This window comes from Amycolatopsis lexingtonensis (genome assembly GCF_014873755.1).
GTDB lineage: Bacteria > Actinomycetota > Actinomycetes > Mycobacteriales > Pseudonocardiaceae > Amycolatopsis > Amycolatopsis lexingtonensis.
Window position 1 is genome coordinate 4,728,053 of record NZ_JADBEG010000001.1, and the last position, 112,169, is coordinate 4,840,221.

105 protein-coding genes and 2 pseudogenes (1 of these 107 cut by a window edge) are annotated in these 112,169 nt (G+C 71.5%); 36 read left to right on the plus strand and 71 right to left on the minus strand.

Annotation, left to right across the window (positions count from 1 at the left end; translation table 11 throughout):
• On the plus strand, positions 1-17 hold the end of the coding sequence (locus H4696_RS20995) for a hypothetical protein (RefSeq protein WP_086857616.1). 1,033 nt of this gene lie to the left of the window's left edge; 17 of the gene's 1,050 nt are visible here — the last part of the coding sequence; its start codon lies off the left edge, out of view; its stop codon occupies positions 15-17.
• A 109-nt stretch (positions 18-126) separates the two neighbouring features.
• Positions 127-1,737 carry a succinic semialdehyde dehydrogenase gene (locus tag H4696_RS21000; RefSeq protein WP_086857615.1) on the plus strand — a complete coding sequence of 537 codons (1,611 nt, stop codon included), beginning with the start codon at positions 127-129 and terminating at the stop codon, positions 1,735-1,737.
• Positions 1,738-1,743: 6 nt separating this feature from the next.
• On the opposite strand, the gene H4696_RS21005 is transcribed toward H4696_RS21000, so the two are convergent.
• From H4696_RS21005 to H4696_RS21040, 8 genes are all read right to left on the minus strand, one after another.
• Positions 1,744-4,767 carry a helix-turn-helix transcriptional regulator gene (locus tag H4696_RS21005; protein WP_192782452.1) on the minus strand — a complete coding sequence of 1,008 codons (3,024 nt, stop codon included), beginning with the start codon at positions 4,765-4,767 and terminating at the stop codon, positions 1,744-1,746.
• 62 nt (positions 4,768-4,829) lie between these two features.
• A complete protein-coding gene (locus H4696_RS21010; RefSeq protein WP_086856871.1) occupies positions 4,830-5,039 on the minus strand; it encodes a hypothetical protein in 210 nt (69 codons plus the stop codon).
• 161 nt (positions 5,040-5,200) lie between these two features.
• Positions 5,201-5,404 (minus strand): DUF397 domain-containing protein, encoded by a 204-nt coding sequence (locus H4696_RS21015; protein WP_086856870.1) that lies wholly within the window; start codon positions 5,402-5,404, stop codon positions 5,201-5,203.
• A 12-nt stretch (positions 5,405-5,416) separates the two neighbouring features.
• Positions 5,417-6,319, minus strand: coding sequence for a helix-turn-helix domain-containing protein (locus tag H4696_RS21020; protein WP_086856869.1), 903 nt, complete (start codon positions 6,317-6,319; stop codon positions 5,417-5,419).
• 378 nt (positions 6,320-6,697) lie between these two features.
• Positions 6,698-7,594, minus strand: a complete 897-nt coding sequence (tesB, locus tag H4696_RS21025; RefSeq protein ID WP_086856868.1) for an acyl-CoA thioesterase II — start codon at positions 7,592-7,594, stop codon at positions 6,698-6,700.
• A 36-nt stretch (positions 7,595-7,630) separates the two neighbouring features.
• Positions 7,631-9,055, minus strand: coding sequence for a pyruvate kinase (gene pyk / locus H4696_RS21030; RefSeq protein ID WP_086856867.1), 1,425 nt, complete (start codon positions 9,053-9,055; stop codon positions 7,631-7,633).
• A gap of 92 nt (positions 9,056-9,147) precedes the next feature.
• On the minus strand, positions 9,148-9,813 hold the full coding sequence (locus H4696_RS21035) for a DUF2461 domain-containing protein (RefSeq protein ID WP_086856866.1): 666 nt from the start codon (positions 9,811-9,813) through the stop codon (positions 9,148-9,150).
• Between the two features lie 54 nt (positions 9,814-9,867).
• Entirely contained in the window at positions 9,868-11,085 is a 1,218-nt protein-coding gene (locus H4696_RS21040; RefSeq protein ID WP_086856865.1) for a glycoside hydrolase family 18 protein, read from the minus strand.
• A 157-nt stretch (positions 11,086-11,242) separates the two neighbouring features.
• Here H4696_RS21040 and H4696_RS21045 point away from each other — a divergent pair, with 157 nt between their 5' ends.
• A complete protein-coding gene (locus H4696_RS21045; RefSeq protein ID WP_086856864.1) occupies positions 11,243-11,554 on the plus strand; it encodes a metalloregulator ArsR/SmtB family transcription factor in 312 nt (103 codons plus the stop codon).
• Positions 11,555-11,562: 8 nt separating this feature from the next.
• Here the strand turns inward: H4696_RS21045 and H4696_RS21050 are convergent, their stop codons facing one another.
• Both H4696_RS21050 and H4696_RS21055 read right to left on the minus strand, forming a co-directional pair.
• A complete protein-coding gene (locus tag H4696_RS21050; RefSeq protein ID WP_143264944.1) occupies positions 11,563-12,525 on the minus strand; it encodes a hypothetical protein in 963 nt (320 codons plus the stop codon).
• Between the two features lie 146 nt (positions 12,526-12,671).
• A complete protein-coding gene (locus tag H4696_RS21055; protein WP_086856862.1) occupies positions 12,672-13,004 on the minus strand; it encodes a winged helix-turn-helix transcriptional regulator in 333 nt (110 codons plus the stop codon).
• A 68-nt stretch (positions 13,005-13,072) separates the two neighbouring features.
• Between H4696_RS21055 and H4696_RS21060 the strand changes: the two genes are divergently transcribed.
• The 4 genes from H4696_RS21060 (at position 13,073) to H4696_RS21075 (ending at position 16,533) form a co-directional block, all read left to right on the plus strand.
• Complete coding sequence (locus H4696_RS21060) at positions 13,073-13,555, plus strand: group II truncated hemoglobin (protein ID WP_086856861.1); 483 nt, start codon at positions 13,073-13,075, stop codon at positions 13,553-13,555.
• 35 nt (positions 13,556-13,590) lie between these two features.
• Positions 13,591-15,027, plus strand: coding sequence for an aromatic amino acid ammonia-lyase (locus H4696_RS21065; RefSeq protein WP_086856860.1), 1,437 nt, complete (start codon positions 13,591-13,593; stop codon positions 15,025-15,027).
• Positions 15,028-15,092: 65 nt separating this feature from the next.
• Entirely contained in the window at positions 15,093-15,671 is a 579-nt protein-coding gene (locus tag H4696_RS21070; protein WP_086856859.1) for an RNA polymerase sigma factor, read from the plus strand.
• Positions 15,664-16,533, plus strand: coding sequence for a CU044_5270 family protein (locus H4696_RS21075; RefSeq protein WP_086856858.1), 870 nt, complete (start codon positions 15,664-15,666; stop codon positions 16,531-16,533). The genes H4696_RS21070 and H4696_RS21075 overlap by 8 nt, the downstream gene beginning before the upstream one ends.
• Before the next feature lie 64 nt (positions 16,534-16,597).
• On the opposite strand, the gene H4696_RS21080 is transcribed toward H4696_RS21075, so the two are convergent.
• Positions 16,598-17,623 (minus strand): 6-phosphofructokinase, encoded by a 1,026-nt coding sequence (locus H4696_RS21080; RefSeq protein ID WP_086856857.1) that lies wholly within the window; start codon positions 17,621-17,623, stop codon positions 16,598-16,600.
• A gap of 282 nt (positions 17,624-17,905) precedes the next feature.
• Here H4696_RS21080 and H4696_RS21085 point away from each other — a divergent pair, with 282 nt between their 5' ends.
• Positions 17,906-18,988 (plus strand): 3-deoxy-7-phosphoheptulonate synthase, encoded by a 1,083-nt coding sequence (locus H4696_RS21085; RefSeq protein WP_086856856.1) that lies wholly within the window; start codon positions 17,906-17,908, stop codon positions 18,986-18,988.
• A gap of 12 nt (positions 18,989-19,000) precedes the next feature.
• Here H4696_RS21085 and H4696_RS21090 read toward each other — a convergent pair whose 3' ends face one another.
• Both H4696_RS21090 and H4696_RS21095 read right to left on the minus strand, forming a co-directional pair.
• Positions 19,001-19,489, minus strand: coding sequence for a polyadenylate-specific 3'-exoribonuclease AS (locus tag H4696_RS21090; RefSeq protein WP_086856855.1), 489 nt, complete (start codon positions 19,487-19,489; stop codon positions 19,001-19,003).
• Between the two features lie 13 nt (positions 19,490-19,502).
• Positions 19,503-20,264: a lysophospholipid acyltransferase family protein gene (locus H4696_RS21095; protein ID WP_086856854.1), complete on the minus strand. Its 762-nt coding sequence runs from the start codon at positions 20,262-20,264 to the stop codon at positions 19,503-19,505.
• A gap of 209 nt (positions 20,265-20,473) precedes the next feature.
• Here H4696_RS21095 and H4696_RS21100 point away from each other — a divergent pair, with 209 nt between their 5' ends.
• The 3 genes from H4696_RS21100 to H4696_RS21110 are packed head-to-tail and all read left to right on the plus strand — an operon-like array spanning position 20,474 to position 22,905.
• Positions 20,474-21,241 (plus strand): alpha/beta hydrolase, encoded by a 768-nt coding sequence (locus H4696_RS21100; protein WP_086856853.1) that lies wholly within the window; start codon positions 20,474-20,476, stop codon positions 21,239-21,241.
• Positions 21,238-21,753: a hypothetical protein gene (locus H4696_RS21105; protein ID WP_086856852.1), complete on the plus strand. Its 516-nt coding sequence runs from the start codon at positions 21,238-21,240 to the stop codon at positions 21,751-21,753. The genes H4696_RS21100 and H4696_RS21105 overlap by 4 nt, the downstream gene beginning before the upstream one ends.
• Positions 21,754-21,765: 12 nt before the next feature.
• A complete protein-coding gene (locus H4696_RS21110) occupies positions 21,766-22,905 on the plus strand; it encodes a glutamate--cysteine ligase (RefSeq protein WP_086856851.1) in 1,140 nt (379 codons plus the stop codon).
• Here the strand turns inward: H4696_RS21110 and H4696_RS21115 are convergent.
• Positions 22,902-23,747, minus strand: a complete 846-nt coding sequence (locus H4696_RS21115; RefSeq protein WP_086856850.1) for an NUDIX domain-containing protein — start codon at positions 23,745-23,747, stop codon at positions 22,902-22,904. The genes H4696_RS21110 and H4696_RS21115 overlap by 4 nt on opposite strands.
• A gap of 26 nt (positions 23,748-23,773) precedes the next feature.
• On the opposite strand from H4696_RS21115, the gene H4696_RS21120 reads away from it, so the two are divergent.
• Complete coding sequence (locus tag H4696_RS21120) at positions 23,774-24,250, plus strand: SMI1/KNR4 family protein (protein WP_192782453.1); 477 nt, start codon at positions 23,774-23,776, stop codon at positions 24,248-24,250.
• Positions 24,251-24,426: 176 nt separating this feature from the next.
• Here H4696_RS21120 and H4696_RS21125 read toward each other — a convergent pair whose 3' ends face one another.
• Genes H4696_RS21125 through H4696_RS21150 form a run of 6 tightly spaced genes read right to left on the minus strand, consistent with a single transcriptional unit; the run spans position 24,427 to position 28,592 of the window.
• Positions 24,427-25,365: an ROK family protein gene (locus tag H4696_RS21125; protein WP_086856848.1), complete on the minus strand. Its 939-nt coding sequence runs from the start codon at positions 25,363-25,365 to the stop codon at positions 24,427-24,429.
• Positions 25,366-25,380: 15 nt separating this feature from the next.
• Positions 25,381-25,785, minus strand: a complete 405-nt coding sequence (locus H4696_RS21130) for a hypothetical protein (protein ID WP_086856847.1) — start codon at positions 25,783-25,785, stop codon at positions 25,381-25,383.
• The gene (locus tag H4696_RS21135) at positions 25,782-26,909 is read right to left on the minus strand and encodes an ArsA family ATPase (RefSeq protein ID WP_086856846.1); all 1,128 of its coding nucleotides are present in this window, start codon (positions 26,907-26,909) and stop codon (positions 25,782-25,784) included. Before H4696_RS21135 ends, H4696_RS21130 begins: the two co-directional genes overlap by 4 nt.
• Positions 26,910-26,913: 4 nt before the next feature.
• Entirely contained in the window at positions 26,914-27,348 is a 435-nt protein-coding gene (locus tag H4696_RS21140; protein WP_086856845.1) for an SRPBCC family protein, read from the minus strand.
• A 27-nt stretch (positions 27,349-27,375) separates the two neighbouring features.
• Complete coding sequence (locus tag H4696_RS21145) at positions 27,376-28,170, minus strand: metallophosphoesterase family protein (protein WP_086856844.1); 795 nt, start codon at positions 28,168-28,170, stop codon at positions 27,376-27,378.
• 11 nt (positions 28,171-28,181) lie between these two features.
• Positions 28,182-28,592 (minus strand): polyketide cyclase / dehydrase and lipid transport, encoded by a 411-nt coding sequence (locus H4696_RS21150; protein ID WP_086856843.1) that lies wholly within the window; start codon positions 28,590-28,592, stop codon positions 28,182-28,184.
• 127 nt (positions 28,593-28,719) lie between these two features.
• Here H4696_RS21150 and H4696_RS21155 point away from each other — a divergent pair, with 127 nt between their 5' ends.
• Positions 28,720-30,516: an AMP-dependent synthetase/ligase gene (locus H4696_RS21155; RefSeq protein WP_086856842.1), complete on the plus strand. Its 1,797-nt coding sequence runs from the start codon at positions 28,720-28,722 to the stop codon at positions 30,514-30,516.
• Positions 30,517-30,573: 57 nt separating this feature from the next.
• Here H4696_RS21155 and H4696_RS21160 read toward each other — a convergent pair whose 3' ends face one another.
• The 4 genes from H4696_RS21160 to H4696_RS21175 are packed head-to-tail and all read right to left on the minus strand — an operon-like array spanning position 30,574 to position 35,037.
• A complete protein-coding gene (locus H4696_RS21160; RefSeq protein ID WP_086856841.1) occupies positions 30,574-31,938 on the minus strand; it encodes a GH1 family beta-glucosidase in 1,365 nt (454 codons plus the stop codon).
• A 16-nt stretch (positions 31,939-31,954) separates the two neighbouring features.
• Positions 31,955-32,842: a carbohydrate ABC transporter permease gene (locus H4696_RS21165; RefSeq protein ID WP_086856840.1), complete on the minus strand. Its 888-nt coding sequence runs from the start codon at positions 32,840-32,842 to the stop codon at positions 31,955-31,957.
• A 9-nt stretch (positions 32,843-32,851) separates the two neighbouring features.
• Positions 32,852-33,772 (minus strand): carbohydrate ABC transporter permease, encoded by a 921-nt coding sequence (locus H4696_RS21170; RefSeq protein ID WP_086856839.1) that lies wholly within the window; start codon positions 33,770-33,772, stop codon positions 32,852-32,854.
• Positions 33,772-35,037, minus strand: coding sequence for an ABC transporter substrate-binding protein (locus tag H4696_RS21175; protein ID WP_086856838.1), 1,266 nt, complete (start codon positions 35,035-35,037; stop codon positions 33,772-33,774). The genes H4696_RS21170 and H4696_RS21175 overlap by 1 nt, the downstream gene beginning before the upstream one ends.
• Before the next feature lie 160 nt (positions 35,038-35,197).
• Between H4696_RS21175 and H4696_RS21180 the strand changes: the two genes are divergently transcribed.
• Positions 35,198-36,235 (plus strand): LacI family DNA-binding transcriptional regulator, encoded by a 1,038-nt coding sequence (locus H4696_RS21180; RefSeq protein ID WP_086856837.1) that lies wholly within the window; start codon positions 35,198-35,200, stop codon positions 36,233-36,235.
• A 3-nt stretch (positions 36,236-36,238) separates the two neighbouring features.
• Here the strand turns inward: H4696_RS21180 and H4696_RS21185 are convergent, their stop codons facing one another.
• The 4 genes from H4696_RS21185 to H4696_RS21200 form a co-directional block, all read right to left on the minus strand.
• Positions 36,239-37,105: an aminoglycoside phosphotransferase family protein gene (locus tag H4696_RS21185; protein WP_086856836.1), complete on the minus strand. Its 867-nt coding sequence runs from the start codon at positions 37,103-37,105 to the stop codon at positions 36,239-36,241.
• Entirely contained in the window at positions 37,102-38,211 is a 1,110-nt protein-coding gene (locus tag H4696_RS21190; RefSeq protein ID WP_192782454.1) for an FAD-dependent monooxygenase, read from the minus strand. The genes H4696_RS21185 and H4696_RS21190 overlap by 4 nt, the downstream gene beginning before the upstream one ends.
• A gap of 67 nt (positions 38,212-38,278) precedes the next feature.
• Positions 38,279-39,253: a ferritin-like domain-containing protein gene (locus H4696_RS21195; protein ID WP_086865058.1), complete on the minus strand. Its 975-nt coding sequence runs from the start codon at positions 39,251-39,253 to the stop codon at positions 38,279-38,281.
• 116 nt (positions 39,254-39,369) lie between these two features.
• Positions 39,370-40,611 carry an aspartate aminotransferase type Ic gene (locus H4696_RS21200; protein WP_086865057.1) on the minus strand — a complete coding sequence of 414 codons (1,242 nt, stop codon included), beginning with the start codon at positions 40,609-40,611 and terminating at the stop codon, positions 39,370-39,372.
• 63 nt (positions 40,612-40,674) lie between these two features.
• Between H4696_RS21200 and H4696_RS21205 the strand changes: the two genes are divergently transcribed.
• Positions 40,675-41,154, plus strand: a complete 480-nt coding sequence (locus tag H4696_RS21205; RefSeq protein ID WP_086865056.1) for a hypothetical protein — start codon at positions 40,675-40,677, stop codon at positions 41,152-41,154.
• Positions 41,155-42,018: 864 nt separating this feature from the next.
• Here the strand turns inward: H4696_RS21205 and H4696_RS21210 are convergent.
• The gene (locus tag H4696_RS21210; protein ID WP_420831568.1) at positions 42,019-43,227 is read right to left on the minus strand and encodes an HNH endonuclease signature motif containing protein; all 1,209 of its coding nucleotides are present in this window, start codon (positions 43,225-43,227) and stop codon (positions 42,019-42,021) included.
• Between the two features lie 115 nt (positions 43,228-43,342).
• Here H4696_RS21210 and tnpC point away from each other — a divergent pair.
• Positions 43,343-44,767 (plus strand): annotated as a pseudogene (gene tnpC / locus H4696_RS50250) (IS66 family transposase).
• Between the two features lie 20 nt (positions 44,768-44,787).
• On the opposite strand, the gene H4696_RS21225 reads toward tnpC, so the two are convergent.
• The 13 genes from H4696_RS21225 to H4696_RS21285 form a co-directional block, all read right to left on the minus strand.
• A complete protein-coding gene (locus tag H4696_RS21225; protein ID WP_086859819.1) occupies positions 44,788-45,267 on the minus strand; it encodes a hypothetical protein in 480 nt (159 codons plus the stop codon).
• Positions 45,264-45,752: a hypothetical protein gene (locus H4696_RS21230; RefSeq protein WP_086859817.1), complete on the minus strand. Its 489-nt coding sequence runs from the start codon at positions 45,750-45,752 to the stop codon at positions 45,264-45,266. Before H4696_RS21230 ends, H4696_RS21225 begins: the two co-directional genes overlap by 4 nt.
• Positions 45,749-46,981 carry an MCE family protein gene (locus H4696_RS21235; RefSeq protein ID WP_086859816.1) on the minus strand — a complete coding sequence of 411 codons (1,233 nt, stop codon included), beginning with the start codon at positions 46,979-46,981 and terminating at the stop codon, positions 45,749-45,751. Before H4696_RS21235 ends, H4696_RS21230 begins: the two co-directional genes overlap by 4 nt.
• Complete coding sequence (locus H4696_RS21240; protein WP_086859815.1) at positions 46,978-48,129, minus strand: MCE family protein; 1,152 nt, start codon at positions 48,127-48,129, stop codon at positions 46,978-46,980. The genes H4696_RS21235 and H4696_RS21240 overlap by 4 nt, the downstream gene beginning before the upstream one ends.
• Positions 48,126-49,322 (minus strand): MCE family protein, encoded by a 1,197-nt coding sequence (locus H4696_RS21245; RefSeq protein ID WP_086859814.1) that lies wholly within the window; start codon positions 49,320-49,322, stop codon positions 48,126-48,128. The genes H4696_RS21240 and H4696_RS21245 overlap by 4 nt, the downstream gene beginning before the upstream one ends.
• Positions 49,319-50,350, minus strand: coding sequence for an MlaD family protein (locus tag H4696_RS21250; protein WP_169734975.1), 1,032 nt, complete (start codon positions 50,348-50,350; stop codon positions 49,319-49,321). The genes H4696_RS21245 and H4696_RS21250 overlap by 4 nt, the downstream gene beginning before the upstream one ends.
• Entirely contained in the window at positions 50,347-51,384 is a 1,038-nt protein-coding gene (locus tag H4696_RS21255; protein WP_086859812.1) for an MCE family protein, read from the minus strand. Before H4696_RS21255 ends, H4696_RS21250 begins: the two co-directional genes overlap by 4 nt.
• Positions 51,381-52,703 (minus strand): MCE family protein, encoded by a 1,323-nt coding sequence (locus H4696_RS21260; protein ID WP_086859811.1) that lies wholly within the window; start codon positions 52,701-52,703, stop codon positions 51,381-51,383. Before H4696_RS21260 ends, H4696_RS21255 begins: the two co-directional genes overlap by 4 nt.
• Positions 52,700-53,551 (minus strand): MlaE family ABC transporter permease, encoded by an 852-nt coding sequence (locus tag H4696_RS21265; RefSeq protein ID WP_167384618.1) that lies wholly within the window; start codon positions 53,549-53,551, stop codon positions 52,700-52,702. The genes H4696_RS21260 and H4696_RS21265 overlap by 4 nt, the downstream gene beginning before the upstream one ends.
• Positions 53,551-54,339, minus strand: coding sequence for an MlaE family ABC transporter permease (locus H4696_RS21270; RefSeq protein WP_086859821.1), 789 nt, complete (start codon positions 54,337-54,339; stop codon positions 53,551-53,553). The genes H4696_RS21265 and H4696_RS21270 overlap by 1 nt, the downstream gene beginning before the upstream one ends.
• Positions 54,340-54,418: 79 nt before the next feature.
• On the minus strand, positions 54,419-55,177 hold the full coding sequence (locus H4696_RS21275) for a glucose 1-dehydrogenase (RefSeq protein ID WP_086859807.1): 759 nt from the start codon (positions 55,175-55,177) through the stop codon (positions 54,419-54,421).
• On the minus strand, positions 55,174-56,031 hold the full coding sequence (locus H4696_RS21280) for a 3-oxoacyl-ACP reductase (protein ID WP_086859806.1): 858 nt from the start codon (positions 56,029-56,031) through the stop codon (positions 55,174-55,176). The genes H4696_RS21275 and H4696_RS21280 overlap by 4 nt, the downstream gene beginning before the upstream one ends.
• Positions 56,032-56,115: 84 nt before the next feature.
• A complete protein-coding gene (locus H4696_RS21285) occupies positions 56,116-56,307 on the minus strand; it encodes a ferredoxin (protein ID WP_086859804.1) in 192 nt (63 codons plus the stop codon).
• Positions 56,308-56,377: 70 nt separating this feature from the next.
• On the opposite strand from H4696_RS21285, the gene H4696_RS21290 reads away from it, so the two are divergent.
• Positions 56,378-57,541 carry an acyl-CoA dehydrogenase family protein gene (locus H4696_RS21290; RefSeq protein ID WP_086859802.1) on the plus strand — a complete coding sequence of 388 codons (1,164 nt, stop codon included), beginning with the start codon at positions 56,378-56,380 and terminating at the stop codon, positions 57,539-57,541.
• Positions 57,542-57,550: 9 nt separating this feature from the next.
• Positions 57,551-58,561: an acyl-CoA dehydrogenase family protein gene (locus H4696_RS21295; RefSeq protein ID WP_086859800.1), complete on the plus strand. Its 1,011-nt coding sequence runs from the start codon at positions 57,551-57,553 to the stop codon at positions 58,559-58,561.
• Here the strand turns inward: H4696_RS21295 and H4696_RS21300 are convergent.
• From H4696_RS21300 to H4696_RS21315, 4 genes are all read right to left on the minus strand, one after another.
• Complete coding sequence (locus H4696_RS21300; RefSeq protein ID WP_086859798.1) at positions 58,558-59,688, minus strand: serine hydrolase domain-containing protein; 1,131 nt, start codon at positions 59,686-59,688, stop codon at positions 58,558-58,560. The genes H4696_RS21295 and H4696_RS21300 overlap by 4 nt on opposite strands.
• 377 nt (positions 59,689-60,065) lie before the next feature.
• Entirely contained in the window at positions 60,066-62,747 is a 2,682-nt protein-coding gene (locus H4696_RS21305) for a bifunctional acetate--CoA ligase family protein/GNAT family N-acetyltransferase (RefSeq protein ID WP_086859796.1), read from the minus strand.
• A 2-nt stretch (positions 62,748-62,749) separates the two neighbouring features.
• A complete protein-coding gene (locus H4696_RS21310) occupies positions 62,750-63,919 on the minus strand; it encodes an acetoin utilization protein AcuC (RefSeq protein ID WP_086859794.1) in 1,170 nt (389 codons plus the stop codon).
• A 506-nt stretch (positions 63,920-64,425) separates the two neighbouring features.
• Positions 64,426-65,271, minus strand: coding sequence for a sulfurtransferase (locus H4696_RS21315; RefSeq protein ID WP_192782456.1), 846 nt, complete (start codon positions 65,269-65,271; stop codon positions 64,426-64,428).
• Positions 65,272-65,383: 112 nt separating this feature from the next.
• On the opposite strand from H4696_RS21315, the gene H4696_RS21320 reads away from it, so the two are divergent.
• The 3 genes from H4696_RS21320 to galE all read left to right on the plus strand — a co-directional run bounded on the left by H4696_RS21320 (position 65,384) and on the right by galE (position 68,370).
• Positions 65,384-66,100: an iron-dependent transcriptional repressor DtxR gene (locus H4696_RS21320; RefSeq protein ID WP_086865273.1), complete on the plus strand. Its 717-nt coding sequence runs from the start codon at positions 65,384-65,386 to the stop codon at positions 66,098-66,100.
• Positions 66,097-67,281, plus strand: a complete 1,185-nt coding sequence (galK, locus tag H4696_RS21325; RefSeq protein ID WP_086865274.1) for a galactokinase — start codon at positions 66,097-66,099, stop codon at positions 67,279-67,281. The genes H4696_RS21320 and galK overlap by 4 nt, the downstream gene beginning before the upstream one ends.
• 99 nt (positions 67,282-67,380) lie before the next feature.
• A complete protein-coding gene (galE, locus tag H4696_RS21330; RefSeq protein ID WP_086865275.1) occupies positions 67,381-68,370 on the plus strand; it encodes a UDP-glucose 4-epimerase GalE in 990 nt (329 codons plus the stop codon).
• Positions 68,371-68,444: 74 nt separating this feature from the next.
• Here the strand turns inward: galE and H4696_RS21335 are convergent, their stop codons facing one another.
• Together H4696_RS21335 and H4696_RS21340 are read right to left on the minus strand one after the other, a co-directional pair.
• Positions 68,445-69,479 (minus strand): DUF4192 domain-containing protein, encoded by a 1,035-nt coding sequence (locus tag H4696_RS21335; protein WP_086865276.1) that lies wholly within the window; start codon positions 69,477-69,479, stop codon positions 68,445-68,447.
• Positions 69,480-69,637: 158 nt separating this feature from the next.
• Positions 69,638-70,492, minus strand: a complete 855-nt coding sequence (locus H4696_RS21340; protein ID WP_086865277.1) for a M23 family metallopeptidase — start codon at positions 70,490-70,492, stop codon at positions 69,638-69,640.
• A gap of 96 nt (positions 70,493-70,588) precedes the next feature.
• On the opposite strand from H4696_RS21340, the gene H4696_RS21345 reads away from it, so the two are divergent.
• On the plus strand, positions 70,589-71,704 hold the full coding sequence (locus tag H4696_RS21345; RefSeq protein ID WP_086865278.1) for a sensor histidine kinase: 1,116 nt from the start codon (positions 70,589-70,591) through the stop codon (positions 71,702-71,704).
• The gene (locus tag H4696_RS21350) at positions 71,701-72,342 is read left to right on the plus strand and encodes a response regulator (RefSeq protein WP_086865279.1); all 642 of its coding nucleotides are present in this window, start codon (positions 71,701-71,703) and stop codon (positions 72,340-72,342) included. Before H4696_RS21345 ends, H4696_RS21350 begins: the two co-directional genes overlap by 4 nt.
• A 1-nt stretch (position 72,343) precedes the next feature.
• On the opposite strand, the gene H4696_RS21355 is transcribed toward H4696_RS21350, so the two are convergent.
• Genes H4696_RS21355 through H4696_RS21365 form a run of 3 tightly spaced genes read right to left on the minus strand, consistent with a single transcriptional unit; the run spans position 72,344 to position 76,252 of the window.
• Positions 72,344-73,741 carry an FAD-binding oxidoreductase gene (locus H4696_RS21355; protein ID WP_086865280.1) on the minus strand — a complete coding sequence of 466 codons (1,398 nt, stop codon included), beginning with the start codon at positions 73,739-73,741 and terminating at the stop codon, positions 72,344-72,346.
• A 49-nt stretch (positions 73,742-73,790) separates the two neighbouring features.
• Entirely contained in the window at positions 73,791-74,453 is a 663-nt protein-coding gene (locus H4696_RS21360; protein WP_192782457.1) for a YdcF family protein, read from the minus strand.
• Positions 74,453-76,252, minus strand: coding sequence for a Xaa-Pro dipeptidyl-peptidase (locus H4696_RS21365; protein ID WP_086857938.1), 1,800 nt, complete (start codon positions 76,250-76,252; stop codon positions 74,453-74,455). The genes H4696_RS21360 and H4696_RS21365 overlap by 1 nt, the downstream gene beginning before the upstream one ends.
• 84 nt (positions 76,253-76,336) lie before the next feature.
• On the opposite strand from H4696_RS21365, the gene H4696_RS21370 reads away from it, so the two are divergent.
• On the plus strand, positions 76,337-77,896 hold the full coding sequence (locus H4696_RS21370; RefSeq protein ID WP_086857937.1) for a DUF4139 domain-containing protein: 1,560 nt from the start codon (positions 76,337-76,339) through the stop codon (positions 77,894-77,896).
• A gap of 7 nt (positions 77,897-77,903) precedes the next feature.
• Here the strand turns inward: H4696_RS21370 and H4696_RS21375 are convergent, their stop codons facing one another.
• The 4 genes from H4696_RS21375 to pdxR all read right to left on the minus strand — a co-directional run bounded on the left by H4696_RS21375 (position 77,904) and on the right by pdxR (position 81,277).
• The gene (locus H4696_RS21375; protein ID WP_211299642.1) at positions 77,904-78,791 is read right to left on the minus strand and encodes an SLATT domain-containing protein; all 888 of its coding nucleotides are present in this window, start codon (positions 78,789-78,791) and stop codon (positions 77,904-77,906) included.
• A 99-nt stretch (positions 78,792-78,890) separates the two neighbouring features.
• The gene (locus H4696_RS21380; RefSeq protein ID WP_086857935.1) at positions 78,891-79,322 is read right to left on the minus strand and encodes a CBS domain-containing protein; all 432 of its coding nucleotides are present in this window, start codon (positions 79,320-79,322) and stop codon (positions 78,891-78,893) included.
• 102 nt (positions 79,323-79,424) lie between these two features.
• Positions 79,425-79,871 (minus strand): hypothetical protein, encoded by a 447-nt coding sequence (locus tag H4696_RS21385; RefSeq protein WP_086857934.1) that lies wholly within the window; start codon positions 79,869-79,871, stop codon positions 79,425-79,427.
• Complete coding sequence (gene pdxR / locus H4696_RS21390) at positions 79,868-81,277, minus strand: MocR-like pyridoxine biosynthesis transcription factor PdxR (RefSeq protein WP_086857933.1); 1,410 nt, start codon at positions 81,275-81,277, stop codon at positions 79,868-79,870. The genes H4696_RS21385 and pdxR overlap by 4 nt, the downstream gene beginning before the upstream one ends.
• 83 nt (positions 81,278-81,360) lie before the next feature.
• Between pdxR and H4696_RS21395 the strand changes: the two genes are divergently transcribed.
• Positions 81,361-81,933, plus strand: a complete 573-nt coding sequence (locus H4696_RS21395; RefSeq protein ID WP_169734903.1) for a TIGR03086 family metal-binding protein — start codon at positions 81,361-81,363, stop codon at positions 81,931-81,933.
• On the opposite strand, the gene H4696_RS21400 is transcribed toward H4696_RS21395, so the two are convergent.
• Positions 81,926-82,906, minus strand: coding sequence for a neutral zinc metallopeptidase (locus tag H4696_RS21400; RefSeq protein ID WP_086857931.1), 981 nt, complete (start codon positions 82,904-82,906; stop codon positions 81,926-81,928). The genes H4696_RS21395 and H4696_RS21400 overlap by 8 nt on opposite strands.
• 112 nt (positions 82,907-83,018) lie before the next feature.
• On the opposite strand from H4696_RS21400, the gene H4696_RS21405 reads away from it, so the two are divergent.
• Entirely contained in the window at positions 83,019-85,031 is a 2,013-nt protein-coding gene (locus H4696_RS21405) for a prolyl oligopeptidase family serine peptidase (RefSeq protein WP_086857930.1), read from the plus strand.
• On the opposite strand, the gene H4696_RS21410 is transcribed toward H4696_RS21405, so the two are convergent.
• Together H4696_RS21410 and H4696_RS21415 are read right to left on the minus strand one after the other, a co-directional pair.
• Positions 85,021-85,335: a DMT family transporter gene (locus tag H4696_RS21410; RefSeq protein WP_086857929.1), complete on the minus strand. Its 315-nt coding sequence runs from the start codon at positions 85,333-85,335 to the stop codon at positions 85,021-85,023. The genes H4696_RS21405 and H4696_RS21410 overlap by 11 nt on opposite strands.
• Complete coding sequence (locus H4696_RS21415; protein WP_169734902.1) at positions 85,335-85,946, minus strand: FMN-dependent NADH-azoreductase; 612 nt, start codon at positions 85,944-85,946, stop codon at positions 85,335-85,337. Before H4696_RS21415 ends, H4696_RS21410 begins: the two co-directional genes overlap by 1 nt.
• A 78-nt stretch (positions 85,947-86,024) precedes the next feature.
• Between H4696_RS21415 and H4696_RS21420 the strand changes: the two genes are divergently transcribed.
• Positions 86,025-86,600, plus strand: a complete 576-nt coding sequence (locus H4696_RS21420) for a TetR/AcrR family transcriptional regulator (RefSeq protein ID WP_086857928.1) — start codon at positions 86,025-86,027, stop codon at positions 86,598-86,600.
• Here H4696_RS21420 and H4696_RS21425 read toward each other — a convergent pair.
• Positions 86,562-87,233 carry a ferritin-like domain-containing protein gene (locus H4696_RS21425; protein ID WP_086857927.1) on the minus strand — a complete coding sequence of 224 codons (672 nt, stop codon included), beginning with the start codon at positions 87,231-87,233 and terminating at the stop codon, positions 86,562-86,564. The two genes, H4696_RS21420 and H4696_RS21425, sit on opposite strands and share 39 nt — an antisense overlap.
• 155 nt (positions 87,234-87,388) lie before the next feature.
• Between H4696_RS21425 and H4696_RS21430 the strand changes: the two genes are divergently transcribed.
• Together H4696_RS21430 and H4696_RS21435 are read left to right on the plus strand one after the other, a co-directional pair.
• Entirely contained in the window at positions 87,389-90,406 is a 3,018-nt protein-coding gene (locus H4696_RS21430) for an ATP-binding protein (protein WP_086857926.1), read from the plus strand.
• A 316-nt stretch (positions 90,407-90,722) separates the two neighbouring features.
• Positions 90,723-91,514: an isocitrate lyase/PEP mutase family protein gene (locus tag H4696_RS21435; RefSeq protein WP_086857925.1), complete on the plus strand. Its 792-nt coding sequence runs from the start codon at positions 90,723-90,725 to the stop codon at positions 91,512-91,514.
• Here the strand turns inward: H4696_RS21435 and H4696_RS50255 are convergent.
• Positions 91,511-91,687 carry an amidohydrolase family protein gene (locus H4696_RS50255; RefSeq protein ID WP_211299641.1) on the minus strand — a complete coding sequence of 59 codons (177 nt, stop codon included), beginning with the start codon at positions 91,685-91,687 and terminating at the stop codon, positions 91,511-91,513. The genes H4696_RS21435 and H4696_RS50255 overlap by 4 nt on opposite strands.
• On the opposite strand from H4696_RS50255, the gene H4696_RS50260 reads away from it, so the two are divergent.
• On the plus strand, positions 91,686-92,273 hold the full coding sequence (locus tag H4696_RS50260; RefSeq protein ID WP_211299640.1) for a hypothetical protein: 588 nt from the start codon (positions 91,686-91,688) through the stop codon (positions 92,271-92,273). The genes H4696_RS50255 and H4696_RS50260 overlap by 2 nt on opposite strands.
• A 28-nt stretch (positions 92,274-92,301) precedes the next feature.
• Positions 92,302-92,487 (plus strand): annotated as a pseudogene (locus H4696_RS21445) (MerR family transcriptional regulator); the annotation flags it as partial.
• Positions 92,488-92,638: 151 nt separating this feature from the next.
• Here the strand turns inward: H4696_RS21445 and H4696_RS21450 are convergent.
• The 3 genes from H4696_RS21450 to H4696_RS21460 all read right to left on the minus strand — a co-directional run bounded on the left by H4696_RS21450 (position 92,639) and on the right by H4696_RS21460 (position 96,941).
• Positions 92,639-95,452 (minus strand): vitamin B12-dependent ribonucleotide reductase, encoded by a 2,814-nt coding sequence (locus H4696_RS21450; protein WP_086857924.1) that lies wholly within the window; start codon positions 95,450-95,452, stop codon positions 92,639-92,641.
• Positions 95,453-95,483: 31 nt separating this feature from the next.
• Positions 95,484-95,978 (minus strand): transcriptional regulator NrdR, encoded by a 495-nt coding sequence (nrdR, locus tag H4696_RS21455; protein WP_086676168.1) that lies wholly within the window; start codon positions 95,976-95,978, stop codon positions 95,484-95,486.
• 504 nt (positions 95,979-96,482) lie between these two features.
• Entirely contained in the window at positions 96,483-96,941 is a 459-nt protein-coding gene (locus H4696_RS21460) for a LysM peptidoglycan-binding domain-containing protein (protein WP_086865565.1), read from the minus strand.
• A gap of 361 nt (positions 96,942-97,302) precedes the next feature.
• Between H4696_RS21460 and lexA the strand changes: the two genes are divergently transcribed.
• A complete protein-coding gene (lexA, locus tag H4696_RS21465; protein WP_169735242.1) occupies positions 97,303-97,962 on the plus strand; it encodes a transcriptional repressor LexA in 660 nt (219 codons plus the stop codon).
• A 214-nt stretch (positions 97,963-98,176) separates the two neighbouring features.
• Here lexA and H4696_RS21470 read toward each other — a convergent pair whose 3' ends face one another.
• From H4696_RS21470 to H4696_RS21480, 3 genes are read right to left on the minus strand one after another with little or no spacing between them, the layout of a single operon-like run.
• Positions 98,177-99,190 (minus strand): SdiA-regulated/phytase-like domain-containing protein, encoded by a 1,014-nt coding sequence (locus tag H4696_RS21470; protein ID WP_086865292.1) that lies wholly within the window; start codon positions 99,188-99,190, stop codon positions 98,177-98,179.
• Between the two features lie 53 nt (positions 99,191-99,243).
• Entirely contained in the window at positions 99,244-100,692 is a 1,449-nt protein-coding gene (gene hflX, locus H4696_RS21475; RefSeq protein WP_086865293.1) for a GTPase HflX, read from the minus strand.
• A 42-nt stretch (positions 100,693-100,734) separates the two neighbouring features.
• Positions 100,735-101,238, minus strand: coding sequence for an ArsR/SmtB family transcription factor (locus H4696_RS21480; protein WP_086865294.1), 504 nt, complete (start codon positions 101,236-101,238; stop codon positions 100,735-100,737).
• A 63-nt stretch (positions 101,239-101,301) separates the two neighbouring features.
• Between H4696_RS21480 and H4696_RS21485 the strand changes: the two genes are divergently transcribed.
• Both H4696_RS21485 and valS read left to right on the plus strand, forming a co-directional pair.
• A complete protein-coding gene (locus H4696_RS21485) occupies positions 101,302-102,555 on the plus strand; it encodes an MFS transporter (protein ID WP_086865295.1) in 1,254 nt (417 codons plus the stop codon).
• A 9-nt stretch (positions 102,556-102,564) separates the two neighbouring features.
• Positions 102,565-105,078 (plus strand): valine--tRNA ligase, encoded by a 2,514-nt coding sequence (valS, locus tag H4696_RS21490; protein WP_086865296.1) that lies wholly within the window; start codon positions 102,565-102,567, stop codon positions 105,076-105,078.
• Positions 105,079-105,093: 15 nt separating this feature from the next.
• Here valS and dapF read toward each other — a convergent pair whose 3' ends face one another.
• A complete protein-coding gene (dapF, locus tag H4696_RS21495) occupies positions 105,094-105,921 on the minus strand; it encodes a diaminopimelate epimerase (protein ID WP_192782458.1) in 828 nt (275 codons plus the stop codon).
• Between the two features lie 10 nt (positions 105,922-105,931).
• Positions 105,932-106,843: a tRNA (adenosine(37)-N6)-dimethylallyltransferase MiaA gene (gene miaA / locus H4696_RS21500; RefSeq protein WP_192782459.1), complete on the minus strand. Its 912-nt coding sequence runs from the start codon at positions 106,841-106,843 to the stop codon at positions 105,932-105,934.
• Positions 106,844-107,062: 219 nt separating this feature from the next.
• Between miaA and H4696_RS21505 the strand changes: the two genes are divergently transcribed.
• Together H4696_RS21505 and H4696_RS21510 are read left to right on the plus strand one after the other, a co-directional pair.
• Complete coding sequence (locus H4696_RS21505; RefSeq protein ID WP_086864430.1) at positions 107,063-108,376, plus strand: DUF349 domain-containing protein; 1,314 nt, start codon at positions 107,063-107,065, stop codon at positions 108,374-108,376.
• A gap of 147 nt (positions 108,377-108,523) precedes the next feature.
• A complete protein-coding gene (locus H4696_RS21510; protein ID WP_086864431.1) occupies positions 108,524-108,952 on the plus strand; it encodes a hypothetical protein in 429 nt (142 codons plus the stop codon).
• Here the strand turns inward: H4696_RS21510 and H4696_RS21515 are convergent.
• The 3 genes from H4696_RS21515 to H4696_RS21525 all read right to left on the minus strand — a co-directional run bounded on the left by H4696_RS21515 (position 108,949) and on the right by H4696_RS21525 (position 112,143).
• Entirely contained in the window at positions 108,949-109,422 is a 474-nt protein-coding gene (locus tag H4696_RS21515) for an Rv2732c family membrane protein (RefSeq protein WP_086864432.1), read from the minus strand. The two genes, H4696_RS21510 and H4696_RS21515, sit on opposite strands and share 4 nt — an antisense overlap.
• Positions 109,419-110,912, minus strand: a complete 1,494-nt coding sequence (gene miaB / locus H4696_RS21520) for a tRNA (N6-isopentenyl adenosine(37)-C2)-methylthiotransferase MiaB (RefSeq protein ID WP_086864433.1) — start codon at positions 110,910-110,912, stop codon at positions 109,419-109,421. Before miaB ends, H4696_RS21515 begins: the two co-directional genes overlap by 4 nt.
• Positions 110,913-111,018: 106 nt before the next feature.
• Positions 111,019-112,143: an FAD-dependent oxidoreductase gene (locus H4696_RS21525; protein ID WP_086864434.1), complete on the minus strand. Its 1,125-nt coding sequence runs from the start codon at positions 112,141-112,143 to the stop codon at positions 111,019-111,021.
• Between the last annotated feature and the right edge of the window lie 26 nt (positions 112,144-112,169).

Consider the following 112,169-nt stretch of genomic DNA (forward strand, 5'->3'; position numbering starts at 1 on the left):
ACCCGCCCAATACGTGAAAGATATTCATATCAGACTGGACATCTGACGTACCGACGGTATGGTGTACTCGTCGGTAACCCCTGCGCGGCGTCGCGCGGACTACGGACGCCGCGGAACGGAGACGTCATGACCAGCACGACCCCCGCGAACACGGTCGAAGACACCCCTTTGCCGGCGACCGTCGGCGGCGTCGCCGGGGCGCCCGGTTCGGCGCGGGCGGCCCAGCTCGTCGCCCGCGTGGCCGGCGGGGCGGACTCGGCGCCGATCCGCATGACCGCGCCCTTCACCGGGCAGCCGATCGCGACCCTGCCCCAGGCCACCGACGCCGACGTCCGCTCGGTGTTCGCCCAGGCGCGCACGGCCCAGCGGGCGTGGGCGGACCGCACCCCCGCCGAGCGCGCCCGCGTGCTCACCCGCCTGCACGACCTCGTGCTCGCCCGCCAGGACGAGGTGCTCGACCTGGTCCAGGTCGAGGCGGGCAAGGCCCGGCTCGACGCCTTCGACGAGGTCAGCGCGACCGCGCTGGTGGCGGCCTACTACGGCAGGCACGCGGCCAAGATCCTCGCCCCGCGGCGCGTCGCCGGTGTCATCCCCGGCCTGACCCGCGCCGGCGAGATCCGGCACCCCAAGGGCGTCGTCGGGATCATCTCGCCGTGGAACTACCCGCTGGCGCTGACCGCGATGGACGTCCTGCCGGCGCTGGCCGCGGGCAACGCCGTCGTGCAGAAGCCGGACAACCAGACCGCGCTCTCGGCGCTGTGGCTGCACGAACTCGCCGAGGCGGCCGGGCTGCCCGCCGGGACCTGGCAGATCGTGCTCGGCCGCGGCTCGAAGATCGGCACCGCGCTGGTCGAGGAGTCCGACTACCTGTGCTTCACCGGCTCCACCCCGACCGGCAAGGAACTGGCCGGGCAGGTGGCGAAGCGGCTCACGTCGTACTCGCTGGAGCTCGGCGGCAAGAACCCGATGATCGTGCTGCCCGACGCCGACGTCGCGAAGGCCGCGACCGGCGCGGTGACGGCCTGCTTCTCCTCGGCGGGCCAGCTCTGCGTGTCGGTCGAGCGGATCTACGTCCACGAGGACATCCGCGACGAGTTCACCCGCGCGTTCGTGGCGAAGACCGCGGCGCTCAAGCTCGGCGGCGCGCTCGACTACCACGCCCAGATGGGGTCGCTGACGTCGGAAGACCAGCTCGCGACGGTGTCGGCGCACGTCGAAGACGCCCGCGAAAAGGGCGCTTCGGTGCTCACCGGCGGCCGCGCCCGGCCCGACCTCGGCCCGCTGTTCTACGAGCCGACGGTGCTGACCGGCGTCACCCCGGGCATGCTGCCGTTCGCGGAGGAGACCTTCGGGCCGGTCGTCTCGATCTACGGCTACACCGACGTCACCGAGGCCATCGACCGGGCCAACGACACGCCGTTCGGGCTCAACGCCAGCGTCTGGTCGCGCAACGGCCGCGCGGGCTGGGAGGTCGGCGCGCGGCTGAAGGCCGGCACGGTCAACGTCAACGAGGGTTACGCGGCGACGTTCGGCAGTGTCGGCGTGCCGATGGGCGGTATGAAGGACTCCGGCGTCGGCCGCCGCAACGGGGCCGAAGGCCTGCTGAAGTACACCGAGTCCCAGTCGATCGCGCTGCAGCGCGGGCTCGCGCTGCGGCCGCCGCGCGCGGTGCCGGGTTCGCTGTGGTCGCGCGGGATGACCTTCGGCATCAAGGCGCTGCGCCGCCTCCCCCGCTGAGGCGCCTCACGCGTGTTCGGAGGCCGGGGCGGTCAGCAGGCCCCGGTCGTAGGCGATCGCCACGGCCTCCGCGCGCCGGCTCGCGCCCAGCTTCGCCATCACCCGGGACAGGTGCACGCTCACCGTCTTCTCGCTGATGTAGAGCTCCTCCCCCACCTGCCGGTTGGTGCGGCCCAGGGCCACGCGCTCCAGGACGTCGCGCTCGCGATCGGTCAGCGGGTCGGTGACCGTGCGGGCCGGCGCGGCCGGCTCGACGCCAGCCAGCTCGACCCGGGCGCGGTGCGCCAGGTCCCGGACCGCGTCGCGCAGCGGGATCGCGCCCAGCCGGGCCGCGACCGCGTGGGCCGCTTCGAGCGCTTCACCCGCGGCGGCGTCGGCGGCCAGCAGCGCTTCGGCCTCGTGCCAGCGGCAGATCGCCTGCTCGTAGACGGCGCCGTAGCCGAACGCCTCCGCCGCGGCCGCCCACTTCGCCGCGTCGCCCCGGCCGGGCAGGCAGGACGCCGCCGCTTCGAGGCGGGCCAGCCAGGCCCGGCCCTCCGGCCCGAGCTCGCCCGAGCGCGGCTGCCCGACGACCGAGCACATGCGGCCGTGCGCCAGCATCCGCTCGCCCGCCGCCACCGCCGCGTCTGCCGCCGCCGAGTCGCCGCGGACCCGGGCACCGGCGGCGAGCGCGGCCGCGGCGGAGACGCCGAGCGCGGCCACCCGGATGCCGGCCAGCAGGCCGGGTTCGATCCGCTCCAGCCAGCCGATCAGATCTTCGGTCCGGCGCACCGCCTCGGCGTGCTCGCCCCGCCAGTACGCCAGCTCGATCCCGGCGCCGCCCACCGACAGCGGGATCTGCATGTCCGCCGTCCAGTGCTGCCGCTGCCCGGCGACGAGCTTCGCGGCTTCGTCGAACCGGCCGCGGGCGACGAGGAACATCGACCAGATGGCCAGGATCCGCGCGGCGACCGCGCTGGACACCCCGCGCCCGGCGCGCCCGGCGCTTTCGTCCGGCCAGTCGCCCATCAGGTAGCGCAGCTTCAGCTGCGCCGCCCGCAGCTCCAGTCCGTAGACACTCCAGCTCAGCCCGGCTTCTTCGGCGCGGGCGACGCCGCGGGCCGCGTGGGCCAGCGCTTCGGCGAACTCGCCCTGGTCGTCGTGGCTCAGCGCCAGGAAGTAGGTCGCGCGGATCTCGGTGTTCAGCGCCCCGGCGTCCCGCGCCTTGCGTTCGGCCTGCCGCAGCCGCTCGCGGGCCTCGGCGGCGTCGCCCGCGGAGTCGGCCAGCGTGCCCAGGGTGACCAGCGCCGACGCCTCCGCGCCCGCCGCGCCGACCGCCCGCGCGTCGGCGACCGCGGTCAGCGCGCTGTCCAGCGCCTCCTCGGGCTTGTCGAGGATCCGCAGGAACCCGGCCCGGCTGGCCAGCACCCACGCCCGCGTCCCGCTCGGCTCGCCGTCCTTGACCAGGTCCCAGGCCCGGTCGATGGCCGCGGTGGCCTCGTCGAGGGTGCCCTCCAGGGCCAGCAGCGCCTCGGCCAGCCGCCGCCACGTCTTCGCCGCGCGGTCCACCGGTGAGTCCGGGGTCAGGGCGCGGGTGGCCGAGCGCGCGAAGGCCGCGGCCCGCTCGGGCTCGCCGGACGTGCCGGCGAAGTAGGACGCCTCGTGCAGCAGCCGCAGCTCGTCGTAGCCTTCGGGCCGGTCCGCGGCCGGGACGGCGTCCCAGATGGACAGTGCCTGTTCGACGTGCCGCAGCGCCGAACCGGGTGCGCCCAGCTTCTCGGCCTCGTCCATCGCGCGCAGCAACGCCGGCAGCGCGGTGACCAGGTCGCTGCTCTGCAGCGAGTGGTAGGCCAGCTTCGCGTCGTGCCCGCGGCCCTGCGGCCGGGCCTGGATGCGTGCGGCGTACGCGGCGTGCGTGCGCGACCGCTCCCCGGGCAGCAGGTCGCCGTACACCGCTTCCTGCAGCAACGCGTGCCGGAAGGTGTAGGAGCCGTCGGACAGCACCACGAGCACGTGGTGCTGGACGGCTTCGCGCAGCGCCTCGTCGAGCTCCAGCTCGCCCAGCCCGGAGATCTCGGCGAGCGCGGCGTGCATCACGGGCTCGTTGGCCACCGAGATCACGCGGACCACCCGGCGTGTGTCCGGCGAGAGCCGCTCGAGCCGGGACAGCAGCACCTCGGCCAGCCCGGCGGGCAGGTCGTTGCACTCGGTCTTGGTGGCGAGCAGCTCCTCGGCGAAGAACGGATTGCCTTCGGAACGGCTGACGATGTCGGCCACGACGTCCGACGGCAGGGGCTCGTCGGCCAGCGCCTCGACGAACCGGCGGGCGTCGGCGGCGCCGAAGGGGTGCAGGTCGACGCGCTCGACGGTGGCGAGGCGGACCAGCTCGGAAAGGACCCCGCGCAGCGGGTGGCGCCGGTGGACGTCCTCCTCGCGGTAGCTGCCCACGACCAGCAGCCGCTGCGCGCGCAGCCGGCTCAGCAGGAAGGACAGCAGGTTGCGGGTCGACGCGTCGGCCCAGTGGAGATCCTCCAGGAGGATCACCACCGGGCGCGACTCCGCGATCTCGGTCAGCACCCCCAGTACCGCGTCGAACAACTGCAGCTGACCGAGATCCTGCTCGGGCCGGGGACGCACCATGGTCTCCCGGTCGTTCGAGGTCATCGGCGGGTGCTCGGCGGCCCGCGGCTCCTCGAAACCCTGCCCCTGCGGCAGCAGCCTGCCGAGCGCGGGCCGGGCCCGCACGGCGGCCGCGATCACCGCGTCCGTCGCCGCGCCGAGGGGGGCGAGCGCCTCGGCGAACGGAAGATAAGGAAGACCGCCTTCGCGGACGTCGATGCAGCGGCCGGTGAGCACCAGCGCACCGCAGCCGTCGACGTGCTCGCCGAGCGCGGTCAGCAGCCGGGTCTTGCCGACCCCGGCGTCCCCCGAGAGCAGCACCGCGCCGGCTTCGCCACGTTCTGCCCTGGCGAAGGCGGCGCGGAGCCGCCGCATCTCGTGGGTACGGGCGACGAGCGGGATTCCGGAGCCGAGTCGGGGCACGAGGAGCATTCTTGCCTACCCCACCGACAGTTTCCGACCGCTTATCGCCATCGACACCATCACCCCGCCCCTTACCGGGCGGTCTCGCTGACGCCCGCGGTCTCCCGCGAGACCTCGCGGCGCTCCTGCGCCGGTACGTCGACGTCGCTGCGCGCGGCCCGGAAGTGCCGGGCGGCGCGGCGGGCGCGGACGGCCCAGGCGCTGCGCCCGGCCTTCCGCAGTTCCTCGGCCCGGTACGCCGCTTCGGCGCGGACCGCGTCGAGCATGAGATCGCTGTGCATCGTGTTCCCCTTTGTCCCCGAGTTCACCGGTTGGTAGCACTCAGGTTCGTCCTGAGGGGGCACCTCAGGCATCGGGTGATCACGCAGCCCTGGTCGTGAAAAGACCCCTTACTCCCGGTCGAGCCCAGCTCGGCGGGGGTAAGGGGTCTTCGTGGACGGCCTCAGCCGTGCGTGTGGCCGCTGGTCCGCACCGCGGCCAGCAGCCCCCGCCACCCCGATGCGGGCAGGCGGAACGCACCACCTTCGGGGTCCTTCGAGTCGCGCACCGCGGCGCCGCCGTCGACGAACGCGACCTCGACGCAGTCGTTGCCGCCCCCGCTGTGGCTGCTCTTGCGCCACCGTGCCCCGGACAGATCTGCTTCCATGGTCCCCACTCCTTACTGTGTCCTCGGTTCCAGATGGTGCACCGGAGCCGGAACGGCAGCCTGCTCGGCGAACCGTCCGGCGGCCTCGGCGATCAGATCCACCGAGTCGTCCGGCTTCAGTGCGGCCGCGCGCAGATGGTCGAACATCAGCCCGTAGCGCCGGACGTCTGTGGGTTCCTCCAGGTAGAGGCCGCTGGAGGTGCTGTCGTCGACGTAGACGACGTCCGGGTCGGCCTGCTCGGGGAAGCCCATGATCAGGAAGGGGCCCTCCATGCCGGGGTGGGCGCCGGCGCCGAACGGCACGACCTGGACGGTCACGTTCGGTTTCTCGGCGACCGCGACCATGCGGTAGAGCTGCTCGGCCATCACTTCGGGGCCGTCGACCACCCGGCGCAGCACGGCCTCGTCCATCACCGCCCAGTACTCCGGCGGCGGGGTCTCCGAGAGCAGTTCCTGGCGCGCCATCCGGGCGGCGACGCGGCGGCGGATCTCGGCGTCCTCGGCGTCCGGTCGCAGGGCGCGGATCACCGCGCGGGCGTACCGCTCGGTCTGCAGCAGCCCGGGCACCAGCAGCGCCTGGAACGCGCGCAACGAACTCGCATCGGCTTCGAGCCCGACGAAGGTGCCGGTGAAGACCTCGTTGTAGGCGTGCCACCAGCCGCGCTTGCGGGCCTCCCTGGCCAGCTGGACGAGCGCTTCCTGCTCGTCGCCGGTGATGCCGTAGAGGGCCAGCATGTCCCGGGCGTCACGCGGGGTGACCCCGACGTGGCCGGTCTCGATGCGGCTGATCTTCGAGGCGGAGCACTCGAGCTTCTCGCCGACCTCGTCGATGGTCAGGTCCGCGGCTTCCCGCAGGCGGCGCAGCTCGCCCGCGAGCCTCCGGCGGCGAACCGTGGGGCTCTGTCCCCTTGCCATCGCGCACCTCCGGATGTCGACGGCGTCGTAGCCGTTCGGTCGCTGCCAGTATCCAACCACGACTGTGGTGCAATAACACCGGCTCTATTCCCACCCGGCCGGCCGTGGCGGAATCTGCAATTTGCAGAATGCTCTTGTATGCTCGCGGCCTGCACTGCCGAGGACGCGCGCGGGGCCCGGCGGTTCCGCCCCCAGCCCCCGCCCGGCCCTGTTGAGCAGCGTAGACGATGGATCCGCGGCGCGCCGCGTGATCGTCGGGAGAAGAGGTCCGGGGCCGTCCCCCGATCGGTCCCGGCCCTCTCCCCCGGCGGACTGCCCTTTTGCGGAGAGGGATATTCCGCCAATTTGTCGCCCGTAGGGGTGATTTCCGGGCCGCGTTCAGAGGACGCGCAGGAGTCCTTCTTGGACGACCGTCGCGATGAGCGTGCCGTCCTCGGCGAAGAACCGGCCCGTGGCGAGACCGCGGGCGCCGGACGCCGTCGGCGAAGCGCTGTCGTAGAGGAACCACTCGTCGGCGCGGAACGGCCGGTGGAACCACAGGGCGTGGTCGAGGCTCGCGCCGAGCACCTTGTCGGTGTCCCAGTAGACGCCGTGGCGCGCGAGCACCGAGTCCAGCAGCGTCATGTCCGAGGCGTAGGTGAGCACGCAGACGTGCAGCAGCTCGTCCTCGGGCAGCTTCCCGTCGGCGCGCATCCACACCTGGTTGCGCGCGGGCCGCTCCCCGGTTTCGCGGGTGATCCACGGCGGCTCGTTGACGTAGCGGACGTCGATCGGCCGCGGCCGGCTGTGCGCGCCGATCGCGTAGCCCTCGGCACGTTCCATCAGCGTCGGCAGCGTTTCCGGTGCGGGGATGCCTTCGGGCATCGTCTCGGCGTGCTCGATGCCCGGCTCGTCCTTCTGGAACGACGCCGAGAGCGAGAAGATCGCCTTGCCGTGCTGGACCGCGACGACCCGGCGCGTGGTGAACGACCGGCCGTCCCGGATCCGGTCGACCTCGTAGACGATCGGCACGCTCGGGTCGCCGCCGCGGATGAAGTACGCGTGCAGCGAGTGCACCCGGCGTTCCTCGGGGACCGTGCGCCCGGCCGCGACCAGCGCCTGGCCGGCGACCTGCCCGCCGAACACCCGCACCGGCGAGTGGGCGGGCGAGACGCCGCGGAAGATGTTCTCTTCGATCTTTTCGAGGTCGAGCAGGGCGACCAGGCGATCGAGCACGGGCTGGCCGCCACCGGGCTTGTCCAGTTCAGTGGCGGCCGTCCTGGCCATTTCAGTCATGGCTGGAGCCTAAGGGCATACCGGGCGGTCGGTCCCTCAAGCGTGGTCGTCTTCACCGAGCCGGTGCACGCGGATCAGGTTGGTCGAGCCGACGGTGCCGGGCGGGGAACCGGCCACGATGACGACCAGGTCGCCCTTCTGGTACTTGCCCATCTCGAGCATCGCGTGGTCGACCTGCTGGATCATCTGGTCGGTCGAGTCGACCTTCGGCACGATCCGGGTCGTGGTGCCCCAGGTCATCGCGAGCTGGCTGCGGACCTCTTCCTCGGGCGTGAACGCCAGCAGCGGCAGCCGGGTGTGCAGCCGCGCCAGGCGGCGCACGGTGTCACCGGACTGCGTGAAGGCGACCAGGGCCTTCGCGTTGAGCCGCTCGCCGATGTCGCGGGCGGCGTAGGAGATCACGCCGCGCTTGGTGCGCGGGACGTGCGAGAGCGGCGGGACGACCGGCGAGTCGGTCTCGACCGCCTCGATGATCCGGCCCATCGTCTCGACGACCTCGATCGCGTACCGGCCGACCGAGGTCTCGCCGGACAGCATCAGCGCGTCGGCGCCGTCGAGCACCGCGTTCGCGACGTCGGAGGCCTCGGCGCGGGTCGGCCGGGAGTTGTTGATCATCGACTCGAGCATCTGCGTCGCGACGATGACCGGCTTCGCGTTCTCGCGGCAGATCTGGATGGCGCGCTTCTGAACCAGCGGGACCTGCTCCAGCGGCAGCTCGACGCCCAGGTCACCGCGGGCGACCATGACCGCGTCGAAGGCCAGCACGATGGCCTCGAGGTTGTAGACGGCCTCGGGCTTCTCGATCTTGGCGACGACCGGCAGCCTGCCCTTGCCCATCCGGTCCATCACCTGGTGGACCAGGTCGATGTCGGCGGGCGAGCGCACGAACGACAGCGCGATGAAGTCGACGCCCAGCTCGAGCGCGAACTCGAGGTCCTCGATGTCCTTGTCGGACAGCGCCGGTACGGAGACGTCCATGCCCGGCAGCGAGACGCCCTTGTTGTTGCTGACCGGGCCGCCTTCGGTGACCTCGCAGACGACGTCCGGGCCCTCGACGCCCTTGACCACCAGGCCGACCTTGCCGTCGTCGACCAGCAGCCGGTCACCCGGCTTGGCGTCCCGGGCGAGGCCCTTGTAGGTGGTCGAGACCCGGTCGTGGGTCCCGGCGACGTCCTCGACGGTGATCCGCACGACGTCGCCGTTGTGCCACTCGACCGGCCCGCCGGCGAACGTGCCGAGGCGGATCTTCGGCCCCTGCAGGTCGGCGAGGATGCCGACCGCCCGGCCACTCTCCGCGGCCGCGGCCCGGATCAGGTCGTAGACCTGCTTGTGGTCGCTGTGGCTGCCGTGGCTGAAGTTCATCCTGGCCACGTCCATGCCCGCATCCACGAGCGCCCGCATCTTCTCCGGCGTAGCGGTAGCGGGGCCCAAGGTACAAACGATCTTCGCGCGTCGGCTCACGTCTGCACAGCGTAGTCCCTCTTCGCGCGTTCGTCTGTACCGATCCCGAAAAGTTCAGAAAAACTGTTCAGAAACCCGTCCCGTCCAGCTGGTCAACGGCGGGGTTGCTCGCTGGGGCCGATCCGGTCACGGGCCCACTCGTTGAACTCGCGCAGCTGCCGCCAGGCCTTTTTCACCCGATCGAGCGCCCCCCGCTCGTGCAGGACGTCGTCCGGTTCCCAGGCCCGCACCGCGTACACCGAGCGGTAGCGCAGCAGCTCGAGCCGCGGGTGGTCGGCGTCGAAGCCGCGCGGTTTCGACTTCAGCCGGTCGCCGCGGATCTCCCAGCCCGACTTCTCGAGCTTGGCGAGGATCTTCTCGAGCGCTTCGCCGTGCAACTCGGTGTCGACGGCCTTCCGGAACCGGGCGAGCTGGTCGGCGGCCAGGTGGAAGCAGCCGCCGCCGACGCGCAGGCCCTCGGGGCCGACCTCGACGTAGTAGGCACCGCCGCCGCGGCCCTGCTCGATCACCGCGCCGCAGTGGGTCTTGTAGGGCGTCTTGTCCTTGGCGAACCGGACGTCCCGGTAGGGGCGGAACACCTTGGGCTCGCCGAAGCCGTCCGAGAACTCCGGGGCGAGCTCGGCGAGCAGCGCTTCCATGGGGGCGCGGACGTCGGACTTGTAGGTCTCGACGTGGTCGTCCCAGTAGGGCTTCGAGTTGTCTTCCACCAGGCCGTCGTAGAAGTCGACGGCGTACTCGCCGAATCCGCTGAACTTCACGTCGGCGACAGTAAACGGGGGCACCGACAAGTTCCGCCGGTGCCCCCGTGCGCGCTACTTCGCGACGGCCGTGATCAGCTCGCCGTCGGTGGTGTCACCGGACAGTTCCCAGAACATCGCGCCGCCGAGCCCCTGCGCCTTGGCGTAGGAGACCTTGCCGGCGATGGTCGACGGGGTGTCGTAGCTCCACCAGTCGCTCCCGCACTTCGCGTAGGCGGTGCCGGCGACCGTGCCGGTCGAGGGGCACGAAGACTTCAGCACCTTGTAGTCCTCGATGCCCTGCTCGTACTTGCCGGGTGCCGGGCCGGTCGCGGTGCCGCCCGGGGCGTCCTGCGTGACGCCGGTCCAGCCGCGGCCGTAGAAGCCGATGCCCAGCAGCAGCTTGTCCGACGGGACGCCCTTGCCCTTGAGCTTCTGGATCGCGGCGTCGGAGTAGAAGCCGGCGGTCGGGATGCCGTCGTAGCTGTTGAGAGGCGAATGCGGAGCGGTCGGGCCCTGCGCGGCCCACGCGCCGAAGTAGTCGTAGGTCATCACGTTGTACCAGTCGACGTACTGCGCGGCGCCGCCGTAGTCGGCCGCGTCGATCTTGCCGCCGTCGGTGCCGTCCGCGGTGATCGCGGAGGTGACCAGCTGCGAACCGAACTTGGCACGCAGGGCACCCATCAGGTTCTTGTACGCCGCCGCGCCGCTGGTGTCGCAGCTCAGGCCGCAGGCGTTGGGGTACTCCCAGTCGATGTCGATGCCGTCGAAGACCCCCGCCCAGCGCGGATCGTTGACCAGGTTGTAGCAGGAGTCCGCGAATGCGGCGGGGTTCTGCGCCGCCTGCCCGAAGCCGCCGGACCAGGTCCAGCCGCCGAACGACCAGATCACCTTGAGGCCCGGGTGCATGGCCTTGAGCTTCTTCAGCTGGTTGAAGCTGCCGGCGAGCGGCTGGTCCCAGGTGTCGGCGATGCCGTCCACGCTGCCCGCGGCATCGTAGGTCTTCTGGTAGTCGGCGTAGGCGTCGCCGATCGCGCAGCCGCCGTTCGTCACGTTGCCGAAGGCGTAGTTGATGTGCGTCAGCTTGCTCGCCGACCCCGACGTCTCGATGTTCTTGACGTGGTAGTTGCGGTCGTAGACACCCCACTCGGTGAAGTAGCCGACGACCTTGCCGACGGACGCCTGGGCGGTCTCGGTGGCGGCGGTGGCCACCGGGGCGGCCGCGGCCCCCGCGACCAGGCCCGCGACGGCGGCCACCGTCAGCAGCGCCGAGAAGCTCTTCCTGCGGGACATGCGTTCTCCCTCCGGAGAATTACTCACGGCTGCGTTGCCGGAGTGGTGAGGACCACACCACCGTAAGTGGACTAGACCATTAGGTCAATGGTTCAGACCAAGTCCTTCCGCCGTGCATGCCTTGACAGGAATATGCCGAGCGGAGCACATTCCGGGGGTGATGCAGACCTTCGAGGTGCTGGCCGAACCCCGCCGCCGCACGATCCTGGACCTCCTCCGCGACGGCGAGCGCTCGGTCGGCGAACTGGTCGACGAGCTTTCCCTCAGCCAGCCCGCGGTGTCCAAGCACCTGCGGGTGCTGCGGGAGGCCGGCCTGGTGACGGTCCGGGTGGCGGCGCAGCGGAGGTGCTACGCGCTGAGGCCGGAGCCCCTTGCGGAAGTCGACGCGTGGCTGGCGCCGTACCGGCGGTTCTGGGGTGAGCGTCTTGATGCGCTGGAACGCCGGCTGGACGAGACGGACCCGAGCTGACCGGCTCCCTACCGCTTCCTGTCCTTGCCCGTGGCCGCCTTGCGTCCGGTTCCGGCCTTTCCGCCCGGCCTTTCTGCAGGCGTTCGCCACGCCTTCCGAACGCCCCGCACGCCACGCCCGACCTTCGCCAGCCACCCCAGGACCGCGAGCACCACGGCACCGAGACCGCCGGCGAACCAGATGATCTGCTTCCCCGCTCCTCGGACGTCCCGCCCTGAGGCGGACCCGGCCGGCACGGCCGACGGGCTCGGCTCGCGCACTTCGGCGACCGACAGGTAGGTCAGGGTTTGCGCCACGCCATCACCGGCGGTGGCAGTCGAGTCACTCCCGGCACCGACGACAGCCGGCTGAAGCTCCAGGCGCAGCCGGCGCGAGCCGGCCGTGCTTGCGGTGACGGACCAGCTCCAGTTCAGCAGACCGGCCGGGTTGAAGGATCGTGGAGTCCACAGCGGGGGGTCGACCGACATCGAATCGTCGCCGACGAGCCGCGCACTGAGCACGCATTTGACGTCCAGCGAAGCTCCCATGAGATCGAGGCCGGGAATCACCTGTTCCGGCGGCAACGGGTGATCCCTGACGTCGACGGCGGCGAGATAAACCCCGGGAACGCTTTTCTCGAGGTCGAGCTTCCGCGGATAGTCGACCTGCGCGATTCGCCAATGCTCGACGCTGTGCCGGCATTCTTCGATGAAAGCTTCCAGGGGCAGCGGGTCGGTCGGCTGACCGGAACCGGGCGGCGTCGGCGCAGGGGCCTGCACGGACAGCGTCGGCGGAGAGCCGTACCCGGTCTGCGGCGGTATTACCGTTGTCGGCGCTCTGACTGGCGGTGCCCCAATGACAGCCGGTGCCGAACCGGCGGAATGGATCACCAGCGGTAGGAGGCCGATCGTCAGTGCGACGCCCAGCCAAATAGCCGGCCAGATGGCGCGCGGCCGGCGAGGAGGTGGCGGATTTCGGTATTCGCTGCTCACTGGGCTTCACCCCGTCTGCTCGATTACCTCACAGACTCGCGAGCGGGATCGTCTCCGTTACGGCAGGCAACCGGGTTCACCGAATGGACGGACCGGCAACCGGAATTCACGACTCGGCCGGGCAAGCAGGCGAAAAGTCATCCGCGCTATTGCGGCTCGAAAGAGATACCCGCGGCCGTCGCGCGGCGCTCGCCCCACTCGTACAACGCCTGCAGTGCCGGGCGGAGCTCCTCCCCCACCTCCGTCAGGTGGTACTCGACGTGCGGCACCTTGCCGCCGAGCTCCACGCGGCGCACGATCCCGTCCGCCGCCAGCTCGCGCAGCTGCTGGGTCAGCATCTTCTCGCTCACCCCGGGCATTCGCCGTCGCAGCTCGCCGTAGCGGTGCGCGCCCTCCTTGAGGTGCGCCAGGATCACCGGCTTCCACTTGCCGCCGATCAGGTCGACCGCCAGCTCCACCGCGCAGTGGTACCGCTTCATCCCGCTCTCCCCTACGCACCGGAAAGTACGTGCTTGCCCGGCCGGACGCGCCCTGGTTGCCTGACCGGGTGATCGTGCCAGAAACCCCGCCGACTCCCACCCTCTACGACTGGGCGGGCGGCCGCGAAGCTCTCGTGCGCCTGCTGACGATCTTCTACCGCCACGTCCTCGAAGACCCGCTGCTCGAACCCGTCTTCCGCGGCATGGACCCGCACCACGCCGAGCACGTCGCGGTCTGGCTCGGCGAGGTCTTCGGCGGGCCGGCCGACTACTCCGGCAGCCACGGCGGGCACGCCCACATGATCGGCCGCCACCTCGGGCGCGGCATCACCGAAGAGCAGCGCCGCCGGTGGGTGAGCCTGCTGCTCGACGCCGCCGACGAGGCGGAGCTGCCCGGCGACCCCGAGTTCCGCGCCGCCTTCGCCGGCTACCTCGAGTGGGGCAGCAGGCTGGCCGTCATCTTCTCGGCCCCCGGCGCCCAGCCCGACCTGCACGAACCGGTCCCGCGCTGGGACTGGCCGAGGCCGCCCTGGCAGCCGCCAGCGCCCTAGCCGCATAGTGAGGGCAGTCGAAAAGGAGGCTGCCTTTGATCCGGGTGGACGGCCGGACCCTGCGCTGCGCGGACGTCGTGACGGCGGCGCGCACCGAGGGCCCGCTGGGCATCGACGTCTCGATCGCCGCGCAGCGCGCGGCCGAGCACGCGTGGAAGCTCGCGGAAGACCTGAGCACGCGCCGCGTGGTCTACGGCCGGACCACCGGCGTCGGGGCCAACAAGGACGACACCGTCGAGAGCTCGCGGGAACACGGGCTGCGCCTGCTGCGCAGCCACGCGGGCGGCAGCGGTGACGTGCTGCCACCCGGGCAGGTCCGGGCGATGATGCTGATCCGGCTGAACCAGCTGCTCTCCGGGCGGTCCGGGATCAGCCCCGAGCTGATCGGCGCGCTGGCCGAAGCGGTCCGCACCGGCGCGCTGCCGCTGGTGCACCGGCTCGGCGCGATCGGCACCGGCGACCTCGCGCCCCTGGCCGAGACCGCGCTGGCGCTCACCGGTGAACGGCCCTGGGTGACCGGGCACGTGCCGCCGGTCCCGGTGCACGCCGGCGACGCGCTGGCGTTCATGAGCAGCAACGCCGCGACGCTCGCCGAGGCCACCCTCGCCGCGATGCGGCTGGACGCGCTGACCCGGGCGAGCCACGCCGTCGCGGCGCTGACGTACGTCGCGCTCGACGGCAACCCCGAGGCCTACGCGACGCCGGTGCACGAAGCGCGCCCGCACGCGGGGCAGGTCGCCTGCGCCGCGGAAATGCGGCGGCTGCTGGGCATGCACCAGACGCCGAAGCCGGGGCGCCGGATCCAGGACCCGTTCGGGCTGCGGGCTTTTCCGCAGGTCCAGGGCCCGGCGCTGGACGCGATCCACTACCTGCGGGACGTCCTCGCCGTCGAGATCAACGCGAGCACCGAGAACCCGATGATCTCCACGGTGCACGGCGACGCCTACCACCACGCGCACTTCCACACGGCGTACGTGTCGACGGCGCTGGACCAGGCCCGCGCGACCGTGCACCAGGTGGCGGAGCTTTCGGTGGCGCGGCTGGGCGACCTGGTGGAGCCGGAGTTCACCGGGCTGCGGCCGTTCCTCGCGGCGGGCCCGGCGGGCAGCTCGGGCGTGATGATCCTCGAGTACGTGGCGCACGACGCGCTGACCGAGCTGCGGCAGGCGGCGCTCCCGGCGACGCTCGGCACGGCCGTGGTGTCCCGCGGCATCGAGGACCACGCGAGCTTCTCGACGCAGGCGGCCCGCGCGGCGACCGCGGCGTGCGCGGCCTACCAGCAGGTGCTCGCCTGCGAGCTGGTGGCGGCGGTCCGGGCGCTGCGGATGCGCGAGGCGGACCTGGTGGACCTGCCGGTGCGCGACGCCTTCGAGATGGCGTCCGAGGTGCTGGACGAGAGCGTCGACGACCGGCCGCTCACCGACGACATCGCCGCGGCGGTCGGCGTCCTGGACCGGCTGGCCCGGATCTAGCGTGAACCCGGATCGCCTGTTCCGCCAACAACGGGGCAGATGGCCTCACTACAGGCAGGCGGTTCATGACTTCACCAGGTGAAGCCGGGGACGACGCGGACGTCATCACCGCGTCGCTCCGGCACCCCGAGCGGTTCGCGGCGGTCTTCGACCGCCACGCCCCGCACATCCATCGCTACCTCGCCCGGCGGCTCGGCGGCCAGGTCGCCGACGACCTGCTGGGCGAGACGTTCTTGATCGCCTTCGGCGGGCGCGGCCGCTACGACGCCGCGTTCCGCAGCGCGCGGCCGTGGCTCTACGGCATCGCCACCAACCTCGTCGGCCAGCGCCGCCGGGCGGAAGCCCGCGAGTACCGGCTGCGAGCCAGTCTCGGGCCACCCGACGAGGAGGTCTCCCACGCGGACCGGGTCGCCGAGCGGGTGACGGCGCAGGCGATGAACGCACGGCTGGCCGGGGCCCTGGCCGGACTGGCTCGCGGAGACCGCGACGTGCTGCTGCTGATCGCCTGGGAAGGCCTGGCCTACGAGGAGGTCGCGGCGGCGCTGGGGATCCCGGTCGGCACCGTCCGGTCGCGCCTGAACCGGGCTCGCAGGAAAGTCCGCGCGGAACTCGCGCCCGCCGAGGAGGTCTCGAACCATGGATGAGATGCAGCTGCTGCGCGACTTCGCCGGACCGGCGCAGCTCCCGGCGCGCGACGACCTGGCCCGTGCCCGGGCGGAGTTGGCCGCCGCCACGGCGCGACGGCCGGCCCGGCGCTGGGTGTGGGGCTCGGTCGCCGCGGCCGGGCTCGCCGCAGCCGCCACCGCCGTCTTCACGCTCACCCCGACCACCCCGACCGCGCCACCGGCCCCGCGCGCGGCCGACGGCCCCGTGGACATCCTGTACCGGGCCGCCGCGGCGGCCCGTGCCCTGCCGGACGTCGAGCCGCGGCCGGACCAGTTCCTCTACACCAGGACGCGGCTCGCGGACGGCCGGGAGAACGAGTTCTGGGCGTCGGCGGACGGAACCCGCGACGGGTTCGAGGTCCTCTTCGGCCACGAAACGGAGATCGCGGGCTGCCGCGACGGGAAGCGCGTGCAGAAGGAAGGCCGCGGGCGAACGGTGACCAGCCGGTGCGAGCCGCGTCCGGCCGCCCACCCGGACCTGCCGACGGACGCCGACGCCATGCTCGCCTACCTGCACAAGAGCACGTACGGCGAGGGCGACACCCTGCACGACCTCGGCACCGAGGTCGTGGACCTGGCCGGCGGCTACCTGCGGCCGGCGGCGCGGGCCGCGCTCTACGAGGCGATGGCGAAGGTGCCCGGGCTGGTCGCCCGCACCGACGCGAAGGACGCCGCGGGCCGGCCGGTCCTCGGCATCACCTGGAACAGCACGACCGAGCACGGCATCGGCAACCAGGACGAGTTCCTGTTCGACCCGGTCACCTTCACCTACGTCGGCTCCGGGACGACCGGCGCGGTGGTGAGCCAGGGCATCGTCGACGAAGTGCGGCAGCGCCCCTGAAAAGCCGTGAAGGCCTCCTTACCGGCTTTTATGACCGGTAAGGAGGCCTTCACGGACAACGAACTCAGCCGAAGAAGACTTCGGCTTCCTGGTAGCGCTCGACCGGGACGGTCTTCAGCTCGGCCGTCGCCTCGGACAGCTTCACGCGGACGATGTCCGTGCCCTTGAGGGCGACCATGACGCCGAAGTCGCCGTCGGCCACGGCGTCCACCGCGTGCAGGCCGAATCGGGTCGCCAGGACGCGGTCGTACGCCGTCGGGGTGCCGCCGCGCTGGACGTGGCCCAGGACCACCGCGCGGGACTCCTTGCCGGTGCGGCGGGCGATCTCGTCGGCCAGCCAGGTGCCGATGCCGCCGAGGCGGACGTGCCCGAAGGCGTCCTTCTCGCCGGTGAGCAGCTTCTCCTCGCCGCCCTCGGGCAGCGCGCCCTCGGCGACGACGATGATCGGCGCGAACTCCTTCTCGAAGCGGCGCTCGACCCAGGAGACGACCTGGTCGAGGTTGAACTGCCGCTCCGGCACCAGGATGACGCTCGCGCCGCCGGCCAGGCCGGAGTGCAGCGCGATCCAGCCGGCGTGGCGGCCCATGACCTCGACGACGAGGGCGCGGTGGTGCGACTCGGCGGTGGTGTGCAGCCGGTCGATCGCCTCGGTCGCGATGGAGACCGCGGTGTCGAAGCCGAAGGTGTAGTCGGTGGCGCCCAGGTCGTTGTCGATGGTCTTGGGCACGCCCACGACGCCGACGCCGTCGTCGGTCAGCCGCTTCGCGACGCCGAGGGTGTCCTCGCCGCCGATCGCGATCAGCGCGTCGACGCCCTGGTCGGCCAGGACCTGCTTGATCTTGTCGACGCCGCCCTCGACCTTGTACGGGTTGGTGCGCGAGGACCGCAGGATGGTGCCACCGCGGGTCAGGATGTCCTCGACATCGTTGAGGCCGAGCGGACGGCTGTCCCCGGTGAGCGGGCCGTTCCAGCCGTTGCGGAAGCCCACGAAGTCCCAGCCGTGCACCTCGATGCCCTTACGCACCACGGCGCGGATCACCGCGTTGAGCCCCGGGCAGTCGCCACCGCCGGTCAGCACACCGACACGCATGAGAAGCCTCCGTCTGTTATCTGGAGATGGCAGTCACATTTCGTCGCTCGCCAGAGTAGCGGCTCCCGTCTTGATCGGTGCAGCCCGTACCACCTGCCGAATCGGTCCACGACCGGCCTGTGCTACGTTGGCGCCGTGCAGCGCTATTTCTGGTTTACGAAGCCGGCCCCGGGTGGGCGCGGCGGCGTGAACCTGCGCTGACCTCCACCCCGAGCCGGATCTCCAACCGGCTCGGCGAGTCCCCCGCGGGTCGGTGTCCACCAGGAAGGAACACCCCCCGCCATGACGCTCTCCGCCGGCCCCGCCACCATCGGTGACCTCGATGCCGCGCGCACCACGTCGATCAGTCCGCTCATTTCGCCCGCTCTGCTGCGCGAAGACCATCCGGTCGACGCCGCCGTGGCCAAGGTCGTGCAGGACGGGCGCGCCGAGACGGTCGACATCCTCGAGGGCCGCGACGATCGCCTCCTCGTCGTCGTCGGCCCGTGCTCGGTGCACGACCCCGAAGCGGCCCTCGACTACGCCCGCCGGCTGGCCGCGAAGGCCGAGGAGCTGCGCGGCGAGCTGCACGTCGTGATGCGCGTGTACTTCGAGAAGCCGCGCACGACGCTGGGCTGGAAGGGCCTGATCAACGACCCGGACCTGGACGGCACGTTCGCCGTCAACAAGGGCCTGCGGATGGCGCGGAAGCTGCTGCTCGACGTGTCCGCGCTGGGCCTGCCGGTCGGCTGCGAATTCCTCGACCCGATCACCCCGCAGTTCATCGCCGACATCGTGACGTGGGGCTCGATCGGCGCGCGCACGGCGGCGAGCCAGGTGCACCGCCAGCTGTGCAGCGCGCTGTCGATGCCGGTGGGCATCAAGAACTCCACCGAGGGCGACGTCCAGGTGGCGATCGACGCGACCCGCGCGGCGGCCGCGAGCCACGTGTTCCCCGGCATCAACACCGACGGCCTCGCGGCGCTGCTGACGACGTCCGGCAACCCGGACTGCCACGTGATCCTGCGCGGCCACAACGCCGGCCCGAACTACGACGCGGCGACGGTCGCGGACACGCTCGCGCGGCTGGCGAAGTCGGACCTGCCGGAGCGGGTGATCATCGACGCTTCGCACGGCAACAGCGGCAAGGACCACGTCCGCCAGGGCGCGGTGGTGCGCGAGCTGGCGTCCCGGATCGCGGCCGGCGAGCGCGGGATCTCGGGCCTGATGCTGGAGAGCTTCCTGGCCGGCGGCCGGCAGGACCTCGCGCTGGGGCACGCCGACGAGCTGGTGTACGGCCAGTCGATCACCGACGCCTGCCTGGCGTGGGACGACACGGCCCCGCTGCTGGACGAGCTGGCCGAGGCGGTCCGGGCGCGCCGCTGACCCGGCGCGGGCTCAGCGGCGGGGGAAGTACTCCTCGATGATCTCCCACCGCGCCAGGTTGTGCTTCGCGTCCGCCAAGGCGTCGTGCTGGTCGGTGGGGGCCGCCGGGAGCTTCGGCTTCCCGGCGTCCTCCCACCGCTGGCGCAGGTCCCTCGTGAAGCGCGGCAGCTGGCGGGGCAACGCCGGCATCGGGCCCCACAGCTGGGCCAGCGCGACGTGGTCGTACGCCGCGAACCAGGCCCACAGCTCGATGCCGCCCGGGGGCTTGCCGAAGAACTCCAGCAGGTCGGTGCGGATCTTCTCGCGGCTGCGCCACGCCCGGTCGGCCGGGGACGGGAGCTTGTCGAGGACGTTGTCCCGGACCCACGGCCCGGCCTTGGCGGGGTCGAACTCCGTCGAGACCGCGTAGAACTCGCGGCCCCGCTCGTCGACGACACCGATGGACACCAGGTCGATCGTCACGCCGTCTTCGATGAACTCGGTGTCGTAGAAAAAACGCACTGGTGAACAGTAGTCAGCTGACCTTGGAGTCCGGCACCCGGGCCGCGTCGCGGGAAGCAGGCTGGGCAGGCACCTTCGGCTTGACTCCGGCGGCCTCGGCGGCCAGCAGCTCCTTGGCCTTCGCCGCGTAGATGTCGACGTACTCCTGGCCGGACAGCTCCATCAGCGCGTACATGATCTCGTCGGTGATGGACCGCTCGATGAAGCGGTCGCCCGCGAGGCCTTCGTAGCGCGAGAAGTCCAGCGGCTTGCCGAAGCGGACCTCGAGGCGGCGGGGCCACCACATCTTGGAGCCGATCGGGTTGACCTTGTCCGTGCCGATCATCGCCACCGGGACGACCACGCCGCCGGACTCCAGGGCGATCCGGGCGACGCCGGTCTTGCCCTTGTACAGGCGGCCGTCCGGGGAGCGGGTGCCCTCGGGGTAGATGCCGAGCAGGTGGCCGGCCTTGACCAGGCGGGTGGCCGTGTCGAGCGCGGCCTGGGCGGCGTTGCCGCCGGAGCGGTCGATCGGGAACTGGCCGACGCCGGTGAAGAACCACTTCTTGAGCAGGCCCTTGAACCCGGGCTCGGTGAAGTACTCGGACTTGGCCGGGAAGGTGACCTTGCGCTTGACCCGCAGCGGCATGAAGAACGAGTCCGCGACCGCCAGGTGGTTGCCGGCGAGGATCGCGCCGCCGGTCTCGGGGATGTTCTCCGCGCCGACGACCTTGGTCGGCCACAGCGTCTTGAGCAGCGGTCCGATGAATACCCACTTCATGAGCCAGTACAGCACCGGTGCCTCAGTCCTCCATCGCAGCTCAGCCCCATTCACCCGCGCGGGACAGCCTACGAACCCCGGTGGCCGCCGCACAACGGAGACCACCCGGTTACCGGCGGGCAGCGACCGATCTCACAGCGAATTCCGGGTCCGGGCGGAGCCCCACAACGCCCGCGAGCCGTGAGAGCATGGACGGATCCACCGCTCACACGGAAGGCGATCGCATGGGCGTGCTCGCCGGCGCGGAACCGTTCGGCCACACCGGTTCGGCCGATACCGGGTTCCTGCTCTGCCACGGGTTCACCGGTACCCCGGCGAGCATGCGGGCCTGGGGTGACCACCTGGCCGGCGCCGGGTTCACCGTGCGCTGCCCGCTCCTGCCCGGCCACGGCACCCGCTGGCCGGACCTCAACCGCACGACGTGGGAAGACTGGTACGGCACGGTCCGCGAAGCGCTCCTCGAGCTGCTCTCGACGTGCAAGACGGTCTTCGTCGGCGGCCTCTCCATGGGCGGCACGCTCACCCTGCGCCTCGCCGAGGAGTTCGGCGACCGGATCGCCGGGATCGTCCTGGTCAACCCGTCGGTGACGCGGCTGAAGTGGGACACGCGGCTGCTGCCGGTGCTGGGCCGGATCGTGCCGTCGGTGCCGGCGATCGCGAACGACATCAAGAAGCCGGGCGAGACCGAGCTGGCCTACCCGCGGACCCCGGTGCGCGCCGCCGCGAGCCTGGCGAAGCTGTGGGCCGTCGTGCGCGCGGACCTGGGCAAGGTCACGCAGCCGGTGCTGCTGCTGCACTCGTCGGTCGACCACGTCGTCGAGCCGGTGAATTCGCAGTTGGTGCTCGACGGCGTCTCGAGCACCGACGTCACCGAGGTCGTGCTGGAGAACAGCTACCACGTGGCGACGCAGGACAACGACGCCGAGGTGATTTTTTCGCGTAGCGTCGAGTTCGCGAAGGCGCACGCCGCACAGCCGGAGGAGACCGCATGAGCCGCGGGAAGGACGGGCCGGAGGACGTCGACGCGACGTTCGCCGAGATCGTCGCCGACCTGCGGGCCGACGGCTTCGGGCTCCCCGAAGACGACACCGCCGACGCCCCCGAGTCGAAGCAGGCCGGCACGGCGACCGAGCAGCGCAAGACGCCGGAACGGCCCGCCGAGCCGCCGGCCGCGGACCCCTCCCCGCCCGAGCCCGGCTGGCGCTCCGGGGGCACGTCGTGGGACACCACGATCTTCTCCGACGATCCCGCGGACGACGATGAGCACTACGTCCCGCCGGAGCCGCCACCGCTGCCGCGGCCGAAGATGGGCGCGTTCCTCATCCTGCTGCTGTTCCTGGCCGGGCTGTTCCTGCTGATCCTGCCCGGCGCGATCGGCGTCGGCCAGACCGTGGCGACCCCGCTCGGCATCCTCGCGCTCGCGACGGCGATCGCGCTCCTGCTGCTCCGCGTCCGGCAGGGACCGCCGCCCGGCGCCGATCCCAGCAACGGCGCCCAGGTCTGACGCGTCAGGGCGATGCGCATCGATTTCAGCCCTTCGCGGCGATCGACCGTCGGCGCGGAGTGGGAACTCGGCCTGGTCGACCGCCGCAGCGGCGAGCTGTCCTCGGTCGCGGAGCGGATCCTCGAGGCCGTCCGCCCCGACGGCGCCGCCGAGCACCCGAAGATCAAGCAGGAGCTGCTGCTCAACACCATCGAGATCATCACCGGCGTCTGCGAAACGATCGCCGAGGTCAAGGCCGACCTGAACGAGTCCCTCGACGTCGTGCACGGCGTCGCCGACCCGCTCGGCGTGGAGATGTTCTCGGCCGGGACGCACCCGTTTTCGAACTGGTACCAGCAGAAGGTCACCGACAAGGAGCGCTACGCCAAGCTGATCGACCGGACCCAGTGGTGGGGCCGCCAGATGCTGATCTACGGCGTCCACGTGCACGTCGGGGTCGACCACCGCGAGAAGGTCCTGCCGATCCTCGACGCGCTGCTCAACTACGCGCCGCACCTGCAGGCGCTGTCGGCGTCGTCGCCGTACTGGGGCGCCGAGGACACCGGGTACGCGTCGAACCGGGCGCTGATGTTCCAGCAGCTGCCGACGGCCGGGCTGCCGTTCCAGTTCCGGAAGTGGGCGGAGCTGGAGAACTACGTCGACGACATGTTCACCACCGGCGTGATCGACCACTTTTCGGAGATCCGCTGGGACATCCGGCCGGCCCCGCACCTGGGCACGATCGAGATGCGCGTCTGCGACGGGCTGCCGACGCTGCTGGAGGTCGGCGCGATCGCGGCGCTGACGCAGTGCCTGGTCGACGACTTCAGCCAGCGCCTCGACGACGGCGAGATCCTGCCGACGCTGCCGCCGTGGCACGTCCAGGAGAACAAGTGGCGCGCGGCCCGCTACGGCACCGACGCGATCGTCATCCTGGACTCGGCCGGGCGCGAACGGCTGGTCACCGACGACATCACCGACCTGCTCGACCGCCTGGAGCCGGTGGCGCGGCGGCTCGGCTGCGCCGCGGAGCTGCGGGACGTCGAGACGATCCTGGAGCACGGGCCGAGTTACCGGCGGCAGCGGGCGGTCGCGGAGCGGCACAAGGGCAGCCTCAAGGCCGTGATGGCGTCGCTCGTTTCCGAGATGCGCGACGGGATCGCGAAGGACTAGAGCCGGTCCAGCCGGGTGCGCAGGGTGCCCGGGCCGAGGATCGCCGCGCCGAGGGCTTCGACGCGCCCCTTCAGCTCGCGGTCCGCGGTCGCGACCAGGATCCGGGCTTCGGCCAGCTTCGCGACGACCTCGACGATCTTCGAGTCGCCGTCGGTGTCCGCCGCCACGACCGCCACGCCGGGCACGCCCGTGACGTGCTTGGCCTTGCCTTCGACGACCAGGACGATCCGCGGCCACCAGGTCACGGCGGCGTCGTCCGGGTCGGTCAGGCCGGCTTCGGCGAGGCGGGCGAGCTGGTCGCGCAGCCGCTCGGCGGCGCCGTGCCGGTCGCGCCACCAGCCGTCCGGCCGCGAGCCCACGACGTTGGCCCCGTCGACGACCAGGACGAGCTCCCGCCCGACGCGCGCGGCCAGGTCCGGCCAAGCGGCGGCGAAATCGCGGTGCAGGGGGTAACCGGGGACGTCTTCGGGATCCACCCAGCGCACCTCCGCGCTCTCGGTGTTGGCGACCCGCGCCTCGGCGCCTTCGGCAAGCGCGAGCACGGTGGTGTAGCTCCAGTCCCCGTGGTCGACGACGGAGGCGGAGACGGTCCGGAAGGCTTCGGCGGGCACGGAGGCCTCTTCGAAGGCTTCGCGGGCGGCCGCGGTGAGGGCGGTTTCGCCGGCCTCGATGGCCCCGCCGGGCAACGCCCAGGTGCGGCCGTGGTGCACCCACCAGGCCCGGCGCTGCAGCAGAACCCCGCGCGCGGGGTCGACGAGCAGCAGCCCGGCGGCGCCGTACCGGCCCCAGTGCAGGTGCCCGCAGGAACACTTGACGAAGACGCTCGCGGACGGCGGACTCACCCGGCCAGCCTGTCACACTCTGCGGCGTGACCCGGTTCGATCAGCTCAAGCCCACGTTCTGGGACCGCGGTCCCGGGGAGCCGCTGTCCCGCCGCGAGTTCACCCACGCCGGCCGCGAGCTGGGCGTCCGGCTGCCGATCGAGCTGGGCGAACTGCTGGGCCTGCGCAACGGCGGAACAGTGGCTGCCTCGTTCGACGCCTTCCCGACGAGCGCGCCGACGTCGTACAGCGCGACGCACGTGCCGTTCGACGAGCTGCTCGGCGTCGGCGGCCGGTTGTCCATCCTGGACTCGCCGTACCTGAGCGCGGAGTGGGACCTGCCTCGCGAGGTGGTGGTGCTGTCCGGGGACGGGCACACGTGGGTGGCGCTGGACTACCGGCGGTCTTCGGAGCCGTCGGTGACGTGGTTCGACGCGGAGCTGGAGTCGGAGCTGGCCTTGGCGCCGACGTTCCGGGCGTTCGCCGAGGGACTGGTGCCGTCGGCGAGCTTCCCGGAGGAGTGAGCGACGGTTCCGGGGCCACGAGCGTCGCGAATGACTCATTCGGGACGCTGGAGGTCGCGAATGACTCATTCGCGACCTTGGCGACCGGCAAGCTACCCGGGCACCCGAACGTCCTGAATGACTCATTCAGGTCTTCAGGCGTCCTGAATGACTCATTCAAGACACCGGCCGCCCGGTCAGACCGGGGTCTTCGCCGCCTCCAGGGCCAGCGCCGCCGCGCCCACGATCGCCGTGTCGTCGCCCAGGTGGGCTGTCCGGATCCGCGCCAACGGCCGGTACCGAGCGCCCGTGATCGCGCCCGCGTAGTGCTCCCGGGCCTCGTCCAAGAACAACGGCGCCGACTCCGACACTCCCCCGCCGATCACGATGATCTCCGGGTCGAACACGTCCGCCACCAGCGCCAAACCTTCACCCAGCCACTTGGCCAGCTCCGCCATCGCCAGCTGGGCGATCGGATCACCGTCACGAGCCGCGCCGGCCACTCGCCGTCCCGTTACCGAGCCCGGGTCGCCCGCGACCTGCGGGGCCAGCACCGTCGAACGGCCCGGGTGCCGCGCGAGCAGCTCCACCGCCGTCGTCGCGAGGGCCGTTCCGCTGCAGTAGCGCTCCCAGCAGCCGTACTTGCCGCACGGACACGGCCGGCCGCCGCGGACCACCGTCAGGTGGCCCAGCTCGGGCGCCACGCCGTACGCGCCGCGGAACAGCTTGCCGTCCAGGAGCAGGCCCGCGCCGATGCCCGTGCCCAGTGCCACCAGCGCCGCCACGTGGGCGCCGCGGGCCGCGCCGAAGCGGTGCTCGCCCACCATCGCCGCGTTGACGTCGTGTTCCAGCAGTACCGGCAGGCCGACGCGCTTCTCGATCCGGTCGGCGACCGGCGCGCCGCGCCAGGCCAGGTGCGGTGCGAACATCACCGACCGGCGGTCGCGGGCCACGAACCCGGCCACGGCCAGGCCGACCCCGGCCACGTCGTGGCGGTTGCGCAGGTCCTCGACGACGCCCGCGATGGCGTCCTCGAGGGCGCCTTCCTCGCTCGGCGTCCCGACGCGTGCCGTGTCGAGCAGGGAGCCGCGCTCGTCGACCACGCCGGCCCGGACGCTCGTCCCGCCGACGTCCACCCCTATCGTCCGCACTCAGTTCTCCCACTCGTCACGCCTGCGGACGGCGATGTGCTGGACCCGCACCGACACCGAGGCATCCGCCGGGGGCCGCGGCGCGGGCCGGAACCCGGGCATGTGCACGCCCTCGTCCGGTTCCCAGCGGTCCGCGAGCACCGCCCGGAGCAACGCCACGAGCTGCGCCAGCTGTTCCAGCAGCCGGGCCGCGAACTCGGGACGCTCACCCCGCACCACCGCGACGATCGCACACAGCGGGCACCAGCCGCACGCCGAGCCGTCCGGTTTCGCCTGGTCAGGGTCACCGTGCCCGGCGGCGACGACGCCCTCCAGCCACGGCGCGGCCTTCTCCACGACCATCTCGACCAGCAGGCGGATCTCCTCCGCGAGCCGCGGCCCGTCCGTGGGTTCCTCTTCGCTCACCCGCGTCCCCGGTTCCCGGCCAGGTTCACGACCAGGCCGTCGGCATCGGATTCCGCGCCGGTGATCCGGCACGGCCGCAGCGACTCCGGCAGGGCGATGAGCCTGCGGAAGCCGTCCACGGTGATCGCCAGGTCGTCGTCGACGCGGGCGAGGTCGACCTCGGTGTCCCGCGTCAGCGGGATCGCGATGCGCAGGGTGTACCCGTCCGGCGCCGGCCGCACGCGCAGCAATGGGGTGACCGGCGTGCCATCACCCGCCAGGGGGTCGCCGTCGCGGTAGAGCTCCGCGGCGATCTCCAGCAGCGCGGGCAGCCCCACCGGTTCGACGGCGCGGTGCTCGACGCGGGACACCCGCTCGAACCCGGCGCCGGACAGCTCGGCGAGCACGGCGTCCTGCTGGGTACGGCGGGTGCGCAGCCAGGACGCGGCGCCCCCGCGCCAGAAGCCGGGCGCGGGCATCAGGCGGTTGGCGATCAGGCCGTCGACGGCGATGCCGCGCAGCGCCAGGGAGCTGAGCGTGCGCCGCGCCTCCGCGACGACGACCCGCTCCGGGGTCAGCACCAGCCGGACCGTGGTCACCGACGGCTCGGTGAGCAGCGCGCGCAGGCCGTCGAGGTGGACGCCGAGCCGGCGCACGGAGTCGGTGACGCGCCGGCCGAACACGCGCGTCAGGTAGCCCGAGACGGCTTCCGGGAGGGCGAGCAGCCGCAGCGTCTCGGCCGTCGGCCCGCAGTCGACGACGATGGTCTCCCACGGCCCCTCTTCGGCGAGCCGGCGGACCTCGGTGAGGGCGAGCAGTTCGTCGACGCCGGGCAGCACGGTGAGTTCTTCGGCGTCCAAGGTGTCGAGTCCGGCGCCGGCCAGCGCGGCCTGCAGCTCGGCCCGGAGCCGGTGCCAGGTCGTGTCCACCAGGGTCCGCGAGTCGATCTGCACGGCCGAAAGCAGCGCGTCCACTTCGGACGGTTCGGCGCCCAGGGTGTGGCCGAAGGCGTCGCCGAGCGAGTGCGCCGGGTCGGTGGACACGACGAGGGTCTTCCTGCCGCGGGCGGCCAGGGCGGCGCCGGTGGCGGCGGCCAGCGTCGTCTTCCCGACACCCCCCTTGCCGGTGAACAGCAGGATCCGCACGTGGCTACCCCTCGGCCCGCTTCTTGAGCTCCTTCAGCGCGGTGTCCATGACCATCTTCTCGGCCTTGCGGCGCAGCAGCCCGATCATCGGGAGCGCCAGCTCGACCGACAGCGTGTAGGTGACCCGCGTCCGGCCGCCCAGGTCCTCGAGCGCGTACCGGCCGTTCTGCGCCTTCTGCATCTGGCCCTTGACCAGGTGCCAGCTGACGCCGAGGCCGTCACCGTCCCAGTCGTACTCGAGGGTGTAGACGTCCTTGATCGGGCCCGCGTCCAGGGTCAGCTTGACCTGCTTGGCCCGGCCACCGGCGTCGGTGCCGAGTACCTCGGTCTGCCGGACGGCCTTGGCCCATTCCGGGTAGGCGGGGAAGTCGGCGATCACGGCCATCACCCGGCTGGGCTCGGCGTCGACCTCGATGGACTGTGTGGACTGCTCGGCCATGGGACGAAGCGTAGCCGCCGCGGTCGGTCACCAGCGCAGCACGTACGGCTGCCCGGTCTCCTTGAAGTGACCCACGTTACGGCACTCGGTCAGGCCGACCCGGACGCGCGAAGACAGCGGCTGGTGCACGTGCCCGAACACCGACCAGCGCGGCCGCTGCTCCCGGATCAGCTCCAGCAGCGCCGTGGAGCCGATTTCGTTGCGGCGCGCGACGACGTCGTAGGTCAGCTCCGGCAGGGCGGGCGGCCCGTGCGTGCAGAGGACGTCGACGTCGGCGAGCGCGGCGACGCTCTTGTCGTAGTCCTCGCGATCCCGCAGGTAGGGGCGCCAGGCGGCGCCCTTGCGGCGGCGCGGGACGACGCCGTCGGGCAGCAGCGCGCCGCCGACGAACCCGAACCGCAGGCCGCCGATCTCGGCCACCTCGCCGTCGAGGACGTGGATGCCCGCGCCGGTGAACTCGGGCCACAGCGACGGGGTGTCGACGTTGCCGGGGGTGGCGTAGGTGGGCGCGGTCATCGCCGCGAACAGCGCCGCGTACTGCTCGCGGATGGCCTCGTCGACCGCGCCGGCCGGGTCGTCGAGGCTCGCCCAGAGCGTCCGGGAGAAGGCAACGGTTTCGTCACGGGTGCCTTCGCGACGCAGGCGCGCGAACTCCCCGACCTTCTCGGCGCCGAACAGCGCGCCCATGATGCCCTTGTCGTGGTCGCGGTAGTCGACGAAGTCCAGCAGGTCACCGAGCACGACCAGCGCGTCGGCCCCGTCCCCCGCCCGCTTCAGCGCGTCCGCGTTGCCGTGCACGTCCGAGACGACGTGTACCCGCACCCCTGGTCCCTTCAGTCTTCGCCGCGCGGAGGCACTCCGGGCTCGCGCCCGTCCTCCAGGATCTCCTTGAGCCCGAGCGCGATCGCCTTGGCCGCGCGGGCCCGCCGGTCGAACTCCCGGCGCAGGTCGCGCGGCGCCAGCGCACGGGGCGCGCCCGCCGCGTCGGCGGGGGTCGCCCGCAGGAAGTAGTGCAGCAGAGTGCCGTCGAGCACCGGCTCGAGCCAGACTTCCATCGTACCGACGAGCGCGCCCTGAACGGTCCAGCGCAGGCCCTTGTCCCCCCGGTCGGTGTAGACCTCCAGGACCAGGTCCGGCCAGTAGCGCGTCCAGGACCGGGAGTCGGCGAAGACGGCGGCCACGGTGGACGGCGGAACGGCGAGGAACGTCTCGTCGACGATGTCGAGTGAGGGTGGCGCGTTCACGTGCGAAGAATGTCACGCCCTCGCCGTGCGGCGGCGATCAGCATGGTCTTAAGGTGCTCACCACGCTAAGTTGACTGGCGGGTAACAGCGGTGTCGCCTGCCGCACGCGTTGAACACGGAGGTCCACGTGCGCGAATACAGCGCTCCCGCCGGCAAGCCGGTGGCCGACGACGAGAACATGTCCGATGTCGTCTGGGCGAACGCCGAGCGGTTCTCCGACGTGGTGAGCTTCCGCCGCCAGGTCGAGGGCAGCTGGCTGGACGTGACCGCCAAGGAGTTCGCCGCCCAGGTGCTGGCGGTCGCCAAGGGCATGGCCAAGGCCGGGATCGGCCGCGGCGACCGCGTCGCGATCATGTCGAAGACCCGCTACGAGTGGACGCTGATCGACTTCGCGATCTGGGCGGCCGGCGCGGTCACCGTCCCGATCTACGACACGTCCTCGCCCGAACAGGTGTACTGGATCCTCTCCGACTCGGCCGCCAAGGGCGTGTTCGTCGAGACCGACGGCCACGCCGGCGCGGTCGGGGAAATCCGGGACCGGCTCACCGAGCTGGACCACACGTGGCAGATCGAGGGCGACTCCCCCGCCGTCGAGGAGCTGGCCGCGCTGGGCGCTTCGCTGTCCGACGACGAGCTGCACGAGCGCCGCCGCGAGGTGAGCGCGGACGAGCTCGCCACGATCGTCTACACCTCGGGCACCACCGGCCGCCCCAAGGGCGTCGAGCTGACCCACCGCAACCTGCTGGCCGAGATCCGCGCCGACATCGAGGCGTTCCCGCAGCTGATGGAGCAGGGCAACTCGCTGCTGTGCTTCCTGCCGCTGGCGCACGTGCTGGCCCGCGCGATCGCGGTGACCGCGCTCACCGCCCGCGTCACCCTCGGGCACACGCCGGACGTCAAGAACCTAGTCGCCGACCTGGGCACGTTCCGGCCGACGTTCGTGGTCGCGGTGCCGCGCGTGTTCGAGAAGGTCTACAACTCGGCGAAGCAGAAGGCCCACAGCGAGGGCAAGGGCAAGATCTTCGACGCCGCCGAAGCGGTCGCGGTCGAGTACAGCCAGGCGCAGGACACGGGCGGCGCCGGGCTCGGCCTCAAGCTGAAGCACCTGGTGTTCGACAAGCTCGTCTACGGCAAGCTGCGCGCGGCCCTCGGCGGCCGCTGCGTCGCGGCGGTGTCCGGCGGCGCCCCGCTCGGCGCGCGGCTGGCGCACTTCTTCCGCGGCATCGGCGTCCCGGTGTTCGAGGGCTACGGCCTGACCGAGACGTCCGCGGCGGCGAACGTCAACACCCAGACGGCGTTCCGCGTCGGCACGGTCGGCAAGCCGGTCAACGGCACGTCGGTCCGCATCGCCGACGACGGCGAGGTCATGCTCAAGGGCGACGTCGTGTTCCGGGCGTACTACAACAACCCGGAGGCGACGAAGGAAGCGCTCACCGACGGCTGGTTCCACACCGGCGACCTCGGCGAGCTCGACTCCGACGGCTTCCTGAAGATCACCGGCCGCAAGAAGGAGATCATCGTGACGGCGGGCGGCAAGAACGTCGCCCCGTCCGGTCTCGAGGACACGATCAAGGCGGCCCCGCTGGTCAGCCAGGCCATGGTGGTCGGCGACCAGCGCCCGTTCATCGCGGCGCTGGTCACGGTCGACGAGGAGTACTTCCCGGCGTGGAAGTCCCAGCACGGCAAGCCCGCCGCGGCCACGGTCGCCGAGCTGGCCACCGACGCCGACCTGCTCGCCGAGATCCAGGCGGCGGTGGACGAGGCGAACAAGCAGGTGTCCAAGGCCGAGGCGATCAAGAAGTTCACGGTGCTGGCCAACGACTTCACCGAGCAGGGCGGCGAGATCACGCCGAGCCTGAAGCTTAAGCGCAACGTGGTCTCGAAGAACTACGCCAACGCCATCGAAGGCCTGTACAAGAAGTAAAAGCCGTGAATGCCACATTGAGGGACTTAGTGTCCCTCAATGTGGCATTCACGGCTTTCACGACGTGCGCTGGGCCGTGATGAAGTCGCGGTACCAGCGGTAGCTCGCCCGCGGGGTGCGGGCTTGCGTCTCGTAGTCCACGTGCACCAGGCCGAACCGGTGCTTGTAGCCGTGGGCCCACTCGAAGTTGTCCAGCAGAGACCAGCAGAAGTACCCCCGCAGGTCGACGCCGGCCGCCGCGGCCGTGCGGGCCGCCTCGATGTGCTCGGTCAGGAACGTGATGCGCTCGTAGTCGGCGAAGTCGCTGCGGTCCGGGTAGACGCAGCCGTTCTCCGTGACGTACACCGGGGGCAGCTCCGGGTAGCGGTTGTGCAGGCCCACCAGCGCCTCGGTCAGCCCCTCCGGCTCCACCGGCCAGCCCATGCCCGTGCGCGGGACGTCCGGCAGCTGCGAGGTGTCCACGCCGATGTCGGCCACCGTGCGGCGGGCCGGGTCCGGTTCGCGGTGGGGGGCGTCCGCGACGTGCAGGCGGTAGTAGTAGTTGACGCCCAGGTAGTCCAGGGGCTGGCCGATCGTCCCCAGGTCGCCGTCGCGGCGGAAGGCGAAGTCCGAGGCGCCGCTGAACATCGCCGCCAGGCCCGGGGCGTAGCGGCCGCCGAAGAGCGGGTCGGTGAACTGGCGGCGCAGCAGCGTGTCCTGGCGGGCGGCCGCCGCCGCGTCCGAAGCCGACGCGGACACCGGGACCACGGGCGACTGGTTGAGGACGATGCCGAACTGGTGGTGCGGGGGTGCCTGCCCGCGCATCGCCCGCACCGCCAGGCCGTGGCCGAGCAGCAGGTGGTGGGCCGCGGCGAGGGCACCGTCCCCCTCCTTCGCGCCGGGGGCGTGGCGGCCCTCGCCGTAGCCCGCGACCGCGCACGGGTACGGCTCGTTCAGCGTCGTCCAGTGCTCGACCAGGTCGCCGAGCTCCGCGTGGACGAGGGACGCGTAGTCGGCGAACCGGAACGCCGTGTCGCGGGAGCGCCAGCCGCCTTCGTCCTCCAGTGCCTGCGGCAGGTCCCAGTGGTAGAGCGTCAGGAACGGCTCGATCCCCTTCTCCCGCAGCCCTTCCACGAGCCGCCGGTAGAAGTCGAGCCCGCGGCGTTCGACGCGGCCGCGGCCGGAGGGCTGCACGCGGGGCCACGACACCGAGAACCGGTAGGCGTCCACGCCGAGGCCGGCGAGCAGGGCGAGGTCCTGCGGCCAGCGGTGGTAGTGGTCCGCCGCCGGTTCGCCGGTGTCGCCGCCGGCCACCGCGCCGGGAACCGCGGCGAAGGTGTCCCAGATGGACGGTCCGCGGCCGTCCGCGGTGGTGGCGCCTTCGATCTGGAACGCCGAAGTGGCGACACCCCAGCGGAAGCCGGGCGGGAAACTGGTGGTCACGGTGGTCTCCGGGAGGTCAGCCCTTGAGCGCGCCCTGCATGATGCCGCCGACGATCTGGCGGCCGAACAGCAGGAACACGAGGAGGACGGGGACGGTGCCGATGGTCGCGGCGGTGAGCACGAGCGTGTAGTCGGTGGTGTAGCCACTGGCCAGGCTGGACAGTGCCGTCTGGACGGTCGGGTTCTCCGGCACCAGCACCACCAGCGGCCAGAAGAAGTCGTTCCACGCCTGCATGAACGTGAACAGCCCGAGCACCGCCGCGGCCGGGCGGGCGGCGGGCAGCGCCACGTGCCAGAACAGCCGCAGCGAGCCGCAGCCGTCCATCCGGCCGGCTTCCAGGAGTTCCAGCGGGAGCGCGCGTTCGAAGTACTGGCGCATGAAGAACACGCCGAACGCGGTGACGAGCCCGGGCACGATCACCGCCTGCAGCTGCCCGGCCCAGCCGAAGTCGGCCATCATCATGTAGAGCGGGACGACGCCGAGCTCGGTCGGGATCGCCTGGGTGGCGACCACAAGCAGCAGCAGGAACGTCCGCCCGCGGAACTTCAGCTTGGCGAAGGCGAACCCGGCGAGCGTCGAGAACAGCACCACGGACACGGTGATCGTGCCCGCGACGATCAGCGAGTTCCCCAGCGCCAGCGCGAAGTTCGTCTCGTCGAAGACGCGGGCGATGTTCTCGAACAGGTGCCCGCCGGGCACCAGCACCGGCGGCACGCTCCCGACCGCCTCCGTCGTCTGCGACGAGACGACGAACGACCAGTACACGGGGAACGCCGACCCGGCGAGGATCGCGATCAGCGCGGCGTAGGTCCACGGGCTCGCGATCCGCTTCCCGATGCGCCGGATCCGGCCGGGCGCCGCGTCCGGCGGCGCCGGTGCGGCCGGCGTCAGCACGGTGGTCATGTCCGCTCCTCAGTCCGTTTGGATGCGCCGGGTGACCAGGTACGACACGCCCGCGACGAGCATCGTGGCCACGGCCAGGATCAGCGCGATCGCCGAGCTGTAGCCGAAGTCGTACTTGGTGAAGCCCTGCTCGTAGAGGTAGAGCGCGGCGGTCTGGAACTGCCGGTCCGAGCCGCCGGTGGCGGCCGCCGTGCCCGGGTTGAACAGCAGCGGCTCGGCGAGCAGCCGCATGTTGCCGGTCGTCGCGATCACCGTCGAAAAGATGATCTGCGGCCGCAGCAGCGGCACGGTGATCCGCCAGAACTGCTGCCACCCGCGGGCGCCGTCGAGCGTCGCGGCTTCGTACATGGTCGACGGGATCGCCTGCATCGACGCCAGGAAGATCAGCGCGTGGTAGCCGGTCCAGCGCCACACCACCATCGCCGCGATGGCGGTGTGGGAGCTGGCCGTGCCGGCCTGCCAGTCGACCTGGCCGGCGCCGAACCAGCTCAGCACCCAGTTCACCAGGCCGAAGTCCCGGCCGAACAGCTGCGCGAAGATGATCGTCACCGCCGCCACCGAGGTGATGTTCGGCAGGATCATCCCCATCCGGAACAGCGTCCGGCCGCGCAGCCTGCGGTTGAGCAGGTGCGCGATGCCGAGCGCGAACAGGATCTGCGGGATCGTGGTCAGCAGCCACAGGCTGACCGTGTTCCCCATCGAGTTCCAGAAGTACGGGTCGTGGAACAGCAGCTGCTCGTAGTTGCCGAACCCGATGAACTGCGCGCCTTCGGCGTCGAGCAGGTTCCGCTTCTGCAGCGACACGAACGCCGTGTACAGCAGCGGGAACAACCCGAAGACGCCGAAGATCAGGAAGTACGGGCTGATGAAGCCGAACGGCGACAGCTTGACGTCCCACTTGTGCCGCCGGTCGGCCCAGGTGAGTGCCATTACTTCAGCTTCGCCACGTCACCGACCAGCTGCTGCCACGCCGCCGCGCCGTCCTGCTTGCCCTGCTCGACGCGCTGCATCGCGTTGCCGAACTCGGTCTGGACGTCGCCGGCCTTGGGGCCCTGGTACTGCGGGTTCAGCTTCTTCGCCGCGTCGGTGAACACCTTGCCGACGGGAGCGTTGTTGAAGAACGGGTTGGTGTAGCCGGTGATCTTCGGGTCGTCGTAGAGCGACGGCGTCGAGGGCAGCAGGCCCTTGCTGGTGAAGACCTTCGCCTGCTGCTCGGGCGCGGTCAGCCAGGCGGCGAGCTCGGCGGCTTCCTTGGTGTGCTTGCCCTGCTTCGGGATGGTCAGGTACGAGCCGCCCCAGTTGCCGCCCCCGCCGGGCACGGTCGCGACGTCCCACTTGCCCGCGGTGTCCGGGGCCTGGTCCTTGATCTTGGTCATCATCCAGGCCGGGCAGGTGACCGTGGCGAACTGGCCCTGGGTGAAGCCGGTGTTCCAGGTCGGCGTGCTGTAGAGCAGGCCGGCGGAGAGGTTCGCCTTGACCGCGTCGACGACCTGGTCCCAGCCGGTGCGCAGCGCCGGGTTGCTGTCGACGACGAGCTGGTCGTTCTGGTCGTAGTAGCCAACGGGTGCCTGGCCGAAGATCGCGTTGAGCACGGTCGGGCCGCCGTCCATGAACTTGACGCCGTTGGGCGCCTTGGCCTGGAAGCGCTTGCCGGTCTCGAAGAACGCCTGCCAGGTGGGCCAGAGCGCGGAGACGGCGTCGCGGTCGGCGGGCAGCTGGGCCTTCTCGAACAGGTCGCGGCGGTAGCAGATGGCCAGGCCGCCGACGTCGGTGCCGTAGCCGATCTGCTGCCCGCCCTTGGCCAGCGACGCCGACCACTTCCAGCTCAGCCAGCGGTCCTTGAGCTTGTCCCCGCCGACGGTGTTGAGGTCGACGAACTTGTCCGGGGTCGCCTTGAACTGGGCGACGTAGCCGGTGTCGATCGCTTCGATGTCGGCGGCGCCGCCCCCGGTTGCCAGGTGCGCGGCGAGGTTCTTGTGGTGGTCGGAGTAGGACGCGGTCCGCTCGGTGATCTCGATACCGGGGTGCGCGGCCTGGTACTCCTTGATCAGGTCGGTGTAGCCGAAGTTGCCGAACAGGCCGAGGCTCAGCTTCACTGTCCCGCCGGCCGCGTCACCGCTCCCGCAGGCGCTCAAGGCGGTGACAGCGGCGCAGACGACCGCCAAGACGAGTCGGGGTGTCGTTTTCGGGCGCATGAGATCTCCGTTGTTCTGCGGGCCGGTCGGAAAACGCGGGACCCATGAGAGCGCTCCCAAGCCGCGTTCGTCAAGTAACGAAAAGATAACGCACCTCGGCGTTTACGCTGCCTGAGATCATGTGCTACAGATGTAACCGGTTACAACAACGGAGGTCAGCATGGTCACGGCCCGCGAGATCGCGCAGCTCTGCGGGGTTTCCGTCGCGACCGTCTCGCGGGTGTTCAACCGCCCCGCGACGGTCAGCGAGGCGACCCGCACCCACGTCGAGCGGGTCGCCCGGGAACTCGACTTTTCGCCGAACGAGTCGGCGCGGGCGCTGTCGCGGCAGCGCTCGGCGATGGTCGGGCTGGTCTGGGACACCGACCACCGGCGGCCCGGCTGGCGGCACCCGTTCCTGCAGGACCTGTTGCTGGGCCTCAAGTCCGCGCTCAGCTCGCACGGCTACCACCTGCTGCTGCTCGCCACGAGCGACGACGCCCGCAACCGCCACCCCGGGGTGTCGCTGGCCGACCCGGTCGGGTACGTCGGGATGACCCGGCGCCACCACCTGGCCGGGCTGGTGCTCATCGACAGCGGGACCGACGCCGAAGCGTTCGGCACGTTCGCCCAGTCCGGGCTGCCGTGCGTCGCGGTGGACGTGGCGCTCTCCGGCCCGCGGGCGACCTACGTGACCTCGGACAACGCCGCCGGCGCCGCCGAAGCCGTCCGGCACCTGGCCGCCCTCGGGCACCGGCGGATCGCCACGATCACCGGCCCGCGCGGCAACGCGCCCGCCGCCGCCCGCACCGAGGGCTACCGGCGCGGCCTGGCCGAGGCGGGGCTGCCGCTGCGCGAGGACTACGTGGTGACCGGGGACTTCTACCGCGAGAGCGGCTTCGTCGGCATGCGCCGGCTCCTGGCACGCAAGGATCCGCCGACGGCGGTGTTCGCGGCCAGCGACGAGATGGCGGTCGGCGCCCTGCTGGCCGCCCGCGCGGCCGGCCTGCGGGTGCCGGACGACCTGGCGGTGGTGGGGTTCGACGACATCGAGGTGGCGTCCCTGGTGGACCCGGCGCTGACGACGGTGGCCCAGGACAAACCGGGCTTCGGCACGGCGGCGGCCGGCGCGCTGCTGGCGATGATCGAGAACGTGGGCGCGCCGGAACCGGTGCGGCTGCCGACGAAACTGGTCATCCGCGACTCCTGCGGCGCCTGAACCTCAGCGGTACTCGGTGCGGATTTCGTCGAGGACGCGCTGTGCTTCGGCGGCTTCGCGGCCGCTCGCGCGGGCGAGGGTGACGAGCGTCTTCCACAGCGCCCAGCCGCGGCCGCGGGCCCACGTGGCGTCGTCGATCGCCAGCCGCTCGCGGAACACCTCGCGGCCGTCGGTGGTCAGCAGCGTCCACGCGATGGCCACGTCACAGGCCGGATCGCCGGCGCCGCAGCTGCCGAAGTCGATGACCGCGGCCAGTTTTCCGTGGTGCAGCAACAGGTTTCCCGCGGCGACGTCGCCGTGGAACCAGCGCGGCACGCCGTCCCACCGCGCGTCGAGCGCGACCTGCCAGATTTTGCCGGTCAGGCCGTCGAGCCGGTGCCGGACCAGCTCGTCGTAGGTGCGCAGGGTGTCGCCGCGGAACCAGTTGTGCTTGCCCGGCCCGGGCGCGCCGGCCGGGTCGACGTCCTGCAGCGCGGCCAGGAACCCGGCCAGGTCGGCGGCGAACGCGACGGGGTCGGCGATCCGGTCCGCCCTCGCCTGCTCTCCGTCGAGCCACGGGAGGATCGACCACGGGAACGGGTAGTCCGCGCCGGGTTTTCCTTCCGCCAGCGGGACGGGGATCGGCAGCGGCAGCCGGGGCGCGAGCACCGGGAGCCAGCGTTGTTCCTTGTCCACGGACAAGGCGTACTCGGCCGCGCTGGGCAGCCGCGCCGACATCGTGTCGCCGAGGTGGAAGGTCCGGTTGTCCCAGCCGCCGTTCGCCACCGGCCGCACCGCGAGCCCCGCCCACTGCGGGAACTGCTCGGCGACGAGCTGCCGGACCTGGTCGGCGGTGACTTCGATGCGCTGGGGCGGCGGCCCGAGGCTCATCGGGCGGTGACCTTCGCGTCCCAGTCGATGTGGTGCGCGTAGACCCAGCCCGGCTTTTCGCCGACGTCCTTGCCCGCGCTCGACGCGACCAGCTTCTCGACGCGCTCGCGGCGGAGTTCTTCGTACGCCGCGAACGCCGACGCCGGGTCCGGCAGGTCGCGCAGGCACTGCGCGAGGACCACGGCGTCCTCGATCGCCATCGACGCGCCCTGCGCGTCCGCCGGGGACGCGGCGTGGGCGGCGTCGCCGGCGAGCACCATCTCGGGCGTCGACCAGACGCGCGTCTCGGGGAGGTCGTACGAGTGGCCGCCGAACACCTCGTCGCCGGTGGCGGCGATGATGTCCGCGCAGGGCAACGGTTCTCCCGCGAACGCGGCGTGCGCGAACTCGCGCCACCCCGCCGGGGTCACCGCCGCGATCTCCTCGCGGGAACGCTCGGCGTCAGGGATTCGGGCGAACCAGTACGTGGCGCCGTCCGGGTCGGTCGTGAACCCGAAGGCCGCCTTGCTGCCGCGGACCATCCGGTAGATCCCGGCCGCCGACGGCAGCCCGGGCGCACGCGTGTAGCCGTAGACGACGGTCTGGCCGGTGTAGCGCGGCGCGTCGGCGTCCGGGTCGATCAGCCTCCGGACCACCGAGTGCAACCCGTCCGCGCCGACCAACACGTCACCCGTTTCGGTGGTGCCGTCGGCGAATTCGGCCGTGACACCGCCCCCGGCCGGCTTCGCGCCGACCAGGCGTTTGCCCCGTTCGAGCGCGACGCCCCGGCGCGCGGCTTCGTCCTGCAGGACCCGGTAGAGCGCCGCGCGGGTCAGGGTGCGCGGCCCGTCCACGCCTTCGGTGTCGAACTCGCGGCGCCCGGCGGTCTCCCCGGTCGGGAGGACCAGCTCGACGCCGATCGCCGCGAAGGACGCGCCGATCACCGGGCCGTCCAGGCCGATCGCGCGCAGGGCGTCCATGCCGTTGTGCATGATCGTGAGGAACGCGCCGACGTCGTCCCCGCACGCCGGGTAGGCCTCGAAGACGATTGGCTCGTGCCCGGCGAGCTTCAGCGCCGTCGCCGTGACCGTGCCGGCGATCCCGCCACCCGCGACCAGTACCCGCACCCTGCTCCCCCTCGTGGACTCCGCGTGCCGCCGACCACGACGTTACCGTGGCGGCGGCACGCGGCGTTCACTCCTTGGCGCCACTGGTGGCGATGTCGCCGTTGAGGCCGCGCGGGAAGAAGCCGCCCGAGGACACCTTGTCCGGGTTGAGGTAGGCGATGTTGAGCACGCGGTCGGCGGACCGGCCGAACGCGATGCCGTTCGCGTCCGCCGGCACGAGGTTCGCCTTGCCGTCCTTGAGCACGCCTTCGTCGTCGTCGGCCTTGCCGTCGAGGCTGTCGCGGGCGTCGGAGATCTTGTTCGTGACGTCGCCGAGGCCGCGTTCGAACAGCTGCCCGCGCACGATGCCCGCGTGGTAGGCCTCGACCGCGAGGATGCCCGCCGCCGCGTCGAGGAACGTTTTGTTGTTCACCAGCGGCGCCGCGCCCTTGTAGGCGGACACGCCGACGTCTTCGAACAGGTACGCGGCCAGCAGGAAGTTGTTCTCGCTCGCGAACGGGTCGAACGTCTGGCCTTCCTTGATCAGCCCCGCGGCCTGCATGGCGGCGGTGAAGCTGTTCTGGAAGTCGATCTCCGGCTGCGCGACGGCCGCCTTGTCGAGGGCCTTGCGCAGGAAGGTCACGTGCGCGACCTCGTCGCCGGCGATCTCCTGGACGATCTGCTTGGTGTGCTCGCTCTTGAACTTGACGGCGTGCCCGCCGGAGACCTTGCCGAGGTTGCCGATGCCGTTGACGTACTTCTCGTTCAGCCCGTAGCCGTAGACGGCGAACGAGTAGAGGTTCGCCTCCAGGTACTCCAGGTTGAGCGCGAAGTTCAGCACGGCGGCGTCGCTCGCCGCCTCCTTCGCGGCGTCGCCGCCCTGCGCGCCGTACTGCTGCGTGGCACCGGCCGAGCCGAGCCCCAGCGACAGCGCTGTGCCGAGCGCGCCGGCGCCCGCGACGCCGAGCCCCGCCGCTCCCGCAGCCTTGAGGAAGCGGCGGCGGTCGGTCGCGTTCTCCGCGCTGCGCTCGATCAGCTGCCGTGTGTAGCGTTTTCCGAACACCGGGGGACGTCCTCTCGTGACGAGTTCGTCCACCTCACCCAACGGTGATACGTACCTGGACGGCCCCCGGCTCGGTCAAATCGGGAAAAAATTCTTCCTGATTACATCTCCGCAGGTCAGCCGCGTTCGGCGACCGCGAGCCGGACGCAGACAGCCAGCGCGCGGACGGCCTCTTCGACCTCGGCGAGCTTCGGGAAGGTCGGCGCGATCCGGATCACGGCGTCGTCCGGGTCCGCCCCGTGCGGGTGGGTCGCCCCGGCGGGGGTCAGCGCGACCCCGGCCTCCTTGGCCAGCCGCACGACCTCCTTCGCGGTGCCCGCGGGGACGGTCAGCGTGACGAAGTACCCGCCGGTCGGCTTGGTCCAGGACGCCAGGTCGGCCAGCTCCTCGGTGAGGATGCGGTCGACGGCCGCGAACTTCGGCCCGATGATCTCGGCGTGCTTGCGCATGTGCGCGCGGACGCCGGCCTCGTCCTTGAGGAAGCGGGCGTGGCGCAGCTGGTTGACCTTGTCCGGGCCGATGGTGCGCTTGCCGATGTTGCCGGTCCACCAGGCGAGGTTGGCCTCGGAGGCCCCGAAGAACCCGACGCCGGCCCCGGCCAGGGTGATCTTGGAGGTCGAGCCGAAGACGAACACGCGGTCGGCGTTGCCGGCCTCGGTGGCCAGCGCCAGCAGGTCGGCCAGCTCCGGCTCGTCGTCGGTGAGGTGGTGCACGGCGTAGGCGTTGTCCCAGAAGACCCGGAAGTCCGGCGCCGCGGTGCGCATGGTGGCGAGCCGCTTGACGACGTCGTCACTGAACGTGACCCCGGTGGGGTTGCTGTACTTCGGCACGCACCAGATCCCCTTGACGGCGGGGTCCTCGGCGACCAGCGTCTCGACGGCGTCCATGTCCGGGCCCTCGTCGGTCATCGCGACCGGGACGAGCTCGATGCCGAACCGCTCGGTGAGCGCGAAGTGCCGGTCGTACCCCGGAACAGGCGCGAGGAACTTCACCTGCGGCTCGTCGGCCCACCGGCGCTCGGCCCCGGGCAGCTTGCTCAGCAGCGCCTGCACGACGGCGTCGTGCATCAGCTCGAGGCTGGAGTTCCCGGCGGCGAGCAACTGCTCGGCGGGAACCTGCAGCGCCCCGGCGAAGATGCGGCGCAGCTCGGCCAGGCCCTTCAGGCCGCCGTAGTTGCGGACGTCGGTGCCGTCCTCGGCCTTGAAGGAGCCATCGCCGGGAAGGCTCAGCAGCGCGTTCGAAAGGTCGAGCTGCTCGGGCGACGGCTTGCCACGGGTGATGTCCAGGGAGAGGCCTCGGCCGACCAGGGCCGCGTAGTCGCTGCGGGCCGTGTCGACGTCGACGGAAGCAGTGGTCATGGCCTCAACGCTAACCCCGGCGTCGATACCATTTCGGGGCGGGTCCTGGCTAGGGTGGTAGGTGTGCATTTGGTAGTCCACGCCGACCAGCGCCAGTTCTCGTTGCGCGACTCGGCTTCCCACCTGACCGGCAGCGGCTGGACCGCCGCCGCGGTGGAATCCCACCGGATCGGAGCGGAGCCCGGCGGTCTGGCCATCGCGACGGCCCGCTCGGACGTGGTCGAGTCTTCGGTGACGTTGCTGCCGTCGGCGCCTCCGCTGTTTTCGGAGGCGGAGCACGTGGTGGAAGCGGATCTTCCGGTTCAGAGTGGTCGGCTGGTGATTTCCGGGCCTGCGGACTATCCGTCGCAGGAGAAGTTCTTTTCGGTGCTGCCGGGGTTGTACCGGGCGAGGGTTTCGTATGTGCCGGCTGGGCCGCCTTCGGTGACGTGGAACGAGCATGAGTTCGGGGAGCATTACCGGTATGTGGTGGAGTTGTGGCCGGTGGCGGCTCCGGCGGGGGTCGAGGTGTTGAGGCAGGGGGCTTCGGTCTGGGACGGGTGACCGTTTGCGGTGCTGAGGTGAGCTGCTGAGGCCGGGGCTCCGAGGCGGTCGGGGCGAGTGCGCGGCGAGTCGATCGGGCGGGAGTCCTGGGAGGACGGTCGGTGTTCACGCCCGAGCCGCGGGGTCGGGACACGGGCTCGGCGAGTGCGTGGGTGGGCGGTCGTGGGCGTGGGGGCACAGAAGCGCCGATGGCCGGAGAGGGCGATTGGCGCTGGGACGTCGGTGGTGGGCACCGGCTCGGCCAATGCGCGGCGGGCCGTAAGTGTCGAGGCACAGAAGCCGCGAGAGGCGATCGGCGTTGGGGTACCGGCTCGGCAAGTGCGCAGCCAGCCGACCGTGAGCGGAGACGCAGAACCGCCGACGGCCGGAGCCAGCCTGGATGCGCGATCGGCGTTGGGGCACCTACGCGACTGGCCGACCGTGAGTGTGGAGGCACAGAACCGTCGACGACCGAGCCAGCCTCGATGCACGATCCGCGTTGGGGCACCTACGCGACTGGCCGACCGTGACCACGGACGCACAGAACCGCCGATGACCCGAGCCAGCCTCGATGCGCGATCAGCGCTGGGGCACGGGCGCGACTGGCCGACCGTGAGTGTGGAGGCACAGAACCGTCGACGACCGAGCCAGCCTCGATGCACGATCGGCCTTGGGGCACCGGCGCGGCTGGCCGACCGTGCGTGTGGAGGTGCAGAACCGTCGGTGACCGGAGCGGGCCGGGGAAGGCGATTGGTGCGGGAACTTCGGGGTTTGAGGCGGTTGAGACAAAAGGTCGGCTGCCGATCTTGAGCGTGGGGCTCCGGTTGGAGCATGGGTGTAGGCCCGTAGCCGGTGGGCTGCGGGCCTTTCCCATGTTCGGTTGTCTCAGGCTGCGAATGGCAAGGGCTGATGCAGGTTGTTGCGCCTGGGTTTTCGGCGTTTGTCCAAGAACCGTGGCGGCAGGAACTCGGGGTGGCCGTCGGTGGCGATGCGAACCTGCCAGCCCGACCGGTGGAGGAGCCGGTGGTGGTGGCCGCAGAGCAGGACCAGGTTCGCGAGGTCGGTGAGGCCGCCTTCGGACCAGTGGTGGATGTGGTGGCCCTGGCAGTGGCGGGGTGGTCGGTGGCAGCCGGGGAAGGCGCAGCCGCGGTCGCGGAGGAACAGGGCGCGGCGGAGCCCGGGTGAGATGAGGCGGCGGGCGCGGCCGAGGTTCAAGGGTTCGCTGGCGGTGCCGAGGACGGCGGGGATGAGGGTGCAGTCGCACGCGTGGATGCGGGCGTCGGCGGCGGAAATCAGGCCGGTGTCGCCGAGGGTCGCGTGGCCGAGTCCGGAGCGCAGGTCGGTGAGGGAGACCGCGACCATGACGTGGGTGCGTTCTCCGGCTTGGGTGGGCAATTCTGGGGAGTTGAGGGCCAGGTCGAGGGCGTCGGAGAAAGCGTCGCCGTAGCGTTCCTGCGGGGACCGGAAGTCGGGGCCGTCGTCGGCACCGCGGCGTTCGGCCAACGCGTCGAGCAGGGCGCTGGCTCGGGTGCCGGTCTCATCGTCGAAGCGGCCGGATAGTTCCCAGGTTCCGGTGCGTTTGCGGCGCAGCGACAGTTCCCGAGTGGGGGTGGCGGGCTCGGTGTCGGGAGGGACGGTGCCGTCGGGGTCGAGGTGGGCCAGGATGCGGGCGCCGAGGGCGGCGACTTGTTTGTGGCCCGCGTCGGCGGCGAAGGCCAGCAGGTCCGCTTCGGCGGTGTCGCGGTGGGAGGCGGGGATCCGGGAGACAGCCTCGATGATGGTGTCGATCATCGGAGTGCTCAGCCGTCCGGAGAGCGCGGCGATACCTGTGGCGGGAGCAACGGCGGGGGTTGCGTCGAGAGAGTGGCTGGGGTGCAGGGCCTGGGCGCGTTTGATCATCTTGTCGGCGGCGGCGCGCGGGAGGTCGGCGAGATGCTCCAAGAGTCGGGCGGCAGAGCGGTATCCGAACAGTTCCAGCACGCCACGGGATTCGATTTCCACGAGCAGCGCACCGATCTCGGCTTCGGCGGACCGCATGACGGTGAGCAGGCTGCGGAGGTGGTCGGCCAGGGCCTCCGCGTCTGCTTGCCACACCGTTTCTCTGTCCACACACCAAGATTACCGACATGCGAACAGATGTTCACCACACGATCAGGGTAACTGTTCAGGTCGTTTCGGGCTGCGATCTGGCTTGTGGAATGATCTTGTTGTGGGGAAAGGTGTTCGTCCGTCGTATGACGAGCTGGCCGCGCTGGTCGCAACGCAGGCGGTAGAGCTCGCTCGTGCGCGGGAGGAGATCACCGCGTTGCGGGACGAGGTCGCCCAGCTGAAACGCCGCCTCGGAATGAATTCGGGGAACTCGTCGATGCCGCCGTCATCGGACCGGTTCAGCAAACCCGCCCCGAAGTCGTTGCGGGACAAAACCAACCGCAAGCAGGGCAAGCAGCCGGGCGCGCCGGGGTCGAGCCTGTCGCTGGTCACCGACCCCGACCAGATCGTGGATCATGTGCCGTCGTCGTGTTCGGGATGCGGCACCGGGCTGCGCCGGCGCGACGAGGTCGGGGTGACGCGCCGGCAGGTGGTGGACCTGCCCGAGGTGCGCCCGTCGGTGACCGAGCACCACCTGCACCGGCTGCGGTGCGGAGGTTGCCACCGCGTCACGACTGCACCCGGCCCGGCCGAGGCGACCGCGCCCGCCTGCTACGGACCGAACGTGACCGCGCTGGCGGTCTATCTGCTGACCTACCAGCACATCCCTGTCGCCAGAACAGCACAACTGCTGGAAGACCTGCTCGGGCTGCCGGTGTCGACCGGCTGGGTCGCCGGCGTCCTCACCCCGGTCGCCACCCAGCTCAACGGATTCGCCCAGCAGGTCGAGGACGCGGTGCGAGCAGCGTCGGTGGCACACTTCGACGAGACCGGCATCCGAGCCGAAGGCAAGAACTGGTGGCTGCACCTCGCCTGCACACCCCAGCTCACCGCCTACCTGCCCCATCCCCAGCGTGGAGGTGAGGCGATGGACGAGTTCGGGATCCTCACCCGGTTCCGTGGTGTCGCCGTCCACGACGGCCTCATGTCCTACTAAGACTTCGGGCGCAAACACGCCCGCTGCAACGCCCACCATCTCCGCGAACTCGTCGCGGCCGGGGAAGCCCACCCCGAGCACTCCTGGCCCCGGATCGCGATCAAGACCCTCGAACAGCTCAACACCGCCGCCCACACCGCACGAGATGCCGGCCAGGCCACGATCCCCGCCCACATCGTCGATCCGTTGCTCTCGAGGTTCGTCCGCACGATCAACGTTGGCCTGCTGCTGCACCCACCGAGCCGGGATCGTAAGCAAAGCAAGACCCGGAACCTGCTGGTGCGCCTGCGCGACTACCAGCACCAAGTGCTGCTCTTCGCCCGCGACCTCACCGTCCCCTTCACCAACAACCAAGCCGAACGCGACCTGCGCATGATCAAGGCACAACTGAAGATCTCCGGCGGCTGGCGCACCCCACACGGCGCCCACGCCTGGCTACGCGTCCGCAGCTACATCTCCACCGCCCGCAAGAACGGCCACGTCATCACCGCACTACGCGACGCCATCACCGGAAACCCCTGGCTACCAACAACAATCGAAACGACCTGAACAGTTGCCGATCAGGTGATCTACAGAGCCATCAAAGAAGAAATCTTCCAATGCCCATCAACCCGCCGAGCCGTAACCCCCAACTGAGCCACCGAAGAAGAAAGCACCCCGCCCGAACCCACCGTCTGCTGATCCAGGAACAACAACAAAGAAGCATCATCACCGACAAGAGAACGCACCCCAACGGCCCGCACAGTCGTCGTCCGAACCAGCTTCTCCGCCGCAGCCCGAGTACGAGCCGACGCGAACTGGGCCTGATACTGCCCCACCGCCTCCCCCGTCAGAACCTCCGAAGCCGCCCGCTCGGTCCGGGCCAGATTCGAGTAGTCGTAAGAAAAAACCGACTTCACCGCATCACTCACCTCAGCCGAAACCGCGGCAGTGCCGGCGGAATCCACCAAAGCCCGGTTGTCGCCAGGAGACAGCGAAGCCGTCTCGACGCCGAACCACACCGCACAGCCCAGGGCCAGCGCCACGACCAGGACAAGCGCCCGGATCACGAGCCCGCCGCCTGGACACCGGAGACCTTCCAACCCGACGCCGACCGTGAGACGTCCACCGTCAGCCGGTTCAGCTTGGGGGTGGGCGGAGAGCCGCCGGAAGAAATCCGAACGTCCAGGACCGCCAGCAAGCGGGCCGAACCCGCGGTGACGTCGATTTCCGTCACCGCCGCTTGGACCAGGGATGCCGTGGACACCGTGCGGGCTGTGGTGGCGCGGTCGATCTGGACCTGGCGGTCGCCGGACAGGTCCTTTCCGTACTGGCCGGTCGACGCCGAGATCCAGCGGTCGACGTCCGCGGCCGCCGAGTGGTAGTCGATCGTGTTCAGGGTGACCAGCTGGGGGCCGGCCGCCGCCAGTACGGCGTCGCGCTCGCGGCCGCGGGCCGAGGCGTCGTCGGACGCGGCTCGCCACCACGTCCAGCCGGTGAAGGCCGCTGCCAGTACGGAAAGTACCGCGAGCACCACGAGGAGACGGAGTTTCACGGCGCGCCCAGCAGCCGGCCGAGGCCGCCCGACGACGGGCCCGTCAGCAGGCTCAGCATCCCCGGGAGCGGCTGAGGCGCCGAGGCAGCGGTCTGTGAAGGCGCTGCGGGAATCGCGGGCGGTTTGCCGGCGTAAGGGGCGTTTTGGGAGCCGCGCACCCCGGTCGGGCTGCCCGGCGGCTCGGCGCAGTAGGCGTTCATGTTCACCGGGGCCTCGGTGAGATCGTTCGCCGGACGCTGCTTCGTCCCCTCGTAGCCCTTCGTGCACGAAGCGGGGTCGAAGAAGTTGAACACCACGCCCAGGTGACCGGTGCCGTCCGGGGACGTCGACGGCGAGAACGCCCCGATGATCGGGTACGCCACCAGCAGTTCCTCGATGGAATCGCGACGGGACGACGTGATTTGCGCGGTGGTCAGCAGGTTCGCGAACAGCACGCCCAGGTCGGTGCCGGACGCGGCGAGCACGTCGCTGATCTGCCTGCTCAGCTGCGGCGCCTCCGCGATCACCCGCCGCAGGTCCGGGTCGGACTTCTTGAGCTGGCCCGAAATCGTGCGGAGACCGGAAGCGAAGTCGGTGATGTTCGCCGCCTGCCGCTGCTGCGTGTCCAGCACGACCCGCGAGTTCGCGAACAGCCCCTGCGTCTGCGGGATGTACTGGGTGGCGACGGCGGTCAGCGAGCCGGTGCTGTCCAGCAGCTGCTGGAGTTCCGGTCCGGTGCCCGCGAACGCGTTGTACGTCTCGTCGACGACCGTCCGCAGCGAGTCCGGGTGCACGCTCGCGACAAGATCGTCCAAATGCGACAGCACGGTGTCCGGCGACGGCGGCAGCGACGTCTTGTCCGCCGTGATCACCGAACCGTCCTTGAGGAACGGGCCGCCGTCGTGCAAGGGAAGCAGGTCGACGAACTGCTCCCCCACCGCCGACCGGTTGGCCACCTGGGCGTGCGCGTCGGCCGGGATGTCCGGGGCGCCGGCGTCGATGTCGAGGGCGACGTCGACGCCGTGCTCGGTGAGCGTCATGCCGGTCACGCGCCCGACCGTCACCCCGCGGTAGGCGACCTCGGAGTTGACGAAGATGCCGCCGGAGTCGGTGAGCTGCGCCGTGACGACGTAGCCGCGGTTGCCGAACAGCCGGTCCAGCCCGGCGTAGCGGCCGCCCGCGTAGACGACCGAAACCACCGCGATGACGACGAACGCGAACAGCTGGATGCGGATCTTGCGCGTGGTCACCGGCCACCCCCGATCAGGCCGAGCAGGCCGCCCAGCAGGTTCGGGCCGGCGGCCTGCGGCACGGAACCCGCGTTGGGCAGCGGCAGCGGCGGCGCGACCGGCGCCTGCCCGCCGATGGTCTGGGGCAGCGCGATCGGCGGCTGCGACGAGTTGGTGAAGTTCTGGATCAGCGTGTCGAGGTCGAGGTTCACGTTCGCCTCGACGTTCGCGTAGTCGCCCTTGATGACGTTGCCCGCGTAGTCCGGGAACGGGTAGGTCAGCAGGATTTGCAACGCGTTCGGCAGGTTCTGGCCGGCCTCGCCGAGCTTGGTCAGCGTCGGCTGCAGCGCCTTGAGGTTCGCGACGAGCTGGTCGCGGCTCTTCGTCACGGTGTCGACCGCGACGCCGGACAGCGTGTTCAGCGCGTTCAGCATGCCCACGAGCTGGTCGCGCTGGTCGGTGACGATCTTCAGGCCCGGCGCCAGGTTGTCCAGGGCGTTCGACAAGTTCTGCGTTTGCCCGGTCAAAGTGTGAGACAGCTTCCCGAGCCCGTCGATCGCGCGGAGGATTTCGGTGCGGTGGCCGTCCAGCTGCGTGGCGAGTTCGTCCACTCGGGACAGCAGCGCGCGGATCTCCGGTTCGTTGCCCGACAGCGCGTCGTTGAGCTCGTGGCTGATCTTCTGGATCTGCTCGACGCCGCCGCCGTTGAGCAGCAGGGAAAGCGCGCCGAGCACCTCCTCGACCTCGGGGTTGCGGTTGGTGCGCCCGAGCGGGATCTGCGCGCCATCACCCAGATGACCGGCGGCCGGCTCGGCCGTGGGCACGCTCAGCTCGACGAACTTCTCGCCCAGCAGTGACGACTGCTTCAGCTCGGCGCGCGCGTTGGCGGGCAGCGCGATGTCGCCGTTGACGGTCATCGCCACCAGCGCCGAGCGCGTGTCCGGCGTCAGGGAAATCTTGTCGACCCGCCCGACGGCGACGTCGTTGACCTTGACGCTCGACTGCGGCACCAGGTCCAGGACGTCGGTGAACAGCGCGGTCACGTGGTACGGGTGGTCGCCGACGTCGGCACCGCCGGGCAGCGGCGTGCCGTAGAGGCCGTTGAACCCGCCGTCGCTGCAGCCGGCCAGCACGAGCAGCCCGGCGAGCACACCTGCGAACCGCTTCACTTGGCACCACCCGAAAGCTGCTCCATCACGTCGACGAGCGGGAGCGGCAACGGCGGGAGTGTCCCGTTCTGCAGGGAGTTGAGCACCTGCGGGATGGTCGGCAGCTTCAACGCCCCGTCCAGCACCGGCGCGAGCTGCTTGCAGATGTTCCCCAGCGCGTCCGGAAGCTGCTTCGGCGTGAACGAGCTGATCAGCCGGCAGACGGTGAGGATCGGCGGGTTGGTCAGCTCGTTCAGGTTGTCGCGCACGGCGATCGTGCCCGAAGCGGCGTCGTAGGAGTTGATGAAGTTGGTCGCGCCGGTCGGGGCGATGTCGAGCACCTCGGCGAGCGCGGCCCGCTGGTCGACCAGGACCTTCGACAGCGACGCCAGCTTGTCCACATTGGACTCCAGGGCCGCCTTGTTGTCGTTGACGAACGTCTGGACGTCGCCGAGCGCCCCGCCGAGGGACTGCAGAGCCGCGCCGACTTCGGAGGAGTCCGCCGCGAGGAACTGGCTGACGTCGGCGACGCGGCCGTAGAACTCGTTGAGCTGCTGGTCGCTCTGGGCCAGGGCGCCGGTGAAGGAGTTGAGGTTCTGCACGGTCGAGAACAGGTCGTCCTTCGAACCGTCCAGGGTCTTGGCGAGTTCGGCGAGCTGCCCGACCGTCGAATTCAGCGAAGCGCCGTTGCCCTTCAACGTGTTCGCCGCGGTGTCCAGGACGCCGGACAGCGCGCCGTCCTTGTTGGCGCCGTTCGGACCGAGCGCCGTCGACAGCTTGTCCAGGCTCGAGTACAGGTCGTCCAGTTCCACCGGAGTCGCCGTGCGGTCGCGCGGGAGGACCGTCCCGGTCGCCAGCGTCGGGCCGCTGTCGTAGGCCGGGGTCAGCTGGACGTACCGGTCGCTGACCAGGCTCGGCGCGACGACGACCGCGCCGACGTCGGCGGGCAGGGACACGTCGTCGTCGACGCGCATGTCCACGCGCACCGCGTCGCCCTGCGGCGTGACGCCGGTGACCTGCCCGACCGGCACGCCGAGCACCCGCACCGACGAACCGGCGTACAGCCCGACGGTCTTGCCGAAGTACGCCGACAGCGTCGTGCCAGTGGCCGCGCGGAACACCAGCCACAGCCCGGCGGTGACGACCAGCGCGACGATGCACGCGAACGCCAGCCACGTCACCAGGCTGCGCCCGCGGTAGGTGCGGATGGTCATCGGCCGCCCACCCCCTGGTTCGGCGCCGCGATCGGCGGGGTGCAGCCTTCGGGGTTGATGGTCACGACGCCGGCGTTGATCGTCGGCGGCAGCAGCCCGCACAGGTAGCCCTCGAACCAGCGGCCGTTGCCGGTGGCGTTGGCGCCGACGCGGGCGAACGGCGCCATCAGCTGCAGGCTCTTGTCGAGGTTGCCCTGGTTGCGCTGCAGGATGTCGGTCACCTTCCCGAGCTTGTCCAGCGTCGGTTTCAGCTGCGCGCGGTTGTCCTGGACGAGCCCGGTCAGCTGCTGCGAGAGCTGCTGGGTGCCGGTGAGCAGCGCGTTGATCGCCTTCTTGCGGTTCTGCAGCTCGCCCAGGAGCAGGTTGCCGTCGCTGATCACGCGCTGCAGCTGGGCGTTGCGGTCGGACAGCGTCTTCGACACCTGGCTCGTGTTGGCCAGCAGCGTGTGCAGGTCCGCGTCTCGGGAGGAAACCGTCTTCGCGAGGGACGACAGCCCGTTCAGCGTGTCCTTCAGGTACTGCGGGCTGTCCTTGAGGCTGTCGGACAACGCGTTGAAGCTGTCCGCGAGCTGCTTCGTGTCGATGTCGCCGACCGTCGTCGACAGCTGCTCGAAGGCGTCCTGCAGCTGGAACGGCGTGCGCGTGCGGGCCTGCGGGATCGTCGCGTCCGGTTCCTGGGCGCCGCCGCCCTTCGGGTCGAGCGCGAGGTACTTCTCCCCCAGCAGCGTCTTGATCTCGATGGACGCCGTGGTGGCGTCGCCGACCCGGACGTCCTTCACCCGGAACCGGACCAGCACCTGCTTACCGGCCAGCTTCACCGAGGACACCGTGCCGACCTTCACCCCGGCGACCTCGACCTCGTTGTCCGGCGCGAGACCGGCGGACTCGCCGAAGTACGCCGAGTACGTCGTGCCGTTGCCGAAGAACGGGAGCTGGTCGGAGAAGTACGTGGTGGCCGTGACGAGCACGATCAGCACGAGCGCGACCGCGCCGACTCCCGCCTGGTTGCGTTCCTTCAGCGGCTTCACGGACCACACCTCTCCGCGCGCTGCGTGCCGGGGATCGGGACGATCGGCAGGGTGATGTCGAGCGAGGAAATGCCGATGGTGCCGGTGATCCCGCACAGGTAGTAGTTGAACCAGCTGCCGTAGCTCAGCGTCCGGGTGAACTTCTGCAGGTTGCCCGGCAGCACCTCGAGGAGGTGGTTGAGCAGCTGGCCGGAGTCGCCGAGGTTCTGCGACAGCACGCCGAGCTGGGCGACGTCGTCCTTGAGCGCCGGGCGCGCGTCCGCCAGCAGGCCGGTCGTGGACACCGCGAGGTCGCCGAGCGCGCTCACCGCGTCGCCGATCGGCTTGCGCTGCTCGGCCAGGCCGCTGACCAGCTTCTGCGTCTGCTCGATGAGGTCGCCGAGCTGCGGGCCGTGGGCGTTGACCGTGCCGAGGACGGTGTTGAGGTTCGCGATGACCTGGCCGATCACCTGGTCCTTGCTCGCGATCGCCGTCGTCAGGGACGCCGTGTGCTGCAGCAGGCTGGTGATCGTGCCGCCCTCGCCCTGGAAGACGCTGATGATCTCGGCCGAGAGCTGGTTGACGTCCTTGGGGCTCAACGCCTTGAACAGCGGCTTGAACCCGTTGAACAGCACGGTGAGGTTGAGCGCGGGCTTGGTGCGCTCGGGCGGGATCGTGCCGCCGTCTTCCAGCGCCTTCTGCCCCGGGACGTCGGTGCCGAGCGCGAGGTAGCGCTGGCCGACCAGGTTGCGGTACTTGATCGTCGCGGTCACCGTCTCCGGCAGCCGGTAGGCGTGCTCGACGTCGAACCGCACCTGCGCCAGGTTGCGCTCGCCCTCGACCACCTCGATCGCGTCGACCTGCCCGACCTTGACCCCGGCGATGCGGACGTCGTCGCCTTCCTTGAGCCCGGACGCGTCGGTGAACTTCGCCAGGTAGCCGGACGTCTCGCCGAAGTTCGTGTTCGCGATGGTGGCCGCGAGGATCCCGGTGAACAGCACGGTGACGACGGCGAAGACCACGAGCTTGATCAGGGAGGGGACGAAGCTCCTCACTTCAGCTCCACCTCCGCCCCGCGGTACAGCGGCCCGACGAGCAGGCCTGCCCAGCCGGGCACGTCACCCGGCGCGGTGCCGAGCGCGGGCGAGGCGAGCAGGTCGATCAGGTCGTTCTCGTAGGCCGAGCCGACGATCGTGCCGTTCCCGCCGATCGCGCCACCGCCGGCGGGCAGCTCCTCGGGCGGGTACTTCGGCGGCGGGGGCTTGGTGGAGCCGTCCTTGATCGCGCCGTCCGGCGGGTACTGCGGCCACACCCCGGGGTGCGGGACGCTCGGGTAGCAGCGCGGCCCGCGCTTGTCCTCGTACTTCGGCTCGTCGACGCCGGGGAGGTACTTGCCGCGGCTGGCGGCGAACTCGATGGTGACCCGGCTGACCTCGGGGTGCGCGGTGCCCTTGCCGAACGCCAGCTCCGCGCGCGGGACCGACTCCGCGAGCTGCCGCATCAGGCACGGGTACTCGGGCGCGTACTTCGCCAGGACGTCGAGCGTCGGCTGGATCGCCGTGGTGAGCCGGATCAGGTTGTCCTTGTTGACCTGCAGGAAGTTCGTCAGGTCCACCGAAGCCGCGGTGACGGTGGCGTAGAGGTCGCTCAGCTGCGCGCGCTGGTCGACGATCGTGCGGCTCGTCGTCGTCAGGTCGGACAGCGCTTCGAGCAGGTCGGGCGCCGCCTTGTCGTAGGTGTCCGCGACGTTCGCCAGCCCGGTGATGTCAGCCTTCACGTCCGGCAGCGACGGGTTCAGCTTGCCGAGGTAGTCGCTCAGCTGCACGAGGGTCTGGCCGAGCTGCTTGCCGCGGCCCTCGAGCGCGGTCGACACCGCCGTCAGCGTGCTCGACAGCTTCTCCGGCTGGACGGCCTGCAGCAGCGGCATCACGTCGTCGAGGACCTTCTGCAGCTCGATCGCGGCGCTGCTGCGGTCCTGCGGGATGACGTCGCCGGCTTTGATCGGGCCTTCGGAGGTCTCGGGCAGCTGCAGGGCGACGTACCGCTCGCCGAACAGGGTCTTGGGCAGCAGCCGCGCGGAGACGTTCTTCGGGATGACGTGCGTCTTGCCCGGGTCGAGGGCCAGCTCCAGCTCGGCGTGGTCGCCCTTGGCCTGCACCGAGCGGACTTCGCCGACGAGCATGCCGCGGACCTTGACGTCGCCGCCCGTGCGCAGCTGGCTGCCGACCCGGTCGGTCTCCAGCTTCACGAGCGTCACCGGCGTGAACGCCTTGTTGTAGACGGCGAGCGTGAACGCGATGAACAACGCGGCCACGAGCAGGAAGGCGAGCCCCAGCACCTGGTACCGGAGCCGCTGCCAGAGCTCGCGCCTCATCCGGAGATCCTCACCGTCGTGTTCGCGCCCCAGATCGCCAGCGACAAGAAGAAGTCCAGCACCGAGATCAGCACGATCGACGTCCGCACCGCGCGGCCCACCGCGACGCCGACGCCCGCCGGGCCGCCGCTCGCGTTGAAGCCGTAATAACAATGGGACAGGATCACGAGCACGCTGAAGACGATCACCTTCCCGAACGACCAGAGGACGTCGCCGGGTGGCAGGAACAGCGTGAAGTAGTGGTCGTAGGTGCCCGCGGACTGGCCGTAGAGCCAGATGGTGATCTGGCGGGACGCGAGGTAGCTGGAGAGCAGGCCGACCGCGTACAGCGGGATCACCGCGGCGACGCCGGCGAGCACCCGCGTGGTCACCAGGTACGGCATGCTCGGCACGCCCATGACTTCGAGCGCGTCGATCTCCTCGGAGATGCGCATCGCGCCGAGCTGGGCGGTGAAGCCGCAGCCGACGGTCGCGCTCAATGCGAGCCCGGCCGACAGCGGCGCGACCTCGCGGGTGTTGAAGTAGGCGGAGATGAACCCGGTGAGCGCGGCCGTGCCGAGCTGGTTCAGCGCGGAATAGCCCTGCAGGCCCACGATGAGACCGGTGAAGAGCGTCATCCCGATCATCACGCCGAGCGTGCCGCCGATGACGGCGAGACCGCCGGTGCCGAAGCAGACTTCGGTGAGCAGCCGCAGCGTTTCCCGGCTGTAGCGGCGGATCGTGCGCGGCGACCAGGCGAGCGCTTTCGCGGCGAACGCGAGCTGCTTGCCGAGCCCTTCCAGGCTCTGGCCGGGGCGCGCGATGTACTCGAGCGTCCGGTCGGTGGTGTCGAGGGGCTCCGCCGTCATCACATGGCCTTCGGCGGGACGATCCGCAGGTAGATCGCGGTGAGCACGACGTTGATGAGGAACAGCAGCAGGAACGTGATGACGACGGCCTGGTTGACCGCGTCGCCGACGCCCTTCGGCCCGCCCGCCGGGTTCAGCCCGCGGAACGCCGCGACGACCCCGGCGACGAAGCCGTACAGCAGCGCCTTGATCTCGCTGACCCACAGGTCCGGCACCTGGGCGAGGGCGTTGAAGCTGGCCAGGTACGCGCCGGGCGTGCCGCCCTGCAGGACGACGTTGAAGAAGTAGCCGCCGAGTACGCCGACGACGCTGACCAAGCCGTTGAGGAGCACCGAAACGACCATCGCGGCGAGCACCCGCGGCACGATGAGGCGCTGGATCGGGTTGACGCCCAGCACTTCCATGGCGTCGATCTCTTCGCGGATCTTGCGCGCGCCGATGTCCGCGCACACCGCGCTGCCGCCGGCGCCCGCGACGAGCAACGCCGTGATCAGCGGGCTCGCCTGCTGCACGATGGCCAGCGCGCTGGCCGCGCCGGTGAACGACTGGGCGCCGATCTGCGCGGTCAGCGAGCCGAGCTGGAGTGCGATGACCGCGCCGAACGGGATGGCCACCAGCGCGGTGGGCAGGATCGTGACGCTGGCGAAGAACCAGCACTGCTGGATCCACTCGCGGAACTGGAAGGGGCGTTTGAAGATCGCGCGCAGGACCTCCCACGAGAGGGTCGCGAGCCGCCCGACCTGGGTCAGGGCCGCGGTTCCCGGGAGCGTGCCGGTACTTTCGCTCACCACACCTCCCAGTAGTAGTCGCTCACCCCCGAGTCTTCTCCACACCCGGTGCCCGATTTTCGTTAGCGGTGTTAACTGATCAGAAGTTCAGGGCGTGCGAGGCCGTGGCTCCGCCGTCCGCGACGAACTCCGCCCCGGTGCAGTAGGCGCTTTCGTCACTGGCCAGGAACAGCACCAGCTTCGCGATGTCTTCCGGCTGCCCGACCCGGCCGAGGGCGACCTTCTTGCCGACGTAGGACATGTCGACTTTCTGGCCGCCGGCCGCGGTCGAAACCATCTGGGTATCGATCGCGCCGGGGTGCACGGAGTTGACCCGGATGTGCTTCTTGCCGAGTTCCATCGCCGCGACCTTGGTCATCCCGCGGATGGCGAACTTGCTCGCGGTGTAGGCGACGAGGTACGGCATCCCGGCCAGACCCTCCACAGAGGACACGTTGACGATGGAGCCACCGCCGGCGGCGGTCATCGGTTCAACGACCGAGCGCATCCCGAGAAACGCCCCGATCTGGTTCACCCGGATCACGCGTTCGTAATCGGCCAGCGTCGTCTTGCCCAGCTCGGAGAAGTGCAGGATGCCCGCGTTGTTGACCAGCACGTTCGGCGCGCCGAACTCGGTGCGCACGCGCTCGACGGCGGCGGCCCAGTCGTCCTCGCTGCCGACGTCGAGGTGCTGGTAGACGGCGCTCTCGCCGAGTTCGGCGGCGAGCTGCTTGCCCTCGTCGTCCAGGATGTCGGCGACCAGCACCTTCGCGCCCTCGGCGACGAACGCGCGGGCCGCGGCCTCGCCCTGGCCGCGCGCGGCCCCGGTGACGATGGCGATCTTCCCGTCCAGCCTCAAGACTCCTCCAGGATTTCGGTGGCGGCGAACATCCGGCCGGGATCGCGCTCGGCGAAGAACGCGCTGACCGACGTCTCGAGCTCGTCCAGGCTCCAGCGCCGCTCGATGCGCGGGGCTTCGACCAGGGAAACCGTGCCGCCGTGGACCACGAACACCTGGCCGTTGACGTGCTCGGCGGCCGGCGAGGCGAGGTAGGCGACGAAGGGGGCGACGTGCTCGACCGAGAGCGGATCGGCGCCTTCGGCAGGGGCGGCGCCGAACACGCCCTCGGTCATCGCCGTCCGCGCGCGCGGGCAGATCGCGTTGGCGCGGACGCCGTACTTGGCGAGGCCGCGGGCCGCCGACATGGTGAGCGCGGTGATGCCCGCTTTCGCCGCGGCGTAGTTGGGCTGACCGGGTGAGCCGATCAGGAACGCCTCCGACGCCGTGTTGACCAGCCGGCCGTACACCGGCTTGCCGTCCGCTTTGGACCGGTCGCGCCAGTGCTTCGCGGCGTTGCGGGACAACAGGAAGTGCCCGCGCAGGTGGACGCGCAGCACGGTGTCCCAGTCGTCGTCGGACATCGAGAAGAGCATCTTGTCGCGCAGCACGCCGGCGTTGTTGACCACGATGTCCAGCCCGCCGAGGTCGAGCGCGGCCTGCGTGAGCGCGTCGGCCGTGGCCCGCTCCCCCACGTCGCCGGCGACCGCGACGGCCTTGCCGCCCGCCGCTTCGATCTCTTCGACGACGTCTTTCGGTTCGCCGATGTCGTTGACGACGACGGTGGCGCCGCGGGCGGCCAGCGCGAGCGCCTCGGCCCGGCCCAGCCCCGCGGCGGCGCCCGTGACGATCGCTGTCCTGCCGGTAAGGCTCACCGCGAGGCCTCCTCGTCGAGTCCCAGATGTCGGGCCTAGACTAGAATCTGTTCTCGGTTTGGGCAAGCCTTTCAGTGAACGGCGCTAACCGACGATGAACAGGGCATTCTTCGGACAGCCCTTGACCGCATCGGAAACACGTTCTACCTGATCGGCAGGCACCGGGCCCGGCTGGATCACCAGGTTCTCGTCGTCGTCGAGGTCGAACACGTCCGGCGCGAAGCCCACGCACACCGCGTTCGCCTCGCACGCCAGCCGATCAACGCCGATCTCCATGCTTCCTCCACCGCGCGAGCCCTGGTACAACTAGAACAGGTTCTACTATAACGCCGGATCGGGGTGACGGGTGCGGATCGACTACACGCCGGAGCAGCGCGCGCTGGCCGTCGAACTTCGGGAGTACTTCGCCGAGCTCATGACGCCCGAGCGTCGTGACGGCCTTCGCTCGGGCGGCGGCGAATACGGCGACGGCGCCGCCTACAAGGAGGTCGTGCGGCAGCTGGGCAAGGACGGCTGGCTCGCGCTGGGCTGGCCGAAGGAGTACGGCGGGCAGGGCAGGCCGATGCTCGACCAGCTCATCTTCACCGACGAAGCGGCCGTCGCCGGGGTGCCGGTGCCCTTCCTGACGGTGAACACCGTCGGGCCGACCATCATGCGCTACGGCACCGATGAGCAGAAGGCGTTCTACCTGCCGAAGATCGCGGCCGGCGAGCTGCACTTCTCGATCGGCTACTCCGAGCCGGAAGCCGGCACGGACCTGGCTTCGCTGAAGACGCGCGCGGTCCGCGACGGCGACGAATACGTCGTCACCGGGCAGAAGATGTGGACCAGCCTGATCGAGTACGCCGACTACGTCTGGCTGGCGGTGCGGACCGACCCGGAGGCGAAGAAGCACCGCGGGCTGTCGATGCTGATCGTGCCGACGTCTTCTCCCGGTTTCTCCTGGACCAAGGTGCACACGGTCGCGGGCGCAGGCACCAGCGCGACGTACTACGACGGCGTGCGCGTGCCGGTTTCGGCGCGCGTGGCCGAGGAGAACGCGGGCTGGCCGCTGATCACCAACCAGCTCAACCACGAGCGCGTCGCGCTGACGTCCGCGGCGCCGGTGCGCAAGGCGCTGTCCGACGTCCTGGCGTGGGCGAAGGAGACCGGCGCCATCGAGCAGGAATGGGTGCGGCTGCACCTCGCGCGGGTGCACACCGGCGCGGAGTACCTGAAGCTGCGGAACTGGCGGATCGCCTGGGCGGCCGCGGCGAGCGAGCTGGGCCCGGCGGAGGCGTCGGCGACGAAGGTGTACGGCACGGAGTTCGCGATCGAGGCCTACCGGCTGCTGATGGAGGTGCTCGGCGCGGCCGCCGTCGTCCGCGAAGGCTCGCCGGGCGCGCTGCTGGCCGGCCGGATCGAACGGCTGCACCGGTCGGCGCTCATCCTCACCTTCGGCGGCGGCACCAACGAAATCCAGCGGGACATGATCGCCGCGACCGCACTCGGCCTGCCCGTCACGCGCTAGGAGCGTTCCATGGACTTCACCCCTTCCGAAGCGTCGGCCGACCTCGCCGCGCTGAGCCGGCGGATCCTCGCCGACAAGGCCACCCACGACCCGCACGGCACCGGCGGCTTCGACGCTCCACTGTGGACGGCACTGGGCCAGGCGGGCGTCCTGGACGCGGCGCTGCCGTCGTCGCTGGGCGGCGGTGGGTTCGGACTGCTGGAGCAGTGCGCCGTGCTCACCGAGATCGGTCGCGCGGTGGCCGCGGTCCCCTACCTGCCGTCGATCACCATGGCGGCGTCGGCGCTGGCGGAGTTCGGCACGCCGGAACTGGTGGACCGCTGGGTGCTGCCGGTGCTGCGCGGCGAGCGCGTGCTGGCCGTGGCGTTGTCCGGGTTCACCGCGGTCGGCGGCAAGCTGTCCGGTTCGCGATCGGCCGTGGCGTCCGGCGCGTTCGCGCACGGGTTCCTGGTCGCCGCTTCGGACGAGGTCTTCCTGGTCGACGCGGCCGCGCCCGGGGTGTCCGTGCGGCCACAGCGGACGACCGACCACGCGGACGCCTGCCTGCTGGAGCTGTCCGACGCGCCCGGCGTCCCGCTGGGCGACATCGGCGAATGGCTGCGCCTGCGCGGAACCGTGGGCGTCTGCGCGCAGCAGCTCGGCGTCGTCGAACGGGCACTGGAGCTGACCGCGGCGTACGCGGCCGAGCGCAAGCAGTTCGACCACGTCATCGGCGGCTTCCAGGCGGTCCGCCAGCGCCTCGCGGACGCCTACGTCGACGTCGAAGCGGTTCGCCTGACGACCCTGCAGGCCGCGTGGCGGCTGGACTCGGGCCTCCCCGCGACGGAGGCGGTGGCGACGGCGAAGTTCTGGGCCGCGGAGGCGGGCCACCGGGTGGCGCACACGACGGTCCACGTCCACGGCGGCGTCGGCATCGACGTCGACCACGTGGTGCACCGCTACTTCACGGCGGCGAAGCGCCTGGAGTTCGAGCTCGGCTCGGCGACCTCCCAGCTGCTGGCTCTGGGCGACGCCCTCTAAGCCGCGTACGTCCAGAACTCGCGCATCAGCGGGGTCGGGTCGGGGCTGGTGAGCTCGACCTGGGTCAGCAGCACCGAAACCGTGCCGGTCGACGGGACGACGTGCCACGCCGTGCCCGCGCCGCCGACCCAGCCGTAGCGGCCCGCGAACTCGCCGGGTTGCCGCGGGTCGACGTCCACCGAACCGCCGTAGCCCCAGCCCTGGCCGTGCAGGAACTCCCGCCCGGCTTCCCGCTGCACCGGCGTCAGGTGGTCCGTGGTCATCGCGTGCACCGACCGGGCCGACAGCAGCCGCCGGTCGCCCACCGTGCCGCCGGCCAGCAGGAAGCGGCCGAACGCGAGCAGGTCGTCGGCCGTCGACACGAGCCCGCCGGACCCGGACGGGAACGACGGCGGCGTGCTCCACCGGCCCTCCGGCGAGTCGATCAGCCGGAGCCCCTCTTCGCCGCGGCGGTACGCGCTGGTCAGCCGGCCCAGCGCCGCCGTCGGCACGGTGAATCCGGTGTCGGCCATGCCGAGCGGCTCGAACAGGTGCTCCGCCAGGAACTCCGGCAGCGGGCGGCCGGTGACCCGCGAGATCAGCATGCCCTGCAGGTCCGAGCCGGTGTCGTAGAGCCACGCCTCGCCCGGCTGGTGCAGCAGCGGCACCTGCGCCAGCGCGGCCAGCCACCCGTCCGGCGTGAGCCCGCGCGGCGGCGCCGCCGGGTGACCGAGCACCTGCAGCAGCAGGTCGACGGCGGGCAGCGTCATGTCGGCCGCGAGCCCGTACCCGCACCGGAAGGTCAGCAGATCGCCCACGGTGATGGGCCGGACGGCGGGCACCACGTCGTCGACCGGGCCACTTGGCGTGCGCACCACCATCGGTGACGCGAGCTCCGGCAGCCACCGCTCGACCGGGTCGTCGAGGGTGAGTTCGCCTTCGTCGACGAGCAGCAGCACGGCCGCGGCCGTGATCGGCTTGGTGAGCGAGGCGATGCGGAACAGGGAGTCCCGCACCATCGGGACGGTGTGCTTGGTGTCGGCCGAGCCGACGGCCGCCGCTTCGACGTGCTCGCCGCGCGCGACGAGGGCCACGGCGCCGGGGAGGTCGCTCGTGTGCCGGGTCAGGACGTCGGTGAGAGGTGACATTTCAGTTCCTGGGTCGCTCACACGGCCGGTGCCGGGAGGGGTCGGTCGCGCTGGCCGGCCGCACGGACCGGTGCCGAGGCGAGTGGGCGCGGGGCGGGTCGGTTGGGGCAGCCGAGCGGATCGATCGCACGGACCGGCGGCGGGACGAGCCGGTCGCGGTGGCCAGATCAGCCGAGCGCGTCGGCCGCACGACCCGGCGCCGAAGCAGGTCGGTGCCGGGCGGGTCGGTCGGCGTAGCCGGATCAGCCGAGCGGATCGATCGCACAGGCCGGCGGCGGGACAGGCCGGTCACGGCGGCCGGATCAGCCGAGCGGGTCGGCCGCACGGACCGGCGCCGAATCGGGTCGGCGCCGGGTGGGTCGGGCAGCTCGGCCATGTCAGTCCAGCGGGTTGATCGCGCGGAGGCGGCGCGGGCCGGTGTCGGGGCGGGTCGGCGGGAGGCCCAGCACCAGGCGCGCGTTCGCCACGAAGGCGCCGTCCGGCGAGGCCAGGATCGGGTCGAGCACCAGCGAGCGCACCTCGGGGTTGTCCTCCGCGAGCGCGGCCACGCGCAGCACCATGTCCTGCAGCGCGGCCAGGTCGGCGGGCTCGTCGCCGCGGTAGCCGGTGAGCAGCGGCGCCGTCCGCGGTTCGCGCAGCAGCGTGGCCGCGTCGACGTCGGTGAGCGGCACCGCGCGGTAGGCGCGGTCCCCCAGCAGCGTGCTGACCAGCCCGGACAACCCGAACGAGACGAGCGTGCCGAACGACGGGTCGTCCTGCAGCCCGATCACGCACGACAGGCCCTTCGGCGCCATCCGCTGGACGTAGACGTCGTCGTCGCCGGAGATCTCGCGCAGCGTTTCGTAGGCGGTGCGGACCGAGTCCGCCGAGGCCAGGTCGAGGCGCACGCCGGCGAGGTCGGGCCGGCCGCGCAGGCGTTCGTCGACCGCCTTGAGCGTCACCGGGAAGCCCAGCTCGGCCGCCGCCGCGACCGCTTCGTCCACAGTGGACACGATGCGGAACGGCACGACGTCGATGCCGTAGCAGCCGAGCAGCCGCACGACGTCGGCGTCCGAGAGCAGCGTCGTCTTGCCGCTTTCGGCGTCCAGGAGTTCGCGGACGAGGCCCTGCGCCTGTTCGGTGTGGATCCCCTGCGGCCGCACGAGCGTGCCCTGCGGGCGCTGCCGCCACGCGGCGTACCGGACGACCCTCGCGAGCGCGTTCACCGCGCGTTCCGGGCTCGGGTACGACGGGATCGACCCGCGCGTCGGCACGCCGTCGCCGGAAAACACCGCGAGCTCGTCCGGCACGCCTTCGGCCGCGAGGAACGTCGAGACGATCGGTTTGCGCTGCCCCAGTTCGACCACCGTCTCGCGCAGGGCGCGCGCGTAGGCAGTGCCGGGAATGGCGATCGGCGGCGCGAAGACGACGACCAGCGCGTCGGTCTCCGGCGAGGTCAGCGCCTCGCGGACGGCCTTCGCGAAGTCCTCCGGGCCCGCCTGCGGCCCGACGTCCACCGGGTCCGACGCCAGCCGCAGCCCCTGCATGCGCGCGGTGTCGGCGGCCAGCAGTCCGATCGCGCTGGAGTTGCCGACGATCCCGACCCGCGGCCCGGCGGGCAGCGGCTGGTGGGCGAACACGAGCGCGGTGTCGAACAGCTGCGCCAGCGACTCCACCCGCACCACGCCGGCCTGTTCGAACAGGGCCTGGACGCTGGCTTCGTCGATTTCCGTGGACGTTGCGGCCAGCTGCGGGCGGACCGCGTGCCGCCCCGACTTCACCGCGACGATCGGCTTCGTCCGCGCGAGCCGCCGGGCCAGCCGCGCGAACTTGCGCGGGTTGCCGAAGGACTCGAGGTACAGCAGCACGAGATCGGTGTCCGGGTCGGTTTCCCAGTACTGGAGCAGGTCGTTGCCGGAGACGTCGGCGCGGTTGCCCGCCGAGACGAACGTCGACAGCCCGAGGCCGCGCGCTTCGGCGTCGGCGAGGATCGCCGTGCCCAGCGCGCCGGACTGGCAGAAGAACCCGGTGCGGCCGCGGCCGGGCAGCCGCGGCGCGAGCGTGGCGTTCAGCCGGATGCCGGGCGCGGTGTTGAGCACGCCGAGCGCGTTCGGCCCGACCACGCGCATGCCGTGCGCCCGCGCCTCGCCGACCAGCCGCAGCTCGGCGTGCAGGCCGTGCGGCCCGGCTTCGGCGAACCCGCTCGACAGGATCAGCAGCGTCTTCACGCCCTTGGCCAGGCAAGCGTCCAAAACGGACTCGACGGCCTCGGCGGGCACCGCGACGACGGCGAGGTCGACCGGGTCCGGGATGTCCAGCACGGACGGGTACGCGCGCACGCCCCGGATCGCGCGGTGCTCCGGGTTGACCGGGTAGACGGTGCCGGTGAACGCGGCGGCCAGCAGGTTCACGAAGGCGACGTGGCCGACCTTGTTCGGCTCGGCGGAGGCGCCGATCACCGCGACCGACGCCGGGTGCAGCAGGTTGTGCACGCTGCGCGCCTCGGCCGCCTGCTCCCGGGAGCGCGCGACGGCGAGCGACTCCTCGGTCGGATCGATGTCGAACTCCAGGTGCAGCACGCCTTCCTCGATCTCGCGGCTGACCTGGTAGCCGGCGTCGCGGAAGACCCGCACCATGGCGGCGTTCTCGGCGAGCACCTCGGCGACGAACCGGCGCAGCCCGCACTCGGACGCGGCCGCGGCGAGGTGTTCGAGCAGGATCGAGCCGAGCCCGCGCCCCTGGTGCGCGTCGCTCACGACGAAGGCGACCTCCGCCGAAGGCCCGTGGTCCAGCCGCTCGTACCGCCCGACGGCCACGATGTCGTCGCCCAGGAATGCGGCGAACGCGACGCGATCGTGGTGGTCGACGGTGGAGAACCGCTTCAGGTCCTTCTCCGGGATCCGCGGGTAGGCGCCGAAGTAGCGGAAGTACCGCGTGCGCTCGGACAGCTTCCCGTGGAAGGCGACCAGCCCGTCGGCATCCGTGGGCACGATCGGGCGCAAGTGGACGGTGCCGCCGTCGGACAGCACGACGTCGGCTTCCCAGTCGCGGGGGTAGTCGAAGGGGTCCCGGCCGGCCATGATCAGTCCCTCGGGTCGTCCGGGTCGAGGCCGTGCAAGGGGAACACGGCACGGCGCGTATCCCGGACGGCGATGTCGACGGGGTCGTCCTCCCCGTCGCCCCACGGCTTGAACCCGGTGTCGCGGTCGTCGGTCATCGCCCGCGGGAGTTCGGCGTGCGGCGCGGCCTTCCCGACGGTGGTGGTCCAGCCCGGCGGCAGCGGCGTCGCCGGGTCGACGTCCCGGCCGAGGACGGTGGCGATCAGGTGCGTCCACGACCGCGGGACCACGCGGATCAGCTGGTAGCCGCCGCCCCCGACGGCGATCCACTTGCCGCCGGCGTAGGTCTCGGCGAGGTCGCGGAGGGTGGCGTAGATGGTGCGGTGCCCGTCGACGGACAGCGAGAGGTCGGCGAGCGGGTCCTCTTCGTGCGAGTCGACGCCGCACTGGGTGAACAGCAGCTGCGGTTCGAAGTCGGCGAGCAGCGAGGGCACGACGGCGGTGAACGCCCGCAGCCACCCGGGATCCCGCGTCCGCGGCGGCAGCGGGATGTTGACGGCGGTCCCGTCGGCCTTCCCCCGCCCGGTCTCGGCGGAGTAGCCGGTCCCCGGCCAGAGCGTGAAGGGGTGCTGGTGCAGCGAGATCGTGAGGACGCGTGGGTCGTCGTAGAAGGCGGCCTGGACGCCGTCGCCGTGGTGGACGTCGGTGTCGATGTAGGCGATCCGCTCGAAACCGTGGTCGAGCAGCCACGAGATGGCGACGGCGCAGTCGTTGTAGACGCAGAACCCGGCCGCCTGGTCCCGCATGGCGTGGTGCAGCCCCCCGGCGATGTTGACCGCCCGGGTGGCCTCGCCCTCGGCGATCTTGCGCGCGGCGAGCAGCGTGGACCCGACGACGAGCGCGGAGGCGTCGTGCATGTCGGAGAAGACGGGGTTGTCGGCGGTCCCGAGCCCGTGCCCGACATCCCACCCGACGAGCGGCGCCTCCCGCACGGCGGCGAGGTATTCGGGAGCGTGGACCCGGAGGAGTTCTTCGTCGCCGGCGCTGGTGGGGACGAGGAGTTCGACGCCGTCGAGGACGCCGAGTTCGGTGGCCAGCCGGACGGTGAGCTCCAGCCGGACGGGGTTGAACGGGTGATCCCCACCCAGGTCATAACCGAGAAGGGCGGAGTCCCACACGACGGCCGGCGACATAGTGTCCGACTGTAGTGCCGTTCGGGGGACTGTGTGGACCCGAAAGGGCTTGGGGGTGGGCTCCGCCCGGGGGTGGAGTGGCTCGGCCGGCGCGGGCGTCCCTGGCAGCGTCGTGGTCGTGGCCCGCCGGGAGGGGCGGGCGACGTCATGAACGACTCTTTCATGTCGTCGGGCGAGGTGAACGGGTCGTTCATGACGGGCCGCCCCAGGGCTCCGGCAAAGTCGCGTTGGTGCAGCCCGCAGCGTTGCACCAGCGTCTTGAATGACTCATTCAGGACCTCCGAAGACCTGAATGACTCATTCAAGACGTCGGGCGAGCGGGTCACCGACGGCAGAGCGGCCCGGCCGCGTGACTTTGCCGGGACCCCGGCCGTGATGTCGTGAACGACTCGTTCAGGTCGTCTGGTGAGGTGAACGACCCGTTCATGACGTGCGGGCAGCCGGATCGGCCGTGCTGATCCGACTTTGCCAGGGCCCTGACGGGCCGGCCGGTGAGCGGGGAGCGCTCAGCCGGGCAGGGGGCCGGTCGCCGCGGGGCGGTCCGGGTTGCGGGACCAGTGGGACCACGAGCCCGCGTACAGGCCCGCGCCCGGGTGGCCGGCCAGTTCCAGGGCCAGGACCACCGAACTCGCCGTCACCCCTGAGCCGCAGTAGGCGCCCACCGGCTCGCCGGGGCGCAGGCCCAGGTCTGCGAAGCGGGCCGCCAGCTCGGCCGGGGCGTGCCAGCGGCCGTTGTCGGCGATGTGCCCGGAGAACGGGGCGTTCACCGCGCCCGGGATGTGACCCGCGCGCGGGTCCACCGGCTCCGTCTCGCCCGCGTAGCGCGGGGTGGCGCGGGCGTCGAGCAGGAGGCCGTCGCGGGCCAGGGCCGCTGCCTCGTCCGCGTCGAGGACCGGCATCGCGCCCGGCCGGACCTCGATGTCGCCGGGCTCCGGGTCGGCCTGCTCGGTGCTGACCGGGTGTCCCTCGGCCGACCACGCCGCGTAACCGCCGTCGAGGACCGCCACCTCTTCGTGGCCCGCCCAGCGCAGCAGCCACCACGCGCGGGCCGCCACCGAGCCGTCGGCGTCGTCGTAGGCGACCACCGGGTGGCCGGTCCGGACGCCGGCCGCGCGCAGGTCGCGCTGCAGGTCGGCGGGGGCGGGGAGGGGGTGGCGGCCGCCTTCGCCCGGCTCGGCCGCGAGGGCTCGGTCGAGATCCACGAACACGGCGCCGGGCACGTGGCCCTCCCGGTAGGACTCGGCGCCGGGCGGGCCGGCGAGCCGCCAGCGGACGTCGAGGACGACGGGCCGCCCGGCGGCCGGGCCCGCCAGCGCGGCGGCGAGGTCGGTGGTGCTGATCAGCGGACGCATGCTCCCATCTTGCAGCGGCCCGGCACCCGGCCGCGCCGGGGTGCGGACATATCCCCCACCGGCGAGTTGTTATCCAGCAGGCCCGCCGCCGCTGTCGGTGCCAACGACTACGATGAGCAACGCGGACGAAGGGGACAGCGTGAACGATCTCATCGACACCACCGAGATGTACTTGCGTACGATCTACGAGCTCGAAGAAGAAGGTGTCGTTCCGCTGCGCGCCCGCATCGCCGAGCGCCTGCAGCAGAGCGGCCCGACCGTGAGCCAGACCGTCGCCCGGATGGAGCGCGACGGCCTCGTCGTGGTCGCCGACGACCGGCACCTCCAGCTGACCGACCACGGCCGCGAACTGGCCATCGCCGTCATGCGCAAGCACCGCCTGGCCGAGCGCCTCCTCGTCGACGTGATCGGGCTCGAGTGGGAGCACGTGCACAACGAGGCGTGCCGGTGGGAGCACGTGATGAGCGAGGCCGTCGAGCGCAAGCTGGTCAAGCTGCTCGACCACCCGACCACCTCCCCGTACGGCAACCCGATCCCCGGTCTGGACAAGCTGGGCGACGGCGACCCGGCCCCACCCGCGGAGGCCGACCTGGTCCGGCTCGACGAGTTCGCCCGCACCGGCGGCGGCCGCGTCGAGATCCGGCGCATCGCCGAGCACGTCCAGCTGGACGAGTCGCTGATGACCGAGCTCAAGTCCGTCGGCATCGTGCCGGGCGGCACGGTCACCATCGGCAAGGCCAACGGCGGGACCATCGAGGTCACCGGCGGGGACACCACCGCCCAGGTCGCCACCTCCGCGCTGCACGCCGTCCTGGCGCAGGCCAGGTGAGCCCCGCTTCGGAGGCCGTGGCGGCGTTCCGCACGGTCCACGGCACCGCGCCCACCGGCGTCTGGTCGGCGCCCGGGCGGGTCAACCTGATCGGCGAGCACACCGACTACAACGACGGCTTCGTGCTGCCGTTCGCCCTGCCGCACCGCCTGGCGGCCGCCGCTTCGCCCCGCGAAGACGGCGTCCTGTCCGTGGCCACCCTCGGCGACGACGGGCAGATCCAGCGCTCCGGCGAGCTCAAGATCGCCGACCTGGCGCCGGGCACCGTCGACGGGTGGGCCGCGTACCCGGCGGGCGTCGCCTGGGTGCTGCGTGACCAGGGCTTCACCGCCGGTGCCGACCTGGTCGTCGCCGGGGACGTGCCGTCCGGGGCGGGGCTGTCCTCGTCCCACGCGCTCGAGTGCGCGGTGTCGCTGGCGTTGCTGGGCCTGGCCGGCCTGGAGCTCGGCGCGCCCGGCGACCGCGTCCCGACGCGGTCCCAGGTGGCGCGGTGGGTGCAGCGCTCGGAAAACGACTTCGTCGGCGCGCCCACCGGCCTGCTCGACCAGACGGCGTCGCTGTGCTGCACGGAGTCGCACGTGCTGTTCCTCGACGTGCGCTCGGGCGAGCAGGAGCAGGTGCCGTTCGGCCTGGCCGAGGCCGGGCTGCAGGTGCTGATCATCGACACCCGCACCAAGCATTCGCACGCCGAAGGTGGCTACGGCGAGCGCCGCCGCGGCACCGAGCGGGCGGCCGAACTGCTCGGAGTGAAGGCGCTGCGCGACATCACCGTCGAAGGCCTCGCCGCGGCCCTCGACCGGCTGCCGGACGACTTGGTGCCGCTGGTGCGGCACGTCGTCACCGAAAACCAGCGGGTGCTCGAGACGGTCGAGCTGCTGCGCGCCGGGAAGCTGGCCGAAATCGGGCCGTTCCTGGACGCCTCGCACGTCAGCATGCGCGACGACTACCGGATCTCCACGGCCGAGCTGGACCTCGCGGTCGGCTCGGCGCGGGAAGCCGGCGCCCTCGGCTCGCGGATGACCGGCGGCGGCTTCGGCGGCTCGGCCATCGCGCTGGTCCGCGACGCCGACCTGGGGCGGGTCAAGGCGGCCGTCGAAGCGGCGTACGAAAAGGCCGGCTACCGGCGCCCACGGATGTTCACCGCGGTGCCCTCCCGCGGCGCCGGCCGCGACGAGGTCTGAGGACGTGCGGGTCCGCCCGGGGCAACCCCCGCGCGGACTCGCGCGTCGCCGAGGGGGAAGACTGAACCGCGTCATCACCCTCGGCAGAAAGGCCTGGACGTGTCGGAGCAGAGCAACGCCCTGAAGCTGGTCGTGACGGGCGGAGCGGGGTATGTCGGCAGTGTCTGCGCCGCCCGGCTGATCGAAGCCGGGCACCGGGTCACCGTGGTCGACGACCTGTCCACCGGGCACGCCGACGCGGTCCACCCGGACGCGCGGTTCATCGAAGGCGACGCCGCCGAAGTGGCGGGCAGCCTGCTGCGCGAGGGCTTCGACGGCGTGCTGCACTTCGCGGCCAAGTCGCTGGTCGGCGAGTCGATGACGGAGCCGGCGAAGTACTGGGAAGGCAACGTCGTCACGTCGCTGCGGCTGCTCGAGGCCATGCAGGAGCACGGCACGCCCCGGCTGGTGTTCTCCTCGACCGCGGCGACCTACGGCGAGCCGGAGCAGTCGCCGATCCCGGAGTCGGCGCCGACCCGGCCGACCAACACCTACGGCGCCACGAAGCTCGCCATCGACGCCGCGATCACCAGCTTCGCCACCGCGCACGGCCTGGCCGCGGTGAGCTTGCGCTACTTCAACGTCGCCGGCGCGTACGGCGCCTTCGGCGAGCGCCACGCCACGGAAACCCATCTCATCCCCCTCGTCCTGCAGGTCGCCTCGGGCGACCGTGAGCGCATCCAGATCTTCGGCGACGACTACCCGACGCCGGACCACACCGCGGTGCGCGACTACATCCACGTCGTGGACCTCGCGGACGCGCACCTGCTGGCGCTGAAGCACGCGACCGCCGGCGAGCACCGCATCTACAACCTGGGCAACGGCACCGGGTTCTCCGTCCTCGAGGTGATCGAGGCCTGCCGCGAGGTCACCGGCCACGCGGTGCCGGCCGCGGTGGCCCCGCGCCGCGCGGGCGACCCGTCGGTGCTCGTGGCGGCCAGCGACCGGGCCCGGGAAGAGCTCGGCTGGAAGCCGGAGCGGACCGAGCTGGCCGGGATCGTCCGTGACGCCTGGGAGTTCACCCAGGCCCGGCGGGCTACCCAGGGCTGAGGCACCGGGGCGGTGGGCGAACCTGCCCGCCGCCCCGGACCGTCCATTTGCGACGGTCCGCCAGGGATCGCGGCTCACCCGGCACGGCTCGGCTCGGCGTCCAGCACGAGGGGTCCGAAGCCGAGAGGATCGGCGTAGTTCGCCAGACCCAGTAGCTGTTCCGGGGGCATGCCGCGGTCCAGCACCTTCAGCAGCAGCTCCGCCAAGACGTGACTCGGGTCCGCCTCCAGCGCGTTCTCCAGGGCCATGCCCGCGAACGTGCCGTCGCCGCGCAGGTAGGCCGAATAGCCCAGCAGTGCCGCCGGTTCCGCGCGTTCCGGGGCCGGGAGCTCGCGGACCAGCGTGAGCCACAGGCGCTCCGCTTCCCGGGCCGTCGAGCCGTCCGGGGGAACGGCCATGCTCAGGCACGCGTCGCGGATCTCCGGGATCGTCAGCGCGCTCGCCAGCAGGACGGCTTCCTCGTCGCTCGGCGGTCGCCGGCGGGCCAACGCGGCGCGGATCTCCGACACCGGGTCGAAGTCGTCGGGTTCGGGCTGCCGGGTGAGCAGGTCCGCGCGGCGGGTGAGTGCCTCCGGGCAGCGGGGGTCGAGGAGGGCCGCCAGCTCGGCGCGGCTGTCGAACACCACCTGGCCGGCCTCGGTGCCGGCGGCCGCCACCACCGTCGCGCGGGGGTCCGGCAGCCGGCCGGCGCAGTCCTCGTCGGTGTAGCAGGCCCACGGCGCGTTCGTGGTGATACCCGGGGTCCACAACGCGTGCAGGACCGGGAGGCCGTACTCGCCCAGCGCGGTCTTCAGGTGCTTGACGAAGCCCGCGTGCGGCGGCGGGCTGCCGGGTCTTCGCCGGCCGCCGACGAGCGCGACGGTCACGCCGGTGTGACGGCCCGCCGCGAAGCGTGGGGCGAGTGCCCGCGCTTGGCGGGCGCGGTCTTCACGCCGGGGGATGTCGGCGCGCAGGACCAGGCCGGTGCGGTCGCCTTCGGGAGCGCGGTGGCCGAGCAGGACGGCGGACTTCGCGGGGCGGAAGCCGATCAGGTACGGGAGCGCGGCCAGCAGCAGCGCGGGATCTCGGAGGTCGACCGGCAACCGGCCGGCCGGGGTGGCGGTGGTCATGCCTCCACCGTGGGGCGCGGCGGGGCCGGATGGGGCGGTCGCGGCAAATCTGTGGATCGGCGGGGCCGATGTGGACAGATCCGGCCCGCGGGCGGCCGGGCCGCCCGTTCCTGTCGGTGGGGCGGGCTATGCTGCCCGGCCCCACCGACCGGCGGGGGTCACCCGCAGTGCTCGAAGCCGCTTTCGTAGGTGTTGCTCCCGACCGAACCGCCCCACTTCACGCAGGTGGACCCGGCCGTCTTCTTCACCGGCCCGGCGTAGTAGGTGAAGCTGCCGGAGTCGGTCACCCGGGTCGAGCCCTGGACCTCGAGGAACGCCGAGACCGGGCTGGCCGTGCCGAGCGACGTCGCCTTCAGCGTCGTCACGCAGTTCGCCTGGGTCGAGGCGTTGTACAACAGGTACGCCGTGCCCGAGGAGTTCGCCAGGCCCTGCTGGTCGATGACCGAGAAGCCCGACCCGCAGACCTCTTCGGCGGAGTAGGGGTTGCCGCCGCAGTTGTTCTTGCTCGTGAAGTTCGTGTGGCCGTAGTACGGCACGGCGACGCCGTTCAGCGTTGCCTTCTGCACCACGCCGTCCAGCCGCTCCTCGAAGTGCAGGTGCGGCCCGGTGACCCCGCCGGTCGCGCCCGCCTTGCCGATCTCCTTGCCGCCGGCAACGGACTGCCCGACCGAAACCTCCTGGGCCGACAGGTGCGCGTACCGGGTGCGCCAGCCGCCACCGTGGTCCAGCTCGATCCACTTGCCGTAGCTCGTGCTGCCTTCGTCGGCGACGCGCGTCACCGTGCCGGACGCCGAGGCGAGCACGGGCATCCCGGTGATGCCGTCCTTCTGGAAGTCGACGGAGTACGCCGGGCTGTGGCCGCTGAACGTCGCAGCGGTCACCGTGACGCCGCATTTGAACGGCACCTGGAAGTTCGGCGCGGCCGAGGCGGTCGCCTGACCGGCGAGGGTGAGGCCGAGCGCGGGCAGCGCCGCGGCGGCGGCGAGCAGGGCGAGCCGTCGCAACCTGGACATGGGCGGAACCTCCTGACGAACGGGACATCTTGACCCCACGAAGGGAAGCCCGCGTCGGTACATTTTCCGTACAAGCACCCGCGGAGGACGCCCGGAATGACGACCCGACGAGCCCGGTTCCCGCCGGCACAGGGCTGGCTGCGCTGGGCCCTCATCACGGTGCCGTTGGTCACCACGATGCCCCGCGCGGGCGCGCTCGCCTGGGTGCTGATCGGGGTCACCCTCGTCCTGTCGGTCCCGATCCCGTGGATCCACGACCTCGGCGCCCGGACGCCGTCGGCGCTACTGGCGCTCGCGGTGATCGCGTCCGTGGGCGCGCTGTGGGTGGTCCTGCCGGGCAGCTGGGCGTCGGTCGCGCTGTTCAGCACGACGTTCTTCGTGGTGCTGCGGCAGTCCCCGGTGCCGATCGTGCTGGCGGTCGCGCTGAACGCCGCGCTCATCACCACGGTCTGGGTGGTCCGCCAGGACCGCTGGGAAGGCGCCCTGTCGACGTACGCGGTCCTCGCCGTGGTCGTGCTGATGGGGTTGAACCGGCGCGCCCGCCTCGCCCGCATCGAGCAGACCGAGCTGGCGCTGGCCCGCGCGCAGACGGCCAACGAAGAGCACGCCCGCGCGGCCGCGCTGGCCGAACGCGCGCGCATCGCCCGCGAGCTGCACGACGTCCTCGCGCACTCGCTGGCCGGGCTTTCGCTGAACCTGCAGGGCGCGCGGTTGATGCTGGTGCGCGACGGGGCGAGCCCGGACGCCGTCGCGCAGCTCGAACGGGCCCAGCAGCTGGCGTCGGAGGGGCTCGCCGAAGCGCGGCAGGCCGTGGCCGCGCTGCGCGAGGACGCCGTGCCGGTGGAACGCGCGATCGCGGACCTGCTGGCCGCGTACCGACTGGACAGCGGGGCGCGCGCGGACCTCGAAGTCGAAGGCGAGCCGCGGGAGCTGGACCCGGCGGTCGGCACCGCGCTCGTCCGGGCGGTGCAGGAGGCGCTGGCCAACACCCGCAAGCACGCGGCGCACGCCGAAGTCGACGTCAAGCTGGGCTACGCCGACGGATCGGTGCGGCTGACGGTGGCCGACCGGCAGGGCAGGCGCCCGCCGGCCGCGGCCGCGGCAGGCTACGGTTTGCGCGGGATGGGCGAACGGGTCGCGCTGCTCGACGGGCACCTGGAGAGCGGGCCGGGGGAGGACGGATGGCGGATTCACCTGACGGTGCCGGCGTGACCTTGCGCGTCGTGCTGGCCGACGACCAGGCGGTGGTCCGGGAAGGCCTGGTCACGCTGCTCGGGCTGCTGCCCGGGGTCGAGGTGGTCGGCGCCGCCGCCGACGGGCTCGCCGCGCTCGACCTGGTCGCCGAGCACCACCCCGACGTCGTGCTGGTGGACCTGCGGATGCCGCGCTGCGACGGCGTCGAGACCACGGAGCGCGTCCGCGCCGAGCACCCGGGCACCGAGGTCGTCGTGCTGACCACGTACGCCGACGACGAATCGCTGCTGGCCGCGTTGCGCGCCGGCGCCCGCGGGTTCCTCACCAAGGACGCCGACGCCGAGGCCATCGCCAGGGCGCTGCGCTCGGCCGCCGCCGGGCAGTCCACAGTGGACGGCGAACTGCAGCGGCGCCTGGTCGAGGCCGCCGCCCGCGGCACACCCCGGCGCGTCAAGGAGATCGACGGCCTGACCGCGCGCGAGGTCGAGGTGCTCCGGCTGATCGCGGCCGGGCTGTCGAACACCGAGATCGCGCGCACCCTGGTGGTGAGCGAGGCGACCGTGAAGACCCACGTGAACCACTTGTTCGCCAAGGCAGGCCTGCGCGATCGCGCGCAGGCCGTCGCCTTCGCCTACCGGGCCGGCATCGCCGGCTGACTCACGTCGCGGGCGGGATGTTCGCGTTGTGGTGGAACACGTTGCGCGGATCGTACTGCGCCTTGATCCGGGCGAGCCGCGCGTACTTCGCCGGGCCGTACGACGTCCGGACGCGGTCCTCTTCGTACTCGGCCATGAAGTTGACGTAGCCGGCCGGGTTGGACGAGTGCGGTACGAGTGCCGTCCAGAACTCGCGCACCCACGCGCGGTCCACGGCGAACGGCCCCGGTTCGGCCGCGAGCGAGTCGATGTTGATCAGGATGCTTTCCCGCCGCGGGCCGCCGAAGGCGGTCGCGTCGGCGGCGACCTCGGTGAAGGCCCCGCGCATCGAGAAGATCGGCATGATCGACATCGGCGACGCCTTGCGCGGCAGGAAGTCCGCGATCACCTCGATGACCTCGTCGGTGAACCCGTCGGCGTAGGTGGCCTTCTCGTAGGCGAGGATGCCCCACGGCGCGGCGTCGTCGAGCATCCGCTGCAGCTCGACGTACGGGATCGGCGAGACGAACTCGAACAGCGGCGCCGGCCCCGACCGCGCGGCGCGGACCGCCTCGGCGTGCTGCTCCTCCCCCGCGAACCCGGCGATCATCAGCGCGTACCCGGGCCGGAAGTGGTGGGCCTCGGGGACGAACGGCGCGGGCGGCGCGTTGAGCCCGGCGACGAGCGCGCCCATTTCCCCGGGCAACGTCTCGAGCACTTCGCGGGCCTGGCGCAACGCGGCGGTGCCGTCCTCGAGGCCCCAGAAGAACAACCCCAGGTGGACGATCGGACCGACCGGGTGCAGCCGGAACTCGAACTCGGTGACGACGCCGAAGTTGCCGCCGCCCCCGCGCAGGGCCCAGAACAGGTCCGGGTGCTCGTCGGCGGACGCGCGCAGGACCTCGCCGTCGGCGGTGACGACTTCGGCCGAGAGCAGGTTGTCGCAGGAGAGCCCGTGCTTGCCGGTGAGCCAGCCGAAGCCGCCGCCGAGGGTGAGGCCGCCGACACCGGTGTGGCTGATCGTGCCACCGGGCACCGCGAGCGCGTGCTCCTGCGTGGCGGCGTCGAGCTGCGCCCACGTCGCCCCGCCGCCGACGCGTGCGGTCCGGGCGGCCGGGTCGACGGTGATCGCGTCGAGCGAGCTCAGGTCGAGGCAGAGACCGCCGTCCACGACCGCGGCTCCGCCGTAGTTGTGCCCGCCGCCGCGCACCGAGACGTCGAGCGCCGCTTCGCGGGCGTACGCGAGCGCCGCCGCCACGTCCGCGGCCCCGGCGGGGCGCACCACGACCGCGGGCCGGCGGTCGATCTCGCCGTTCCAGACCGAGCGGGCGAGGTCGTAGCCGGGGTCACCGGCGGTGAGCACGGCGCCGGACAGGCGGGCGCGCAAGCTCTCCAGGGTGGGGTCGGCGGTCGAGGTCATGGCGGCTCCTCTCGCAGGTGCCCTTGAGTCGCCTGACCTGCGGTGATCGTTACATCGAGCGATCACCGGGCCGTCGGAGGAGACGCTGGGTGAACCCCGCTTCGGCCAGCCGGCCGGACGCCCGCTCGACGCCGGCCGGGACGTGCTGCGGGATCGCGAAGCCGCGCTCGGCGTACTCGGTGATCCGCTGGGTTTCGCCGACGAGCATGCCGATCACGCGGTCGGCGTCCTCTTCCCCGGTGATGTGGTCTTCGAACGAGGCCGCCTTCGACGCGCACACGATGTCGACGCCCGGCCAGAGCCGCTTCGCCGTCGCATAGGCGCGGCGCTGCTGGTACGGCCGGGTCACCAGCGTCACCGACCGGATCTCCCGCCCGGCCAGCAGCCGGCGGGTGAACGCGATGTTCTCGCCGGTGTTGCGGGCCGCCGGCTCCACCAGGATCACCTCGTCGGGCACGCCCAGCTCCAGCGCGATGTCGCGGTAGTGCACCGCTTCGCCGCGCGGGAAGCGGTCCACCGTCGTCGGCGCGTTCGCCCCGGTGAACACGACCAGCGGGAACCGCCCGGCGTGGAACAGCTCCGCCGTGTGGACGGCGACGCCGGGGTCCCGGCTGCCGAGGCCGACGCCGACGTCGGACCGCCGCGGCTCGTGCCGCAGGTCGTGGTACTCCCACAGCGTCCGGACGTCGGCGCGCAGGTGCTCCGGCAGCATCAGCCGAACGCGGCTCGCAGCGCGGGCTTGCCGCCCGTCACCGGGAGCGTCACCGACGTCCGCGTCAGGTCGAGCGCCAGCCCCGCGCCCGGCTTGGGCCGCAGCGTGTAGTCGTGGTCGCTGGAGGCGAGCAGGAACTCGAGCCGGTGCCCGGCGGCGAGGATGTAGTCCTTCGGCATCAGCTCGACGCCGATCCGGTAGGTCTGCCCGGGCGTGATCGGCTCGGTGCGGGCCGGGGACGTGCGGTTCTGCGGGTCGGTCCAGCCGCGGCTGATCACGTGCGACGTGCCGTCGGGGGCGCGGTCGAGCAGGATCGCCGAGACGTTCGCCGCGGGCCGGTCGAAGGCCAGCGCCAGGTCGGCGCGCGCGGTGCCGGAAAGACGTACGGGCTGCTTCGCCGCCGAAGTCGCGTAGAGCAGGCGGTTCCCGGACGAAGCCAGACCGGCCAGCTGCTCGATCGTCTTGGCCGAGTCGTCGGCGAGGGTTTCCACGGCAGCGGTACCCGGCACCGGGTTGCGCGTGTCGATGGCGCCCTTGGACCGGCCGCCCGGCCACGGGTAGACGCGGACGTCGGCCGTGCCCGGCGCCGGCCAGTCGGCCTCGTCGGTCCACGAGAGGTCTTCGCGCTGGATCGTCGCCTTCGGCTCGTTCTGGATGCCGTTGTCGACGCCGTAGAGGTAGTGCGACATCCACTTGTTCAGCGTCGCGAGCCAGACGTCGCGGCGCAGCGAGTACGGGTCGGCGTGCCCGGACTGGTGCAGCCAGATCTTGTGCTCGACGCCGTGCGCCTTGAGCGCGTCGTACCACGCGGCGACCTGGTCGGTCTTGACGTTCCAGTCGTTGAGGCCGTGCACCGCCAGCACCGACGCGTGCACCTTCGCGACGTCGTTGCGGTAGTTGCGGACGTCCCAGAACGGCGTGTAGTCGCCGGTCACGCGGTCCTGGTCGTGGGTCAGGCCGTCGATCACCGGGCGGCAGACCTGCCGGTCGGCGCGGGTGTAGACGTACTCGGCGAGCACGTCGGCGTCCTCGCCCTGGTAACCGCCGGCCGCAACGACGGCGCCGTCGTTGCGGTAGTACTGGTACCAGCTGGAGATCGCGGCGATCGGGACGATCGTCTCCAGGCCTTCGACGCCGGTGCTCGCGACGGCGTTGGGCAGCGTGCCGTTGTAGGACACGCCCATCATGCCGGTCTTGCCGGTGCTCCAGTCCGCGTTCGCCGCGGCGCCGTTCGCGTCCTTCGCTTCCGCGCGGCCGTTGAGCCAGTCGACGACCGAGCGGGCGCCGATCGTCTCGTTGACGTCGCCGGTGGTCGGGCAGCCGGTCGAGAGGCCGCTGCCGAGCGATTCGCCGTAGACGACGGCGAAGCCGCGCGCGGTGAAGTAGTCCTGGTAGCGCCAGGTGATCGGGGCGGCCGGGCCGACGCCGTGTGCGGCGACGCGCGGGCCTTCCGGGCCGCGGGCGTACCCCGGCGCGTAGAGCTCGACGTCGACGTCGTGGTTGGCGACGTCGTTGCCACCGGCGTAGTACGGGCTGGCCTGGTAGACGACGGGGACCTTCAGGCCCTGCTGGGTCGCGCGCGGGCGGACGACCTGGGCGTGCACGAGGTCGTCGGCGCCGTCGTGGTCGCTGTCGACCGGCGCGGTGACCCAGACGTCTTCGCGGACGACGTCGGCCGGGTCGAACACCGGTTGCGCCTGGCCGCCGGAAAACACCGGGGCGGGCGGGCCGGCGGCCTCCGCGGTGACCGCGGTCAGCGGCAGTGCGAGGACGGCGGCGAGCACGACTGCGGCTTTCACTCAAACCCCCAAGCCGGGCGAAGCGGACGGGTTCCGAGACTTCCGTCCCGGCCTCGCGGGTGTCAAGAGACTAACGTCGGAGGCATGCCGACCGTGGAAGCGCCGATCGCCGCCGTGACCGTCTACCCGCAGCAGGCCCGGATCACCCGCCGGGGCAACGCGCCGCTCGACGGCGGGCCGCGCCTGACGTTCGCGGGCCTGCCCCTGGCCCTCGACCCGGCCTCGGTGCGCGTCACCGGCACGGGCCCGGCGCTGATCACCGGGGTGGACGTGCGGACCGACCGGCACGCCTCCCCCGCCGACGCGGCGTTGCGCGCCCTCGTCGAGCAGCGGCAGGCGGATCAGGCCACGCTCGACGGCGTCGTGGACGACGAAGCGGCCGAAACGATGAAGGTGGAGCTGCTGACTTCGCTGGCGAAGCGGAGCGGGGGCAGTTTCGCGAAGGCGCTGGCCGCGGGAACCGCGGAACCCACGCGAGTAGCCGAGGTGACCGACGCGCTGAGTGCGCGGCTGGCTTCGGCGTTGAAGGCACGGCGGGTGCTCTCGGACCGGATCACCCGGCTGCGCGACGACCTCGCGGCCCTCGACCGGCGGATCGAGGCGCACAGCGCGCGGTCCGAAGAGGACAGCACGTCGGTGGTGGTGGAGCTGGAGATCTCGGATCCGACCGGTTCGGCGGAGCTGGAACTGTCCTATGTGGTCCCCGGCGCGAGCTGGGAACCGGGCTACGACATCCGGGTGCGCGGGACCGAGGTCACGGTGGTGTCGTACGGCCTGGTCAGCCAGCACACCGGCGAGGATTGGCCCGAGTGCGAGCTGGCGTTGTCGACGGCGCGGCCGGCGGTTTCGGTGGTGGTACCGGAGCTTTCGCCGTGGTACCTGGACCGGGTGCACCCGGTACCGGCGGCCCCCGCGGCCGCGTACGGCGGTTCGGGTGGCGGCATTCCGGAAGGCGCGCGGATGCGCGGTTTCGCCGCGTTGGCCGCGGCTCCGATGGCGCCGAAGCTGGCTTCGGTCGAGCAGGGGACGACGGCGGTGACGTACCGGCCTTCGCGTCCGGTGGCGGTGCCGTCCGGGGCGCAGGGGCATCGGACGACGCTGGCGCAGCTTTCGCTTTCGGCTGTCCTGGGGTACGTGACCGCGCCGGTGCTGGCCGAGGAGGCTTATCTGCGGGCCGTCGTGGTCAATTCCTCGGACCACGCTCTGCTGTCCGGGCGCGCTTCGGTGTTCCACGAGGCGGAGTTCGTGGGGACGACCGTGCTCGAGCCGTGGGCGCCCGGCGAGGAACTGGAGCTGGCGCTGGGCGTCGACGACCGGATCCGGGTGGAGCGGGAGCTGGTGCGCCGGACGGCTTCGAAGGCGGCGTTGTCGGGGCAGAAGCGCCGTGAGGCGGAGTACCGGATTTCGGTGGGGAACCACAGTCCCCGGCCGGCTTCGGTGACGGTGCTGGACCAGGCGCCGGTTTCCCGGGACGACGGAATCACGGTGAAGGACGTGAAGACTTCGCCGGAGCCGGTGGAGACTTCGGCGATGGGCGAGTTCACGTGGAAGCTGGAGCTGGCGGCCGGGGAGACGGGTGAGGTGAAGCTGTCCTACCGGGTCGACGTGGCGAAGGGCGTGGAGCTGGCGGGGTGGCGGGAGTGAATTCCGCTCAGCCGCCGGCCGCGGGGCCGGACCGCTCGTCGGACGGCGGCTGGTCGAGGTTCTGTTCCCGCTTCTTCTGCTCCGTCTTCAAGCGGTAGACCTCCTCGGCGAAGTCCCCGAGCGCCTTCTCCTGCGCCTCCGCATCGGAGCCGTAGTGCTTGTACCGGCCGATTCCGAGGTCGAAAGCTTCCCATTCGGACTCGATGGCGTCCGCGGTCTGCTGCAGGTAGGCCCCGCGCTCGCGGTACTTGAAGGCGGCGATGAACCCGCTGGCGATGCCGACCAGGAAGCTCGTCACCATGGTGCCCCACTTCGCCAGTGGCGAGATCAGCGAGATCCCGGCGATCGCCGTCGTGGCCAGTGAACCGATGATGAGGACGCCTTGCAGCGCGTTCTGGATCCGCCGGTACCGCTTGTTCTCCGCGCGGAACCGATCGACGTCGGAAAAGGCTTCGGCTTTGTAGGCGAGCCGTCGCTGCTTGAGAGTCAGCTCGCCCTCGCTGACCGACAGCTTGCGCTTGTCGCGCAGCAGGGTCAGTTCCAGCTCCAGATCGGCTTCGAGCTTGCGGTCACCGAAGAAGTCTCGGCCGTTGAAGGTGGCGGGCCCGCCGGGCCGGAACTTGAGGTGGCACCCCTTGAGCAGCAGCGCCAGCCCGGCGAGCCCCACCACGGTGGAGATCTGGGAGTTCGCGGACCGGATGTCGAACCGGGAGAACCCGCTGACGATCCACAGCGCGACCAGCAGGAGCGGACCCGCGACGACGAAGACGTTCCCCCAGCGCTTCCGGCGCCGGGCCACGAAGAGCTCGTACTCCAGCCCTCTGATCTCGTGATCGAGGTGGATCAGCTTTTCGGCGGGCGACTGCGCGACGGCGGCGTCCGGTGCGGAGACCACTTCTCCCCCTGTGTCTCGTGGCTTGCGACGAGCAAGCATAGCGAGACGAACGGGTCCGGCCGGCCCGTTCGGACCGGCCGGACCCCACGAACGCGGGCGTCAACCCTGTGCGATGTAGTTCTGCAGCTGTTCCTGGCTCTGCTCCAGCTGTTCCATGCGGTTCTTCACGACGTCCCCGATGGACACGATCCCGGCCAGCCGCCCGTCGGCCACCACCGGGACGTGGCGGATGCGCCGCTCGGTCATCAGCACCGACAGCTGGTCCACCGAGTCGTCCGGGGAACAGCTCGCCACCAGCTTCGTCATGATCTCCGAGACCGCGCCGTCGAGGAGAGCCGGGCCGCGCTCGTTCAGCCGCCGGACGACGTCGCGTTCGGAGACGATGCCCGCGATCGAGCCGTCGGGGGCGACGACCACCATCGCGCCCACGTTGTGTTCGGCCAGGCCGGTCAGCAGTGTGGTCACCGTGGTGTCCGGGGTGACCGTCGCGACCGCCGTCCCCTTCGTGCGCAGCAGATCCGCAATCCGCATGGCGATCCTTCCCGTCGGTGAGCTGGATCACCACAGGGTAGGTCCCCCCGGCACCGCGCGAAAGTCCGGCAAACGGGGCGTGTTCGTGGTATTCGAACCGATTCAGCCGAGGCGTTCGGCCAAGCCGTCCAGTGCCGACCGGATTCCGGCCGCGTAGTCGTCGTCGCAAAGCGCGTCGAGGCGGGCGCGGGCCAGGGCCAGCTGTTCGCGGGCGGCCGCCAGGTCACCCAGTTTGCGGTAGTCCTCGCCCAGGTTGAGGTGCAGCGACGGGTAGAACCCGCGCACCGCCAGGGACGCGTGGTACTCCTGGGCCCGCGAATCCGTCAGGGAATCCGCCGCCGCCAGCGCGCGCAAGTCCCACTCGAGCTCTTCGGCCGGGTCGTCGCAGACGTCGGCCATGTGGTGGGCGAGTGCGACGCGGTGCAGCGGGTCGCCGTCCGGGCCGATCGAGTCCCACAGCGCCGTGAAGGTCGCGTAAGCGCCGGCGCGGTCGCCGCCGATGTGCTGCCGCAGGCCGGCGTCGATCGCCACCATCACGTCGTCGGTCATGCCGCTCCCTCGTCCGCCAGCGCCCGCAGCCGGGCCAGTCCCGGCTCGATCCGCTCGGCCGGGACCGCACCGTAACCGAACACCAGCCCGTGCCGCCGCTCCCCCACCCCGAAGTCCCCCAACGAGTACAGCCGTACGCCGTGGCGCCGGGCCGCGCGGACCAGCGGGCCGCAATCCGAAGCGGCGGTCGCGCTCAGGTGCAGGCCGGCGGTGGACGGCAGCGGCGTCAGGAAGTCCGCGAACGAAGCCAGCGACCGGGACAACAGCTCGTGTCGCTCGCGGTAGATCTTCCGCATCCGCCGGACGTGCCGGGCGAAGCCGCCTTCGGCCATGAACGCCGCCAGCGCCGCCTGCTCGACGTTCGGCGCGTGCCAGTCGGTCAGGTACCGGGCCTTCACCAAGGCGGGCACGAGCGACGGCGGCGCGATGAGGAAACCCAGCCGCAGCGCGGGCGAAAGCACCTTCGAGAACGAGCCGACGTAGACGACCCGGCCCCGGGAATCGAGGCTGTGCAACGGTTCCAGCGGCCGCCCGGTGTAGCGGAACTCGGTGTCGTAGTCGTCCTCGACGAGCACCGCGTCGTTCCGCTCGGCCCAGTCGAGCAGCTCGAGCCGGCGCTCCAGCGACATCGACAGCCCCAGCGGGTACTGGTGCGATGGCGTCACGTACACCAGCCGCGTCCCCGCCGGGATCTCGCGCACGACGATGCCCGACGCGTCCACCGGAACCGGCGCGACCCGGACGCCGCGGGCGGCGAGCACCAGCCGCGGCGGCGGGTAGCCGGGGTCCTCGACGGCGGCGAGGTCGCCCTCGCGCAGCAGCACCCGCGCGACCAGGTCGGTCGTCTGCTGCGCGCCCGCGGTGACGACGACCTGCGCCGCGCTCGCCCGGACGTCCCGCGACACCCCGGCGTGCCGCGCGATCTCCTCGCGCAGCGACGCCAGCCCCTGCGGGTCGCCGTAGGTCATCAGGTCGGCTTGGCCGGCACGCAGCCGCTGCGTGACCAGCCGCCGCCAGGTGTCGAACGGGAACCGGGTCAGGTCCGGGACGCCGGGCCGGAAGTCGAACTCCGGCGCCGGGGCGAACGGCGCCGGGGGCGGCGGGACGGCGTCCCACTCCGGCAGCGGCCGTACGCCGGACACGGGTGACGGCTCCGGGCGCGCCGCCGCGGACGCCGTGACGAACGTGCCGGCGCCGACTCGGCCGGTCAGGAAGCCCTCGGCGGTGAGCCGGTCGTAGGCCGCGCTGACCGTCGTCCGGGAGACCGCCAGCCGCTGGGCGAGCTCGCGGGTCGGCGGCAGGGCCTCGCCGGGCCGGATCCGGCCGGCCAGGATCGCCGCGCGGAGCTGCCGGTAGATCGCGTCGCGGTGCCCGCGCGTGCCGGTCAGGTCGATGTGGACCTCCACCGGCGCCAGTCTAGATTGGCCCACCGGACTCTCCACAGATTTGGCACTGTGCGTGGTCCGCTGGCCCGCCTAGCGTGCGAAGCATGGATCTCCGCGAACTCGACCGCCGCGCCCTGCTCGTCCTCGACAAGATCGTCGCCGCCGTCACTTCCGCCGACCTCGCCCGTCCCACGCCGTGCGCGGGCTGGACGCTGGCCGACCTGCTGCGCCACCAGGTCAGCGAGAACCACGCCTTCGCGACCGCCGCCCGCGAAGGCTCGGCGCCGGACTGGGACGCCGGTGAACTCGGCGCCGACGCCCGAGCCGCGTACCAGGCGTCCGTCGACGACTTCCTCGACGCCTTCGCCGACGACGCCGTGCTGGAGCGGCAGCTCACGATCAACCACTTCGGCACGTTCCCCGGCCCGGTCGCCGCCCACATGCACCTGGTCGACACGGTCGCGCACGGCTGGGACCTGGCCCGCACGCTGGGCCTGCCCTACGAGCCGGACGCCGAAGCCGTGCACGTCGCCCTCAAGCTCGCCGAGCGGATCCCGGACGAAGGGCGCGAGAAGAACAACTCGTTCGCCCGCAGCGTCGACGTTCCCGCGGACGCGAGCGAACTGGACCGGTTCCTGGCCCTGCTCGGCCGCGATCCCGCGTGGACGGTCAGCTGACCTCGGCGACCGGGGCGCTCCAGGTGTCGCACGCCTTCGTCGCTTTGCCGTCGTAGCCCGCCTTCGCCCAGGACAGCTGGTGCGCGCGGGAGCCGTGGGTGTCGCTGTCGTTGGCCCGGCCGTAGTCGGCGACGGCGGCGTTCGCCAGCGACCGGCTGATCGAGCCCGAGCCGGCCACGGCCGCCAGGAAGAGCGCGCCGAAGCAGTTGGCCTGCAGCTCGATCCGGCGCACGACCTCCTTGTCGGCGGCGCTGTCCTCGTTCGGCGACGTCATCTTGTCCGCCGCCGCCGACAGGATGCCGCTCTCGCGCTGCACGTGGTGGCCGTATTCGTGGGCGATCGTCGCGATGTGCCGGGCCTTGTTGAGCCCGGCGTCCGCCAGCATCCAGTCGGTCGGGGCGTAGATCGTGGTGTCGCCGCCGCAGTAGTAGGCGACGGCTTCGTTCTCCGTCGGCGCGTCGCCGCACGCGCTGTGCTCGGGCAGCGTCACCGACACGGTCGCGGTCAGCGTCGGCTCGTTCGCCTTCTCCAGCGCGGGCCGCCACGACTGTTCGAGGCAGTCCACCAGCGCCCGGTAGTAGGCCTTGAGCTGGTCGGGGGCACGGCCGAGGTCGGGCAGGGAGCAGGTGGCGGGGCCCGGGCCGATGCCGGCGCCGAGCAGCGGGTTGCGGGCCAGCTCCGGGACGGGTTTCGCCTTCGACGAGCCGGTGCCGCCGTAGGCCCGGCCGGTGTCGGCGCCCTGGGCGGCGAAGGCGCGCCCGTCCACCCGCCGCGGGATGGTGGCCGCGATCAGGGAGATGGTCAGCACGACGACCAGGACGCCACCGACAGCACCCCAGAGGCGGTTGTGCGGCGGGGCGATGGGGATGGGCGGCGCGGCGGCCCAGTTCGGCGCCCACGGGTTCGGCTCCGGTGCCCACGCGGGCTCGGGCGGCCGGTCCGTCCCCGGCGGTGACGGCTCGGCGTCGTTCACGGTCTCCCCCTGCTCGGTGGCACCAGCATACGGATCACCCGGGAGGCGGGGATCACGAAACGAAAACGCCATCCGGTGGCCGTCCGGGCCGCGCTCGGGCAAGACTGGGGGCATGAGTGTGGAGGACCCGTACCTGTGGCTCGAAGACGTGACCGGCGACGACGCGCTGGACTGGGTGCGCGCCCGCAACGGTGAGACGCTGGCCGAGCTGACCACCGGAGCGCGCTTCGCCGAGGTGCGTGACGAGCTGCGCGAAGTGCTCGACGCCGACGACCGCATCCCGTACGTGCGCCGCCGCGGCGAGTTCCTCTACAACTTCTGGCAGGACGCGAGCCACCCGCGCGGCCTGTGGCGGCGGACGACGCTGGAGTCCTACCGCCAGGCCGAACCCGAGTGGGAACTGCTGCTCGACGTCGACGCGCTGGCCGAGGCCGAGGGCGAGAACTGGGTCTGGCAGGGCGCCACCGTGCTGCGCCCTGGCTACCGGCGCGGCCTGGTCGAGCTGTCCCGCGGCGGCGCGGACGCCACCGTCGTGCGCGAGTTCGACCTCGACGCGCACGAGTTCGTCGAGGACGGCTTCACCGTGCCGGAGGCGAAGACGCGGATCGGCTGGATCGACGAGGACCGCGTCTACCTCGGAACGGACTTCGGCCCCGGCACGCTGACCAGCTCGGGCTACCCGCGGCTGGCGAAGGAGTGGCGCCGCGGCACGCCGCTCGAAGAAGCCGTCACGGTCTACGAGGGCAAGCCGGACGACGTCTCGATCGGCGCGTCGCACGACCCGACCGAGGGCTTCGAGCGCGACTTCGTCAGCCGTGCGATCGACTTCTACCGCTCCGAGCTGTACCTGCGGACGCCCGAAGCGCTGGTCAAGATCGACGTCCCGGACGACGCGAGCGCGTCCGTGCACCGCGAATGGCTGCTGGTGCGGCCGCGGACGGCGTGGTCGGTCGGCGGCACCGAGCACCCGGCGGGTTCACTGATCGGCATCCGGTTCGACGACTTCCTGGCCGGCGACCGCGCCTTCGCCACGCTCTTCACACCCGACGACCGCACGTCGCTCGACTACTGGGCCTGGACGCGCAACCACCTGCTGCTGGGCACGCTGCGCGACGTCCGCACCGAGCTGCGCACCCTCACGCCGGGGCCGGACGGCTGGACCGAGGAGCCCCTTTCCGGCGGCCCGGAGTTCGGCAGCGCGGACATCTTCGACACCGATCCCGACGTCAGCGACGAGTACCTGATCAACTCCAGCGGCTTCCTCCAGCCGTCGACGCTGAGCTACGGCCACGTCGGCGAAGAGGTCGAAGTCCTGAAGCAGGCTCCGGCGTTCTTCGACGCTTCGGGCATGAGCGTCGCGCAGTACTTCGCGACGTCGGAGGACGGCACGAAGATCCCGTACTTCGTCGTCCGGCCGTCCGGCGCGGAAGGCGGCCCGACGCTGCTGACCGGGTACGGCGGCTTCGAGGTGTCGCTGACGCCGTCCTACAGCGGGATGATCGGCCGCGGCTGGCTCTCGCGCGGCGGCACGTACGTCGTCGCGAACATCCGCGGCGGCGGCGAGTACGGGCCGGGCTGGCACACGCAGGCGATCAAGGCGCAGCGTCACCGCGTGTACGAGGACTTCGCGGCGGTGGCCGCGGACCTGGTTTCGCGGGGCATCACGACGCCGTCGAAGCTGGGGATCCAGGGCGGCAGCAACGGCGGGCTGCTGATGGGCGTCATGCTGACGCGCTACCCGGAGCGGTTCGGCGCGATCGTCAGCCAGGTGCCGCTGCTGGACATGCGCCGCTACCACCTGCTGCTGGCCGGCGCGTCCTGGATGGCCGAGTACGGCGACCCGGACGAGGCCGCGGAATGGGAGTACATCGCGAAGTACTCGCCGTACCAGAACGTCCACAGTGGACGTACGTACCCGCCCTCGCTGTTCGTGACGTCGACGCGCGACGACCGCGTGCACCCCGCCCACGCCCGCAAGATGGTGGCGCGGATGCGTGAGCAGGGGCACGACGTCCGGTATCACGAGAACATCGAGGGCGGCCACGGCGCCGCGGCGGACAACGAGCAGCTGGCGTTCAAGTGGGCGCTGGTGTTCGAGTTCCTGTGGGAGCAGCTCACGAAGTGACCCGCGCGAGCACGACGCCGCCGACGACCAGGGCCAGCGCGGCCACCCGGCCGACGCTCAGCGGGTCCTTGTTGACGACGACGCCGAGCACGATCGCCCCGACGGCACCGATCCCGGTGAACACGGCGTAGGCCGTGCCCACCGGGACGGTGTCCATCGCGCGCGAAAGCAGGTAGACGGCGGCCGCGCCGAGCACGAAGCACAGGAGCGTCGGCCACGGCCGCGTGAAGTTCTCCGTCGGCTTGATGCTCTGCGACCAGGCGATCTCGACGAGCCCGGCGAAGACGAGCGTCACCCAGCCCATCAGAGCGCCTTCCGGGCCGCTTCGAGCGACGCGGCCCGCTCGCCGTCACGCGCGGCGAGGTGCGGGTCGACCAGGGCGTTGGTGAGTTCGGCGTGCACGAACCGGACGTCGTCGACGTCGTAGTGCCCGGCGATGAAGTCCCGCAGGTACCGCTCGTGGTGGTCGAAGGGGGCTCGCGGCGTGCCCTCGGCGTAGGTCCCGCCGCGGGCGCCGGCGATGACGAACGTCTTGCCCTTGAGGGACATGCGCGGGAACGTCACCTGGTCGATCCAGGCCTTGAGCGCGGCCGGGATCGAGAAGTTGTACATCGGGGCGCCGATCAGGACGACGTCGGCTTCGAGCAGTTCGGCCAAGAGCGGCTCGACGACGGCCCAGGCCTTCTGCTGTCCGGGCGTTTCGACGACCTCGGCGTAGCGCTCGGGGTCGGTGATCCCCTTCGCGAGCAGCGCGTCGCAGATCTCGGTCCAGGCCTCGCCGATCACCGGCACGGGCTCGGCGGCGAGGTCGCGGTAGGTCCGGGTGCCGTCCCAGGCGGCGGCGTAGCGGGCGGACAGCTCCCGCGAGAACGACCGGCGGCGGGCGCTGGAGTCGAGGTGCAGCAGGTGGGTCACGGTTCCTCCTCAAGTGGACGCCTTGTCCACTTGCCTCCAACTGGACGCCCCGTCCGCTTATTCCCTAGGCTCACGGACATGCCCGAACGCGCCGACGCGGCCCGCAACCGCGCCAAGATCCTGGCGGCGGCCGAGCGCCTGTTCACCACCCGCGGCGCGGCCGAGGTGACGATGGAGGACATCGCCCGCGCAGCCGGCGTCGGCCGCGGCACGCTGTACCGCCGCTACCCGGACCGCGCGGCGATCGCGGTGGCGCTGCTGGACGAGCACGAGCGCCGCCTGCAGGAGTCGTTGCTCCGCGGCGACCCCCCGCTGGGCCCCGGCGCTCCCCCGGCCGAGCGGCTGGCGGCGTTCTACGAGGCGATGGTGGAGTTGCTGGCGCGGCACGCACCGCTGGTGCTGGGGGCGGAGGTCGGCCATTCGCGGTTCACGACGGGCGCGTACAGGTTCTGGCGCACGCACGTCCGGGTCTTGGCGGAGGCGGCGGGGGCTGCGGATCCGGAGGTGCTGGCGGACGTGCTGCTGGCTCCGCTGGCGCCGGAACTGTTCCTGCACCAGACGTCGCGAGGGGTGCCGGTGGAGCGGCTTACGGCGGCATTGAAGCAGCTGGCCGGTCTACTGGAGCCCCGCGAGGGCGACGTCGAAGGCGGCTAGCACCTCCGCGGCAAACTCCCGCCGCCCGACGCCGAGCGCCCGCAGCGCACCCCCGTGGTCGACGGCGACGGTGATCGCGACTCCGGTCAGCAGGAGCCGCCACGCTCCGAACACGACGGCCCGCACCGGCTTGGCGAACCCGCCGCGAAGCCGGTGGCAGTGGAAGGGCACGTGCCGCTCTTCGTCGGCGAGGATCCGCGCGGCGACTTCGGTGACGAGCGGGTCGCCGGCGCCATCTCGCAGGGCGCGGTAGTACCGCAGCGCGACGACCTCGGCGATGAGCAGCACCATGAGTTCCATCCGCAGCCCGAGCGCCCGCCGCAACCGGACGAACACGGTGTCGGACCAGTGCTTCCCGATGGTCGGCACCCCCGCGGCGGCCAGCAACTCGGCGAGCATCCGCGCGTGGTTCTGCTCCTCGGCGACGAAGAGCTTCACGGCTGCGAGGTAGTCGCCGCCACCGGCTTTCGCGACGAGGTTGGCACCGTCGCCGGCCTCACCGACCTGAAACCGCTGGAGGCTTTTCGCGACGTCGGGGTGCAGGCGCGCACCCCGCTCCCAGGGCGGGTCTTCGCGGCGGCTACGCCGTTCGGCCTCGGTTTCGAAGTCGCGGAGCCAGTCTTCGTCCGTCATCAGTTCGATAGTGCCGTGAATCCGTGGAGTTCGTGAGCGGTTTTCGCGGAGATCCGGTACGGGTTCCGGGAAACCGTCGGGTTGCACCGACCCGGGCGGGTTGGGGATCCTGGTCTTTCGGGAACACGGTTTCGCCGGCCCCTGAGGAAGGTGCGATGACGCGTTCAAGATCGGCCGTGCACCGCACCATCCTCGTCGTGGACGTCGAAGGTTACGGAAACGCGCAGCGGACGAATGACCACCGGCTCGCCGTGCGGTACGGCATGTACGAGATCTTGAAAATCGCGTTCGTCCGCGCTGGGCTCGCGTGGGAAAAATGCGAAGCCGACGACTGTGGCGACGGCGTAATGGTCCTGGCCCCGGCGGACCAGCCGAAATCCCTGTTCGCGGAAACGCTCCCCGGGCAACTGATCGCGGCGCTGCGGGAACACAATGGCCGGCACGCCCCGGAAGCGCGGATTCGGCTGCGGGTGGCGCTGCACGCGGGCGAGATCCATTTCGACGAGCACGGCTTCGCGGGCGCGGCGATCAATTTGACGTTCCGGCTCATCGATTCGGCGCCATTGCGCCACGCCCTCGCCGGTTCGCCCGGCGTCCTGGCGATGGTCGTCTCCGGCTGGTTCTTCGACGAGGTGGTCCGGCACTGCCCGGGCGCTCACCCCGCGAGCTATCAGCGGCTGCCGGTGGAGGTCAAGGAGACCAGCACCATCGGCTGGTTCTGCCTGCCGGACCAGCCGGTCGCGGACGACCGGCGCAGCAAGATCCCGGCTCAGCGGTCCAGGGGCGGAGTGGCAAGCACGTGGACGCTCCCCCGCGACACCGCGTCGTTCACGGGACGGGCCGAAGAGCTGAACAGACTGGCCACCGCCGCCCGCGAAGAAGGCGGGCAGCAGGTCGTCGGCATCCAGGCGATCGACGGGATGGCGGGGATCGGCAAGACGTCGTTCGCCATCCACGCGGCCCACCAGCTGGTCGACCGGTTCCCGGACGCTCAGCTGTTCCTGCGGTTGCACGCCCACACTCCCGGGCAGACGCCGGTCAACCCGACCGACGCGCTGGCCTCCCTGCTCACCATGGTCGGAGTCGACGCCCAGCACCTTCCCGCCGACCTCGACTCCCGGGCCGCGATGTGGCGCGACCGGATCGCCGGCAAGCGCGTGCTGCTGGTCCTGGACGACGCGGACAGCCACCGGCAAGTCGAGCCGCTGCTGCCTGCGACGCCGGGATGCCTGGTCCTCGTGACCAGCCGGCGCCGGCTGACAGCGCTCGACACGACCATCACGTTGTCCCTGGACACGTTGCCGGCGCGCGAAGTGGCCGACCTCTTCACCAGCCTCTCGCGGCGCGAGGTGCTCGGGCCGCAGTCGGACCTGCTGGCCGAGGTGATCCGCTCGTGCGGTCACCTCCCGCTGGCCATCTCCCTGCTGGCCGGACGGCTGCGGGACCACCCGATGTGGACCATCGAAGACCTGGCCGGGAAGCTGCACGAATCGCATGACTGGGTCATCCGCCAGACCCACGCCGAAGAAGTCGCGGTGACCGCCGCCTTCCACCTTTCGTACCGAAACCTGCGGGCGGACCGGCAGCGCTTCTTCCGCTACATCAGCCTGCACCCCGGAACCGAATTCGAAGCCGCCAGCGCCGCGGCGCTCGCCGACATCCCGGTCGACGACGCCCGGACGCACCTCGACAACCTGTACAACGACCACCTGCTCAACGAAACCGCGCCCGAGCGCTACCGCATGCACGACCTGGTCCGCGAGTATTCGCGCACCCTGGTCGACGACGAGACCGCCGACGACCGGGACAAGGCGGTCGGCCGGCTCCTCGACCACTACAAGAACGCAGCGACTGCCGCGGACCAGTTCATCACCCAGGACCTGATGCGGGACGCGCCTCGGGCCGAGCCGCGCACCTACTCCCAGCCGAGCACCCTCGCGCCGGCCACGCGCGACGCCGCCTGGAAGTGGATGCACACCGAGTCCGCGAACCTGCTCGCGTGTGCGCGGCACGCCGCCGCCCACGCCCTGTCGGAGCAGGTCGTCGGCCTGGCGGCCGCGACGGCGGCGTTCCTGGACGTCGTGGGGCCCTGGGACCAGGCCGTCGTCCTGCACCGCGACGCCGCGGCAGCGGCCCGTGGCCTGGGCGACGACCTCCACACCGCCGACGCCCTGTACCGCATCGGGCGAGCCCAGCACCGGACGGCCGAATACCCGGCGGCGATTTCCGCGCTGTCCCAGGCCCTCGAGATCTACGATCGCCTGGATCACGAACTCGGCCAAGTGGGCACGCTGATGCAGCTGGGACGGGCATGGCGGCAGACCGACGAGTACGTCCAAGCTGCGAAGGCGTACACGAAGGCGCTTTCGTTGTCCCGCAGTCTCAAAGACCGCACCGACGAGGCCTGTGCGCTCAACGAACTGGGCATCATCCGGCTCGTCAAGGGCGAATACGCCGAGGCGATTTCAGCGCACAGCAAGGCATGGGACATTTACGCCGAGCTCAAGGATCGGACCGGCCAAGCCGACGCCGTCAACGAACTCGGCGTGGCGAAACGGATGACGGGTGACTACACCGCTGCGATCGACCTCCACACGCGGGCCCTCGACGTGTACCGCGATCTCCGCGACGGGTTCCACCAAGCCCTCGCCCTCAACAACCTCGGCACGGCGTTGCGGGCGAAAGGAGAGCCGGCCGAGGCGATCGAAGCGCATCAGGAAGCACTGGCCATCGCGAAGAACACGGGCGATCGCATCGGCCAGGCCATCGCCCTCAACGAACTCGGCGCCGCTCAGGCGACGACGGTGAGCTTCGAGGCCGCGACGGCATCCCACGACCGCGCGCTCGCGCTCTACCGGATGCTCGGCCAGCACCTCGGGGTCGCGGAGACGCTCAACCACAAGGGCACGCTGCTCCTCGCTTCCGGGAAGCCACGAGACGCCCAGGCCCAGCACGAGATGGCGCTGGAGGTCGCGCGGGACATCAGCACTCCGCTCGAGGAAGCACGGGCGCTCGCAGGCCTCGGCTGGTGCGCCGCCGATCTCGGTGATACGACAGCGACCCACGACTACCTCCACGAGGCCCTGGCCATCTACGACCGGCTGGGTGCGGCCGAGCGGTTCGAAATCGCGCACGCGATCGCCGGTCTCACCCCCGCGCGCCGGACTGAATAGTCCGCGTGCTCGCGGTCGGTCAGCGGGCCGGTGGCACGCGGATCAGCACCGCCGGGGTCCGGAAGAAAACCTTGGGGTCGTCGAGGGCCGATGTCGTAAGCCGGCGAGACCCTCGTGCGCGGCGTCTTCGTTCGCGATTAGTACGTCGTCGATCAGGCCACCGAGGCAGCTGCCGCAGTCGAAGCCAAGCCAGGCGGCCGGGCAGGCCGCCCGCGAACTCGTCCAGCAGCACCGGGACTTCGGCCGATCTCGTAGTCCGAGCGCGGCACCGCGGCGTGCATTTGCCCGCGGCCCCGCCGAGGAGCAAGGTGAGCCCATGACGAATCGAGCCGACCGGTTCCGCGCGCTGCACGAGGGGCCGGCGCCGTTGCTGCTGCCGAATCCGTGGGATGCCGGGACCGCCCGGATCCTGGCCGGGCTCGGCTTCGACGCGCTGGCCACGACCAGTCTCGGTGTGGCCAACGTCGTGGGGCGGGCCCGCGCCAGCCGGGCGGAGATCCTGGCCAACGTCCGGGAGATCGCCGAGGCGACGCCGCTGCCGGTGAACGCCGATCTCGAAAACGGGTTCGCCGACGATCCGGTCGAGGCCGCGAAGATGATCGAGGAGGCCGCCGAGGCGGGTGCGGCCGGGGTGTCCATCGAGGACCACACCGGGGACCTCGGCAAGCCGATCTACGAGTTCGGGCTCGCGGTCGACCGCGTGCGGGCCGCGGTCGAGGTGGCGCGGGCGCGGTCGGTGGTGCTCACCGCGCGGTGCGAGAACCTGTGGCTGGGCATCGACGACCTCGACGACACCATCAAGCGCCTGCAGGCGTTCGAGGAAGCGGGTGCGGACGTGCTGTACGCGCCGGGCCTGCGGACGCTCGACCAGATGCGGGCCGTGGTGTCGTCGGTGGGCAAGCCGGTCAACGTCGTGATGGGCTTCGCGGACCCGTCGATCACGCTGGAGCAACTGGCCGGGATCGGCGTCCGGCGGGTCAGCATCGGCGCGGCGCTGTCCCGGCTCGCGCTCAAGTCCTTCGTGGACGGTGCACGGGAGATGAAGGCGGGCCGGTTCGGGTTCGTCGGGGATCTGCCGCCGATTTCCGAGGTGCAGCAATACTTCTAGAGACCCAGCAGCTCCGTGAGCGTGCCGCCGAGGACGCGGTCGCGCAGCGCGCCGGGCCGGGTCACGCGTTCGACGGTGGCGCGGGCGAGAACCGGGTCGCCGTACGGGGCGTCCGAGCCGAACAGCGTGCGCTCCGGGACTTCGTGGATCGCCAGCCGCACCGCGAAGATCATGTTCGCGGTCGACAGCTCCAGGTACAGGCTGGGCGTTTCGCGGGCGAGCTCGATGGCGGTGAGCCCAGTTGAGCCCGCCCAGCTGGCTGACCACGAGCGGAACGCGGGGGTACCGCCGCGCGAGCCCGGCCAGCGTCACCAGGTCCGCGGCGGTGGTCGGGGCGAACCCGTGCACGTAGACCGGCAGCCCGCCGTGGTCGGTGGCCGCCCGCAGCACCGGCTCGACGGCGGCCGCTCCCCCGGGCGGCGGGGTCAGCTCGCCGATGCCGTGGAACCCGAGCGCGACCAAGTGCTCGACGTCGGCGGCCGGCTCGGCCAGGTCGGGCTTGCCGAAACCGAGGAACCGGTGCGGGTGGGCGGTCACAGCGGCCTCGAGCTCCCGCCGCAGCGAGGCGTAATCGGTGGCGCGTTCGGGGTGCGGCCGGGTGCCGAACAGCACGGCCCGGTCCACCCCGGCCTCGTCGAGCAGGGCGAGGTGGTCGCGCACCGGGTCGTGGACGTGGCTGTGCGCATCGATGATCAACGCTGCTCCCTGGGCTCCGGGCGGCGCCGGAATGCGGCCGCCGGGACCAGTGTTGAACGTTGACACCGTGGCAAGGTCAAGGGGAAAGACGATGCTGATCGGACAGCTGGCGGAGCGCACCGGCACCAGCGAGCGCCTGCTCCGGTACTACGAAGCAGCCGGCCTGCTGACGTCCACCCGTCAGGCCAACGACTACCGCGCCTACGACCCCGCCGCCGAGCGGCGGGTACGGCAGATCCGGGCGTTGCTGGCCGCGGGGTTGCCGACGAAGGTGATCAAGCTGGTCCTGCCGTGCGCGCTCGAGGACGGCTCCCTGCGGCCGTGCCCGGGCGTACTCGACCGGCTCCGGACGCAGCTCGCCCGGCTCGACCATCGCGATGGCCGAACAGGCCGGGTGACGGGACGCGCGCGTCCCGTCACCCGGGCCGTCAGCTACAACCCGAAGTCGCGCCGCAGCCTTCGCAGGCGTAGCACGAGCCCGCCGGGCGCATCTTCGTGCCGCACGTCATGCACAGCGGGGCGTCCGCCGCCTTGCCGAGGCGGAGCTCCATCAGCTCCGTCGTCGTCTGGGCTTCTCGGTGCGGGTGCTCGGTTTCCTCCGCGTGCGGCTCCGGCGAGGAGTCCACTGTGGAGCGCAGGACGTCGAGGTCGACGTTCGGGGTGCCGTAGCTCGCCTCGACCTCCGCCGAGCGCTCGTCCGCCGACAGGATGCCCAGCTGCGAACGCTTTTCGTACGGCAGGTAGTCCAGCGCCAGGCGGCGGAACAGGTAGTCCATCACGCTCGTCGCGATGCGGATGTCCGGGTCGTCGGTCATGCCCGCCGGCTCGAAGCGCAGGTTCGAGAACTTCGAGACGTAGAACTCGAGCGGGATGCCGTGCTGCAGGCCGACCGAAATCGACATCGAGAACGCGTCCATCACGCCCGCCAGGGTCGAGCCCTGCTTGCCGAGCTTGACGAAGATCTCGCCGAGGCCGTCGTCCGGGTACGAACCCGCCGTCAGGTAGCCCTCCGCGCCGCCGACCGTGAACGACACCGTCTGGCTCGGGCGCTTCTTCGGCAGGCGCTTGCGGACCGGGCGGTACTCGACGACCTTCTCCGGTTCGGCCGCCGCCGACTCCTTCTTCGCCGTCGACAGCGGCTGGCCGACCTTGCAGTTGTCGCGGTAGATCGCGAGGGCCTTGAGGCCGAGCTTCCAGCCCTGGAAGTAGATCTCCTCGACCTCTTCGACGGTCGCCGACTCCGGCATGTTGACCGTCTTCGAGATCGCGCCCGACAGGAACGGCTGCACCGCGGCCATCATCCGGACATGGCCCATCGGGGCGATCGAACGCTCGCCGACCGCGCAGTCGAACACCTCGTAGTGCTCCGGGCGCAGGCCCGGCGCGTCGACGACGTGGCCGTTCTGCGCCACGTACTCGACGATCGCCTCGACCTGCTCGTCCTGGTAGCCGAGCGCGGTCAGCGCGCGTGGCACCGTCTGGTTGACGATCTGCATCGAGCCGCCGCCGACGAGCTTCTTGAACTTGACCAGCGAGAAGTCCGGCTCGATGCCGGTCGTGTCGCAGTCCATCATGAAGCCGATGGTGCCGGTGGGCGCGAGCACGGAAGCCTGCGCGTTGCGCCAGCCGTGCTTCGTGCCGATGTCGATGCCCTTCTTCCACTCCTGCGTCGCCAGCGCGCGGACCGCGGCGTCGTTCGAGTGGTAGGTGCGGACGAGCTCGTTCGCCGCCGCGTGCTTGCGCATCACGCGCTGGTGCGACTCGGCGTTGCGGGCGTAGCCCTCGTACGCGCCGACGACCTGGGCCATCTCCGCCGAGCGGCGGTAGGACACGCCGGTCATCAGCGACGTGATCGCCGCCGCGAGCGCGCGGCCGCCGTCGGAGTCGTACGCGTGGCCCAGCGCCATCAGCAGCGCGCCGAGGTTCGCGTAGCCGATGCCGAGCTGGCGGAACTTCCGCGTGGTGTCGGCGATCGGCTCGGTCGGGAAGTCCGCGAAGCAGATCGAGATGTCCATCGCCGTGATGACGAACTCGACGGCGCGCGCGAACAGCGGCGCGTCGAACGTGCCCTCCGGCGTGACGAACTTGAGCAGGTTCAGCGACGCCAGGTTGCAGCTCGAGTTGTCGAGGTGCATGTACTCGCTGCACGGGTTCGACGCGGTGATCCGGCCCGACTCCGGGCAGGTGTGCCAGTCGTTGATCGTGCCGTCGTACTGGATGCCGGGGTCGGCGCACTCCCACGCGGCCTGGGCGACGCCGCGGAACAGCTTCTTCGCGTCGGTCCGCTCGATGACCTCGCCGGTCAGGCGGGCGCGCAGGCCGAAGTCGGTGCCGTTCTCGACCGCCTGCATGAACTCGTCCGACACGCGGACCGAGTTGTTCGCGTTCTGGTACTGCACCGAAGAGATGTCCGCGCCGGAGAGGTCCATGTCGAACCCGGCGTCGCGGAGGACCTTGATCTTCTCCTCTTCGCGCGCCTTCGTCTGGACGAACTCCTCGATGTCCGGGTGGTCGATGTCGAGCACGACCATCTTCGCCGCGCGCCGGGTCGCGCCGCCGGACTTGATGGTGCCCGCGGACGCGTCGGCGCCGCGCATGAACGAGACCGGGCCGGACGCGGTGCCGCCGGAGGTGAGCAGTTCCTTCGAGGAGCGGATGCGGGAGAGGTTCAGCCCGGCGCCGGATCCGCCCTTGAAGATCAGGCCCTCTTCGCGGTACCAGTTGAGGATCGACTCCATCGTGTCGTCGACGGCGAGGATGAAGCAGGCGCTGACCTGCTGCTTCGACGACGTGCCGACGTTGAACCAGACCGGGGAGTTGAAGCTGAAGACCTGGTGCAGCAGCATCCAGGTGAGTTCGTGCTCGAAGATCTCGAGGTCCTGCGGCGTGGCGAAGTAACCGTGGTCGCGCGCGGCCTTGACGTAGGTCTTCACGACCCGGTCGATGAGCTGCTTGAGGCTGCGCTCGCGCTGCGGGCTGCCGACTGCGCCGCGGAAGTACTTGCTGGTGACGATGTTGGTGGCGTTGACCGACCAGAACTCGGGGAACTCCACGCCGCGCTGCTCGAAGTTGACCGAGCCGTCGCGCCAGTTCGTCATCACGACGTCGCGCTGTTCCCAGGTCACCTGGTCATAGGGGTGCTGCCCCTCGGTGGTGAAGACGCGCTTCACGCTCAGCCCGCCGGCCGCCTTGCTCTTCTTGCCGGCGGCCGCGCCGGCCCCGGTTCCCACGGTTTCGGTCATCGGTCGAACCCTCACTCCCGCAGCGGGACGGTCAATCGCCGTCTTCGCGCTGATCGCTCTCCTCCGGAGCAGCAGAACCCGCCATGGCCTCACGTAGATCGGCGATCTCCTTCTCGAAGTCCTCGACCGACGAGAAGGAGCGGTAGACGCTGGCGAACCGGAGGTAGGCGACCCCGTCGAGCTCACGCAGCGGGCCCAGGATGGCCAGGCCGACCTCGTGACTCGGGATCTCCGCCAGACCGGCGGAGCGGATCGACTCCTCCACGCGCTGCGCGAGCTGCTGCAGCGCGTCGTCGTCGACCGGCCTGCCCTGGCAGGCGCGGCGGACGCCGCTCACCACCTTGTCCCGGCTGAACTGTTCGGTGACCCCGGACCGCTTGACGACGGCGAGCACCATCGTCTCCGAAGTCGTGAACCGCCGTCCGCACGACGCGCACGAGCGCCGCCTGCGGATCGCCTGGCCTTCATCCACCTCTCGGGAGTCGACGACCCGAGAGTCCGCATGCCGGCAGAACGGGCACCTCATCCGCCGATCACCTTCCCCTCTTCGCTCGCCGCCCCGGTCGACGTCCCCCCGGCCACCACGCGTGGCCGTGCCGCGACCGCCCGGTACCCCTGCACCTGGTGATCGACTTGTGGACATCCGGTGGGTAAAAGACGGCCAGCTGTGGACAACTGCTGCCCAGTCTACCCCAACCTGTGGACCAACTACAGCGGTGTAACTACTACATATAGCGGGCGAGCGTAGAACTCGGGGCGGGCGGGCGCAAGCCGCGCGGGCGTGTCGGCCCCAGCCGGGTGAGACGTCCCGCGGCCGCGGGCGCGAACCTCGTCGCGGCGCCTCCCGTCGCGAGTGGACTCAAGCAGGCGGGGCCCGTTTCACCGGCGCGGCAAGCCGTCGCGGCGGCACCCGATCGGCCCCGCCGGCGATTTCACCGGGCCGGGTGAAATCCCGGCCGGCGCCGGCGCAAGCCGATAACGGCGTTTCGCAACCACCTCGACTCGGCATCCCCGGAGAAGGGAGACGGCATCACGGGACATCGGCGACCGGGACGGTGAGGGGCAGCCCGGGCACCAGGACGGCCCGGTCCAGGCGGTTCAGCTCCTTGATCTGGGCGACGACCGCGCCCGGCTCGCTCTCCGGAGCGAAGCGCGCGGCCAGCGAAGACAGCGTGTCGCCCGGCTCGACCGACACCGTCGCGGTCCGCTCCGGCACCGGGGCACCCGAAGGACCGCCGCCCAGCAGGCCGAGGCCGGCGACCACCAGGCAGCTCGCGACGGCGAGCGCGACGAGCCACGGCCACCGCACCGGCACCCGCCGCGGCGCCGCGCAGGACGAGCCGGCCGGGCGGCGGCCCGCGACGACCCGGGCGCGGGTCGGCGGGCGGTCCACCTCGCCGCGGCGCCCGCGCAGCACGCGGACGGGCCGGGGTGGCGCCGGGACCGGGGTCGCCGGGCGGGCGTGCCCGCGTTCGGCCAGAATGGACATCCGAACCTCCTCGAAACCCTGGTGTCCGCCCGTTTCCGGAGCCGGGACCGGCCCGCGGATCAAGGTCGAACAAGCGTTCTATCGAACGCCCGTGCGAAGGTCTACCACCTACCACCGACAAAATCGAGCGGACACGGCGTGTCGATCGAACAGATGTTTGAAATCGTCGTGCCCGGGGGCTAACGTCGGTGACCAGGGCATCTGCCGGGCAGGTGCCGCCCGGCGAGGCTGCCCGCACCCGGCGGGCGGCGGCCGGCGCGCAGATACGTGCAGCGAACGTCTGGGAGGCGACGCAGTGGCGAAGGAGAACAAAGCGGGCAGGACCAGTGGGTCCCCCGGTGGCTCGGGCAAGGTGCACGCCATGCCCGAGGTGTACGACGTGGACGAGACCCTCACCGTCCGCCAGCAGCAGGTCCTCGACGTGATCCGCTCGTGGGTGAGCCGGTTCGGCTACCCGCCGAGCGTCCGCGAGATCGGGGAAGCGGTCGGGCTGACGTCGACGTCGTCGGTCTCCCACCAGCTGCGCGCCCTGCAGCGCAAGGGTTACCTGCGCCGGGACGCGAACCGCCCGCGCGCGGTCGGCGTCCTCTCGGCGACCGACGACAACCCCATGGGCATCGAGATGGACCAGCAGCCGGTCATGCCGAAGGCGGCGTACGTGCCGCTGGTCGGCCGGATCGCCGCCGGTGGACCGGTGCTGGCCGAGCAGGCCATCGAGGACGTCTTCCCGCTGCCGCGGGAGATCGTCGGCGAGGGCGAGCTGTTCCTGCTGAAGGTCACCGGTGACTCGATGATCGACGCCGCCATCACCGACGGCGACTGGGTCGTGGTCCGCCAGCAGCCGGACGCGGACAACGGCGAGATCGTCGCGGCGATGATCGACGGCGAGGCCACGGTCAAGACGTTCAAGCGCAAGAACGGCCACATCTGGCTGATGCCGCACAACGAGGCGTACGAGCCGATCCCCGGCGACGACGCGACGGTGCTCGGCAAGGTCGTGGCGGTCCTGCGCCGCCTCTGACGAGTCGGCTGGGGCGCAGTGTGTCCGCGGAAAGCGCGGACCACGGCCGATCGTCAGGTGTCTTCTGGGGGTGCAACCCCCAGACCCCGCCCGGGGGCGAGCCCCCGGACCCCCGCCTTGGTCGCCTTGGCGCGAGAGCCCAAGGTTCGCACCGCCGAGGCGGGTGCTGGAGGTTCACCGGATCGGATGATCTTCGGCCGTGGGGAGCCGAAAGTCAGCGGCGAGAACGGCGACGCAGTTTGCTGAAGCCGAACCAGCCGACGCCGACCACCGCGAGCGTGATCCCGGCAGCGGGCAGGACGGGGAGCCCGGCCCCGTCCCCCGACGAGCCGGACGACGCGCTGGTGCCGGTCGAGGTCGTCCCCTCCGCCGGTGCGCCGGACTGCGCGGCCAGAGCCGCCGCGCCCCGCACCGTGCGGAGGGGCTGGCCCACGCCTTCGCTGCCCGAGACCAGGGTGCCGTCGGGATCGAAGGCGATCGCCTCGCCCTGCTTCTCCCCCGGCAACGGGATCCGGACCGGGGTGCGCTGCAACGCGGCCAGGAGATCGCCGTCCGGAACCGCGTACACGTAAGCGTCCGTGTAGGTCCGCAGCGCGACGACACTGCCGTCGGCCATCGAAGCGCCGCCGGTGACCAGCACCGAGCCGATCGAGCCGACCGGTCCGCCCTGGGTGTCCGTCGTCTCGATCTTCAGCGAGCCGACCTTCTCCAGGTTGGTCGGGCCCGGGCTCGCCATCGGCCCCGAGGGCCGGTACACGCGAGCCTCGCCCAGGATGTCCTTGGTGATCAGGTACGGCGTCCCCGACTTGTCCATCAGCAGCGCTTCGGTGTCGTGCTGGCCGTCGGGGTAGGTGAGGCGGTGCAGCGTCACCTTGCCCTCGGGGCTCATCTCCAGCAGGGCGACCGTCAGCCGCCCCTTCTGGTTGTCGCCGGTGTCCGAGAGCCACAGGCGCCCGTCGGACGTGCGGGCCAGGTCCTCGACGTCGAACGGGTCGGTCTTGTCCGTGAGGACCTTCTGGACCTTGCAGTCCCGCCCGAGCACGAACACCTGGACCTTGGTGCCGCCGTCGTTGATCGCGTAGAACTTCGAGCCGTCGGAGACCAGGCCGGACAGCTCGCCGATGCGCGAATCCTTCATCGTGCACAACGGCTGCGGCGTCTCGGCCGCCGAAGCGGGTACCGCCCCGCCGAACACGGCCAAAAAGACCAACGCGACAACCCAGCGCACGCAGCCACCTCCGTAGTGTGCGACCCCAGCGGATCGCACACTACGGAGACGTCTCAGGCCCTGGTCGAGTTGGTCTCGAACTCGCGCAAAGCCGCCGCGAGGTCCGGCCGGACCCGCACCAGCAGGCGCGTGCCGTCTTCGGCGTGTTCCTCTTCGAGGACTTCGCCGTCCGCGTGCGCCCGCGCGACGAGCTCGCCGCGCGCGTAGGGCACGAGGACCTCGACGGTGACCTCCGGCCGCGGCAGGCGGTCGGCGAGCACCTCGACGAGCTCCGCGATGCCCGCCCCGGTCCGCGCCGAGACCTGGACCGAGCCGGCCAGCGCGTGCCGCAGCCGGGCGAGGCTGACCTCGTCGGACGCGTCGATCTTGTTGATCACCAGCAGCTCCGGCGGGAGCGGCTCCTTGCGCTTGCGGGTGATCTCGCCGAGCACCTCGCGCACGGCGCTGACCTGCTCCTCCGGCGCCGGGTCGGACCCGTCCACCACGTGCAGCAGCAGGTCCGCGTCCGCGGCCTCCTCCAGCGTCGAGCGGAACGCGTCCACCAGCTGGTGCGGCAGGTGCCGCACGAAGCCGACGGTGTCGGTCAGCGTGTAGCCACGGCCGTCCGCAGTCTGCGCGCGGCGCGTGGTCGGGTCGAGGGTGGCGAACAGCGCGTCCTCCACCAGCACCCCGGCCCCGGTCAGCGCGTTGAGCAGGCTCGACTTGCCGGCGTTGGTGTAGCCGACGATCGCCACGCTGGGCACCTCGTTGGCCAGCCGCCGCCCGCGCTTCGTCTCGCGGATGGTGTCCATGGCGGCGATCTCGCGACGCAGCTTCGCCACGCGCTTGTTGATCCGCCGCCGGTCGGTCTCGAGCTTGGTCTCACCGGGACCGCGCAGGCCCACGCCGCCGTTCGCGCCACCGGCGCGGCCACCGGCCTGCCGGGACAGCGACGCACCCCACCCGCGCAGCCGCGGGATCAGGTACTGCAGCTGGGCCAGCTCGACCTGCGCCTTGCCCTCCTTGGACCGGGCGTGCTGGGCGAAGATGTCGAGGATCAGGGCGGTCCGGTCGATGACCTTGACCTTGACCTTCTCCTCGAGCTGCCGCAGCTGGCCCGGCGAGAGCTCGCCGTCGCAGATCACGGTGTCGGCGCCGGTCGAGCCGACGATGTCCCGCAGCTCCTTGACCTTGCCCGACCCGATGTAGGTGGCCGGGTCCGGCTTCGGCCGCCGCTGGATGAGGCCTTCGAGGACCTCCGAGCCCGCCGTCTCGGCCAGGCGCGCCAGCTCGGCCAGCGACGCCTCGGACTGCAGGGCCGTGCCCTCGGTCCACACGCCGACCAGCACGACGCGTTCCAGCCGCAGTTGCCGGTACTCGACTTCGGTGACGTCCTCGAGCTCCGTGGACAGTCCCCTGACCCGGCGGAGCGACGCCCGGTCCTCGAGCTCCATCTCACCCGTCGACGGGTCGCCGTCGTACAGGTCGTCGTCGTGGTCTTCGGTGTGTGTCAGTTCTGTCATCGTGCCTCCATGTTCCCACGTTTCGCCGCGGGAACCGAACTTTTACGTGCTGGGATAGGTGGCGAGGTAGACCGCGGTGCGCTCGGCGCCGGGACGACGGGGGCGCGCGCGGAACTCCTCGAGCAGGGCGTTGAGCCGCGTTTCCAGCTCCGCCCGCTCCTCGGGGGCCACCTGGACGACCAGGCGCGACTGGTGCACGCCCTCGAATCCGGTTTCGGCGATCTCGGCCAGATAGGCCTCGAGAACCGCCTGCTCCACGTCCTTGTCACCGCATGAGTCGAGTGTCCACGAAAGCCCGGTCGAAAGATACGGGATTTCCTTGGCGCCCCGGGCTCCGCGACGCGGCGGCTGCGCGGCGAGGAAACCGGTTTCGACGAGCTTGCGCACGTGGTGCAGCGTCGTCGCCGGGTCCCGGCCCAGCCGCTCGGCGAGCTCCTTGTTCGTCAGCGCCTCCGAGAAGGTCAACCGGATGATGCGCAGCCGTATTCCGGAGGCCAGCGCGGCGGCCTCGGCTTCGGTGGCGGTACGTCGTTTCGCGGGGAGCACCGGTACAGCCTAGGGCGAACAGTGATTGACAGTTTCCAATCACTCCCGGCAGACTCGGGAGCCATGCACCGGGGGTCACTCTTCCGCCACGCCGACTTCAGACGGCTCTTCGCCGGCGACACGGCCAGCCAGTTCGGCGTGTTCGTCGGGAACACCGCCGTCCCGCTGCTCGCGGCGGTCACGCTCGCCGCGACGCCGTTCGAGATGGGCCTGCTCACCGCGGCCGAGACGCTCGCCTTCCTGCTCATCGGGCTGCCCGCGGGCGTGTGGGTCGACCGGATGCGCCGCCGCCGGGTCATGCTCACCGCCGACTTCACGCGGGCGGCGCTGCTGCTGAGCGTGCCGGTCGCCTGGTGGGCGGGGGTGCTGACGCTCGCCCAGCTGCTCGTCGTCGTGTTGTTCGTCGGCATCGCGACGGTGTTCTTCGACATCGCCTACCAGTCGTACCTGCCCTCGCTCGTCGGCCGGGAGCACCTCCTCGAGGGCAACGCCAAGCTGCAGGCCGTCCAGTCGACCGCGCAGATCGCCGGGCCGAGCGCGGCCGGTGTCCTGGTCCAGCTCATCAGCGCGGCGAACACCGTGCTGATCACCAGCCTCGGCTTCCTGACGTCGGCGCTGTGCCTGCTGCGCATCCGTACGCGGGAACCGGCGCCGGAGCGCGACGGCCACGCCCGGCTGCTCCCACAGATCGCCGAGGGACTGCGGTTCGTCTTCTCCGACAAGCCGCTGCGCGCGATCGTGGGCACGACGGCGACGGCCAACTTCTTCGGCGGCGCGTTCGCCGCCGTGCAGGTGCTGTTCCTGACGCGGACCGTCGGTCTGCCGCCGGCCGCGGTCGGCGTGCTGCTGGCGGTCGGCGGCGCGGGCGGCATCCTCGGCGCGCTCTGCTCGGCCGCGGTCACCCGGCGGCTCGGCCAGGCGCGGGCGATCTGGCTGGTCCCGCTGTTCACCTGGCCCGGTCACCTGCTGATCCCGCTCGCCGCACCGGACTGGCGGCTCGCTCTCGCCGGGTTCGGCCTCGTCGCCGGCGGGTTCGGGATCATCGTCTACAACGTCGCGCAGGTTTCGTACCGGCAGGCCATCTGCCCGGACCGGCTGCTGGGCCGGATGAACGCGAGCGTGCGGTTCGTCGTCTGGGGCACGCTGCCGCTCGGCGGGCTGCTCGGCGGCGCGCTCGGCGAAGGACTGGGGCTGCGCGGCGCGCTCTGGGTGGCGGTCGCCGGCGAGGTCGCCTCGGCGCTGTGGGTCGTCTGCTCGCCGCTGCGGCGCATGCGCGACCTGCCGACCGAAGCGAAAAGCGGTTCCGCCGCCACCTAGAGTTGGTTCATGAATACTCCATACGAGCGCCCGCGAGTCCCGGACAAGGTCGGTGTCGACGGTCTGGAGGCCAAGTGGGTACCCGTATGGGAGTCCACCGGCGCCTACCGCTTCGACCGCACGAAGACCCGCGAAGAGGTCTACTCGATCGACACTCCCCCGCCGACGGTCAGCGGGTCGCTGCACATCGGGCACGTCTTCTCCTTCACCCAAACCGACGTGCTGGCGCGGTTCAAGCGGATGCGCGGGTTCGAGGTGTTCTACCCGATGGGGTGGGACGACAACGGCCTGCCGACCGAACGCCGGGTGCAGAACCACTTCGGCGTCCGCTGCGAGCCTTCGCTGCCCTACGACCCGGATTTCCGGCCGCCGGAGAAGCCGGGCAAGGACGTCGTCGCGGTGTCGCGGCGGAACTTCGTCGAGCTGTGCGAAAAGCTGACCGAGACCGACGAAAAGGTCTTCGAACAGCTGTGGCGGCAGCTCGGGCTGTCGGTCGACTGGACGATGACCTACCAGACGATCGGGCACGACTCGCGGCTGATCTCGCAGCGCGCGTTCCTGCGCAACCTCGAGCGCGGCGAGGCGTACCAGGCCGAAGCACCGACGCTCTGGGACGTGTCGTTCCGCACCGCCGTCGCCCAGGCCGAACTGGAGGACCGCGAACGCCGGGGTGCCTTCCACGACCTCGCGTTCACCGGGCCGGACGGCGCCGACGTCGTGATCGCGACGACCCGGCCGGAGCTGCTGCCCGCGTGCGTCGCGCTGGTGGCGCACCCGGACGACGAGCGGTTCGAGCCGTTGTTCGGGAAGACCGTGCGGACGCCGGTGTTCGGCGTCGAGGTGCCCGTGGTGGCGCACCACCTCGCCGATCCTGAAAAGGGGCGCGGCATCGCGATGGTGTGCACCTTCGGCGACACCACGGACGTCACGTGGTGGCGCGAGCTGCGGCTGGCCACGCGGGTGGTGCTGGGCCGGGACGGGCGGTTCCTGCCGGACGCGCCGGCCGGCGTGCCCGCCGAGGCGTACGCGCCGCTCGTGGGCAAGACCGTCCACACGGGACGCGAGATCATGGTCCGGCTGCTGCGCGAAGCCGGTGCGCTGCGCGGTGAGCCGCGGCCGATCACGCACGCGGTGAAGTTCTACGAAAAGGGCGACAAGCCACTGGAAATCGTCGCGAGCCGGCAGTGGTACCTGCGCAACGGCGGCAACGACTCCGCCTTCCGGGAGAAGATGCTGGCCCGCGGCGAGGAACTGAACTGGGTGCCGAAACACATGCGCGTCCGGTACTCGTCGTGGGTGGAAAACCTCGCCGGGGACTGGCTGGTCAGCCGCCAGCGGTTCTTCGGCGTGCCGATCCCGCTGTGGTACCGGCTCGACGCGCACGGCGAGCCGGACTACGACGCCCGCCTGCTGCCGGAAGACCTGCCGGTCGACCCGAGCAGCGACGTCCCGCCCGGGTTCACCGAGGACCAGCGCGGCGTGCCCGGCGGGTTCGTCGCCGAAGCCGACGTGATGGACACGTGGGCGACGTCGTCGCTGACGCCGCAGATCGTCGGCCGGTGGAGCGTCGACGACGACCTGTTTTCGCGCGTGTTCCCGATGGACCTGCGGCCGCAGGCCCACGAGATCATCCGCACCTGGCTGTTTTCGACGGCGGTGCGCGCGGAGCTGGAGCACGGCGTGCTGCCGTGGCGGGCGGCGTCGATCGCGGGCTGGGTGCTCGACCCCGACCGCAAGAAGATGTCGAAGTCCAAGGGCAACGTGACGATCCCGGTGGACCTGCTGGAGCGGTTCGGCTCGGACGCCGTGCGGTACTGGGCGTCGAGCGCGCGCCCGGGCGTCGACACGGCGGTGGACGAAGGCCAGATGAAGGTCGGCCGCCGCCTGGCGACGAAGCTGCTGAACGCGAGCCGGTTCGTATTGGGCCTCGGCGTGCCGTCGCCGGACGCGGTGGCCACCGAACCCCTGGACCGGGCGCTGCTGGCGGCACTGGCCGTCGTCGTCGAGCAGGCGACCGCGGCGCTGGAGGCGCTGGACTACGCGCGGGCGCTGCAGGTGACGGAGACGTTCTTCTGGACGTTCTGCGACGACTACGTCGAGCTGGTGAAGGGCCGCGCGTACGGCGACCTCGGCCCGGCCGAAGCAGCTTCGGCGCAGGCGGCGCTGGTGACGGCGTTGTCGGCGGTGCTGCGGCTGTTCGCGCCGTTCCTGCCGTTCGCGGCGGAGGAGGTGTGGTCGTGGTGGCAGGAGGGCTCGGTGCACCGGGCTTCGTGGCCTGCCCTCGAGCCGGTCGACGGTGACCCGGAGCTGCTCACCCTGGCCGGCGAGGTGATCGCGGCGGTGCGGCGGGCGAAGACGGACGCGAAGGTGTCTATGCGCACCGCCGTCGAGACGCTGACCGTGACGGGACCGGCCGAGCTGCTGGCCCGGTTCGCGGACATCCAGGCGGACATCCGCGTCGCGGGTGCGATCACTGCGGTGGAGACGCGCGAAGGCGAGTTCGCGGTGGAAGCGAAGATCTGACGCCGGGGGCCGCCGTCAGGAACCGGCGGCGGCCCACCAGGCTTCGTCGATCTCGCCGCGGGCCACGATCTCCGCCGGGCCCGACAGCGTCGACGCGCCGCGCGACACCGTCACCTCCACCCGGCCGCCCGGGATGTCCACTGTGGACGAACCCGTGTCGGTCCCGGCCAGGTGGAACGCGGCCGCGACCGCGGCGACCGTGCCGGTGCCGCACGCGCGCGTCTCCCCCACGCCGCGTTCGTGCACCCGCATCCGCAGGGCGCCTTCGCCGAGGCGGTTGACGAACTCGAGGTTCACGCCGTGGGGGAAGAAGTCGTGGTCGAAGTCGGGCTGGTCGCGCAGGTCGAGGTCCGCGACGTCGTCGTCGAGCACCGACACCAGGTGCGGGTTGCCGACGTTCACCGCGACGCCCGAGAACGGGCGGCCGGCCACCACCGTGACCGAGGTGCCGGTGATCGTCGCCGGCCCCATCTGGACGGTCACCGACCGGTCCGGGTGCACCACCAGGGGGCGGTCGCCGGCGCGGGTGCCGATGACGAACTCGCCCTCGGCCGCCAGGCCCGCTTCGACGAGGTAGCGCGCGAAGACGCGCGTGCCGTTGCCGCACATCTCCGCGATCGAGCCGTCGGCGTTGCGGTAGTCCATGAACCACTCGCCCGCGGACGGCTCGTCGAGCGCGGCGGCGCGGACGACGCGCAGCACGCCGTCGGCCCCGAGGCCGCGGCGGCGGTCGCACAGCGCGGCGACCCTCGCTTCGGTCAGCTCGAGGCGGCCCGCCGGATCGGGGAGCAGCACGAAGTCGTTCTGCGTGCCGTGCCCCTTGAGGAACTCGATTCCGCCCATAGGGGCAAGATTACCGGCCCAGGGTATCCAGGACGCGCGCGGCCAGCCCGGGATCGGCGCCACCGAACCAGTGGATCCGCTGGTCGCGCCGGAACCAGGAACGTTGCTTCCGGACGAAGCGCCGCGTCGCCTGCGCGGTCGCCGCGGCGGCCGCTTCGAAGTCGCCGTCCCCGTCCAGTTCGGCGAGCACCTGCTGGTAGCCGAGCGCCCGCGCCGCCGTCTTGCCTTCGCGCAGGCCGCGCTTCTCGAGCTCGCGCACTTCGTCGACGAGCCCGGCCTCGAACATCCGCCGGACGCGCTCGTTCACCCGCTCGTCGAGCTCCTCCGGCTCCCGGTCGACGCCGATCAGGACCGTGCCGTAGCGGGCGGGCCCGGGCTTGGGCAGGTTCGCCGAGAACGGCTCGCCGGTGATCTCGATGACTTCGAGGGCGCGCACGATCCGCCGGGTGTTCGTCGGCAGGATCGCCGCCGCGGCGGCCGGATCGCGTTCACCCAGCCGGGTGTACAACGCGGGGGTGCCGAGCTGCTCCGCTTCCGCGTCCAGCCGGGCCCGAACCGCCGGGTCGGTGCCCGGGAACCGCAGGTCGTCGAGCACGGCCTGGACGTACAGGCCGGACCCGCCGGTCAGCACCGGCACCCGGCCGGCGGCCAGGAGCCGCTCGATCTCGGCGCGCGCGTGGCGCTGGTAGGCGGCGACCGACGCCGTCTCGGTCACGTCCAGCACGTCGAGCAGGTGGTGCGGGACGCCGCGGCGCTCGGCTTCGGTGGCTTTCGCGGTGCCGATGTCCATGCCGCGGTAGAGCTGCAGCGCGTCGGCGTTGACGACTTCGCCGCCGAGTTCGAGGGCCAGCTCCACGGCGAGCGCGGTCTTGCCGGTGGCCGTCGGCCCGACCACCGCGACCGGGACGATCTGGCTGTTCACGGCGGCTGACGATACCGGCGGCCCGACACGGAGCGTCCACCGGAAGTAGGATCACGAGCTTCGAGTGGCTCATCCAGTACCACGGTGCGCGCTGAGCTGCTTGAATGCCGCGTGGGGGCCGTAGCATCCGAGCACGGCCCGTGACGACCGCATTACCCGGCCCCGCTTACGCGGCGGGGCGCCCGCGCGAGCGGGCGTACAGGCGATAAGGAGCCTGCGATGGCCCAGGAGAACACTTCCACCGGTACCCCGGCCCCGCACCCGGTGCCGCACGCGCTGCACGCCGGGCACGCCGCCCCGCCCGTGCCGCCCGCCGAGCCCACGCCCGCCACCTGGGGCCGGATCGACGACGAGGGGACCGTTTACGTCATCACCGCCGAGGGTGAACGCGCGGTCGGCGTCTGGCAGGCCGGGAGCCCGGACGAGGGCCTGGTGCACTACGCCCGCCGCTTCGACGACGTGCGCACCGAGGTCGAGCTGCTGGAGACCCGGCTGATCTCCGGGGCCGGCGACCCGAAGCACGCGCTGTCGAGCGCCACCCAGATCCGGGACGGCCTGGCCGAGTCCGCCGTGGTCGGCGACCTGGCCGCGCTCGCCGCGCGCCTCGAGTACGTCATCGCGCACGCCGAGAAGGCACTGGCCAGCGCGAAGGCGGAACGCGAAGAGGCACGGGCCGCCGCGGTCGCGCGCAAGCAGGAACTGGCCGAGGAGGCCGAGAAGATCGCCGCCGAATCCACCCAGTGGAAGGCGGCGGGCGACCGGCTGCGCTCGATCCTGGACGAGTGGAAGACGGTCAAGGGCGTCGACCGCAAGACCGACGACGAGCTGTGGAAGCGGTTCTCGAAAGCCCGCGAGGCGTTCAACCGCCGCCGCGGCTCGCACTTCGCCGAGCTCGACAAGCAGCGCGCGTCGGCCAAGCAGCGCAAGGAAGAACTCATCGCCGAGGCCGAGGCCATCAGCGAGTCCGAGGACTGGGGCGAGACCGCCGGCCGCTACAAGGACCTGATGACCGAGTGGAAGGCGGCCGGCCGGGCGCCGAAGGACAGCGACGAGGCGCTGTGGCAGCGCTTCCGCGCGGCGCAGGACAAGTTCTTCGCCCGCCGCTCGGCGGTGTTCTCCGAGCGCGATGCCGAGTTCTCCCAGAACGCGGCCCGCAAGGAAGAACTCCTCATCGAGGCCGAGAAGATCGACGCGGCGGCCAACCTGGAAGCGGCGAAGGGCGCGCTGCGCAAGATCCAGGAGCAGTGGGACGAGATCGGCAAGGTCCCGCGCGAGCGCATCCGCGAGCTCGACGGCCGGCTGAAGGCGGTCCAGGACGCGGTGAAGGCGGCGGAGGACACCCGCTGGCGCCGCACGGACCCGGAGGCCCAGGCCCGCGCGGCGCAGTTCCGCGAGCGCGTCGAGCAGTTCGAGTCCCAGGCCGCCAAGGCCCGCGCCGCGGGTGACGAGCGCCGGGCGAAGAAGGCCGACGAGCAGGCCGCGCAGTGGCGTGAATGGCTGCAGGCCGCGGAAGCCGCGATCGCCGACCGCTGAGGCACCCGAGCCGAAGGCCCCCTCGCTCCGGTGAGGGGGCCTTCGTCGGTAATCGGAGGGTTAACGCGTCACCCGAAGCGGTGTGACCGGCTGCACGGCCAGGTGGCTTAGGGCGCTTTCCGCGTCCGGCGGTGCTCCACTTCGATCATGAGCAAGCCATCGAACTTCGTGTCCGCACTGGTCGTCGCCTGCACCGTCGCGCTCGCCGCCCCGACCGTCGCGCTGGCGGCGACCGGGCCCGCGCCGGCCGCGGTCCAGGGCAAGAAGCACAAGGCCAAGGTCGAGGCCAAGGTCGAAAAGAACCGCGTCAAGGTCGGCGAAGAGACGAAGATCAAGGGCTCGTTCGCCGATCTAGGCGGACTGGAGAGCGTCGCCGGGGGCGAGCCGGTGATCGTCCAGCAGCTGCAGGCCGGCGTCTGGGTGAACCTCAGCACCTCGACCTGCCGGCCGAACGGCGGTTTCGTGTTCAGCCTGAGCTTCAGCGTCCGGGCCACCCTGACGCTGCGCGTCTACCACCCGGAGACCGAGCTCTACGTCAGCGCGGTCTCCAGCGTGATCGGCCTGGTGGTGATCTAGGCGCGGGAGAACGCCGTGCGCATCCACTGCACGGCCAGGCAGATCATCGCGAGCCAGGCGATGATCAAGCCGATCCCGGGTCCGCCGCCCGCGGCCCCGCTGGCGTGCGACGACTGCTGCGACCAGATGGCCAGCAGCCCGTCCACCGAAGCGAACCAGCCGCCGGCGGCGCACACCCAGGCCAGCCACCACCGGCGCGTCACCAGCGCCACCGCCGAGGCGAGGATGCCGACGCCGGTCGACGTCGCCGCGAACAGCTGCGGGATGCCGCCGCCCTCGCCGGCCAGCACCTGCCAGCCCGCGTGCTCGCCGACCCACGGCAGAAGCAGGCAGACCAGCAGCACGAACGAGAACACGGCGATGGTGAACCCGCGCCGGCCCAGCTCCACCGTGCGGGACGCGTGCTCGCCCGCTTCGTCGATCTCGGCGGCCAGTTCGGCCAGGTCACCGTTGCCCTGGGGCTCGGTCACAGCGCACACCCACTCACCGGTTCGGGCCGGGCGGCCGGGGCACCGAAGCCCGGCAGGCCCAGCGTGACACCGCTCGTCTTCGGCCGCAGCCCGGCCTCCGCGTTGTCGCCGGCGCGGGTCCGCCGGTGCGACAGCAGGTCGCCGTCCGCGACCAGGTGGTGCGGCGCGCCGTAGGTGACGACCGTCTCGACGACGTCACCCGGGCGCACCGAGCGGTCGACGCGGTCACCGGCCGGCGTGAAGTGCACCAGCCGTCCGTCGCGGGCGCGGCCGCTCATCCGGTGCGTCTCGGCGTCCTTGCGCCCCTCGCCCGCGGCGACGAGCAGCTCGACCTTGCGGCCGACGATCTTCTTGTTCTCTTCCCACGAGATCGCGTTCTGCAGCTCCACCAGGCGTTCGTAGCGCTCCTGCACGACGGCCTTGGGCAGCTGGCCGTCCATCGTGGCGGCCGGCGTGCCGGGGCGCTTCGAGTACTGGAAGGTGAACGCGCTGGAGAACCGCGCCTGCTCGACGACGTCCAGCGTGGCCTGGAAGTCCTCCTCGGTCTCCCCGGGGAAGCCGACGATGATGTCGGTGGTGATCGCGGCGTCCGGCATGGCCGCGCGGACCTCGTCGAGGATCTTCAGGAAGCGCGCCGAGCGGTAGGACCGCTTCATCTCGCGCAGCACCCGGTCCGACCCGGACTGCAGCGGCATGTGCAGCTGGTGGCAGACGTTCGGGGTCTCGGCCATGGCGTCGATCACGTCCGAGGTGAACGCGGCGGGGTGCGGCGAGGTGAAGCGCACGCGCTCCAGCCCGTCGATGCCGCCGGCCGCGCGCAGCAGCTTCCCGAACGCGAGCCGGTCGCCGAACTCGACGCCGTACGAGTTGACGTTCTGCCCGAGCAGGGTGACTTCGAGCACGCCCTCGGCGACGAGCGCCTCGACCTCGGCGAGGATCTCGCCGGGCCGGCGGTCGCGCTCCTTGCCGCGCAGGGCGGGCACGATGCAGAAGGTGCAGGTGTTGTTGCACCCCACCGAAACGGACACCCAGCTCGCGTAGGACGACTCGCGGCGCGCGGGCAGCGTGGAGGGGAAGGTCTCGAGGGATTCGAGGATCTCGACCTCGGCCTCGGCGTTGTGCCGGGCGCGCTCGAGCAGCGTCGGCAGCGACCCGATGTTGTGCGTCCCGAAGACGACGTCCACCCAGGGCGCGCGCTTGACGATCTCCCCGCGGTCCTTCTGCGCCAGGCACCCCCCGACGGCAATCTGCAGGTCCGGGTTGGCGACCTTGTCCGGCCGCAGGTGCCCGAGGGTGCCGTACAGCTTGTTGTCCGCGTTCTCCCGCACGGCGCAGGTGTTGAACACGATCAAGTCGGGCTTGGCCCCGTCCGCGACGGGCGCGTACCCGGCGTCTTCGAGCTGGCCGGCGAGCCGCTCGGAGTCGTGCACGTTCATCTGGCAGCCGAAGGTGCGGATCTGGTACGCCCTGGGTGCCTGGTTCTCGGTCATCGCCCACCAGGGTAGACCTGCCCCCACCTGCGTCTTGGCTTCCCCTCCCGGGTCCGGCCGTCGCCGACTTCCCGGCCGACGACCACTGGGCGTTCTTCCCGAAGCCCTACCGCGTGCTGACCTCCGGCTGAGCCAGCAGGGCGACCATGCCGTGCGGCGCGTCGGCGCCGAACATGACTTCGTAGATGTCTTCGTCCGCGGCCTCGGCGGCCGCGCGTTCGACCATGCGCCGCTCGTACTCCGCGAGCGCGGTCTCGACGTCGTCCCGGTGCGCGGCAAGGGTTTCCCCGAGTTCGGCGCCGTCCAGCATGGCCAGGTTGGCGCCTTCGCCGTTCGGGGGCAGGAGGTGGGCGGCGTCGCCGAGCAGGGTCACCCCCGGCACGCGCTGCCAGCGGTGCCCGGCCGGGAGCGTGTGGAGACGGCGCAGCACCGGCGGGGTGTCGCTCGCGGTGATCAGCGCGGTGAGCTCGGGGGCCCAGCCGTCGAATTCCCCGGCGACGCGCGCGGTCACCGCGGCGGGATCGAGGCCGGCGAGCCAGTCCTCGGGCTTCCGCAGCTGCGCGTACGTGTGCAGGGTCCCGCCGCTCTCCCGGTGGGCGAGGATCCCCTGGCCCGGCGCGAGCGCGAACAGCGATCCGGCGCCGACCGCGGCCGCGGCGGCCGGGTGGCGGGTGTCGGCGTCGAAGAGGAACGTCTCGACGACCGAAATCCCGACGTACCGGGGAGTGGCGGCCGACAGCAGCGACCGCACCCGTGACCACGCGCCGTCCGCGCCGACCAGCAGGCTCGTGGTGACACGGGAGCCGTCGGCGAAGCCCACCTCGTGCCGGCCGCCACCGAGCGCCCGGACGCCGACGGCCTTGTGCCCCCACCGGACGGCGTCCGGCGGCAGCGCGTCGAGCAGCAACTGTCGCAGGTCGCCGCGCTGCACCTCGGGCCGCTCGCCGGTGCCGTCGTCGGGCCGGTCGAGCAGCACGGTGCCCGCCCGGTCGAGGACCCGGTAGGACTCGCGGCCGGGCAGGACGAGCGCGCGGAACCCCTCGGTCAAACCCGCGGCTTCGAGCGCGCGCTGCCCGTTCCACGGGTGGATGTCGAGCATCCCGCCCTGACGGCGGGCGGCCGGCGAGGGCTCCGCTTCGTGGACCGTTACGGGAATGCCGTGCCGGTGCAGCACGTTGGCCAGCACGAGACCGCCCAGGCCCGCTCCGATGATCGTGACTTCTTCGCGCATGGTGCTCCTTCGATTGGATTGCCGTT

What these genes read in the sequence shown, in the direction of transcription:
- H4696_RS21100 (WP_086856853.1), top strand. Translation starts at nt 20,474, where the DNA reads ATGGGCGTGCTCGCCGGCGCGGAACCGTTCGGCCACACCGGTTCGGCC.
- H4696_RS21040 (WP_086856865.1), bottom strand. Translation starts at nt 11,085, where the DNA reads ATGTCCCGCAGGAAGAGCTTCTCGGCGCTGCTGACGGTGGCCGCCGTC.
- H4696_RS21310 (WP_086859794.1), bottom strand. Translation starts at nt 63,919, where the DNA reads ATGTCGCCGGCCGTCGTGTGGGACTCCGCCCTTCTCGGTTATGACCTG.
- H4696_RS21175 (WP_086856838.1), bottom strand. Translation starts at nt 35,037, where the DNA reads ATGCGCCCGAAAACGACACCCCGACTCGTCTTGGCGGTCGTCTGCGCC.
- H4696_RS21110 (WP_086856851.1), top strand. Translation starts at nt 21,766, where the DNA reads ATGCGCATCGATTTCAGCCCTTCGCGGCGATCGACCGTCGGCGCGGAG.
- H4696_RS21315 (WP_192782456.1), bottom strand. Translation starts at nt 65,271, where the DNA reads ATGCGTCCGCTGATCAGCACCACCGACCTCGCCGCCGCGCTGGCGGGC.
- H4696_RS21020 (WP_086856869.1), bottom strand. Translation starts at nt 6,319, where the DNA reads ATGGCAAGGGGACAGAGCCCCACGGTTCGCCGCCGGAGGCTCGCGGGC.
- dapF (WP_192782458.1), bottom strand. Translation starts at nt 105,921, where the DNA reads ATGGGCGGAATCGAGTTCCTCAAGGGGCACGGCACGCAGAACGACTTC.
- H4696_RS21080 (WP_086856857.1), bottom strand. Translation starts at nt 17,623, where the DNA reads ATGCGTGTCGGTGTGCTGACCGGCGGTGGCGACTGCCCGGGGCTCAAC.
- H4696_RS21510 (WP_086864431.1), top strand. Translation starts at nt 108,524, where the DNA reads ATGAGCAAGCCATCGAACTTCGTGTCCGCACTGGTCGTCGCCTGCACC.
- H4696_RS21340 (WP_086865277.1), bottom strand. Translation starts at nt 70,492, where the DNA reads ATGTCCAGGTTGCGACGGCTCGCCCTGCTCGCCGCCGCCGCGGCGCTG.
- H4696_RS21055 (WP_086856862.1), bottom strand. Translation starts at nt 13,004, where the DNA reads ATGAAGCGGTACCACTGCGCGGTGGAGCTGGCGGTCGACCTGATCGGC.
- H4696_RS21370 (WP_086857937.1), top strand. Translation starts at nt 76,337, where the DNA reads ATGCCGACCGTGGAAGCGCCGATCGCCGCCGTGACCGTCTACCCGCAG.
- H4696_RS21345 (WP_086865278.1), top strand. Translation starts at nt 70,589, where the DNA reads ATGACGACCCGACGAGCCCGGTTCCCGCCGGCACAGGGCTGGCTGCGC.
- H4696_RS21265 (WP_167384618.1), bottom strand. Translation starts at nt 53,551, where the DNA reads ATGACGGCGGAGCCCCTCGACACCACCGACCGGACGCTCGAGTACATC.
- H4696_RS21360 (WP_192782457.1), bottom strand. Translation starts at nt 74,453, where the DNA reads ATGCTGCCGGAGCACCTGCGCGCCGACGTCCGGACGCTGTGGGAGTAC.
- H4696_RS21425 (WP_086857927.1), bottom strand. Translation starts at nt 87,233, where the DNA reads ATGACGGACGAAGACTGGCTCCGCGACTTCGAAACCGAGGCCGAACGG.
- H4696_RS21010 (WP_086856871.1), bottom strand. Translation starts at nt 5,039, where the DNA reads ATGCACAGCGATCTCATGCTCGACGCGGTCCGCGCCGAAGCGGCGTAC.
- H4696_RS21485 (WP_086865295.1), top strand. Translation starts at nt 101,302, where the DNA reads ATGCACCGGGGGTCACTCTTCCGCCACGCCGACTTCAGACGGCTCTTC.
- H4696_RS21320 (WP_086865273.1), top strand. Translation starts at nt 65,384, where the DNA reads ATGAGCAACGCGGACGAAGGGGACAGCGTGAACGATCTCATCGACACC.
- H4696_RS21335 (WP_086865276.1), bottom strand. Translation starts at nt 69,479, where the DNA reads ATGACCACCGCCACCCCGGCCGGCCGGTTGCCGGTCGACCTCCGAGAT.
- H4696_RS21395 (WP_169734903.1), top strand. Translation starts at nt 81,361, where the DNA reads ATGGATCTCCGCGAACTCGACCGCCGCGCCCTGCTCGTCCTCGACAAG.
- H4696_RS21355 (WP_086865280.1), bottom strand. Translation starts at nt 73,741, where the DNA reads ATGACCTCGACCGCCGACCCCACCCTGGAGAGCTTGCGCGCCCGCCTG.
- miaB (WP_086864433.1), bottom strand. Translation starts at nt 110,912, where the DNA reads ATGACCGAGAACCAGGCACCCAGGGCGTACCAGATCCGCACCTTCGGC.
- H4696_RS21380 (WP_086857935.1), bottom strand. Translation starts at nt 79,322, where the DNA reads ATGCGGATTGCGGATCTGCTGCGCACGAAGGGGACGGCGGTCGCGACG.
- tesB (WP_086856868.1), bottom strand. Translation starts at nt 7,594, where the DNA reads ATGACTGAAATGGCCAGGACGGCCGCCACTGAACTGGACAAGCCCGGT.
- H4696_RS21305 (WP_086859796.1), bottom strand. Translation starts at nt 62,747, where the DNA reads ATGGCCGGCCGGGACCCCTTCGACTACCCCCGCGACTGGGAAGCCGAC.
- H4696_RS21085 (WP_086856856.1), top strand. Translation starts at nt 17,906, where the DNA reads ATGACGCTCTCCGCCGGCCCCGCCACCATCGGTGACCTCGATGCCGCG.
- H4696_RS21185 (WP_086856836.1), bottom strand. Translation starts at nt 37,105, where the DNA reads ATGAGCCTCGGGCCGCCGCCCCAGCGCATCGAAGTCACCGCCGACCAG.
- H4696_RS21165 (WP_086856840.1), bottom strand. Translation starts at nt 32,842, where the DNA reads ATGACCACCGTGCTGACGCCGGCCGCACCGGCGCCGCCGGACGCGGCG.
- H4696_RS21075 (WP_086856858.1), top strand. Translation starts at nt 15,664, where the DNA reads ATGGATGAGATGCAGCTGCTGCGCGACTTCGCCGGACCGGCGCAGCTC.
- H4696_RS21295 (WP_086859800.1), top strand. Translation starts at nt 57,551, where the DNA reads ATGGACTTCACCCCTTCCGAAGCGTCGGCCGACCTCGCCGCGCTGAGC.
- H4696_RS21460 (WP_086865565.1), bottom strand. Translation starts at nt 96,941, where the DNA reads ATGTCCATTCTGGCCGAACGCGGGCACGCCCGCCCGGCGACCCCGGTC.
- H4696_RS21430 (WP_086857926.1), top strand. Translation starts at nt 87,389, where the DNA reads ATGACGCGTTCAAGATCGGCCGTGCACCGCACCATCCTCGTCGTGGAC.
- H4696_RS21260 (WP_086859811.1), bottom strand. Translation starts at nt 52,703, where the DNA reads ATGAGGCGCGAGCTCTGGCAGCGGCTCCGGTACCAGGTGCTGGGGCTC.
- H4696_RS21000 (WP_086857615.1), top strand. Translation starts at nt 127, where the DNA reads ATGACCAGCACGACCCCCGCGAACACGGTCGAAGACACCCCTTTGCCG.
- H4696_RS21450 (WP_086857924.1), bottom strand. Translation starts at nt 95,452, where the DNA reads ATGACCGAAACCGTGGGAACCGGGGCCGGCGCGGCCGCCGGCAAGAAG.
- H4696_RS21180 (WP_086856837.1), top strand. Translation starts at nt 35,198, where the DNA reads ATGGTCACGGCCCGCGAGATCGCGCAGCTCTGCGGGGTTTCCGTCGCG.
- H4696_RS21070 (WP_086856859.1), top strand. Translation starts at nt 15,093, where the DNA reads ATGACTTCACCAGGTGAAGCCGGGGACGACGCGGACGTCATCACCGCG.
- nrdR (WP_086676168.1), bottom strand. Translation starts at nt 95,978, where the DNA reads ATGAGGTGCCCGTTCTGCCGGCATGCGGACTCTCGGGTCGTCGACTCC.
- H4696_RS21200 (WP_086865057.1), bottom strand. Translation starts at nt 40,611, where the DNA reads ATGACCACTGCTTCCGTCGACGTCGACACGGCCCGCAGCGACTACGCG.
- hflX (WP_086865293.1), bottom strand. Translation starts at nt 100,692, where the DNA reads ATGACAGAACTGACACACACCGAAGACCACGACGACGACCTGTACGAC.
- H4696_RS50255 (WP_211299641.1), bottom strand. Translation starts at nt 91,687, where the DNA reads ATGATCTTCGCGGTGCGGCTGGCGATCCACGAAGTCCCGGAGCGCACG.
- H4696_RS21015 (WP_086856870.1), bottom strand. Translation starts at nt 5,404, where the DNA reads ATGGAAGCAGATCTGTCCGGGGCACGGTGGCGCAAGAGCAGCCACAGC.
- H4696_RS21410 (WP_086857929.1), bottom strand. Translation starts at nt 85,335, where the DNA reads ATGGGCTGGGTGACGCTCGTCTTCGCCGGGCTCGTCGAGATCGCCTGG.
- H4696_RS21385 (WP_086857934.1), bottom strand. Translation starts at nt 79,871, where the DNA reads ATGACCGACGACGTGATGGTGGCGATCGACGCCGGCCTGCGGCAGCAC.
- H4696_RS21505 (WP_086864430.1), top strand. Translation starts at nt 107,063, where the DNA reads ATGGCCCAGGAGAACACTTCCACCGGTACCCCGGCCCCGCACCCGGTG.
- H4696_RS21300 (WP_086859798.1), bottom strand. Translation starts at nt 59,688, where the DNA reads ATGTCACCTCTCACCGACGTCCTGACCCGGCACACGAGCGACCTCCCC.
- H4696_RS21405 (WP_086857930.1), top strand. Translation starts at nt 83,019, where the DNA reads ATGAGTGTGGAGGACCCGTACCTGTGGCTCGAAGACGTGACCGGCGAC.
- H4696_RS21170 (WP_086856839.1), bottom strand. Translation starts at nt 33,772, where the DNA reads ATGGCACTCACCTGGGCCGACCGGCGGCACAAGTGGGACGTCAAGCTG.
- H4696_RS21285 (WP_086859804.1), bottom strand. Translation starts at nt 56,307, where the DNA reads ATGGAGATCGGCGTTGATCGGCTGGCGTGCGAGGCGAACGCGGTGTGC.
- H4696_RS50260 (WP_211299640.1), top strand. Translation starts at nt 91,686, where the DNA reads ATGTTCGCGGTCGACAGCTCCAGGTACAGGCTGGGCGTTTCGCGGGCG.
- valS (WP_086865296.1), top strand. Translation starts at nt 102,565, where the DNA reads ATGAATACTCCATACGAGCGCCCGCGAGTCCCGGACAAGGTCGGTGTC.
- H4696_RS21005 (WP_192782452.1), bottom strand. Translation starts at nt 4,767, where the DNA reads ATGCTCCTCGTGCCCCGACTCGGCTCCGGAATCCCGCTCGTCGCCCGT.
- H4696_RS21245 (WP_086859814.1), bottom strand. Translation starts at nt 49,322, where the DNA reads ATGACCATCCGCACCTACCGCGGGCGCAGCCTGGTGACGTGGCTGGCG.
- lexA (WP_169735242.1), top strand. Translation starts at nt 97,303, where the DNA reads ATGCCCGAGGTGTACGACGTGGACGAGACCCTCACCGTCCGCCAGCAG.
- H4696_RS21435 (WP_086857925.1), top strand. Translation starts at nt 90,723, where the DNA reads ATGACGAATCGAGCCGACCGGTTCCGCGCGCTGCACGAGGGGCCGGCG.
- H4696_RS21420 (WP_086857928.1), top strand. Translation starts at nt 86,025, where the DNA reads ATGCCCGAACGCGCCGACGCGGCCCGCAACCGCGCCAAGATCCTGGCG.
- H4696_RS21525 (WP_086864434.1), bottom strand. Translation starts at nt 112,143, where the DNA reads ATGCGCGAAGAAGTCACGATCATCGGAGCGGGCCTGGGCGGTCTCGTG.
- H4696_RS21140 (WP_086856845.1), bottom strand. Translation starts at nt 27,348, where the DNA reads ATGGCCGAGCAGTCCACACAGTCCATCGAGGTCGACGCCGAGCCCAGC.
- H4696_RS21105 (WP_086856852.1), top strand. Translation starts at nt 21,238, where the DNA reads ATGAGCCGCGGGAAGGACGGGCCGGAGGACGTCGACGCGACGTTCGCC.